The 85,997-nt window shown below is 72.7% G+C and carries 73 protein-coding genes and 1 pseudogene; 48 read left to right on the top strand and 26 right to left on the bottom strand.

The window, feature by feature from the left end:
- Positions 1-151: 151 nt before the first annotated feature.
- Positions 152-898, bottom strand: a complete 747-nt coding sequence (locus ACIQFU_RS18785) for a class I SAM-dependent methyltransferase (protein ID WP_402552795.1) — start codon at positions 896-898, stop codon at positions 152-154.
- A gap of 159 nt (positions 899-1,057) precedes the next feature.
- Here ACIQFU_RS18785 and cobT point away from each other — a divergent pair, with 159 nt between their 5' ends.
- The gene (gene cobT / locus ACIQFU_RS18780) at positions 1,058-2,131 is read left to right on the top strand and encodes a nicotinate-nucleotide--dimethylbenzimidazole phosphoribosyltransferase (RefSeq protein ID WP_402552794.1); all 1,074 of its coding nucleotides are present in this window, start codon (positions 1,058-1,060) and stop codon (positions 2,129-2,131) included.
- Between the two features lie 273 nt (positions 2,132-2,404).
- Here the strand turns inward: cobT and ACIQFU_RS18775 are convergent, their stop codons facing one another.
- Positions 2,405-3,145, bottom strand: a complete 741-nt coding sequence (locus tag ACIQFU_RS18775) for a hypothetical protein (RefSeq protein WP_402552793.1) — start codon at positions 3,143-3,145, stop codon at positions 2,405-2,407.
- A gap of 60 nt (positions 3,146-3,205) precedes the next feature.
- On the opposite strand from ACIQFU_RS18775, the gene ACIQFU_RS18770 reads away from it, so the two are divergent.
- Positions 3,206-3,988 (top strand): adenosylcobinamide-GDP ribazoletransferase, encoded by a 783-nt coding sequence (locus tag ACIQFU_RS18770; protein ID WP_402552791.1) that lies wholly within the window; start codon positions 3,206-3,208, stop codon positions 3,986-3,988.
- A gap of 31 nt (positions 3,989-4,019) precedes the next feature.
- Here the strand turns inward: ACIQFU_RS18770 and ACIQFU_RS18765 are convergent, their stop codons facing one another.
- Positions 4,020-4,823 (bottom strand): endo alpha-1,4 polygalactosaminidase, encoded by an 804-nt coding sequence (locus tag ACIQFU_RS18765; protein WP_402552789.1) that lies wholly within the window; start codon positions 4,821-4,823, stop codon positions 4,020-4,022.
- Positions 4,824-5,073: 250 nt separating this feature from the next.
- Between ACIQFU_RS18765 and ACIQFU_RS18760 the strand changes: the two genes are divergently transcribed.
- From ACIQFU_RS18760 to ACIQFU_RS18730, 7 genes are all read left to right on the top strand, one after another.
- Entirely contained in the window at positions 5,074-6,606 is a 1,533-nt protein-coding gene (locus tag ACIQFU_RS18760) for a leucyl aminopeptidase (protein ID WP_402552787.1), read from the top strand.
- 522 nt (positions 6,607-7,128) lie between these two features.
- Positions 7,129-8,517 carry a dihydrolipoyl dehydrogenase gene (gene lpdA / locus ACIQFU_RS18755; protein WP_402552785.1) on the top strand — a complete coding sequence of 463 codons (1,389 nt, stop codon included), beginning with the start codon at positions 7,129-7,131 and terminating at the stop codon, positions 8,515-8,517.
- Positions 8,518-8,580: 63 nt separating this feature from the next.
- Positions 8,581-10,353 carry a 2-oxoglutarate dehydrogenase, E2 component, dihydrolipoamide succinyltransferase gene (gene sucB / locus ACIQFU_RS18750; RefSeq protein ID WP_402552783.1) on the top strand — a complete coding sequence of 591 codons (1,773 nt, stop codon included), beginning with the start codon at positions 8,581-8,583 and terminating at the stop codon, positions 10,351-10,353.
- Between the two features lie 231 nt (positions 10,354-10,584).
- Complete coding sequence (locus ACIQFU_RS18745) at positions 10,585-11,208, top strand: GntR family transcriptional regulator (protein WP_402552782.1); 624 nt, start codon at positions 10,585-10,587, stop codon at positions 11,206-11,208.
- A 414-nt stretch (positions 11,209-11,622) separates the two neighbouring features.
- Positions 11,623-14,322 carry a pyruvate dehydrogenase (acetyl-transferring), homodimeric type gene (aceE, locus tag ACIQFU_RS18740; protein WP_402552780.1) on the top strand — a complete coding sequence of 900 codons (2,700 nt, stop codon included), beginning with the start codon at positions 11,623-11,625 and terminating at the stop codon, positions 14,320-14,322.
- 69 nt (positions 14,323-14,391) lie between these two features.
- Positions 14,392-15,375: a helix-turn-helix transcriptional regulator gene (locus ACIQFU_RS18735; protein WP_402552779.1), complete on the top strand. Its 984-nt coding sequence runs from the start codon at positions 14,392-14,394 to the stop codon at positions 15,373-15,375.
- A gap of 240 nt (positions 15,376-15,615) precedes the next feature.
- Positions 15,616-16,137 carry a DUF4240 domain-containing protein gene (locus ACIQFU_RS18730; protein WP_402552777.1) on the top strand — a complete coding sequence of 174 codons (522 nt, stop codon included), beginning with the start codon at positions 15,616-15,618 and terminating at the stop codon, positions 16,135-16,137.
- Positions 16,138-16,151: 14 nt separating this feature from the next.
- Here ACIQFU_RS18730 and ACIQFU_RS18725 read toward each other — a convergent pair whose 3' ends face one another.
- Positions 16,152-17,033, bottom strand: a complete 882-nt coding sequence (locus ACIQFU_RS18725; protein WP_402552775.1) for a peptidoglycan recognition protein — start codon at positions 17,031-17,033, stop codon at positions 16,152-16,154.
- Positions 17,034-17,181: 148 nt separating this feature from the next.
- On the opposite strand from ACIQFU_RS18725, the gene ACIQFU_RS18720 reads away from it, so the two are divergent.
- A complete protein-coding gene (locus tag ACIQFU_RS18720; protein ID WP_402552774.1) occupies positions 17,182-18,366 on the top strand; it encodes a MarP family serine protease in 1,185 nt (394 codons plus the stop codon).
- On the opposite strand, the gene ACIQFU_RS18715 is transcribed toward ACIQFU_RS18720, so the two are convergent.
- Complete coding sequence (locus tag ACIQFU_RS18715) at positions 18,356-18,871, bottom strand: GNAT family N-acetyltransferase (protein ID WP_402552773.1); 516 nt, start codon at positions 18,869-18,871, stop codon at positions 18,356-18,358. The two genes, ACIQFU_RS18720 and ACIQFU_RS18715, sit on opposite strands and share 11 nt — an antisense overlap.
- Positions 18,872-18,943: 72 nt before the next feature.
- Here ACIQFU_RS18715 and ACIQFU_RS18710 point away from each other — a divergent pair, with 72 nt between their 5' ends.
- Positions 18,944-19,861: a TIGR01777 family oxidoreductase gene (locus tag ACIQFU_RS18710; protein WP_402552771.1), complete on the top strand. Its 918-nt coding sequence runs from the start codon at positions 18,944-18,946 to the stop codon at positions 19,859-19,861.
- A gap of 355 nt (positions 19,862-20,216) precedes the next feature.
- Positions 20,217-21,620: an NAD(P)/FAD-dependent oxidoreductase gene (locus ACIQFU_RS18705; protein ID WP_402552769.1), complete on the top strand. Its 1,404-nt coding sequence runs from the start codon at positions 20,217-20,219 to the stop codon at positions 21,618-21,620.
- A 200-nt stretch (positions 21,621-21,820) separates the two neighbouring features.
- On the opposite strand, the gene ACIQFU_RS18700 is transcribed toward ACIQFU_RS18705, so the two are convergent.
- Entirely contained in the window at positions 21,821-23,284 is a 1,464-nt protein-coding gene (locus tag ACIQFU_RS18700) for a regulator (protein WP_402552768.1), read from the bottom strand.
- Between the two features lie 235 nt (positions 23,285-23,519).
- On the opposite strand from ACIQFU_RS18700, the gene lipB reads away from it, so the two are divergent.
- The 4 genes from lipB to ACIQFU_RS18680 all read left to right on the top strand — a co-directional run bounded on the left by lipB (position 23,520) and on the right by ACIQFU_RS18680 (position 26,687).
- Positions 23,520-24,320 carry a lipoyl(octanoyl) transferase LipB gene (lipB, locus tag ACIQFU_RS18695; RefSeq protein ID WP_402552767.1) on the top strand — a complete coding sequence of 267 codons (801 nt, stop codon included), beginning with the start codon at positions 23,520-23,522 and terminating at the stop codon, positions 24,318-24,320.
- 154 nt (positions 24,321-24,474) lie between these two features.
- The gene (gene lipA, locus ACIQFU_RS18690) at positions 24,475-25,428 is read left to right on the top strand and encodes a lipoyl synthase (RefSeq protein ID WP_402552765.1); all 954 of its coding nucleotides are present in this window, start codon (positions 24,475-24,477) and stop codon (positions 25,426-25,428) included.
- Positions 25,429-25,672: 244 nt separating this feature from the next.
- Positions 25,673-25,888, top strand: a complete 216-nt coding sequence (locus ACIQFU_RS18685) for a hypothetical protein (protein ID WP_373901917.1) — start codon at positions 25,673-25,675, stop codon at positions 25,886-25,888.
- Positions 25,889-25,982: 94 nt separating this feature from the next.
- The gene (locus tag ACIQFU_RS18680; protein WP_402552763.1) at positions 25,983-26,687 is read left to right on the top strand and encodes a DUF4191 domain-containing protein; all 705 of its coding nucleotides are present in this window, start codon (positions 25,983-25,985) and stop codon (positions 26,685-26,687) included.
- Positions 26,688-26,793: 106 nt separating this feature from the next.
- Here the strand turns inward: ACIQFU_RS18680 and ACIQFU_RS18675 are convergent, their stop codons facing one another.
- The gene (locus ACIQFU_RS18675; RefSeq protein ID WP_402552762.1) at positions 26,794-27,261 is read right to left on the bottom strand and encodes an RDD family protein; all 468 of its coding nucleotides are present in this window, start codon (positions 27,259-27,261) and stop codon (positions 26,794-26,796) included.
- Between the two features lie 220 nt (positions 27,262-27,481).
- On the opposite strand from ACIQFU_RS18675, the gene glnA (ACIQFU_RS18670) reads away from it, so the two are divergent.
- From glnA (ACIQFU_RS18670) to ACIQFU_RS18650, 5 genes are all read left to right on the top strand, one after another.
- Positions 27,482-28,891 (top strand): type I glutamate--ammonia ligase, encoded by a 1,410-nt coding sequence (glnA, locus tag ACIQFU_RS18670; protein ID WP_402552761.1) that lies wholly within the window; start codon positions 27,482-27,484, stop codon positions 28,889-28,891.
- A 173-nt stretch (positions 28,892-29,064) separates the two neighbouring features.
- Positions 29,065-29,325: a hypothetical protein gene (locus ACIQFU_RS18665; RefSeq protein ID WP_402552759.1), complete on the top strand. Its 261-nt coding sequence runs from the start codon at positions 29,065-29,067 to the stop codon at positions 29,323-29,325.
- A 67-nt stretch (positions 29,326-29,392) separates the two neighbouring features.
- Positions 29,393-30,307 carry a zinc metalloprotease HtpX gene (htpX, locus tag ACIQFU_RS18660; protein WP_402552758.1) on the top strand — a complete coding sequence of 305 codons (915 nt, stop codon included), beginning with the start codon at positions 29,393-29,395 and terminating at the stop codon, positions 30,305-30,307.
- Positions 30,308-30,343: 36 nt separating this feature from the next.
- Entirely contained in the window at positions 30,344-30,922 is a 579-nt protein-coding gene (locus tag ACIQFU_RS18655) for a hypothetical protein (protein ID WP_402552757.1), read from the top strand.
- Between the two features lie 106 nt (positions 30,923-31,028).
- Positions 31,029-32,216, top strand: a complete 1,188-nt coding sequence (locus ACIQFU_RS18650; RefSeq protein WP_402552756.1) for a winged helix DNA-binding domain-containing protein — start codon at positions 31,029-31,031, stop codon at positions 32,214-32,216.
- 100 nt (positions 32,217-32,316) lie between these two features.
- Here ACIQFU_RS18650 and ACIQFU_RS18645 read toward each other — a convergent pair whose 3' ends face one another.
- Positions 32,317-32,625 (bottom strand): hypothetical protein, encoded by a 309-nt coding sequence (locus ACIQFU_RS18645; RefSeq protein WP_402552754.1) that lies wholly within the window; start codon positions 32,623-32,625, stop codon positions 32,317-32,319.
- 174 nt (positions 32,626-32,799) lie between these two features.
- Between ACIQFU_RS18645 and ACIQFU_RS18640 the strand changes: the two genes are divergently transcribed.
- Both ACIQFU_RS18640 and ACIQFU_RS18635 read left to right on the top strand, forming a co-directional pair.
- Positions 32,800-33,159: an arsenate reductase family protein gene (locus tag ACIQFU_RS18640; protein WP_402552753.1), complete on the top strand. Its 360-nt coding sequence runs from the start codon at positions 32,800-32,802 to the stop codon at positions 33,157-33,159.
- A 160-nt stretch (positions 33,160-33,319) separates the two neighbouring features.
- Positions 33,320-34,027: a hypothetical protein gene (locus tag ACIQFU_RS18635; RefSeq protein ID WP_402552751.1), complete on the top strand. Its 708-nt coding sequence runs from the start codon at positions 33,320-33,322 to the stop codon at positions 34,025-34,027.
- Between the two features lie 3 nt (positions 34,028-34,030).
- Here ACIQFU_RS18635 and ACIQFU_RS18630 read toward each other — a convergent pair whose 3' ends face one another.
- Entirely contained in the window at positions 34,031-34,903 is an 873-nt protein-coding gene (locus ACIQFU_RS18630; RefSeq protein ID WP_402552749.1) for an alpha/beta fold hydrolase, read from the bottom strand.
- Positions 34,904-35,007: 104 nt separating this feature from the next.
- On the opposite strand from ACIQFU_RS18630, the gene ACIQFU_RS18625 reads away from it, so the two are divergent.
- From ACIQFU_RS18625 to ACIQFU_RS18590, 8 genes are all read left to right on the top strand, one after another.
- Positions 35,008-35,547 carry a MarR family winged helix-turn-helix transcriptional regulator gene (locus ACIQFU_RS18625; RefSeq protein ID WP_402552747.1) on the top strand — a complete coding sequence of 180 codons (540 nt, stop codon included), beginning with the start codon at positions 35,008-35,010 and terminating at the stop codon, positions 35,545-35,547.
- Positions 35,548-35,681: 134 nt separating this feature from the next.
- The gene (gene glnII, locus ACIQFU_RS18620; RefSeq protein WP_402552745.1) at positions 35,682-36,722 is read left to right on the top strand and encodes a glutamine synthetase; all 1,041 of its coding nucleotides are present in this window, start codon (positions 35,682-35,684) and stop codon (positions 36,720-36,722) included.
- A gap of 56 nt (positions 36,723-36,778) precedes the next feature.
- Positions 36,779-37,708 carry a DUF6891 domain-containing protein gene (locus tag ACIQFU_RS18615; protein WP_402552743.1) on the top strand — a complete coding sequence of 310 codons (930 nt, stop codon included), beginning with the start codon at positions 36,779-36,781 and terminating at the stop codon, positions 37,706-37,708.
- A gap of 339 nt (positions 37,709-38,047) precedes the next feature.
- The gene (locus tag ACIQFU_RS18610) at positions 38,048-38,635 is read left to right on the top strand and encodes a winged helix-turn-helix domain-containing protein (RefSeq protein ID WP_402552741.1); all 588 of its coding nucleotides are present in this window, start codon (positions 38,048-38,050) and stop codon (positions 38,633-38,635) included.
- Positions 38,636-38,737: 102 nt separating this feature from the next.
- Positions 38,738-39,772, top strand: coding sequence for an SDR family oxidoreductase (locus ACIQFU_RS18605; protein ID WP_402552739.1), 1,035 nt, complete (start codon positions 38,738-38,740; stop codon positions 39,770-39,772).
- A 53-nt stretch (positions 39,773-39,825) separates the two neighbouring features.
- On the top strand, positions 39,826-41,115 hold the full coding sequence (locus ACIQFU_RS18600) for a sensor histidine kinase (RefSeq protein WP_402552737.1): 1,290 nt from the start codon (positions 39,826-39,828) through the stop codon (positions 41,113-41,115).
- Positions 41,100-41,753, top strand: a complete 654-nt coding sequence (locus tag ACIQFU_RS18595; RefSeq protein WP_402552736.1) for a response regulator — start codon at positions 41,100-41,102, stop codon at positions 41,751-41,753. Before ACIQFU_RS18600 ends, ACIQFU_RS18595 begins: the two co-directional genes overlap by 16 nt.
- 158 nt (positions 41,754-41,911) lie before the next feature.
- Positions 41,912-43,414 carry a DUF1996 domain-containing protein gene (locus ACIQFU_RS18590; protein ID WP_402552735.1) on the top strand — a complete coding sequence of 501 codons (1,503 nt, stop codon included), beginning with the start codon at positions 41,912-41,914 and terminating at the stop codon, positions 43,412-43,414.
- A gap of 76 nt (positions 43,415-43,490) precedes the next feature.
- Here ACIQFU_RS18590 and ACIQFU_RS18585 read toward each other — a convergent pair whose 3' ends face one another.
- Entirely contained in the window at positions 43,491-43,931 is a 441-nt protein-coding gene (locus ACIQFU_RS18585; RefSeq protein ID WP_402552734.1) for a hypothetical protein, read from the bottom strand.
- 135 nt (positions 43,932-44,066) lie between these two features.
- Here ACIQFU_RS18585 and ACIQFU_RS18580 point away from each other — a divergent pair, with 135 nt between their 5' ends.
- The 5 genes from ACIQFU_RS18580 to ACIQFU_RS18560 all read left to right on the top strand — a co-directional run bounded on the left by ACIQFU_RS18580 (position 44,067) and on the right by ACIQFU_RS18560 (position 48,969).
- The gene (locus ACIQFU_RS18580) at positions 44,067-44,579 is read left to right on the top strand and encodes a tetratricopeptide repeat protein (protein WP_402552733.1); all 513 of its coding nucleotides are present in this window, start codon (positions 44,067-44,069) and stop codon (positions 44,577-44,579) included.
- A gap of 60 nt (positions 44,580-44,639) precedes the next feature.
- On the top strand, positions 44,640-46,571 hold the full coding sequence (locus ACIQFU_RS18575; RefSeq protein WP_402552732.1) for a hypothetical protein: 1,932 nt from the start codon (positions 44,640-44,642) through the stop codon (positions 46,569-46,571).
- A 101-nt stretch (positions 46,572-46,672) separates the two neighbouring features.
- A complete protein-coding gene (locus tag ACIQFU_RS18570; RefSeq protein ID WP_402552730.1) occupies positions 46,673-47,779 on the top strand; it encodes a PDR/VanB family oxidoreductase in 1,107 nt (368 codons plus the stop codon).
- A gap of 57 nt (positions 47,780-47,836) precedes the next feature.
- Positions 47,837-48,529, top strand: a complete 693-nt coding sequence (locus tag ACIQFU_RS18565) for a TetR/AcrR family transcriptional regulator (protein ID WP_402552728.1) — start codon at positions 47,837-47,839, stop codon at positions 48,527-48,529.
- Positions 48,526-48,969: a hypothetical protein gene (locus tag ACIQFU_RS18560; protein ID WP_402552726.1), complete on the top strand. Its 444-nt coding sequence runs from the start codon at positions 48,526-48,528 to the stop codon at positions 48,967-48,969. Before ACIQFU_RS18565 ends, ACIQFU_RS18560 begins: the two co-directional genes overlap by 4 nt.
- An 18-nt stretch (positions 48,970-48,987) precedes the next feature.
- Here the strand turns inward: ACIQFU_RS18560 and ACIQFU_RS18555 are convergent, their stop codons facing one another.
- The 7 genes from ACIQFU_RS18555 to ACIQFU_RS18525 all read right to left on the bottom strand — a co-directional run bounded on the left by ACIQFU_RS18555 (position 48,988) and on the right by ACIQFU_RS18525 (position 60,735).
- Positions 48,988-49,347: a 5-carboxymethyl-2-hydroxymuconate Delta-isomerase gene (locus ACIQFU_RS18555; RefSeq protein ID WP_402552724.1), complete on the bottom strand. Its 360-nt coding sequence runs from the start codon at positions 49,345-49,347 to the stop codon at positions 48,988-48,990.
- A 55-nt stretch (positions 49,348-49,402) separates the two neighbouring features.
- Positions 49,403-54,817 (bottom strand): pullulanase-type alpha-1,6-glucosidase, encoded by a 5,415-nt coding sequence (gene pulA, locus ACIQFU_RS18550; protein WP_402552722.1) that lies wholly within the window; start codon positions 54,815-54,817, stop codon positions 49,403-49,405.
- 107 nt (positions 54,818-54,924) lie between these two features.
- Positions 54,925-55,485 carry a GNAT family N-acetyltransferase gene (locus ACIQFU_RS18545; RefSeq protein WP_402552720.1) on the bottom strand — a complete coding sequence of 187 codons (561 nt, stop codon included), beginning with the start codon at positions 55,483-55,485 and terminating at the stop codon, positions 54,925-54,927.
- A gap of 86 nt (positions 55,486-55,571) precedes the next feature.
- Positions 55,572-57,305 (bottom strand): glycoside hydrolase family 13 protein, encoded by a 1,734-nt coding sequence (locus ACIQFU_RS18540; RefSeq protein WP_402552718.1) that lies wholly within the window; start codon positions 57,303-57,305, stop codon positions 55,572-55,574.
- Positions 57,306-57,430: 125 nt separating this feature from the next.
- Complete coding sequence (locus ACIQFU_RS18535) at positions 57,431-58,342, bottom strand: sugar ABC transporter permease (RefSeq protein WP_402552716.1); 912 nt, start codon at positions 58,340-58,342, stop codon at positions 57,431-57,433.
- Positions 58,343-58,355: 13 nt separating this feature from the next.
- On the bottom strand, positions 58,356-59,360 hold the full coding sequence (locus ACIQFU_RS18530; protein WP_402552714.1) for a carbohydrate ABC transporter permease: 1,005 nt from the start codon (positions 59,358-59,360) through the stop codon (positions 58,356-58,358).
- Between the two features lie 103 nt (positions 59,361-59,463).
- Positions 59,464-60,735 carry an extracellular solute-binding protein gene (locus ACIQFU_RS18525; RefSeq protein ID WP_402552712.1) on the bottom strand — a complete coding sequence of 424 codons (1,272 nt, stop codon included), beginning with the start codon at positions 60,733-60,735 and terminating at the stop codon, positions 59,464-59,466.
- 393 nt (positions 60,736-61,128) lie between these two features.
- Between ACIQFU_RS18525 and ACIQFU_RS18520 the strand changes: the two genes are divergently transcribed.
- Entirely contained in the window at positions 61,129-62,163 is a 1,035-nt protein-coding gene (locus ACIQFU_RS18520) for a LacI family DNA-binding transcriptional regulator (protein ID WP_402552710.1), read from the top strand.
- Between the two features lie 99 nt (positions 62,164-62,262).
- Positions 62,263-63,135: a phosphatase PAP2 family protein gene (locus ACIQFU_RS18515; protein WP_402552708.1), complete on the top strand. Its 873-nt coding sequence runs from the start codon at positions 62,263-62,265 to the stop codon at positions 63,133-63,135.
- A 90-nt stretch (positions 63,136-63,225) separates the two neighbouring features.
- On the opposite strand, the gene ACIQFU_RS18510 is transcribed toward ACIQFU_RS18515, so the two are convergent.
- A complete protein-coding gene (locus ACIQFU_RS18510; RefSeq protein WP_402552707.1) occupies positions 63,226-66,228 on the bottom strand; it encodes a bifunctional [glutamine synthetase] adenylyltransferase/[glutamine synthetase]-adenylyl-L-tyrosine phosphorylase in 3,003 nt (1,000 codons plus the stop codon).
- A 273-nt stretch (positions 66,229-66,501) separates the two neighbouring features.
- On the opposite strand from ACIQFU_RS18510, the gene ACIQFU_RS18505 reads away from it, so the two are divergent.
- Positions 66,502-66,948, top strand: a complete 447-nt coding sequence (locus tag ACIQFU_RS18505; RefSeq protein ID WP_402552705.1) for a VOC family protein — start codon at positions 66,502-66,504, stop codon at positions 66,946-66,948.
- On the opposite strand, the gene ACIQFU_RS18500 is transcribed toward ACIQFU_RS18505, so the two are convergent.
- From ACIQFU_RS18500 to ACIQFU_RS18490, 3 genes are all read right to left on the bottom strand, one after another.
- Positions 66,932-68,728 carry an NAD+ synthase gene (locus ACIQFU_RS18500; RefSeq protein ID WP_402552703.1) on the bottom strand — a complete coding sequence of 599 codons (1,797 nt, stop codon included), beginning with the start codon at positions 68,726-68,728 and terminating at the stop codon, positions 66,932-66,934. The genes ACIQFU_RS18505 and ACIQFU_RS18500 overlap by 17 nt on opposite strands.
- Positions 68,729-68,810: 82 nt before the next feature.
- Complete coding sequence (locus ACIQFU_RS18495) at positions 68,811-69,437, bottom strand: DUF305 domain-containing protein (RefSeq protein WP_402552701.1); 627 nt, start codon at positions 69,435-69,437, stop codon at positions 68,811-68,813.
- Positions 69,434-70,102, bottom strand: coding sequence for a DUF3105 domain-containing protein (locus ACIQFU_RS18490; protein ID WP_402552699.1), 669 nt, complete (start codon positions 70,100-70,102; stop codon positions 69,434-69,436). Before ACIQFU_RS18490 ends, ACIQFU_RS18495 begins: the two co-directional genes overlap by 4 nt.
- A gap of 291 nt (positions 70,103-70,393) precedes the next feature.
- On the opposite strand from ACIQFU_RS18490, the gene glnA (ACIQFU_RS18485) reads away from it, so the two are divergent.
- Together glnA (ACIQFU_RS18485) and ACIQFU_RS18480 are read left to right on the top strand one after the other, a co-directional pair.
- The gene (glnA, locus tag ACIQFU_RS18485; protein ID WP_402552697.1) at positions 70,394-71,755 is read left to right on the top strand and encodes a type I glutamate--ammonia ligase; all 1,362 of its coding nucleotides are present in this window, start codon (positions 70,394-70,396) and stop codon (positions 71,753-71,755) included.
- A 61-nt stretch (positions 71,756-71,816) separates the two neighbouring features.
- Positions 71,817-71,921: pseudogene (locus tag ACIQFU_RS18480) on the top strand (transcriptional regulator); the annotation flags it as partial.
- Positions 71,922-71,981: 60 nt separating this feature from the next.
- Here the strand turns inward: ACIQFU_RS18480 and ACIQFU_RS18475 are convergent.
- Positions 71,982-72,818, bottom strand: coding sequence for a hypothetical protein (locus tag ACIQFU_RS18475; RefSeq protein WP_402552806.1), 837 nt, complete (start codon positions 72,816-72,818; stop codon positions 71,982-71,984).
- A 127-nt stretch (positions 72,819-72,945) separates the two neighbouring features.
- On the opposite strand from ACIQFU_RS18475, the gene ACIQFU_RS18470 reads away from it, so the two are divergent.
- Positions 72,946-73,518 (top strand): TetR/AcrR family transcriptional regulator, encoded by a 573-nt coding sequence (locus ACIQFU_RS18470; protein ID WP_402552696.1) that lies wholly within the window; start codon positions 72,946-72,948, stop codon positions 73,516-73,518.
- A gap of 21 nt (positions 73,519-73,539) precedes the next feature.
- On the opposite strand, the gene ACIQFU_RS18465 is transcribed toward ACIQFU_RS18470, so the two are convergent.
- Positions 73,540-74,469, bottom strand: a complete 930-nt coding sequence (locus tag ACIQFU_RS18465; RefSeq protein WP_402552694.1) for a LysR family transcriptional regulator — start codon at positions 74,467-74,469, stop codon at positions 73,540-73,542.
- Positions 74,470-74,539: 70 nt separating this feature from the next.
- Between ACIQFU_RS18465 and ACIQFU_RS18460 the strand changes: the two genes are divergently transcribed.
- The 3 genes from ACIQFU_RS18460 (at position 74,540) to ACIQFU_RS18450 (ending at position 77,103) form a co-directional block, all read left to right on the top strand.
- Positions 74,540-75,481 carry an NAD-dependent epimerase/dehydratase family protein gene (locus ACIQFU_RS18460; RefSeq protein WP_402552693.1) on the top strand — a complete coding sequence of 314 codons (942 nt, stop codon included), beginning with the start codon at positions 74,540-74,542 and terminating at the stop codon, positions 75,479-75,481.
- A 15-nt stretch (positions 75,482-75,496) separates the two neighbouring features.
- A complete protein-coding gene (locus ACIQFU_RS18455) occupies positions 75,497-76,381 on the top strand; it encodes an aldo/keto reductase (protein ID WP_402552691.1) in 885 nt (294 codons plus the stop codon).
- Between the two features lie 497 nt (positions 76,382-76,878).
- The gene (locus tag ACIQFU_RS18450) at positions 76,879-77,103 is read left to right on the top strand and encodes a hypothetical protein (RefSeq protein ID WP_402552690.1); all 225 of its coding nucleotides are present in this window, start codon (positions 76,879-76,881) and stop codon (positions 77,101-77,103) included.
- A gap of 189 nt (positions 77,104-77,292) precedes the next feature.
- Here ACIQFU_RS18450 and ACIQFU_RS18445 read toward each other — a convergent pair whose 3' ends face one another.
- Entirely contained in the window at positions 77,293-78,534 is a 1,242-nt protein-coding gene (locus ACIQFU_RS18445; protein WP_402552688.1) for an MFS transporter, read from the bottom strand.
- 103 nt (positions 78,535-78,637) lie between these two features.
- On the bottom strand, positions 78,638-79,690 hold the full coding sequence (locus ACIQFU_RS18440; RefSeq protein ID WP_402552686.1) for an endonuclease/exonuclease/phosphatase family protein: 1,053 nt from the start codon (positions 79,688-79,690) through the stop codon (positions 78,638-78,640).
- Positions 79,691-80,019: 329 nt separating this feature from the next.
- On the opposite strand from ACIQFU_RS18440, the gene panB reads away from it, so the two are divergent.
- From panB to ACIQFU_RS18425, 3 genes are all read left to right on the top strand, one after another.
- A complete protein-coding gene (panB, locus tag ACIQFU_RS18435; RefSeq protein ID WP_402552683.1) occupies positions 80,020-80,895 on the top strand; it encodes a 3-methyl-2-oxobutanoate hydroxymethyltransferase in 876 nt (291 codons plus the stop codon).
- A gap of 158 nt (positions 80,896-81,053) precedes the next feature.
- On the top strand, positions 81,054-82,085 hold the full coding sequence (locus ACIQFU_RS18430; protein WP_402552682.1) for an ATP-binding cassette domain-containing protein: 1,032 nt from the start codon (positions 81,054-81,056) through the stop codon (positions 82,083-82,085).
- Complete coding sequence (locus ACIQFU_RS18425) at positions 82,082-82,966, top strand: ABC transporter permease (protein WP_402552680.1); 885 nt, start codon at positions 82,082-82,084, stop codon at positions 82,964-82,966. The genes ACIQFU_RS18430 and ACIQFU_RS18425 overlap by 4 nt, the downstream gene beginning before the upstream one ends.
- Before the next feature lie 23 nt (positions 82,967-82,989).
- Here the strand turns inward: ACIQFU_RS18425 and ACIQFU_RS18420 are convergent, their stop codons facing one another.
- A complete protein-coding gene (locus ACIQFU_RS18420; protein ID WP_402552804.1) occupies positions 82,990-85,470 on the bottom strand; it encodes an ATP-binding protein in 2,481 nt (826 codons plus the stop codon).
- Between the last annotated feature and the right edge of the window lie 527 nt (positions 85,471-85,997).

Below are 85,997 nucleotides of genomic sequence, written 5' to 3'. Positions count from 1 at the left end.
AACGGCCGGATCCGGCCCCACATCGCATCGGTGATCACTAATCGGACGGACACATCCGATCAACGGACCAATCCATCAAAGAGACACGCGCTAGGGGCGCTGCTTGGACCAGGCCGGGGGCGCGGGGGCCGGCGAGGTCCGAACGACGCCCCTAGGGCCGGACAGGCCCCAGGGCGTCCTTGCGCGCGATGACGCGGTGGGCGCGGGCGCCGGTGAGGACCGTGCAGCCCCGGGCCACGAGTTCGGCGTGCAGTCCGACGGGGTGGACGGGGAACAGGCGGCGCGGGTCGGCCACGTCGACGAGCAGGTGCCCGCCGGGCCTCAGCACGTCGAGCGCGGCCCGCAGCTCCGCGCGGGGGTTGGGCACGCGTTCCAGGTACTGGAAGAGGCTGACGACGTCGTAGCGCCCCCGCAGTCTGGCCGCGATGTGCCGGTCCGTCGGCCGCCCGACGAACGCCTCCTCCACCCGCTCCACGGCACGGGCCCGCAGCACGCGGTGGGTGGGGTCCAGGCCGTCGAACGAGGTGTACGGGAAGTACCTGCGGGCGGTCAGCGGGAAGTCGGCGTCCCCGGTGCCGACGTCGAGCCAGCTCTCGGGCTCGGGACAGCGGAGGGACATCGCGCGGGCGGCCAGACCGTGCCGCACCCGGACACCGGCCCGGACAAGGGGGCGCTCGGGGCCCGGCGTGAGCGGCGGGTTCCGGAAGACGTGCCGGCAGTCCGAGCACCGCTCGAGCGGCGACCGGTGTGGGACGCCCTGCCGCGGCCCGTCGCCGCGCAGCCGGGCACGCAGCCGCCGCGAACCGCACCAGGGGCAGTCCTGGCGGTACGGCCCGTACGAGGGGACGGGGGGCACCGCGGGGACGGGAGGCACCGAGGGGGCGGAGGGTCCGGACACGGGCGGCTCCCGACACGAGACGAGGCGTACGCGGGGACGTACGACATTCCAGGCAAAACGTTACGTAGGTGATCGCCTTACGGGGTGCAACGACGCAGCCCGGGCGTGCTGCCCACGGGCCTTCCTCCGCGTTCGACCGGGGCCGGTACTGTTCGGCGAATGAGCTCGCTGAATCTCGACGACTTCACCGACCTGATCGAGCGTCCCGACGGCGGGGTGCGCCGCGACGCGGAGGCGCGCCGGGAGCGTCAGGCCGTCCCGCCCGGATCGCTGGGCCGCCTGGACGACCTGGGCGAGTGGCTGGCGGCCGCGCAGTCCGCCGTACCGGTACGGCCCGTCGTGCGGCCCCGGGTGGTGCTCTTCGCCGGCGACCACAAGGTCGCCGAGCTGGGCGTCTCGGCGCGGCCCGCGGGCGGCGCCGGTGAACTGGTGCGCGAGGTGCTGGAGGGCGGGCGGCCGGTGTCGGTGCTCGCCGGGCGCCTGGACGTGCCCGTGCGCGTCGTCGACATGGCCCTGGACTGCGACCCGGAGGCGCTGCCGGCCGAGGTGGCGGGGCACCGGGTGCGGCGCGGCGGCGGACGCATCGACATCGAGGACGCGCTGACCCTCGAGGAGGCGGAGGCCGCCTTCCGGGCCGGGATGGCGGTGGCCGACGAGGAGGCCGACTCGGGCACGGACCTGGTGGTGCTGGGCGACGTGAGCGTGGGCGGTACGACGGCGGCGGGCGTCCTGGTCGCGGCGCTGTGCGGGACGGACGCGTCGGTCGTCACCGGCCGGGGCGGGCTGCCCATCGACGACCTGGCCTGGATGCGCAAGTGCGCGGCGATCCGGGACGCGTTGCGCCGCGCGCGGCCCGTCCTCGGCGACCAGTTGCGGCTCCTCGCCACGGTCGGTGGCGCGGACCTCGCGGCCATGACGGGGTTCCTGCTGCAGAGCGCGGTGCGGAAGATGCCGGTGATCCTGGACGGCGTCGTGACGGCCGCGTGCGCGCTGGTCGGGCAGCGGGTCGCCTTCCGGGCGCCGGACTGGTGGCTGGCCGCGCACGACAGCGGGGAGCCGGGGCAGGCCAAGGCGCTGGACCGGATGGCGCTTGAACCGCTGCTGTCGCAGGGCGTGAAGGTGGGCGAGGGGGCGGGTGGGCTGCTGGCCCTGCCCCTGGTGCAGGCGGCGGCGGCGTTGGCGGCGGAGCTGCCGGAGGTCTCCGACGGTGAGCCGGTGGCTGACGGCGAGTGAACTCGGTTCGGCGACCGGGGGCTTGACCAGGGGCTTGACCGGGGGCTTGGTTGCCCGGCGCGGGCGGTGCGTGGGTGCGGGGTGGGCCGCCGGCCCGGGGGTTTCCGGGCGCCCGGGTGGGTGCGGGCGCCGGAGGGGTTGCGCGGCCCGGCGTCGCGGGGTGCCGCTGCGCCCACCCGTGCCGCCCTGGGGGTACCCCCTCTGGGGAGGCACGACTGCCCGCTGCCAGGACGGCACGGCGGCTGCCCGTAGTCGGGGGTGGCTTGTTGGGGGTCAGTTCGGGTCCGGGCGGCCGCCGATCCAGTCCTGGAGGGTGCGGCGGGGGCCGGACCAGCGGCGGTCGTGGTGGTAGGCGCGGAGGTGGGCCTTCGCGCGGGCCCGGGGGCGGCGGGCGTAGAAACGGCGGGCCCAGGGGGAGCCGGGGCGGGCCAGGCGCACCGCGCCGATCAGGGCGATCACCGGCACGATGACCCCGAAGATCGCCAGCCGGGCCTTGCCCTTGGCCAGGGCGAGCAGGGAGAACAGGAAGTTGCCCGCGACCGTCGCGATGACGTTCGCGCGGTCCTGCAGCTCGTCCTGCGTCATCCCGTCCACCCCGAACGGCGTGAACCCGGCGAGCACCAGCCCGACCAGGGCCGCGGTGAGCACCACGACCTCCACGCTCTTGCGCCCCGCCTCGGTCCAGTAGACGTCGTCGAGGTGCAGGATCAGCGCGAACTCGTCCAGGACCAGCCCCGCCCCGATGCCGAAGACCACCGCCGCGAGGGCCGAACCGAACCCGTGGCGGCCCCCGGCGACGGCGCCGAAACCGCCGATGACGGTGAGCACGACGCCGGGGACGACGTGATGGATGTGCACCCCGCCCGCCTTGACGTTCCCGAAGGGTCCCTTGCCCGCCCGGATCAGACGGGTGACGACCCTGGTGATCACGAACGTCAGCACGAACGCCGTCAGCGCGAGGAGCAGTGGCAGCTTGCCCGGTTCCATGATGTTGCGCTGCCACCAATCTCCCATATGCATACTTTATGCCCACGGGCCGTCAACGCCCCGCCGACCGCCGGGTAGTCTGCGCCGGTGCTCAGGACCCCCTTCCCCGACGGCCTCCGTTTCGCCTTCGGCACACTCACCGTGCTCCCGGTCAAGGTGACCCGCTGGGACCGGGCCGCCGCGCGCGGCGGCATGCTCTGCGCGCCGCTGGCCGGGCTGGCCGTGGGCGTCGCCGCCGCCTGTGTCGGACTCGCGCTGCTCGCCCTGGGCGCGGGCAGCCTGCTCGCCGCGGTGGCCACGGCCGCCGTCCCCGCCGTCCTCACCCGCGGGCTGCACCTGGACGGACTGGCCGACACCGCCGACGGTCTGGGCAGCGGCAAACCCGCCGAGGACGCCCTGCGGATCATGAAGCAGTCGGACATCGGACCGTTCGGCGTCCTCACCCTCCTGTTCACGCTCCTCGCCCAGGTGGCCGCCCTCGCGCAGGCCTACGACGGTTCGTGGGCGCGGGGCGCGCTCGCCGCCGTGGTGTCGGCGACCGCCGCCCGGCTGGCGCTCACGGCGGCGGCCCGGGCGGGGGTGCCCGCCGCCCGCCCGGAGGGCCTGGGTGCGGCGGTCGCCGGGGTCGTCCCGGCCGGCGTCGCCGCCGCGGCGGCGACGGCAGTCGTCCTGGCGGCCTCGGCGGCGGGCGCGTGCTTCGGCCCGTACGACGCCGCGCGCACGGCGCTCGCCGTGGTGTGCGCGCTCGCCGTCGCCGAACTGCTGCTGCGGCACTGCGTGCGCCGCTTCGGCGGTGTCACGGGCGACGTCTTCGGCGGGGTGGCGGAGACTGCGGCGACGACCGCGCTGGTGGTCCTGGCCCTGGGCTGACCCGCACGGCGCGGGGCCCGCGGCCCCGGGCTCAGCAGGCCTCCCGCCACGCGTCCAGCTCGTACTTCTTCCGCATCGAACTGAGCCGCAGCTCACGGGAGTCGGCGCAGAAGCGGGCGGTCGGCAGCTCGTACTCGACGTGGAAGACGGCCTTGTCCGCGTCGACGAACGGCCGGTTGTCGGCGCACTCGCCGTACTGGGCGCACTGCTCGTTGACGGCGAAGTCGAAGTCGTCCACCAGGTCCGGGATCTGGTCCAGGTCGTTCTTCAGGCCGACGGCCATTCCTCGGTCGTGGGCGAGCTTCGCTATCAGCCGGTTGTAGCGGAGCTGGTCGTCACCGGTGAGCGGGAAGCCGGTCTCGTTCCGGTAGCCGTCCATGTTGTCCGGCTCGACCGCGTCGAAGCCCTTCTCACGGCACATGTCGAGGCGTTCGGCCATCAGCGGCTCCAGGACGTCCGTCGCGCGGATGTCCAGCCACCGCTCGCCCTCCCAGCCGTTGCCCTTGCCCAGCACCGCGGCCGGAAACGCGTCGGCGTCGGGCCGGAAGTCCTCCCAGGCACCGGTGGAGACGTAGCAGATGACCTTGCGTCCGTCCTCGTGCAGACGCGCGACCGTGGCCTCGTCGTGGTCGAAGCCGTCGATGTCGTAGACCGGTACGTCGACGGAGGTGTCGAGCCTGCCGCTGAGCTGCCACTGCCAGGCGGTGCCCGGCGTCGGCCGCCAGTGCCCGGTGGCCGCGCCGCCGTCACCGCCGTCCCCGTCGTCGCCCGGGGCCGACGTGCAGCCCGCGAGCAGCAGCAGGAGAAGGGCTGTCGACAGGACCGGGCGTCTCACGGGGGTGCTCCAGAGTGGGGTCGGGGTGGGCGGCGTACCCCGGGAATGATCTCCCATCCACGGCTCGGCGCGGAAACCGCTGACCCGGGGGAGCCGTCGCGGCCGGGGGCGAGCGTAGGCTCGTGCCGAGTGTTCGCCTGCCCAGGCGAGGACCGCATCGCAGGAGGGATCTAGGGTCGGATGTCGGGCCCGGTCGACCCACCCGCATTCGGCCACACCAGACTTCATACGGAAGCGAGATTTCACCACCGTGACTGCTCTCACTCTCTCCACCGCCGCGGCGCCCGGCCTCCGGGCCGACGCGATCGTGATCGGTGTCGCCAAGGGCGCGAACGGCCCGTCCGTCGCACCGGGCGCCGAGGCCGTGGACAAGGCGTACGACGGCCGGCTCGCCGGTGTCCTGGAGACCCTGGGTGCCTCCGGCGCCGAGGGCGAGGTGACGAAGCTGCCCGCTCCGTCCGGTTTCAAGGCGCCCGTCGTGGTGGCGGTGGGCCTCGGCGCCGAGCCGGAGAAGGACGCCGGCTTCGACGCGGAGACGCTGCGCAGGGCCGCCGGTGCGGCCGCCCGCGCCCTGGCCGGCGCCAAGAAGGCCGCCTTCGCCCTGCCGCTCGCCGAGGCCGCCGACGCCGGTTTCGTCGCCGAGGGCGTGCTGCTCGGCGCGTACTCCTTCGACGCGTACAAGGAGTCCGCGAAGGAGGCCAAGGGCGCCAAGGGCAACGGCAAGGCCCCGCTGGGGGAGGCCGCGCTGCTGGGCGGCAAGCCCCGCGACAAGGCGTACAAGGCGGCCCTCGATCGTGCCGCGGCCGTCGCCGAGGAGCTGAACCGCGCCCGCGACCTGGTCAACACCCCGCCGAACGACCTCGACCCGGAGGCCTTCGCGGCGGTGGCGCAGGCCGCGGCCAAGGAGCACGGCATCAAGGTGCAGGTGCTCGACGAGAAGGCGCTCACCAAGGGCGGCTACGGCGGCATCCTGGGCGTCGGCGCCGGTTCGGCGTCGGGTCCGCGGCTGGTGAAGCTGTCGTACACCTCGTCCAAGGCGAAGAAGTCCCTCGCCTTCGTCGGCAAGGGCATCACCTACGACTCGGGCGGCATCTCGCTGAAGCCGGCCGGGCACAACGAGACGATGAAGTGCGACATGGCCGGTGCCGCCGCCGTGTTCGCCGCGGTCGTCGCCGCCGCGCGGCTCGGCCTCGAGGTCAACGTGACCGGCTGGCTGGCGCTGGCCGAGAACATGCCGTCGGGTTCCGCGACGCGCCCGGGCGACGTGCTGCGCATGTACAGCGGCAAGACGGTGGAGGTGCTCAACACCGACGCCGAGGGCCGGCTCGTGCTCGCCGACGCGCTGTGGGCGGCCTCGCAGGACAAGCCGGACGCGATCATCGACGTGGCGACCCTGACCGGCGCGATGATGCTGGCGCTGGGCAGCCGGACGTACGGGATCATGGCGAACGACGACGCGTTCCGCTCCGCGGTGCACGAGGCGGCGGAGGAGTCGGGGGAACCGGCGTGGCCGATGCCGATGCCGGAGCACCTGCGCAAGGGCATCGACTCGCCGACCGCGGACATCGCGAACATGGGCGAGCGGATGGGCGGCGGTCTGGTGGCCGGTCTGTTCCTGCGGGAGTTCGTGGGCGAGGGCATCACCTGGGCGCACCTGGACATCGCGGGCCCGGCCTTCAACGAGGGCGGGCCGTTCGGGTACACGCCGAAGGGCGGTACGGGCACGGCGGTGCGCACGCTGGTGCGGGTTGCCGAGCTGGCGGCCGCGGGTGAGCTGGGCTAGGGGCGCCTAGAGAATCGGGGGTACGGGTGATTGCGCGGCTGCCGGCCCGTCGTGGCTTGTCGCGCAGTTCCCCGCGCCCCTTGGTTGGCTGCCCTGACGTCGGCCGAGGTGAACCGCGGGCCACGTCGGCCGAGGCGAACCGCGGGCCGTCGCGTCCACGCGGCGGAGCCGCAGATCCGGCACAGCCCCGCGCCCCTGGGGCGGCCGTCCTGACGTCGGCCGAGGTGAACCGCGGGCCGTCGCGCCCACGCGGCGGAGCCGCGGATCGGGGGCGTAGTCCGGTGTCCCTGGATGCGGGAGCCCGTCACAGTTCGGGTGGGGAGCCGGTCATAGTGTGGGGGACGAGCTTGAACGTGGGACGTCTCACACCCCGGCCCCACGTCTCGTTCGCCTCTCACAAGTGCGAAGATGGAGCCCGGCAGGACAGGGCCCACCCAAGGGCCGAGAACAATGAGCGGCCGGACACCAGCCGCCGACCGGTCACTGGAGACCGGCGTGGCGCACATGCATGGAGGACGTGACGTGGCGAACGACGCCAGCACCGTTTTCGACCTAGTGATCCTCGGCGGTGGCAGCGGTGGTTACGCCGCGGCACTGCGCGGGGCGCAGCTGGGCCTGGACGTCGCCCTGATCGAGAAGAACAAGCTTGGCGGCACCTGCCTGCACAACGGCTGCATCCCCACCAAGGCGCTGCTCCACGCGGGCGAGGTCGCCGACCAGTCCCGCGAGAGCGAGCAGTTCGGCGTCAAGACGTCCTTCGAGGGCGTCGACATGGCGGGCGTGCACAAGTACAAGGACGAGGTGATCGCCGGCCTGTACAAGGGCCTGCAGGGTCTGGTCGCCTCCCGCAAGATCACCTACATCGAGGGCGAGGGCCGGCTCTCCTCCCCCACCTCCGTCGATGTCAACGGTCAGCGCGTCCAGGGCCGCCACGTCCTGCTCGCGACCGGCTCCGTGCCGAAGACGCTGCCGGGCCTGGAGATCGACGGCAACCGGATCATCTCCTCGGACCACGCCCTCACGCTCGACCGCGTGCCGAAGTCCGCGATCGTGCTCGGCGGCGGCGTCATCGGCGTCGAGTTCGCCTCCGCCTGGAAGTCCTTCGGTTCCGAGGTCACGGTCATCGAGGGCCTCAAGCACCTCGTCCCGGTCGAGGACGAGAACAGCTCCAAGCTCCTGGAGCGCGCCTTCCGCAAGCGGGGCATCAAGTTCAACCTGGGCACCTTCTTCCAGAAGGCCGAGTACACCCAGGACGGCGTCAAGGTCACCCTCGCCGACGGCAAGGAGTTCGAGGCCGAGGTCCTGCTCGTCGCCATCGGCCGCGGCCCGGTCTCGCAGGGCCTGGGCTACGAGGAGAACGGCGTCGCCATGGACCGCGGCTTCGTCCTCGTGGACGAGTACATGCGGACCAACGTGCCGACGATCTCCGCCGTCGGTGACCTCGTTCCCACCCTCCAGCTCGCGCACGTCGGCTTCGCCGAGGGCATCCTGGTGGCGGAGCGGCTCGCCGGCCTGAAGACCGTCCCGGTCGACTACGACGGCGTGCCGCGGGTGACGTACTGCCACCCGGAGGTCGCCTCCGTCGGCCTCACGGAGGCCAGGGCCAAGGAGGTCTACGGCGCGGACAAGGTCGTCTCGATCAAGTTCCCGCTGGGCGGCAACGGCAAGAGCCGCATCCTGAAGACCGCGGGCGAGATCAAGCTCGTCCAGGTCAAGGACGGGGCCGTGGTCGGCGTCCACATGGTCGGCGACCGCATGGGCGAGCAGGTCGGCGAGGCGCAGCTGATCTACAACTGGGAGGCGCTGCCGGCCGAGGTGGCCCAGCTCATCCACGCCCACCCGACGCAGAACGAGGCGCTCGGCGAGGCCCACCTGGCGCTGGCCGGCAAGCCGCTCCACATGCACGACTGACCGCTTCGGTCTTCGGGCGCGACGACACAGACTTCCGCAATTTCGTAAGGAGCAACCGAAACCATGGCGGTTTCCGTAACCCTTCCGGCGCTCGGCGAGAGCGTCACCGAGGGCACCGTCACCCGTTGGCTGAAGGCCGAGGGTGAGCGCGTCGAGGCCGACGAGCCGTTGCTCGAGGTCTCGACCGACAAGGTCGACACCGAGATCCCGGCCCCCGCCTCGGGCGTGCTGTCCTCGATCAAGGTCGCCGAGGACGAGACCGTCGAGGTCGGTGCCGAGCTGGCGCTGATCGACGACGGCAGCGGCGCCCCGGCCGCCGAGGCCGCCCCGCAGGCCGAGCAGGTCGCCGAGCCGGCTCCCGAGCCCGCTCCGGCCGCCCCCTCCACCGAGCAGGCCGCCCCGGCGCCCGCTCCCACCGCCGACGCCGCCGCCGGTGGCTCCGCCGAGGGCACGGACGTCGTCCTGCCCGCGCTCGGCGAGTCCGTCACCGAGGGCACCGTCACCCGCTGGCTGAAGTCGGTCGGTGACAGCGTCGAGGAGGACGAGCCGCTGCTGGAGGTGTCGACGGACAAGGTCGACACCGAGATCCCGGCGCCCGCCTCCGGCACGCTGCTGGAGATCGTGGTCGGCGAGGACGAGACGGCCGAGGTCGGCGCCAAGCTCGCCGTCATCGGTGCGGCGGGTGCCGCACCGGCGGCCGCCCCGGCCGCCCCCGCGGCTCCGGCCCAGCCCGAGCCCACCCCGGCTCCGGCGGCTCCGGCCCCGGCTCCCGCGCAGGCCGCTCCGGCTCCGGCCGCCCCGGCCCCGCAGGCGCCGCCGGCCCCGGCCCCGCAGCCCGCCGCCCCGGCGCCCGCGCCGGCCCCGGCCGCCGCTCCGGCTGCCCCGGCCGCCGCCCAGCCGGTGGACGACGGCGCCTACGTCACCCCGCTGGTGCGCAAGCTCGCCGCCGAGAACGGCGTCGACCTGTCCACCGTCAAGGGCACCGGCGTCGGTGGCCGCATCCGCAAGCAGGACGTCGTCGCCGCCGCCGAGGCCGCCAAGGCCGCCCCGGCTCCGGCTGCCGCCGCCCCCGCCGCGTCCACCGCGAAGAAGGCCCCCGTCCTGGAGGCCTCCCCGCTGCGCGGCCAGACCGTCAAGATGCCGCGCATCCGCAAGGTCATCGGCGACAACATGGTCAAGGCGCTGCACGAGCAGGCCCAGCTGTCGTCGGTCGTCGAGGTCGACGTCACCCGTCTGATGAAGCTGCGCGCCCGCGCCAAGGACGCGTTCGCGGCGCGCGAGGGCGTCAAGCTCTCGCCGATGCCGTTCTTCGTCAAGGCCGCGGCCCAGGCGCTGAAGGCGCACGCGCCGGTCAACGCCAAGATCAACGAGGCCGAGGGGACCATCACCTACTTCGACACCGAGAACATCGGTATCGCGGTGGACTCCGAGAAGGGCCTGATGACCCCGGTCATCAAGAACGCCGGTGACCTGAACCTGGCCGGCATCGCCAAGGCGACCGCCGACCTGGCGGGCAAGGTGCGGGCCAGCAAGATCAGCCCGGACGAGCTGGCCGGTGCGACCTTCACCATCAGCAACACCGGTTCGCGCGGCGCGCTGTTCGACACGATCATCGTGCCGCCGGGCCAGGTCGCCATCCTCGGCATCGGTGCCACGGTCAAGCGTCCGGCCGTCATCGAGACGGAGGACGGCCCGGTCATCGGCGTCCGCGACATGACGTACCTGACCCTGTCCTACGACCACCGTCTGGTGGACGGCGCCGACGCCGCCCGCTACCTGACGGCGGTCAAGGCGATCCTGGAGGCGGGCGAGTTCGAGGTCGAGCTCGGCCTGTAGTCCCCGCCGACCTGCCTGAACGGTGCCCCCGCCCGGACCTTCCCGGGCGGGGGCACCGTCGTGTTCGGAGCCGGTGCATCACCGTGCCCCGGCCGGGGCACGCTGTGTAAGTCTCGTCTCACCTGCGTAAAAGCGCCCCCATGCGCCCTTCCCGCCCGTCGTGACGGCCGTATTGTTGCTCAACGTCAGCCGCCCCAGGGGTCCGGAGGGGACCCTCCCGAAGGAGCTCCCATGACCGCGCCCGTCGTCCACTCGCTGCGCGAACAGATCCGCGAGCACATCCTGGAAGGGATCATCAGCGGACGCTGGCAGCCGGGCGAGCGGATCGTGGAGCGCCGGATCGCGACCGAGCTGGAGGTCAGCCAGACGCCGGTGCGGGAGGCGCTGCGCGAGCTGGAGTCCCTGCGGCTGATCGAGTCGGCGCCGAACAAGGGCGTACGGGTGCGGAACCTGACCGCCGCCGACCTGGAGGAGAGCTACCCCGTCCGGGCCGGCCTGGAGGCGATCGCGGCGGAGCTGGCGGCGGCGCGGCTCGCCGAGGACTGCTCGGCCCTGGAACCGCACGTCGCCGCGCTGTACGAGGCGGACCGGGTCTCCGACGGCACGGGCCAGGTGCGGCACACGGTGGGTTTCCACCGGGAGCTGGTGCGGGCGGCGGGCAACTCGGTGCTGCTGCACACGTGGGAGGGGCTGGGGATCGAGGTGTTCACGGCGCTGTCGATACGGTGGCTGGGGACGGTGCAGCAGTCGTACGCGGAGGAGCACGAGGAACTGGTCGCGGCCTTCCGCCGCCGGGACCCGCGCATCCCGGAGATCGTCAAGTCCCACGTCCTCGGCTGCGCGCCGCGCCCGTAGTTCTTCCTCGCCCCCGCCGCCCCTTCCCGTCCCAACCCTGGGGGCTCCGCCCCCAGACCCCGTTCGCGCAGTTCCCCGCGCCCCTCACAGGGGCGCGGGGAACTGCGCGATCAGCCCCACACCACCCGCAGACGCCACTCGACCGAACCCCCCGAGCTCATCCGCGCCCACCCCCTCTCACCTGCACGAATCCCCGACGGAACCGTCACCCCGTGCCACCACTGGAGGCACCCCGTGCCGACTTTCTCGTGATCAAGAGGTTTTGCCTCTCAACCCTTTGATCGATCATCGATCAGGGAGTTACAGTCACGTTTGGACTCCCACCGGAGCCCAGCCCTGTCCTGCCAAAGACCTAGGGCACCCCCCGAACCCTTGCCGATGAGGGAACCCCCTTCGACTGAGGAAGGCGGCGACATGACGACCGACCCCAAAGCCATCCAGCCGAGCGAGCTCGACCAGCTCCCGGACCGCGACCCGGAGGAGACCGCCGAATGGCAGGCCTCCCTGGACGCCGTCACCCAGGCGGCCGGGCCGCACCGTGCCGCGTACCTGATGCGCCGCACGCTGGAGCGCGCCGAGGGCGCCGGCCTCGCGCTGCCGAAGCTCCTCGAGACGGACTACGTCAACACCATCCCCACCTCCGCCGAGCCCGCCGTGGACGGCGACGAGGCGCTGGAGCAGCGGATCACCGCCTGGAACCGCTGGAACGCGGCGGCCATGGTGACGCGCGGCAGCAAGTACGGCGTCGGCGGCCACATCGCCACCTTCGCCTCCGCCGCCTGGCTCTACGAGACCGGCTTCAACCACTTCTTCAAGGGCAAGGAGGGTGACGGCTCCGGCGACCAGCTCTACATCCAGGGCCACGCCTCCCCCGGCATCTACGCCCGCGCCTTCCTCGACGGCCGCCTGTCCGAGGAGCAGCTGGACAACTTCCGCCGCGAGGCCGGCGGCAACGGTCTGCCGTCCTACCCGCACCCGCGCCGGCTGCCCTGGCTGTGGGAGTTCCCCACCGTCTCGATGGGCCTCGGCCCGATCTCCGCGATCTACCAGGCGCGGTTCAACCGCTACCTGACCAGCCGCGGCATCAAGGACCTGACCAACTCCCACGTGTGGGCGTTCCTCGGCGACGGCGAGATGGACGAGCCGGAGTCCACCACCGCGCTCACCCTCGCCTCCCGCGAGGGCCTGGACAACCTGACCTTCGTCATCAACTGCAACCTGCAGCGTCTCGACGGTCCGGTCCGCGCCAACTTCAAGATCGTGCAGGAGCTGGAGGCCCAGTTCCGCGGCGCCGGCTGGAACGTCGTCAAGTCGCTGTGGGGCACCGCCTGGGACGAGCTGTTCCAGCTCGACACCACCGGCGCGCTCGTACGCCGGCTGCGCGAGGTACCGGACGCGCAGGTGCAGACGTACCAGACGCGCGACGCCGCCTACATCCGCGAGGACTTCTTCAACAAGGACCCGCAGCTCGCCGAGATGGCGAAGCTGCTGTCCGACGACAAGATCCTCGACTGCTTCCACTTCTCGCGCGGCGGTCACGAGTCCCGCAAGGTCTACGCCGCGTACAAGGCCGCGCTCGCCCACAAGGGCGCGCCGACCGTGATCCTGGCCCAGACGGTCAAGGGCCACACCCTCGGCACCGGCTTCGCGTCGAAGAACGCCAACCACCAGATGAAGAAGCTCTCGGTGGACGAGTTCAAGGACATGCGCGACCTGCTCGGCCTGCCGATCGCGGACAGCGCCTTCGTCGACGGCGTGGTCCCCTACGCCCACCCGGGCGCCGACTCCCCCGAGGTCCGCTACCTCCAGGAGCGCCGCGCCGCCCTCGGCGGTCCGGCCCCGGCCCGCCGCGTGCACCCGGTCGCGCCGCTGCCCGCGCCCGCCGACAAGGCGTTCGCCGCCTTCGACAAGGGCTCCGGCACGCAGAACGTGGCCACCACCATGGCCTTCGTCCGCCTGGTCAAGGACCTGGTCCGCGACAAGGAGACCGGCAAGCGCTGGGTGCCGATCGTCCCCGACGAGGCGCGCACCTTCGGCATGGAGAGCCTCTTCCCGTCGCTGGGGATCTACTCCCCCAAGGGCCAGACGTACGAGCCGGTCGACCGCGACCAGCTGATGTACTACAAGGAGGCCAAGAACGGCCAGATCCTCAACGAGGGGATCACCGAGGCCGGTTCGATGGCCGACTTCATCGCCGCTTCGACGTCGTACGCGACGCACGGCGAGGCGATGATCCCGTTCTACATCTTCTACTCGATGTTCGGCTGGCAGCGCACGGCCGACCAGATGTGGCAGCTCGGCGACCAGCTCGGCCGCGGCTTCCTGGTCGGCGCCACCGCCGGCCGCACCACCCTCACCGGCGAGGGCCTCCAGCACGCGGACGGCCACTCCCCGGCCATCGCGGCGACCAACCCGGCCGCGCTGTCGTACGACCCGGCGTTCGCGTACGAGATCGCGACGATCGTCAAGGACGGTCTGCGCCGCATGTACGGCGAGGCGGCCCCGGGCGAGGACCCGAACGTCTTCTACTACCTGACGGTCTACAACGAGCCGATGCCGCAGCCGGCCAAGCCGTCCGGCGTCGACGAGGGCATCGTCAAGGGCCTGTACCGCTTCAACACGGCGGAGACGGCGGGCCTGGCCCCGGCCGCCAACGCCCCGCGCATCCAGCTCCTCGGCTCCGGCACGGCGATCCACTGGACGCTCAAGGCGCAGCGGCTGCTCGCCGAGGAGTGGGGCGTGGCCGCCGACGTGTGGTCCGCGACCTCCTGGACGGAGCTGCGCCGGGACGCCATGGACGCCGACGAGGCGCTGCTGCGCGGCGAGGAGCGGGTGCCGTACGTCCGCCGGGCGCTCCAGGGCGCCGAGGGCCCGGTCCTCGCGGTCTCCGACTACATGCGCCAGGTCCCGGACCAGATCGCGCAGTGGGTCGAGCAGGACTGGTCCTCGCTGGGCGCCGACGGCTTCGGCCTGTCGGACACCCGTGACGCCGCCCGCCGCCACTTCGGGGTGGACGCCGAGTCCATCGTGGTCGCGGCCCTGGCCCAGCTCGCCAAGCGTGGCGAGGTCAAGGCGACGGCCGTGAAGGAGGCGCGCGAGCGCTACGGCCTGTAGAGGCCCGAGGTTCCACGGAAGGCTCCCGCTGCGGCGGGGGCCTTCCGCGTTCTCCTGCATCATGTGGGGATGCGCGCTGCCCGCCTGATCAAGATGGTGCTGCTCCTCCAGGCCCGTCCGGCCATGACCGCGGCCGAGCTGGCCCGGGAGCTGGAGGTGTCGGAGCGCACCGTGACGCGGGACGCGCAGGCGCTGTCGGAGGCGGGCGTGCCGGTGTACGCGGAGCGGGGACGGACCGGTGGCTACCGCCTCGTCGGCGGCTACCGCACCCGGCTGACCGGGCTGGCCCGGGGCGAGGCGGAGGCACTGTTCCTGTCCGGGGTCCCCGGGGCGCTGCGCGAGATGGGCCTGGAGGACGCGGCCTCGGTGGCCCGCCTGAAGGTGTCGGCGGCCCTGCTCCCCTCCCTGCGGGACGCCTCCCGCACGGCGGCCCAGCGGTTCCACCTGGACGCGCCGAACTGGTTCCGCGAGCCGGAGACGCCGGAGCTGCTGCCCGCGGTGGCGGACGCGGTCTGGGACGACCGGGGCGTCGCCGCGCGCTACCGGCGCGGGGAGGAGGAGGCCGTACGGGAGCTGGAGCCGTACGGGCTCGTGCTGAAGGCCGGGGTCTGGTACCTGTGCGCGCGGGTCGCCGGGGCGGGGGGCGACGGGTCCTTCCGGGTGTACCGCATCGACCGGTTCACCGCGGTGGAGGCGGGCGAGGAGCGCTTCGAGCGGGACGAGGACTTCGACCTGCCCGCGTTCTGGGCGGAGCGGGCGGAGCAGTTCGCGCGGTCGATCCTGCGGGCCGAGGTCGTGGTGCGGCTGTCGGAGCGGGGGGTGCGCGCGTTGCCGCACGCCGTGGACGCGCTGTCCGCGCGGGAGGCGCTGTCGGCCGCGGGGGCGCCGGACGCGGACGGCTGGGTGACGGTGACGCTGCCGGTGGAGTCGGAGGAGGTCGCGCACGAGCAGCTGCGCGGGCTCGGGCCGGAGGTGGAGGTGTTGGCGCCGGCGGCGCTGCGGGGGCGCTTCGCGCGGGATGCGGGGCGGTTGGCGGGGTTGTACGGGGGGTGAGCCCGCGGGTGCCTTGCTGGGCCGCCGTGGGTGCCTTGCTGGCTGGCGTGGGTGCGGGCGCGGGGTTTGGTGCGCGGCCCGGCGTTGCGGGGTGCCGCTGCGCCCACCCGTGCCGCCCCAGCGGCACGACTGCCCGCAGCGGCGGTGGCGGCTGCCCGCAGAGGCGGTGGCGGGTGCCGCATAACGATCCGTCGTACTCCGCGTGCGGCGTTCTCGTTCAGGGTCGATGCTGGAGCCGTGATGGACGAGACGGAGTTCTGGGAGCTGATCGACGCCGCCCGGCAGCGCGCCGACGGCGATCCCGAGGACCAGGCCGACCTGCTCGTGGAGCGGCTGCTCGGCATGGACCCGGACCTGGTGCTCGACTTCGCCCGCCACTTCGAGGCCCGCTACAACCGCGCCTGCGCCTGGGACCTGTGGGCCGCCGCGTGGGTGCTCCTCGGCGGGGCCAGTGACGACGCCTTCGACTTCTTCCGCTGCTGGCTGATCGGCCAGGGCCGTGAGGTGTACGAGGGCGCGGTGCACGATCCCGACGCGCTCGCCGAGCTGCTGGACGGCTTCGACGAGGAGCTGGACGGCGACGGCGAGGAGCTGGGCTACGCGGCCGACGAGGCCTACGAACAGCTCACCGGCACCGTCGCTCCCGACCTGGGCATCGCGCCCGCGCCCGCCGAGCCGCTGGGTACGCCGATCGACCTGGAGAACGACCGGGCCCTCGCCGAGCGCCTGCCCCGCCTGTGGGCGAGGTTCGGGCCCGGCTGAGACGCCCCGGACGGTCAGGCGCGGCCCTGGAGGCGGGCCGCCGTGTCCCTGATGTCGCCGAGGCGGGCGGTGAGGGCCGCGCCGGGGCAGCTGGTCGCGTAGCCGTCGTCGTGGCCCGCGACGGCGGGCAGGGTGGCGGTGGCGCCCGCGGCGAACCGGCTGAGGCCGTTGCTGGAGACCAGGACGGCCTTCCCGCGCGGGTCGGTGCCGCTCTCGCCGAGTTTCCAGGCGGCCACGGCGGCGATCGCGTCGGTCAGTTCGCCGGGGACGGGCACTCCGGCGGTGTAGGTGCCGAGGGCGGCGATCCCGGTGGTGCGGTGGTTGAAGCCCTGGGTGTGGGCGCCGGTGACGGGACGGTCGATGCCCCCGGCGCGGCCTTCGTAGACGGTGCCGCAGCGGTCGACGACGAAGTTGTAGCCGATGTCGTCCCAGTCCCGGGCGCCGGTCTGGCCCTGGTACACGCCGCGCAGGATGGCCGGTACGTCGGCGCAGTCGTAGCCGTTGGGCGTGTCCGTGTGGTGGACGAAGACGGCGACGACCTTGTCGTCGTAGCGGGGGGCGGGCTGGGCGCGGGCGGTGTCGCCCAGCCAGACCGACCGGGGCACGATGTCGGGCCGCGGCGCGGCGTACCGGTCGGTGGCGGCGGCCGGAGCCGCGGCCTGTGCGTCGGCCGCCCGTTCCACGCCGTTCGCGCACAGGAAGAGCGCGGCGACGGCGGCCAGCCCGGGCAGGGCGCCGAGCAGCGCCCGGGCCGCGGCGGGCATACGGGCGGCGCCGGGTATGCGGGAGGCACGGCGCTCCCGGGCCCGGCGCGGTCCTCGGAAGACTGGCATGGTCCTACTGTCCGGCGGATCCGCTCCGTCCGCGACGTGTGGTGTGCCACCCGGTGGAACCATCGTCCCGGTGCAAGGCGTTTCACGGTTGACCGCACACGTTCGCTCGCACGGATGACCGTTCTTCGGGCGACCGTGCGCCTCAGGCTGATCATCGGCCCGGTACGGCACGTACCGGAGGTCCCGGGGGTCCGGCAGAAAGGCGGTTCGCGTGGACCTGCTCGACATCGTGCTGGCGCTGGTGGTGCTGGCCTACGCGGCGTCCGGTTACCGGCGCGGGCTGGTGGCGGGCTGTGTGTCGCTGGCCGGCTTCGTGGGCGGCGCGGTGCTCGGCGTGTGGGTGCTGCCGTGGGTGATGGACCTGGTCGCGCGGGGCTCGACCGGGGCGACGGTGGTCGCGGTGGTCACGGTGCTGCTCCCGGCGATGGTGGGCCACGAGCTGGCGGGGCGTCTCGCGCTGCGCCTGCGCCGGGAACTGGACGCCGGTCCGCTCCGGGTGGCCGACGGGGTCGGCGGCGCCGTGGCGAACTCGGCGGCGGCGCTGATCGTGGCGTGGGTGGCGGCGAGCGTGCTCGCGGCCACCTCGTCCCCGCTGCTCACCTCGGCGATCCGGGACTCGACCGTGCTGGGCGCGGTGCAGCGGGTGATGCCGGACACCACCCCGGCGTGGTTCTCCCGGGCGACGTCCGCGCTGGCCGACGCCGGGTTCCCGCAGGTCTTCAACCCGTTCGAGAGCGAGTCGGCCGCCGAGGTCGCCGAGCCCTCGGGCGACAGCGTCACCCCCGCGGCGACCCGGGCGGCCAAGCTGAGCACGGTGAAGGTGGAGGGCGTCGCCGGCGCCCAGGGCCGGGAGGGCAGCGGCTTCGTGTACGCGCCCGAGCACGTGCTGACCAACGCCCACGTGGTGGCCGGCATCGACGACCCGAGTGTCCGGGTCGGCGGCGTGGGCCCCGCGTACGAGGCGCGGGTGGTGCTGTTCGACCCGGACAAGGACGTGGCCGTGCTGTACGTCCCCGATCTGAGGGCCCCGGTGCTGCGGTTCGACGAGGACGCCTCGCGCGGCGACGCGGCGGTGGTCGCGGGCTATCCCCAGGACGGTGCCCTGGACCTGCGGGCGGCGACGGTCGCGAACCGGATCCGCGCCACCGGCCAGAACATCTACAACGACGAGAACGTCACCCGGGAGATCTACTCGGTCCGTTCCACGGTCCGCCCCGGCAACTCGGGCGGACCGCTGCTGACCACCGACGGCCGGGTGTACGGCGTGGTGTTCGCCCGTTCCACCTCCGACGCCGAGACCGGCTACGTGCTGACGGCCGCCGAGGTGGCCCCGGAGGCACGCAGCGCCGCGGACGCCACGCGGGCGGTGGACACGGGCGAGCCCGTCACGTCGTGAGCGCGGCCTCGGCCGGGCCGGTCAGCATCTGTCCCATCAGCACGTCGTCGACGTACTGGCCGTCGAGGTGGAACTCCTCGGGCTGCACGCCCTCGACGACGAAGCCCTCGGACTCGTAGAGCTTCCGGGCGGCCGTGTTGTGGCCGAGGACGCGCAGGGTGATCCGGCGGAAGCCGCCCTGCCGGGCCTCCTCGACGGCGGCCCGGACCAGGGCCCGCCCCACGCCGTGGCCGCGGGCCGCGCCGGCGACGGCGAGGCCGCGGATCTGGCGGACGTGGGTGTTGGAGGCCAGCGGGGTGGGGAAGCCGAGCCGGACGTAACCGACGACGGCGCCGTCGAGTTCGGCGACCAGGTGGGCGTCGGGTCCGCAGGTGTCGCGGAAGAAGGGGTCGTCCGGTCCCGGCGGGGGCGAGACGGCGTGCAGGTAGGACCAGGTCCCGAGGTCGATCCGGCGCAGCGGTTCCTCGTCCTCGGGCCTGGCGTTGCGTATGTGCGGAGCTGGCATGACGGTCACTGTACGACGCGGTGACCGGGAGCGTTCCGTGGTTTTCCGCCGGCCACCCGGCAGGATGGGCCCATGAACGACGGACGCTTGGGCAGGGGACGTTCCCGCATCGCGGTGGCCGGCGCGTCCGGTCTCATCGGCAGCGCGCTGGCGCGGTCCCTGACCGCGGACGGGCACGAGGTGGTGCGCCTGGTGCGGCACGCGCCCGGGGGCGCGGACGAGGTCCGCTGGGACCCCGAGAACGGGCGGGTGGACGCGGCCGGGCTCGACGGCTGCGACGCCGTGGTCAACCTGGCCGGGGCCGGGGTGGGCGACCGCCGCTGGACCGAGGCGTACAAGACCCGTGTCCGCAGCAGCCGGGTGCACGGCACGACGGCGCTCGCGGAGGCCGTCGCCGCGATGGAGCGGCCGCCGCGCGTCTTCGTGAACGGCAGCGCGGTGGGCTACTACGGGGAGACCGGCGACCGGCCCGTGGACGAGGGCGCGCCCGCCGGGGAGGGCTTCCTGCCGGGTCTGTGCGTGGAGTGGGAGGCCGCGGCGGCCCCGGCCCGGGAGGCGGGCGTGCGGACGGTGTTCACGCGGACCGGTCTGGTCGTCGCGCGCGGGGGCGGCGCCTGGGGGCGGCTCTTCCCGCTGTTCCGGGCGGGACTCGGCGGGCGGCTGGGCGACGGGTCGCAGTACTGGTCCTTCGTCGCGCTGCACGACGAGGTGGCGGCGATCCGGCACCTCCTGGACCGCGACGACCTGTCCGGGCCGTTCAACCTGACCGCCCCGCAGCCGGTGACGAACCGTGAGGTCACGGTGGCCATGGGCCGGGTGCTGCACCGCCCGACGCCGTTCGCGGTGCCCGCGCCGGTGCTGCGGGCGGCGCTCGGCGAGATGGCGGGCGACGTCCTCGGCAGCGCCCGGGTCCTGCCGGCCCGCCTCCTGGAGTCGGGCTTCCGCTTCGCGTTCCCGGAGATCGACGGGGCGATCCGGGCGGCGCTGTAGCCGTCTCCCGCGTCACTCGCCCACCGGGTGCCCGCCGAGCACCGACCGACCGCGCGCCGACCACCTGGCGGCCAACCGACGCCCGCACCGCGACGACACCGCACCCGCACCCGCACCCGCACCCGCACCCGCACCCGCACCCGCACCATGACCGCACCTCGACCGAATCACCTCCGAGTCCCGACCGTTTGACGGCCGCATCGCACCCGTATGCGACCGCCGTGCGACCGTGTACCGCCTCCGTGCGACTCCCCATGACCGTTCCGGACCCTAACCTCGTGTCGAACTCGGGTATTCCTCAAGCCTGTTGGGGGCATGACGTCTCCAGCGGCCGCGCAACCTCGAGGAGGGGCACGTGCTTGAGCCCACGTACCAGGCGGACGTCGTCGTCGTGGGGGCCGGGGTCGCCGGACTCGCCGCGGCGGAACGGCTGACCAGCGCAGGAGTGACGACCACGGTCCTGGAGGCCGCCCATACGGTGGGCGGCCGGATGGCCACCGAGAAGGTCGACGGATTCCGGCTCGACAGAATCGGACAGCTGCTGTCCACGGCGTATCCCGAACTGCGCCGCACCCCCGGGCTCGACGGCCTCGCGCTGCTGCCCTTCGCCCCCGGGGTCCTGCTGCACAGCGAGGGCCGTCACCATCGCGCGGGCGCTCCACCGGGCGTACGGAGCGCACGGGGCGCACTCCACGCGGTGCGCGCCCTGGCGAGCGCCCCCCGCTCGATGCCCGCACCCCGGCGCACGGTGAGCGCGCCCGGCGCGTCCGGCAGGCCGGCCACTGCGTCCCGCACGCGGACCGGCGCTCCGCTCGGCACCGCCGTCGACCAGGCCCGGCTCGGTGCCGCGCTGGCCCGGCTCGCGCACACCCCGGCCGAACGGCTGCTGGCCCGGCCGGAGCTGCCCGCCGCCCGGGCGCTGGCGGCCCGCGGGCTGCCGGCCCGCACGATCGACGGCTTCCTGCGTCCGCTGCTCGCCGCCCTGCTGTACGACCCGGAACTCGCGACCTCCAGCCGGTGCGCGGACCTCGCGCTGCGTGCCTTCGCCGCCGGGCGCCTCGCGCTGCCGGAGGGCGGCGCGGAGGCCCTGCCGGAGCACATGGCGCGGTCGCTGCCGCCGGGCACCGTGCACACCGGGGTCCGCGTCACCTCGGTGGCGACCAACGCCGTGGCCACCGCGGAGCACGGCGTCATCCGGTGCCGGGCCGTGCTCGTGGCGACCGACGCCCGCGCGGCGGCCGAGCTGCTGCCGGGCCTCAGGGTGCCGGACTTCCACCCGGTGACGGTGGTCCACCACACCACCGACGAGCCGCCGGCGACCGGCGCGTCCCTGCTGCTCGACGCCGACCGCGGCGGTCCGGTCGCCCACACGGCGCAGATCAGCCGCGTGGACCCGTCCCGCGCGCCGGCCGGACGCACCCTGGTCTCGTCGACGGTGCTCGGCCCGCCCCCGCCCGACCTCGACACCGCCGTACGCATCCACCTGTCCCGCCTCTACGGCACCCCGACCACCCGCTGGGAGACCCTCGCCGTGCACCACACCCCGGAGGCGGTGCCCGCGATGCGCCCGCCGCACGACCCGCGCAGGCCGGTACGGCTGCTGGCGGGCCTGTACGTGTGCGGCGACCACCGCGACACCAGCACCGTCCAGGGCGCGCTGCACTCGGGCCACCGGGCCTCGGCGGCGGTCCTGGCCGACCTGGGGGCGGGCCGGCCGATGCACACGGCGGAGGCGGTGGGGGCGGCGCGGGCGGCTTAGCACCGTGCCGCCCGGAGCCGGGACCCCTTCCCTCCGGGTGGACCCGAGCACCACGACCGGGCAGTCCGAACCCCTCGGCCGGCCAGGTTCGGACACGCCCGGAAGGTCGCCGCCGCCCCGGGCGGGCGGGCCGGGTGCCGGGGCCGGCGGCGACAGGCCGGCGCCCAGTTCTGTCACCGCCGGGACGCCCGCGCCCTCGCCTACCCGAGGGCGGCCACCTTGTCCCGGTACCCCCGGACCGGGGCCGCGTCCCGGTACGGCTCCAGGCGGCGCTCGAAGTCGCGGACGTACTCCGCGGCGCGCACCGAACGCATCTCGGCCGCCTGCCCAGCCGCCTCCGCGGCCAGTTGGCAGGCCTGGTCGAGTTCGCCGAGGCCGAGCCGGGCGGTGGCGAGGACGACCCGGCAGAACAGCCGGCTGCGGGCGTAGACGGGGGCGCGCAGTTGCAGCGAGCGTTCCGCGTGCTGGGCGGCGGCGCGGAACTGCTGCAGGTCGCGGTGGCAGTGCCCCAACTCGTCGGCGAGCTGCGCCTCGTCGAAGAAGCGCGCCCAGTGCGGCACCTCGTCGCCGGGCCGGGCGGCCTCCAGCGACCGCTCGGCCCGCACCAGGGCCGCGGTGCAGGCCCGCACCTCGCCGAGGACGGCGTGCGCCCGCGCCTCGGCGGCGTGCAGCAGCGTCTGCACGACCGGCGGCGCGGAGGTCCCCACGCCCTGCTGCGCCACCCGCGCGAGCTGCACGGCCTCCCGCCCGTGGCCGAGGTAGACGGCCTGCCGGCTCATGGTGACCAGCACGTACGAGCCGTACGCCCGGTCCGCCGCCGCCTGCGACAGCCGCAGCGCCTGCACGAAGTAGCGCTGGGCGAGCCCGTGCGCGGCGATGTCGTACGACGTCCAGCCGGCGAGCCGGGTGAGATCGGCGGCGGCGGCGAAGAGGCGCCGGCCGGTCTGCTCGCCGTAGGTACCGCGCAGCATCGGCTCCAGCTCGTGCTCCAGGTAGCGCACGAGGGCCTGGCGGGCGTGTCCGCCGCCGTACCGGTCGTCGAGGCTGCGGAACAGCTCGCCCACCGAGCGCAGCGCGGCGAGGTCACCGCCGCTGACCTTCTGGCCCGGTCCCCGGTCGGCCGGGGCCCGGCGCCGGGACGGATCGAGCGGGACGGCGATCCTGGGGGTCGCGGGCCGGCCCTGGGCGGGGATGCGGACGGGCACCTCGACACGGGCCACCTTCTCGTCGGCGCGGCCGATCAGCCAGTCGCGGCTGGGCACGACGAGCCCGGCCGGGGTGAAGGCGATCTTCCGCAGCTCGGCGTGGCTGCCGGAGTCCTTGCGCCACAGCCCGCCGACGATGTCGACCGCCTCTTCCGGGCTCCCGGCGAACTCGAGGCCCGCGTAGACGGGCGCGCAGGCGTCCAGGCCGAGGTCCTGGGCGGTCAGGCGGCGGCCCAGACGCCGGGTGAAGACCTCGGCGATCAGGGCCGGGGTGGTGCCGCGGGGCTGCTGGCCGCGCAGCCACCGGGTGACGGACGTCTTGTCATATCTCAGGTCCAGGCCGTGTTCGAGTCCGAGCTGGTCGACGCGACGCGCGAGACCCGCGTTCGAGAACCCCGCTTCGGCGATGAGCGCGGCGAGCTGGCGGTTGGGGCTGCGCTGCGCGGGTCGTTCCGTCATGGTGCGGTGCGGTCTCCTGCCTTCCGGGTGTTCGAAGTGCCCGGAGCGCCTGTGAGCAGCCCTTATGGCCTCGTGAACGGCGTGAATGTAGCGGAGAGTAAGCACCCGATCGCACAATTCGCCCGGCATTCATCCGATCGTGTGAGAATTGCCCGCCCGGCTGACGACGCGCGGGCGGTCGTACAGTGGCGTGGGCACGCTTCGTGCCTTACGACCCTGCAGGGAGGCACGTGCCGTGAGTGAGCTGCGCTTCGTCCGAATGGGCTTCGGTGCCGAACGCGTCGAGTACCAGGAGGCGTGGGACGAACAGCGCCGGGTGCACGCCGCGCGGTTCGCCGACGAGGCCCCCGACACCGTGCTGCTCCTCGAACACCCGCCGGTCTACACCGCCGGCCGGCGTACCGAGGAGAGCGAGCGTCCGCTGGACGGCACACCGGTGATCGACGTGGACCGCGGCGGCAAGATCACCTGGCACGGCCCCGGCCAGCTGGTGGGCTACCCCATCCAGAAGCTCCCGCGCCCGGTGGACGTGGTGGCCCACGTCCGGCGCCTGGAGGAGGCCCTGATCCGCACCTGCGCGGAATTCGGCCTGGAGACCACCCGGGTCGAGGGCCGCAGCGGCGTCTGGGTCCTCGGCGACCCGGTCGAGCGGCGCCCGGCGCTCGGCGGACTCTCCCTGGACTTCGACCCCCGCCTGACCGACGACGAGTTCGACCCCCGCCTCAACGGCCCCGAGTACGCCCCCTCCAACGCGGGCCAGCGCCGCGAGGACCGCAAGATCGCCGCCATCGGCATCCGGGTCGCCAAGGGCGTCACGATGCACGGCTTCGCCCTGAACGTGAACCCGGACAACAAGTGGTTCGACAAGATCATCCCCTGCGGCATCCGCGACGCGGGCGTCGCCTCCCTGGCGAACGAACTCGGCCGCGACGTGACCATCGAGGAGGTCCTCCCGGTGGCCGAACGCCACCTGCGGGACATCCTGGAGAACGCGGAGCTGAAGCCCCGGATCATCGAGAAGACGCCGGCGGCATAAAACAAGCCCGTCCGGCGTTTGAGAACGAGGCCGTTCAGGCGGAAGCGGGGGCCTGGGGGCGGCAGCCCCCAGCAAGGCCAGCACCGACGCCGACCAACAAATCAACGGGCGTACCCTGAAGAACGCCGAAGAATCAAACGCTAGGGAGCCGGTCGTGTCCGCAGTCGCACCCGACGGACGCAAGATGCTGCGCCTGGAGGTCCGCAACAGCCAGACCCCCATCGAGCGCAAGCCCGAGTGGATCAAGACCCGGGCGAAAATGGGCCCCGAGTACACCAAGATGCAGAACCTCGTGAAGGGCGAGGGCCTGCACACGGTCTGCCAGGAAGCCGGCTGTCCCAACATCTACGAGTGCTGGGAGGACCGCGAGGCCACCTTCCTCATCGGCGGCGACCAGTGCACCCGGCGCTGCGACTTCTGCCAGATCGACACGGGCAAGCCCGAGGCACTCGACCGCGACGAGCCGCGCCGCGTCGGCGAGTCCGTGGTCACGATGGACCTGAACTACGCCACCATCACCGGCGTCGCCCGCGACGACCTGCCCGACGGCGGCGCCTGGCTGTACGCGGAGACGGTGCGCCAGATCCACCAGCAGACCGCGCAGCGCGAGGCCGGCCGCACCAAGGTCGAGCTGCTGGCCCCCGACTTCAACGCGGTGCCGGAGCTGCTGCGGGAGGTCTTCGACTCCCGCCCCGAGGTCTTCGCGCACAACGTCGAGACCGTCCCGCGGATCTTCAAGCGCATCCGCCCCGGCTTCCGCTACGACCGCTCCCTGAAGGTCATCACGGACGCCCGCGACTACGGCCTGATCACCAAGTCGAACCTGATCCTCGGCATGGGCGAGACCCGTGAGGAGATCAGCGAGGCGCTGAAGGAGCTGCACGAGGCCGGCTGCGAGCTGATCACGATCACGCAGTACCTGCGCCCGTCCGTGCGCCACCACCCCGTGGAGCGCTGGGTCAAGCCGCAGGAGTTCGTGGAGCTGAAGGAGGAGGCCGAGCAGATCGGCTTCTCCGGCGTGATGTCCGGCCCGCTGGTCCGCTCCTCGTACCGGGCGGGGCGGCTCTACGGCATGGCCATGGAGCAGCGCCGGTCCGCCACCGTGTGAATTCCCGCACAAGCCACTACTGGCCAGTAATGGCCGAGATGCCGCGGCCCCGACCGTCCTCGCTGATGAGGGCACCGGTCGGGGCCGCGCACCTGTTCCAGGGCCCGGCAACGCGGCTTCATGTGCGTTTGACCGGCGGGTCACGTCCTGGTAACACCAATCAGTGACCCTGGAATCACAGCACGTACACCACCGCGTACACCCGTCTCCGTACCCGGAGCCGTACCGAGGGGGGACCTCCACGATGCAGGCCGCGCCCGTTCGCGCCACCGCCGTCCGTGCCACCGCCATCCCGTCGTTCACCACCGCACTGCGGGCCGTCGAGTCGCTGCTGATGAGCGGCGGCCAGCGCACCGCCCGGCGCAACGCGTGGAACTCCGTCCTCGAGGACCGCCGCCGCGCCAAGGACCGCATCGAGACGGAGCGCGCACTGCGGCAGTCCGTCGCCGGCCGCCCCTGACCCGGCCGCCGCCCTCCCGCGTCCTCCCGCCTGCCCGCCCGCCCGCCGGGCACTGCCGTCGTCGGCGCTTTCGGGGGCACGTAGACTTCGTGCCATGGCGAGGAAGGAACCCGCAGCGGACGCTGCGAACCCCGGGCGACTGAAGCAGATCGCTCTGACCTACAAGATGACCCGCAAGGCCGACAAAAAGATCGGTCTTGTGCTCGCGGGTGTCGGCATCGTCGTCTTCGGTGTCCTCCTCGGGATCGGTTTCTTGATCGGTCACCCCATCTATCTCGGCATCCTGGGCGTGCTGCTCGCCTTCCTCGCGACGGCGATCGTCTTCGGGCGCCGGGCCGAGCGGGCGGCCTTCGGCCAGATGGAGGGACAGCCGGGCGCCGCGGCGGCCGTACTGGACAACATCGGCCGGGGCTGGACGACGACCCCCGCGGTGGCGATGAACCGCAACCAGGACGTGGTGCACCGCGCGGTCGGCAAGGCCGGCATCGTGCTGGTCGCGGAGGGCAACCCGAACCGGGTGAAGTCCCTGCTCGCGGCCGAGAAGAAGAAGATGAACCGCATCGTCGCCGACGTCCCGGTGCACGACCTGATGGTGGGCACCGGCGAGGGCCAGGTCGAGCTGAAGAAGCTGCGCACGACCATGCTCAAGCTCCCCCGCGTCCTGAGCGGCCCCCAGGTCACCGTGACCAACGACCGGCTGCGCGCCCTGGGCGACCTGATGAGCAACATGCCGCTGCCCAAGGGCCCGATGCCGAAGGGCATGCGGATGCCCCGCGGCGGCAACCCCAGGCAGCGCTGACCCGCAGGACTCCGAGACGCCGGTACGGCGATGGGGGCGGCCCGATCCACTCGGGCCGCCCCCATCGCCGTACCGGTCGCCGTACCGGCCCAGTCGTGCGTGTGCGTCAGATGCGGACTTCCACCGTGCGGGCCAGCCGGTCGTGCAGGCCCCGGCCGTCGCGGTCCCAGATCAGCGCAGGGAGGGCGAGGCACAGCAGGACCGAGCGCAGCAGGGCGCGCAGCGGGCTGGGGTGCCCCGCGACCACGTCCACGACCCGCAGGCCGAAGAGGCGCTTGCCCGGGGTGGAGCCGATCGTGCCGACGGTCAGCACGCTCAGCACGAAGAAGATCAGCAGCGCCCAGTTGCTCGCCGTCTGCCCGTAGCTGCCCGTGATCAGGCCGTATGCGATCAGGGAGCACAGGGCCCAGTCGACGGCCAGCGCGCCGAGCCGCCTGCCCGGACGGGCGATCGAGCCCGGTCCCTCCTCGGGCAGACCGAGCTGTTCGCCGCGGTATCCGAGATCGGCGCCGGCCTCTTCGACGGCCGCGCGGGGGCCGGAGAGCCACGAGCCGATTGCTTGCCTGTTGTCCACCCGACCACGGTACTGCGCCCGTATACGGACCGGGGACGGTGGGGTGTGGGGGGCCTTGATCCGGCCTAGGCTGGGGAGGAAGCCGGTTAACTTCTGCGAAACAAATGGGTCACGCCCGAGAAATCACCCGTCCCTAGGGTCGAGGAACCGTGTGCCACCCGCACTGGCCGCACGAACGATCTACCACCCCGGCGGGACGGTCGGGAGTAGGAGGAGCTGGATGTTCCAGAACGCCGACGACGTCAAGAAGTTCATCGCGGACGAGGACGTCAAGTTCGTCGATGTCCGCTTCTGCGACCTGCCTGGCGTCATGCAGCACTTCACGTTGCCCGCCGAGGCGTTCGACCCCGACGACGAGCAGGCCTTCGACGGATCCTCGATCCGCGGCTTCCAGGCCATCCACGAGTCGGACATGTCCCTGCGCCCCGACCTGTCCACCGCGCGCGTCGACCCGTTCCGCCGGGACAAGACCCTCAACATCAACTTCTTCATCCACGACCCGATCACGGGCGAGCAGTACTCCCGCGACCCGCGGAACGTGGCGAAGAAGGCCGAGGCGTACCTGGCCTCCACGGGCATCGCCGACACGGCGTACTTCGGTCCCGAGGCCGAGTTCTACGTCTTCGACTCCGTCCGCTTCGCCACCCGGGAAAACGAGTCCTTCTACCACATCGACTCCGAGGCCGGCGCCTGGAACACCGGTGCCCTGGAGGACAACCGCGGTTACAAGGTCCGCTACAAGGGCGGCTACTTCCCGGTCCCGCCGGTCGACCACTTCGCCGACCTGCGCGCCGAGATGTCGCTGGAGCTGCAGCGGTCCGGCCTCCAGCTGGAGCGTCTGCACCACGAGGTGGGCACCGCCGGCCAGGCCGAGATCAACTACAAGTTCAACACGCTGCTCGCCGCCGCCGACGACCTGATGCTCTTCAAGTACATCGTCAAGAACGTGGCCTGGCGGAACGGCAAGACGGCGACCTTCATGCCGAAGCCGATCTTCGGTGACAACGGCTCGGGCATGCACGTCCACCAGTCGCTGTGGACGGGCGGCGAGCCGCTCTTCTACGACGAGCAGGGCTACGCGGGCCTGTCGGACACCGCCCGCTACTACATCGGCGGCATCCTCAAGCACGCCCCGTCGCTGCTGGCCTTCACCAACCCGACGGTGAACTCCTACCACCGCCTGGTGCCGGGCTTCGAGGCGCCGGTGAACCTGGTGTACTCGCAGCGCAACCGCTCCGCCGCGATGCGCATCCCGATCACGGGCTCGAACCCGAAGGCCAAGCGCGTCGAGTTCCGCGCCCCGGACGCCTCCGGCAACCCGTACCTGGCCTTCTCGGCGCTGCTGCTCGCGGGTCTGGACGGCATCAAGAACAAGATCGAGCCGGCCGAGCCGATCGACAAGGACCTCTACGAGCTGGCTCCCGAGGAGCACGCCAACGTGGCGCAGGTCCCGACCTCCCTCGGCGCGGTCCTCGACCGTCTGGAGGCAGACCACGAGTTCCTGCTGCAGGGCGACGTCTTCACGCCGGACCTGATCGAGACGTGGATCGACTTCAAGCGCGCCAACGAGATCGCGCCGCTGCAGCTGCGTCCGCACCCGCACGAGTTCGAGATGTACTTCGACGTGTGATCGAGACGCGTGACCGACGGTCCCGCCCCACCCGTCCGGCGCCCCCGTTCCTCCTCCCGGAGGGCGGGGGCGTCGTCGTGCGTGGCCGAAAACACTTCACAGGGCGCGGACGTGGCGGGATCATGTCCACTAAGACGGTTGTTCGAGTCAGGGGGACGGGGAGAGTGCCGGAGATGCCGGAACGGGACGACGAGGAGCGCGAGTACGACCTGAGGTGGGCGGACGGTGCCGAACACAAGGAGCCCTCGGCGCGTGCCCGGATGCTCGCCGCGCGCTGGAAGGAGAACCCTCCCGGGCCGGTCCCCTTCCGGGCCGACCCCGACCACGTGGGCTCCCGGCGCCGGTCGTCGTGGGTGTCCACGGCCGTGGTGCTCGGCTGCGTGGCCGCGGTGATCGTGCTGCTGGGCTACCTCGACTTCCGGGCGCCCCACTAAACCGGAGTCCGGGGCGCCGGGTGCACACTGGACAGCGGGACGAGTGCGCGACTGCGAGGTGATGCAGATGCAGAGCCGCTTCCGGAGTGACCGGCGGTTGACCGTGCGTATGGGGATCACGCTGTTCCTGCTCGGCTTGTTGTACGTGGGCTTCGTGGCCGCGCTGATCGCGCTGCTGAAGTCCTGGGTGCTGGTCGTGGTGATCGTGGCGCTGGTGTTCGGGGCGCAGTACTGGTTCTCCGACCGGATCGCGCTGTTCGCCATGCGCGGCCGGGTCGTGGAGCGGGACGAGTATCCCGAGCTGCACGGGGTGGTGGACCGGCTGGCGGCGATGGCCGACATGCCGAAGCCGGTGGTCGCGGTGTCGGAGATGGAGATGCCGAATGCCTTCGCCACCGGCCGCAATCCGGACAACGCGGTGGTCTGTGTGACCACCGGGCTGCTGCGGCGGCTGGAGCCGGCCGAGCTGGAGGGCGTGCTCGCGCACGAGCTGTCGCACGTGGCGCACAAGGACGTCGCGGTGATCACGGTGGCGTCGTTCCTCGGCGTGATCGCGGGGCTGATCGTGCGGTTCGCCTTCTACTCCCAGCTCTTCGGCGGGCGGCGGGACCAGAACACGATGGCCGTCCTGGCGGTCGTGATGGGTGTCTCGGCGGCCGTGTACGCGCTCAGCTTCCTGCTGATCCGGGCCCTGTCCCGGTACCGGGAGCTGGCGGCCGACCGGGCCGCGGCCCTGCTCACCGGGCGCCCCTCGGCCCTGGCGTCGGCCCTCACCAAGGTCACCGGCGACATCGCGCGCATCCCGACCAAGGACCTGCGCACGGCGCAGGCCTTCAACGCCTTCTACTTCACTCCGGCCTTCGGCAGCGACCCCGGCCTCGGCCGGTTCTTCGCCACCCACCCCAGCCTGGAGCAGCGGCTCGAACAGCTGGGCCGGATCTCCACCGAGCTGGGCGAGCCGACTGCGCCCGGCAGGACCTGAGACGCGGGGGACCGCGGGAAGGACGGACACGAGGGCATGGGACTGCTGGACATCCTGCTCGGCCGGTCCAGGGCGGTGGGGCCCGATCTCGACCGGCTCTTCGCACTGCCGTCCGCGGCGGTGGGCCTGGAGGCCGCGGCCGGCTTCCGGCCGACCGGGCAGGGGGCGGTGTGCTTCGCGACGGTCGAGGGTGCCGCCTTCGAGCGCACGCACGGCGAGATCCGCGCCCTGCTGGACGCGGACGCCGGCCGCACCCCCGTGGAGCTGACCCACGACTCCTACGGCTACACCTGGCTCGTCTCGCGCCGCTCGCCGGACGAGCTGCCCGTCCTGGTGAACGACCTGCACGCGGTGAACAGCACCCTGGAGGCGGGCGGCTTCGGCCCGCGGCTGCTGTGTTCCCTGGCCGGTTTCGCGCGGGACGACGGGCAGCGGCTCGCCCTCGTCTACCTCTACAAGCGGGGCACGTTCTACCCCTTCGCGCCCCGGCCCGGGGAACGGCAGCAGCGGGACAACGCGCTGGAGCTGCGGATACGGGCGGCGCTCGCCGACGAACTGCCGGTGGAGGACGACCTGGGCCGCTGGTTCCCCGTGTGGGGAGCGCCCGGCCTCTGACCGAGCGAGCCCCCCTCTGTCAGTGGTGTCGGGCACGATGGCCGTAACTGGGACGCATACCGAGGACGTACGGGCTTCGGGGTGTACGGACGGGCGGAGGGCCTGCATGGGTGACGGCGGACGACGACACATCGGGGCGGCCGAGCGGCGGGACCGGCTGGCCCTGCGGCAGCGGCTGGCGGTCGGCGCGCGGGCGGGAAGCCCGGAGGAGGTCGCCGGATCACTGGTCGCGCTGCACGGCACGGATCCGGCGGCGGTCCACCTGGCCGTCGGCGCGCGGCTGGCGGACGCGGCGAAGACCGTGGGCGAGACGGAGCGGGCCCTGTACGAGGACGCGACGCTGGTCCGGATGCACGGCATGCGGCACACCGTGTTCGTGTTCCCGACGGAGCTGACGGCGGTCGTGCACGCCTCCACCGGACGCACCGTCGCCGCCCGGGAGCGGGCCAAGCTGCTGAAGAACATGGCGGAGGCCGGGGCTCCGGACGCCGCCTGGCTGACGGAGGTCGAGGAGTCGGCGCTGGCCGCGCTGGCCCGGCGCGGCCAGGCCACGGCTGCCGAACTGGCCCGCGACGAGCCGCGCCTCAAGGAGCAGTTCGTGTACGCGGCCGGGAAGAGCTACGAGGGCGTGCACACCGTCTCCGGCCGCCTGCTGAAGGTGCTGGGCGTGGAGGGCAAGGTGGTGCGGGGCCGGCCGCTGGGCTCGTGGACGTCCAGCCAGTTCCGCTGGGCACCGGCGCCCGAGCATCCCGAGCTGGATCCGGGCGAGGCACAGGCCGAGCTGTTGCGGCGCTGGCTGGCGGCGTGCGGTCCGGCGACCGAGGACGACCTCAAGTGGTGGACCGGGTGGCGGGTGACGGAGGTGCGCCGGGCGCTGACCGCGATCGGCGCGGAGGCGGTCTCGCTGGACGAGGGCCCGGGGTACGTCGTCGCCGGTGACGCCGGTCCGGTCGCCGGTCCGGCCGAGCCGTGGGCTGCGCTGCTGCCCGCCCTGGACCCGACGGCGATGGGCTGGCAGCAGCGGGACTGGTACCTCGCCCCCGGGCTGCGGCCGATGCTGTTCGACCGCAGCGGGAACGTCGGCCCGACGGTGTGGTGGAACGGCCGCGTGATCGGCGGCTGGTCCCAGCGCCCCGACGGCGAGATCGTCTGGCGGCTCCTGGACGCCGAGGGCACCGGCCGCGACACGGAGACCGCGATCGGGGCGGAGGCGGAACGCCTGTCGTCCTGGGTGGGCACGACCCGGCTCACACCCCGGTTCCGGACACCGCTGGAACGGGAGTTGTCGGCGTAGGCGGGGGATGCCTTTCGATTCGGCGCCGATGGCACGGCAGCCCCCGGGGACGGCAACGCGGACGCCGGGCACCGCCACAACACGGCACCCGGCGCCGACGTCACCGCGAGTACCGCATCAACGCCCGCACCATGTGACACGTGGTGTCCGACGGCGGATGAACCCCGATCGTCAGCGCAGCGCTCCGGATCCTCTCGTTGCGCGCCTGGTTGGGCAGGTAGACGCCGGAGTCCAGCAGGGCGATGGCGAGCCGCATCGCCTTGAGCCGGCGGTTGTGCGTGACGTACCACTCGCGGGGGCGGCCCGCCGGCAGCGGGCGCTTCTCCACGGGTTCGTAAGGCAGGTCGAGCAGGACGGGCCGCTTGGCGGTGGACTGGGTGGGCTTCGGCTTCAGTGCGGCAGCGGGCACGGGCATCCTCCTGTCGCGGTCAGGGCGCCGTCCGGACCTCCCGGCGACACCCTCGAACACTGCTTCTATTTTACTGCCCACCACTGACAAAAGCCCCTGCCCACAAGGCCTTTCGGGGCCGCTGGGACGCACGTGGTGAACGAGTTTCCGCGCCCTCCGGCTACCGTGTGCGGCATGGAGATCTGGATCAATCCGGCCTGCTCGAAGTGCCGCAGCGCGATCAGTCTGCTCGACGCGGAGGGGGCCGACTACACCGTCCGCCGCTACCTGGAGGACGTGCCGAGCGCCGACGAGATCCGCGAGGTGCTCACCCGGCTCGGGCTCGAACCGTGGGACATCACGCGCACGCAGGAGGCGGCCGCCAAGGACCTGGGCGTGAAGGACTGGTCCCGTGACGAGGCGTCACGGGACCGCTGGGTCACCGCGCTCGCCGGACACCCCGAGCTGATCCAGCGCCCGATCATCACGGCGGACGACGGAACGGCCGTGGTGGGCCGCACAGACGAGGCGGTACGGGACGCCCTGTCCCGGTAGAGCAGGACGGAGAAGGACCGCAGAGGACCGAGGAGGAGGGCCGGGGAGGACCGGGCGTGTGACGCAGGTTACGTTCCCGTGTCGGCGCGACCGGTGAGTAACTGCGTTCGGTATCTCGTACATAGCGGCGTACGCTCACCTACCTCTTCAGGAGGCGCGCATGTCGCGCAGGAGAACTCTCGGTACGAAGAAGAAGATCGCGCTCCTGGTGGGCGCCGCCACCGTGGCGGGCGGCGGCGCCTTCGTGACGGCGAACGCGTCGAACGCCGCCCAGACCACCCGGGACGCGCGGACGACGGCCGCCCAGGACTCGAACGTCTGCCAGGGCCTGGCCACCGCGCTCGGCAACAACCAGCGGTTCATCGAGGGCCAGCGGGCCGATCCCGACGCGCAGTCCGCGGCCCGGATCGAGAACCGCGAGGCCGTCGTCGCGGAGATCGAGCGCAAGCAGGCGGCCTCCGGCTGCCCGGTCGGGGAGTCGGCTCAGGACTCCCAGGCCGCGCAGCCTCCGCAGGCCGGGCAGGAGGCGGGGCAGGACACCGGCCAGGAGGCCGGAGAACAGGCCGGGGGCCAGGCGGGCGACCAGGCGGGCGACCAGGCCGGAGGTGCCGCGCAGGCCGGCGAGCAGGTCTGCGCCGGCTCCACCGTCACCCTCTCCGGCGAGGGCGGCGCTCCCGCCGCCTCCAGCAACCAGTTCCCGGCGGGCACCAGGCTGAAGGTGACCAACCTCGACAACGGCAAGTCCACGACCGTGGAGGTGAACTCGGTGTCGGGAAGCTGCGCGCTGCTCAACAACGCGGCGTTCGAACAGGTCAGGGAGGAGGGCAAGTTCCTGATCCGGCGGGCGCTGATCGAGAAGGTCGGCTGAGGCTCAGCCGGCCGGTGCGGTGAGGAAGTCGCCGAGACGGCGGGCCAGTCCGGGCGGCGCGGACTGCGGCAGCGCGTGGTGGGACACGTCCGGCAGGACGGCCGTCTCCACGTGCGGCAGCAGGGCCCGGGCCCGGTCCGCCACCTCCGCGGCGTCGTGCATCCTGCTGTTCTGGGCCAGGAGCAGCAGGACCGGTACGTCCAGTCCGCGCAGCGCCTCCGGGTCCGGGCCCGGTCCGGTGACCGGCCGGCGCTCCGGGAAACCGGCGGCGGCCTCCTGGAGGGCGAGCCAGTCGGCGTCGAGCGGGGTCGCGCCGGTCTCCCAGTCGAGGAAGGCGCGGACCCGGCGGGGCGTGGGCCGCAGCAGCATCGGCAGCGCGTGCAGCAGGTAGGCCGCCTTGAACCCGGCGAAGCACCGGGTCGGGTCGAGGAGGAACAGGCGGCGTACCCGGTGGGGCGCGTGCAGGGCGTAGTGCAGGGCGATCCAGGCACCGAAGGAGTGCCCGCCGAGGTCGGTCTCCGCGATGCCCAGGCCGTCCAGGAGCGCGTCCAGCCAGCCGGTGAGGCCGGCGACCGTATCGGGGTGGCGGTCGCCGGCCGGGGTGCTGCGGCCTGGGGCGCCGACCAGGTCGACGGCGTGGACACGGTGGGTGCGGGACAGCTCGGCGGCCTGGGCGTACCAGGACGCCGAGGTCGCCGCGCCGCCGCCCGGCAGCAGGACGAGGGGGCGGGCGCCGGCCGGGCCGGTCACGTTGACGTGTGTCTCGCCGAAGGGGGTGGGCACCTTCACCGCCTCGGTCCCCGCGGGCCACTTGGCCATGACCTTGTCGTAGGCGTCCTGGAAACGGCCGGCGTCGTACGGACCGCGAGCGCTCATGAGCGGTGCCCCCTGTTTCGCTTGCTCCTTGTTCCTGCCTCTCCGGTATTCTCTCGCCGAACGAGATACTTGTCGAGCGAGACGATGTCGGAGGGGCGGCCCACATGCCCGACCACATGCCCGACCGGGGACCGGAGACCGAGAGCGGGACGGACGGGGAGACCGGGCGGGAGATGGAGATCGTCCACCTGCTGCGCGCGGTCACCGTCGAACTGGGCGCGCACAGCACCCGGTTCGCGCAGCGCAACGGCATGCACCCCACCGACGTCCGCGCGCTCATCGCGCTCATGGACGCCGCACGCGCGGGCGAGGCGATGACCGCCGGACGCCTCGGCGCCGTGCTCGGGCTGAACTCCGCGGGCACGACGGCGCTGGTCGACCGGCTGGAGCGGGCCGGTCACGTGCGCCGGGTGCGTGACGAGCGGGACCGCCGCAGGGTCACCGTCGAGGTGGACGAGCGGGCCGTCGCCCTGGGCCGCGCCCACTTCGGACCGCTGATCGGGCGGGCGGTGGAGCTGCTGCGCGGGTACGACGAGCGGGAGCTGGCGGCGATCCGGGACTTCCTGACCGGCGTCCGGGAGGCGGCCGGGGACGACGGGCGTGGGCCTCACCACCGTGAGCCTCACCACAAGGGCTCCAGGTAACACGGGGTTCACCTACGGGCAACGGTCGGGAAATCGCCCGTTGGCACGCTGCACGGCAGTAGACGCGGCACCCCTGCCGCCCCAGCGCCGCGGCACCCGCGAGTGCGGCGAGACCCCCGAAGGATGTGGCCCCCGTGACCTTCAAGGCCGAGTACATCTGGATCGACGGCACCGAGCCGACGGCCAAGCTCCGTTCCAAGACGAAGATCATCACGGGCGCCCCGGCCGGTCTCGACGCCCTGCCGCTCTGGGGCTTCGACGGCTCCTCCACCAACCAGGCCGAGGGCAGCTCCTCGGACTGCGTGCTCAAGCCGGTCTTCTCCTGCCCCGACCCGATCCGCGGCGGCGACGACGTCCTGGTGCTGTGCGAGGTCCTGGACACGGACCTGACGCCGCACCCGAGCAACACCCGCGCCGAACTGGCCGAGGTGTCGGAGCGCTTCGCGGCGCAGGAGCCGGTCTTCGGCATCGAGCAGGAGTACACCTTCTTCAAGGGCGCCCGCCCGCTCGGCTTCCCCGAGGGCGGCTTCCCGGCCGCGCAGGGCGGCTACTACTGCGGCGTCGGCTCGGACGAGATCTTCGGCCGCGACGTCGTCGAGGCGCACCTGGAGAACTGCCTCAAGGCCGGTCTCGGCATCTCCGGCATCAACGCCGAGGTCATGCCCGGCCAGTGGGAGTTCCAGGTCGGCCCGCTGGCCCCGCTGGAGGTCTCCGACCAGCTGTGGGTGGCCCGCTGGCTGCTCTACCGCACCGCCGAGGACTTCGAGGTCTCCGCCACCCTGGACCCCAAGCCCGTCAAGGGCGACTGGAACGGCGCGGGCGCGCACACCAACTTCTCCACCAGGGCGATGCGCGAAGGACCCGAGGGTTACGCCGCGATCATCACCGCCGCCGAGTCGCTCGGTGAGGGCTCCAAGCCGATGGACCACGTCAAGAACTACGGCGCCGGCATCGACGACCGCCTCACCGGCCTGCACGAGACCGCCCCGTGGAACGAGTACTCCTACGGCGTCTCCGACCGAGGCGCCTCGGTGCGCATCCCGTGGCAGGTCGAGAAGGACGGCAAGGGCTACATCGAGGACCGCCGTCCCAACGCCAACGTCGACCCGTACGTCGTGACGCGTCTGCTCGTCGACACCTGCTGCACGGCGCTGGAGAAGGCCGGCCAGGTCTGACCCCGGCCACTCCGGCCCCCGGCCGCGTTGTCAGTGGCGCGTGCGACGGTGGGGGCATGGAGATCGACGGGGCCCTCGCCATCAGGGTCGAGACGGAGAACTGGCAGACGCACGCCCGGCTGCGGGCGGCGGAGCTGCGCGAGCTGGTGACGCGGATCGGCGGCACCGGCGACCGCTTCCTGGTGGTCCAGCGGATACCGGACATCCCCGACGTGTTCGCGCAGGTGTGGCACGAGGAGGGCGGGGAGTACCGGCTGGAGCACCGGGCCGCCGCGGACGCGTTCTTCGGCGCCGGCCTCGACGGCCCCCACCGGGTGGCGGACCTCCTGACCGGCTGGGCGCGCCGGGACCCCGGCTGGGACGCGGGCGTCGCCTGGGAACCGATCGACCTCGGGCCCGAGAAGGACGTCCCGGAGCTGCCGGCCGAGGTCCGGCGGGAGGTCGAACGGCTTGTCCGTGAGCGGCTGCGCTGCGGGTACGACGGCCGCAAGGCGCTGGTCGAGACGGCGGAGGACCACCGGGACCCGGACGCCGGGGACGAACGGCCGGTGTCCCGGGCCCAGGCCTGGCGGCTGGTGGACCGGCTGTGGCTGGAGCGGCTCGCCGAACAGGAGACCTGGGGCGTGGAGACCACCGACCCGGAGCGGCTCACCCGGGTCTTCGAAGCCCTGGACGCGGCCGGTGTCACCGCCCGGGAGAACTTCACCTGCTGCCGGGGCTGCGGCACGGCGGAGATCGGCGCGGAGCGCGAGGGGGCCCGGGGCTTCGTCTTCTTCCACCGGCAGAGCACCGAGGCCGCCGCCGAGGGGCACGGGCTCATGCTGCACTACGGCGGTTTCGACGGCTCCCAGGAGACGACCACGGCCGTCGGGCACGAGGTCGTGGCGGCGTTCGCCGGGTCCGGCCTGTCCACGCAGTGGGACGGCGATCCGGGCAGAGCCATCGCCGTCACCCCGCTGAACTGGCGCAAACGGCTGGAGGGGTGACCGGCCCGGCGACGGGTTCCGGCCAGTCGGCGTCCACGCACTGAGAGGACTCTCCTCTCCTGTGCCGACGTCTGCTTCAATGAGCCCATGGCCAGCTTCCGGAAGTACGCAGCGACGGGTCGCCATGACCTCGAGCCCTTCTGGCCTTCCCGTCAGCACGACGACTTCGACCGGGTGTGTTGCCGCGCGAGGATCGCGCCGGCCCGCTAGAAGCCGTATCCACAGGCCTTCCGCGCCTGCCGCCGGTGCGCACGACGTACGTCCCGCGACGCGCCCGACCACGAACTCGCGCCCGTCGCCCCTCCCGACGAACCTCTCGCGCGAAAGAGCTGACGTCTCATGGCGACCACCCGTTCCCTGTCCACCGTCACCCTCGACTCCCCCGCCGCCCTTCCCGACTCCCCCGGCCCCCGGCACCGGCTGCGCGCCGTGGCCCCGGACGAGGTGGCGGACGTCGTGGACCTGCTGCCACCGGGCGCCACCTGGCTGCCCGCGCCCCCGCACACCCTGCCGGCGCTGCCGGGGCACCCGCCGATGGTCGGCTACCTCGTCCTCGTCCCGGCCGACCAGCAGCCGCCGTTCCGGGCCCCGGAACCCGGCCGGGACCTCGGCCGCGGCCGGGACCAGGCGGAGAACCCGCTCGTCCGGATCGACCCCGCACGCCGCACCGCCGCCGTGGACGGACGCGAACTGGACCTGACCTACCTGGAGTTCGAACTGCTCGCCCACCTGGTCACGCATCCGCACCGGGTGCACACCCGGGATCAGCTGGTCACCACGGTGTGGGGCTACGGACACGTGGGTGACGGCCGCACCGTCGACGTGCACGTGGCGCGGCTGCGCCGCAAGCTCGGCGCGGAGCACCGGCGGACGATCCAGACCGTGCGGCGCGTCGGCTACAAGTACACGCCGCCCACCGGCCGCTGAGCCGTCTGTCCGTCGAGCGGCTGAGCCGTCGGGCCACTGCGTCCGTCTGCTGACGGCAGAGCCCGGTTCCCTCCGGCCGCCGCACCCGGCACAGTGACCTGCATGAGGCTACTGGTGCTGGGCGGTACGGAGTTCGTGGGGCGGGCCGTGGTCGAGGCGGCCCTCGGCCGGGACTGGGAGGTGACCGTCCTGCACCGCGGACGGCACGCCCCGCCGCCCGGAGTGCGGGCGCTGCACGGCGACCGCACCGCACCCGACGGGCTCGCCGCCCTGGCCGGCGGCACCTGGGACGCCGTCGTCGACACCTGGTCGGCGGCGCCCCGCGCGGTACGGGACGCGGCGCGGCTGCTGCGGGAGGGCGCCGGACGGTACGTGTACGTGTCCAGCCGCTCGGTGTACGCCTGGCCCCCGCCCGCCGGGTGCGCCGAGGACGCCCCGCTCGTCGAGGGCGCCTCGGCGGACGCCGGGCAGAGCGACTACGCCCGGGACAAGCGCGGCGGCGAGCTGGCCGTCTCGGACGCCTTCGGCGCGGACCGCTCGGTGCTCGTACGGGCCGGGCTGATCCTCGGCCCGTACGAGAACGTCGGCCGGCTGCCGTGGTGGCTGAACCGCGTCGCCCGCGGCGGGCCCGTCCTCGCACCGGGCCCGCACGGCCTGCCCCTGCAGTACATCGACGTCCGCGACCTCGCCGACTGGCTGCTCGGCGCGGTGGAGCGGGAGCTCGGCGGACCGTACAACCTGGTCTCCCCGCCGGGGCACACCACCATGGGCCGCCTGCTCGACGCCTGCGCGGCGGTCACGGGCGGCGCGGCGCGGCTGCGCTGGACCGACCCCGGGACCGTTCTCGCCGCCGGCATCGAGCCATGGGTGCAGCTGCCGGTGTGGACGCCCCCGGGCAGCGACCTGTACGACGCCCTGCACACGGCGGACGTCACGCGGGCCCTGGCGACGGGCCTCGCCTGCCGGCCCGTCGAGGACACCGTGGCCGACACCTGGACCTGGCTGCGGGACATCGGCGGCACCGCGCCCCGGCGCCCGGACCGGCCACCGGTCGGCCTGGACCCGGAGACGGAGGCGAAGGTCCTCGCTGCCGCCGACGCGCCCCGGCCGGAGGGTGTACCTGGCACCACCCCCTGACCGGGGTGCCCGGCCCAGTGCCCCGAGCCGGTCGCCTCGGAGAGACTGCTGTCATGAGCATCGACACGAAGAGCGGCACACGGCAGACACTGATCCCGGAACGGACGCGGACGCGGACACGGGGTGTGGCGCTGTCGGCGTTGCGGGGACTGGCACTGGCGTTCGTCTCCCTGCCCGGCGCGGTGCTCTGCTTCTGCCTGACCCTGGTGTCCGTCGCCCTCGTCCCGATCGGGATCGGCATCGTCACCACCCCGTGGGTGCTGACCGGCGTGCGGATGTTCGCCGACTGGCGGCGGGTGCTCGCCGCCGAGTGGGGCGGGGTGCGGATCCAGCGGGCCTACCGGCCGCTGCCCGCGGACGCCAACCCGTGGACGCGCACCTTCGGGATGCTCCGTGACCCGGCGACCTGGCGGGACTTCGTCTGGCTCCCGGTCGACATGACGGCGGGCTTCGTCACCGCGCTGCTGGCCTTCGTGCTGCCGCTCTACCCGCTGGAGGGCTTCGCGATCGGGGCCGGTCTGTGGCGGGCCTGGGACGACACCTACTGGTACGGCTTCGTGCCCGTGACCGGCCAGCTCACCGCGCTGTACGCCGCCGCCCTGGGCGCCGTCCTCCTCGTCGCCGCCGTCCGGCTCGGCCCGCTCGTGCTGGCGGCCCACTTCCGGCTCACCGGCGCCGTCCTCGGCTCGGGCCAGACCGAACTCGCCGAGCGGGTGAGGGTACTGACCGAGACCCGGCGCGACGCCGTCGACACCTCCGCCGCCGAACTGCGCCGCATCGAGCGGGACCTGCACGACGGGGCGCAGGCCCGGCTGGTCGCCATGGGCATGGACCTGGGCACCATCGAGGCGCTGCTGGAGAAGGACCCGGCGAAGGCCAGGGAGCTGCTCGCGCAGGCCCGCCGCTCCTCCGCCGACGCCCTCACCGAGCTGCGCGAGCTCGTACGCGGCATCCACCCGCCGGTGCTCGCCGAACGCGGCCTGGGCGACGCGGTGCGCGCCCTGTCGCTGCGCCTGCCCCTCACCGTGGAGGTCGACGTGGACCTGTCCGGCCGGGCCGACGCCCCCGTGGAGGCGGCCGCGTACTTCGCGGTCAGCGAGATCCTCACCAACGCCGTGAAGCACTCCGGCGCCGACCGGATCTGGATCGACATGCACCACGATGAGGGCCGGCTGCGCGTCTCCGTCACCGACAACGGCAAGGGCGGCGCCTCGGTCGGAGCGGGTTCGGGCCTGGCCGGGGTGGAACGGCGACTCGGTACATTCGACGGTGTCCTGGCCGTCAGCTCGCCCGCGAGCGGCCCCACCATGGTCACCATGGAGATCCCTTGCGCGTTGTCCTAGCCGAAGACCTGTTCCTGCTGCGCGACGGGCTGGTCCGGCTCCTGGAGGCCCACGACTTCGAGATCGCCGCGGCCGTCGAGACCGGCCCCGAGCTGACCCGGGCCCTGGCCGAACTGAAGCCGGACGTCGCCGTCGTCGACGTCCGGCTGCCGCCCACGCTCACCGACGAGGGCCTGCAGTGCGCGCTCCAGGCCCGGCGCGACCGGCCCGGGCTGCCGGTGCTCGTCCTCTCCCAGCACGTGGAACAGCTGTACGCGCGCGAGCTGCTCGCCGACGGGAGCGGCGGGGTGGGGTACCTGCTCAAGGACCGGGTCTTCGACGCGGAGCAGTTCGTGGACGCCGTACGGCGGGTGGCGGCGGGCGGTACGGCGATGGACCCGCAGGTCATCCAGCAGCTGCTCAGCCGGCGGGCGGCGGAGGACCAGCCGCTGGAACGGCTCACCCCGCGCGAGCTGGAGGTGCTGGAGCTGATGGCGCAGGGCCGGACCAACGCGGCGATCGCCGGCAAGCTCGTCGTCACGGAGCGGGCGATCGCGAAACACACGGCGAACATCTTCGCGAAGCTGAGCCTGGAGGTCTCGGACGACGACAACCGCCGTGTACTGGCCGTTCTGGCGTATCTGGACCGCGGCCGCTGACCCTCCGGCACGTCCCGTGCGTCCCACGGGTCCCAGCAATTCCAGAGACGGGTGAACACCTCTGAAGCGGCTTCCGTATGGGAGGGAGCCGCTTCACTCCTGTCGGGCGCCCTCGATGCCCCGCAAGCGATGCCCCGCAAGGAAGTCAGAGGAGTTCCATGGGACGCAACACAAGAAAACGCCGTACGCCGCTGGCCACCAAGATCGTTGCCGGGGCGGCGGCCCTGGCGGTCGGCGGGGGCGGGCTGGTCTGGGCCAACTTCTACGCTTCGGCGCACGAGGAGCATTCGGGCCACAACCGGACCAGGTCGGCCGCCGCGCAGGTGGCGACGATCGACTGCCCTGACATCGGTCAGAAAATCCGTGACGTGCCGGACCGGGCACGCGGGGAGGTGGACGGCGAACTGGCCACGATGGACAGCCAGATCACCGACGCCTACCAGCGCCTGGCCACCACACGGCGGGCACAGGCGGGCGACCCGCAGTTCGTCGGCAACAGCATTCTCGGCCCGCTCAAGGACCGGCGGAAGGCGATCATCGACCGGATCCAGCTGGAGATCAACCGGGCCGGCGGCAGGGCCGACGACAACCTGGACGAGCTGGCCGAGTGCCGGGGCCGCCCCGCGGACCAGCAGAACGGCGGCGGCCAGAACGGTGGCGGCCAGAACGACGGCCAGAACGGCGACGGCCAGGACCAGGGCGGCGACGAGGGCAACGACGACAACGGCAACGGTGTCGCGGGCCCGGTCGCCGACGACTTCATCGACATCAACGACGTCCAGCCGAACTCCCGCAACAGCCGCAACGGCCTGGCCGCCAACGGCGACGGCGGCTCCGCCGGCACCTTCACCACCGACTGCGGCGTCAACGAGAACAACCTGTTCAACAGCGACAACCTGATCGCCGCGCCCGGCGTCGACAACGGCGCGCACCACACGCACGACTACGTCGGCAACCAGGACAACGACGCCTTCTCCAGCGACGAGGACCTGGCGAACGCGGACACCTCCTGCCAGAACCAGGGCGACAAGTCCACGTACTACTGGCCGGTGCTGCGCCTTCAGGACGGCACGCAGGAGTTCGACGCGAACGACCAGGGCGGTGGCGCCGAGGGCAACATCGGCAAGATCCTCAAGCCCGCCCAGGCGCAGATCAAGTTCGTCGGCAGCCGCCAGGGCGACGTGGTCGCGATGCCGAAGTTCCTGCGTGTCATCACCGGTGACGCCAAGTCCTTCACCAACGGCGACGCGAACGCCAACACCTCCTGGAGCTGCTCCGGCTTCGAGGACCGGCAGGTGACGGACAAGTACCCGCTGTGCCCCGAGGGCAGCCAGGTGCTGCGCACGGTCAACTTCCAGAGCTGCTGGGACGGCCAGAACATCGACAGCGCCAACCACCGGGACCACATGGCGTTCGTCCAGGAGGACGGCAGCTGCGCGAACGGCTTCCAGGCCGTGCCCCAGCTGCAGATCCGCCTCGCGTACGACATCCCCGCCCCGACCGTCGAGAACGGCCAGGTGCAGAACCCGTACGCCGTGGACAGCTTCCCCGAGCAGCTGCACAAGCCGATCACCGATCACAACGACTTCATCAACGTCATGGACGAGGACCTGATGAACGAGGTGGTCGACTGCATCAACCGCGGCGAGGACTGCCAGTAGCACCACTGGGCCGGTGACCGGGAGAGGGCCGGTGGCGGAGATCCGCCACCGGCCCTCTTCGTGTTCCCGCGCCCGGTCAGCCCTCGTGCCCGGCATGCTCGCCGTGCCCGGCCGAGTGCCCGCCGCCACCGTGCTGGACGCCCTGCTCCAGGGTCCCGCCGAGCCGGCCGCGCAGGTCCGCCACCACGTCCTCGTGGCCCACGGCGACCCATTTGCGGCCGACGAGGTAGTAACCGCCGTAGTCCTTGGCGGTGTTGATCCACTCGCGCTGGCCGCGGTCGGTGGCGAAGGTGGCGAGGACGTACTTCCCGTCGCCCTTCCCGCACAGGGCCTGGCGGATGGTGTCGGCGTCGGTCTGCATGTCCGGGGCGCACTTCGCCTCGGCCGCCAGGTGTTCCAGGCTGCCGGTCGCCGTCTCGGGCACGGCGGCCTCGCCGTCTCCGCCGGCGCCGCAGCCCGTCAGTGCCAGGACCGCCGCGAGAGCGGCCGGTGCGAGCAGTGGTCGGGTCAGCCTCATGAGTTCCTCCGGTCCGCCGGTGCGACATGCCGCACGGAGCCCCCGCGAGGGGCTCTCGTCATCGGTACGGCTGCCGGGCGCGAAGTACTCAGGAACCCGGGTGCCCTTGTGCCGGGACCGTGCGAGAGTGGCGTGGTGGACCAGGACTGGGAAGAGCGCGTGACGGCCGCTTGGGCGGCGTTCGACGACTACGCCGAGGAGGACGCCGCCGGCTTCCGGGCGGTCGTCGACGCCCTCGCCGACGAGTTGCCCCCGGACAGTCCCCTCGGCCTGTTCGAGCGGGCCTGCGCCTGGGACTCCACGGGCCACTCCGACCGGGCCGTGCCGCTGTACCGCGAGGCGCTGGAGCGCGGGCTCGGCGAGGTCAGCCCCTACAAGGGGCGCCGGGCGAAGATCCAGCTCTCCAGCTCCCTGCGCAACACCGGGCACCCGGAGGAGGGCGTGAAGCTGCTCTCGCCCGAACTGCTGGCGCCGTCGGACGAGTTGGACGACGCGGTGCGCGCGTGCCTGGCCCTGTGCCTGTCGAGCATGGGCCGCGACCGCGAGGGCCTGTCCCTGGCGCTCGGCGCGCTGGCGCCCCATCTCCCCCGGTACCAGCGGTCGATGGCCAACTACGCGCGGCTCCTGGTGGAACCGGAAGAGGAGTAGCGCGCCCTGCCCGGGGCGGCCGGACGGTGACCATCGCCCCGTTCGCTCGTTCTGCTGAACGTGCAGCCACAGGATGTCGCCCCGCGCCCCGCACCGTCCTCCGCCTCCTCGGCCGACCCGGTCGTCGACGTCGAGCAGGCCGAGGCCGCGCTCGTCGAGCACTACCCGCGCCTGGCCCGGCTGGCCTATCTGGTGCTGCCGCCGGGCCTCGGCCGGAGCCGCCGGGTCCTGACCGCGCACGCCCTCACCCAGCGTGCCCTGCCCCGGAGCCGGACGACGACCCCGGTGATCCCGGCCCAGTCCACCGGCCGCGCGGTCGACCCCGGGTACGCGCTGGTCCGGCTGCGGGTGGTGCGTACGGCGATGGAGGCGGGGCTCCCGCTGCGGCGGCGGGCGTGGCCCCGGCGGTCCCAGCTGCCGCCGCTGCTGCCGCAGGTGCGGGGCCTCAAGCTCTTCCCGCGCTCGGGAGGTGCCGACGAACTCGCCCTGGACCAGCGGTTGTCCGCGCTGAGCGGGCCGGGCCGGGCGGCGTACGTGCTGCGCGGTCTGGAGCGGCTGCCCGACGACGGGGTGCGGCAGGTGCTCCGTGCCGCGGGCGTCGGCGACACGGACGCCGCACTGCGGGAGGCCGACGGGGTGCCGGGGCAGTACGGGCTGCTCGACTCCCCCGAGTTCGACCCCTGTTCGTTGCAGGCCAGGCCGACCGATCTGCTGCGCCGACGGCAGCACACGAGGGCCGCGCTGGTCGCCGGGGCGGCGCTGGTGGTGTGCGCGGCACTGCTCGGTCTGCCCGGGGACGGCTGGGGGCCGGACGGTGCCGCGGCCCCGTCCTACGCGCGCAACCCGGCGGCCGAGGCCGCCCTCGACCCCGGCCGGCTCACCGAGGTGGCGCCCGCCGCGTGGGAGACGTCCGCGCGCACGGACTTCTCGGTGTGGCCGGCCCGCGGTGACCTCGTCAAGGACGAGGAGCTGCTGCGCCGCGCCCTGGCCGTCTGGGCCCGGCCCGGCGAGAGCGTGGGGGTGTCCGCGACGCCGGGCACCCCGACCGGTCCTCCGGCCGGTCCGCCTCAGCTGCTGTACGCCGGGAACGTGGACGGCGCGCGGGTGGTGATCCTGCACGACGGTCTGCGGCTCGTCCGGTACGCCGAGCCGAAGGACGGTTCCGCCGGTGCCGCCCTGGACTTCGCGCGCACCGACGGGGCCGGCCGGGCCACGGCGACGGCGGTGGTCCTGGGCCGGGCCGACGGCAACGTCCGCTATCTGACGGCCCCGTGGGTGACCGGGGCGGCCGGGCGCGATCTCGTCGAGCCGGACTCGGGCGCCAGGGAGCTGACGCTCACCGACGGCGTGACGTCCCCGCTGGCCAGCCCCGTGCAGCAGCAGTCCGGCGGGTGCACGTCGTGGAACGTGCTGGAGCTGACCGACGGTTCGGACACCCGGCTGGTGACCGACCTGGGCGAGCTGGTGCCGGCCCGTCTCACCAGCGGGCGGCCCGGTTCCGCGAAGGACGCCGCGGGCTCGAAGGCACTGGGGTCCTGGGCGCCGTACGCCTGCTCGCTGGGCGCGGTGCGCGGGCAGGGGGTCCGGTCGGTGAACGCCTGGGAGTTCGCGGCGCAGCCGCTGCCCGACGGTACGGGGTCGGGTGCGTGGGTGTGCACCCGCGCCGAGACCTGGCGCGGCGAGGGAGCCCGGGTGCTGGCGCAGTTCCGGACGCCGGGCGGGGCGCAGGGCGCGGTGGCGGCGAAGGCGCAGGACGTGCCGGCCTGCGGCGAGCGCGACCCGCACGTGCTGGCCGGGGTGCTGTGGAAGTCGGAGGGCGGGCACTGGTACCTGCTCGCCGCGGGCAGTCGCGGCACCGAGTCGATCGAGGCGACGGGCGGCATCACCGGTGCCGCCGACGGCAACCTCCTGACGGCAAAGGCCGAGCAGGGCGCGCGGGCGGAGCTGAAGGGGACGCTGGACAACGGGCGGACGATCGGCGGGCTGCGCTAGGACCCGCTCACCCTGCCTGCTCCCACCGCTAGCTGACACTGGCGTCAACAAGTCTCACCGGAAGGCTTCCTCACGGAGCTACCGGTCAGTACATTGACGTCATGTCCAACAAGCCTGTCTCGCTCCTGGCAGGGCTGCCGAGGCCGACGGTCCTGCTCCTGGCGGCCGGTGCCGCGCTCGTCGTCGGCCGGGCGGTGCGGCGCCGGACGGGATCCGCCTCGCGCCCACCGGCCTCCGAGCCGTCCCGCTCGCCCGCTTTGACGCTGCTGGTGACCGCGCACGAGCGGCTGGCCGACGGGGTGGTGCGGCTGCGTCTGGAGGGGACCGGTCTGCCGCCCTGGGAGCCGGGCGCCCACCTGGACCTGGTGCTGCCGTCGGGCCTGGTGCGGCAGTACTCGCTGTGCGGCGACCCGGAGGACACCTCGTCGTACACGGTGGCCGCGCGGCTGGTCACCGACGGGCGGGGCGGCTCGCGCGAGCTGCACGAGCAGGTGCAGGAGGGCACGGAGCTGGAGGTGCGCGGCCCGCGCAACCGCTTCCCGCTGGTCGACGCCCCGGCCTACGCGTTCGTCGCCGGGGGCATCGGCATCACGCCCGTGCTGCCGATGCTGCGGGCGCTGCCGGAGGGCACCGAGTGGCGGCTGCTGTACGGCGGGCGGACCCGGGCCTCGATGCCGTTCCTGGAGGAGGTCGAGAAGCTGGACGCGGGCAACGAGCGAAGCGAGACGGGGGCACCCCCGGCCGGAGGCCGGGGGAGGGTGACCGTCGCCGCCGAGGACGAGGAGGGGCGGCCCAACCTCGACGCCTTCCTGGCGGACCTCCCCGAGGGCACCGCCGTGTACTGCTGCGGCCCGGAGGGTCTGATGGCGGCCGTGGCGGAACGCCTTCCCGAGGGTGCCGCACTGCACCTGGAACGGTTCGCGCCGCGCACGACGGCCGACGGCGAAGGGGAGTTCGAGGTGGAGCTGCACCGCAGCGGGCGCACGCTGACCGTGCCCGCCGACTCCTCGGTGCTGGCCGCCGTGCGCGCCGAGCTGCCGAACACGCCGTACTCGTGCGAGCAGGGCTGGTGCGGGACCTGCCAGCAGAAGGTGCTGGAGGGCGAGATAGACCACCGGGACGAGCTGCTCACGGACTCGGAACGGGGCGACTCGATGCTCATCTGCGTCTCCCGGTGCCGCGGTACGCGGCTCGTGCTCGACCTGTGAACACCGATGCCCGGTCCGGCCCGTTCGGGGGCTGGATTCGATCGGTAAGGTGTTCGTATGACTACCGGGGTACGCCGCAGAATGGGCGTCGAGGAGCGGCGGCAGCAGTTGATCGGCGTCGCGCTCGATCTGTTCAGCCGCCACTCGCCCGACGAGGTCTCCATCGACGAGATAGCGTCGGCCGCGGGCATCTCGCGCCCGCTGGTCTACCACTACTTCCCCGGTAAACTCAGCCTGTACGAGGCCGCGTTGAAGCGCGCCTCGGACGACCTGGCGGGCCGGTTCGCGGAGCCGCGCCAGGGTCCGCTGGGCGCGCGGCTGCTGCGCGTGATGGGCCGCTACTTCGATTTTGTCGACGAGCACGGCCCGGGTTTCTCGGCCCTGATGCGCGGCGGTCCGGCGGTCGGCTCGTCGACGACCAACGCGCTCGTGGATTCCGTACGGCAGGCCGCGTATGTCCAGATCCTTGCGCACCTGGACGTCACCGAACCGCCCGCGCGCCTGGAACTGGTCGTCCGCTCCTGGATCTCGCTCGCCGAGTCGACGGCGCTGCTCTGGCTGGACGGCCGCCGCATCCCGCGCGCCGAGCTGGAAAAGCAGCTCGTGCACGACTTCGCCGCGCTGCTGGCCGTAAGCGCCGCCCACGACGAGGAGATGGGCGCCCTCCTGCGCCGTGTCGTCGCGGACGAGCCCGCCGACGGCCCCTTCGCGGATCTGGTGGGCCGGCTCGTCGCCCTGACGGCCCGGTGAGCGACGCGCCGGCGTGGGGCCTGGTCGTGGAGACGACCGTGGGCACCGGGGAGCGCAAGCACACGGAGGCCCAGGTGGTGGCGCACGTCACCGGGTCCCGCGAGGAGGCGCTCGCGGAGCTGGAACGGCGGGCGCGGAGTTACTCCCCCACCCATCCCCTCAGCCCCCGGCGCCGTCGCCTGCTGCGGGTCGGCGACGGGTTCCTGCTCGTGGTGGACGGGGCCTGGCAGTCCTTCGTCACCCGGTTCACGGTGGCGGAACTGCTGGAAGACTCGGCCGCGCCGAAGGCCCCCGAACCCGAGGTGGCGGCGGCCCCGGAGCCGGTCGCCGACGCGGCCCCGCCCGCCCCCGCTCCCCCGCCGGCCCGGCGGGAACCCGAGCTGGACGCGGACGGCGTGCCGGTGCGGCCCGCCTGGCTGGGCCGCCGCGACCTGCCGTGAGGCCCGGGGCCCGGCCGGCTACTCGGTCTCGAACTTCCGGTACGACGGGTCCAGGTCGCGGACCTCGGCGGAGGCGTGCAGGGCCAGGCCGTCGTCCGGCTTCGCGTACTGCCGCAACAGTTCCAGGACGGCCTCGGTCAGCCGCACCTTGGTCTCGTCCGTGCGGCCGGCGAGCAGCCCGAGCGTGACGTGCACGACGGCGTGGCCCTCGGTGTCGGGGCCGACGACGGTGTCCTCGGCGCGGCGGAACTGCGTCTTGCACGCCGGCGGCCGGGCGGCCGCGATCTCGACGACGGCCTCGTGCAGGGCCCGCGCGAAGGCGGGCCGGTCGAAGCCGCCGGCGAGCCGGCCGGAGTAGTCGACGGTGATCTGCGGCATGAGCCCTCCCGTTGCGTGAACAGCAGGGCTCACCCTAGCCGCAGACCTCCGGCCGTCAGCCGGCCCGCTGGAACACGGCGACCGTACGGGCCGGCACGGTGAACGTGCCGGTCTTCGCCGCGTACGACGACTGCTTCACCACCGCGTCCGCGCCCGCCGCCTGCACCGGGTGCAGCCGGTAGCCGGTTCCGGCCGCGGTGCCGAGGTGCTGCTCCTGCCGCTCGGGCGTGGCGTTGAAGACGACCACGAGGTCACCGAGGCGCATGGTGATCACGCCGGGTGTCTCGTCCTCGCCGGAGAGCGGGAAGGAGAGCCGGGACTGCACCTGCCCGGCGGTGGCGAGGGAGAAGTCCCGCTCGCCACCGCGGATCCTCAGCAGGTCCCGGTACGCCGCCGACGCCCCGGTGATCTGCGGGCAGCCGACCCGCACCGCGCCCAGCAGGGGCTTGGCGTAGGGCCACTTGTCCTGGTTGTCGGCGGCCGGTGGCAGTCCCCGGCCGAAGCCGTTGCCGTCGGCGCAGTCCCAGTGGATGGCGTTGAACCAGTCGCCGCTGTCGTAGGAGTTGCGGTCCAGCGACTTGGAGCGCAGCAGGTCGGTGCCCGCCTGGGAGAGCGCGGGGCCCTGCGAGAGGGTGGCGGTGGCCAGGGCGAGGACCTGCATGCGGGCCCGGTCGTCGGCGGACGTGTCCTTCGGCAGCTTGAAGGCGAGCGCGTCGAACAGGGACTCGTTGTCGTGTGCGTCGGCGTAGGCGAGGGCGTCGCCCGGTGCCGCCGCGTATCCGGCGGGGGCGCCGTTGTAGTCGACTTCGGAGCCCTTGACCTCCTTGCCGTCGGTGTCGGTGAAGGCGTAGTCGGCGAGGTTGCCGGTCAGCCCGACCTTGATCAGGTCCTGGTAGTGCAGCAGGCGGGCTTTCTGCTCGGCCTCGGTGCCGTTGGCCTTCGAGGAGTTGGGGTCGGTGTAGAGGCCGGAGGCGAAGCCCTGCACGCCGGGGTCCTCGTCGAAGGGGCCGCCACCGCGCACGGCGTCGCGGGCCCGGTCGGAGAAGGTGGCGATGCCGGTGCCGGCCATGTTCTTCTGGGTGGCCTGGACGAAGCGGGCGTCGTCGGCGACCTCGCCGAAGTTCCAGCCCTCGCCGTACAGGATGATCTTCTTGCCGTCGACGCCGTCCTTCTTGAGGGTCAGCTCGTCCAGCGCCTTCCTGACCGCGAGGATGTTGGCCTTCGGGTGGTGGCCCATGAGGTCGAAGCGGAAGCCGTCGACCTTGTACTCCTTGGCCCAGGTGACGATCGAGTCGACGACGAGCCTGCCCATCATGGCGTTCTCGGTGGCGGTGTTCGAGCAGCAGGTGCTGTCGGCCACCGAGCCGTCGGCGAGCAGCCGCTGGTAGTAGCCGGGCACGATCCGGTCCAGGACGCTGGTCTCGGCCTGTCCGCTCGCGGCCGTGTGGTTGTAGACGACGTCCATGACGACGCGCAGGCCGTCGTCGTTGAGGGCCTTGACCATCTTCCGGAACTCGACGGTGCGCCCGGTGCCGTCCGGGTCGGTGGCGTAGGAGCCCTCGGGGACCGTGTAGTGGTACGGGTCGTAGCCCCAGTTGAAGGCGTCCTCGGCGGCGGCCTTCGTCACGCACTCCTGCTGCTTCTCGGAGTCGGCCGGGTAGGAGGCGAGGTCGCAGTCGGGCGTCGTCTGCCCGGACTTCCTCTCGGGGACGGTGGCGATGTCGAAGGCGGGCAGCAGGTGCACGTAGGAGGTACCGGCCTCGGCCAGCTCGCGCAGGTGCTTGGAGCCGTCGCTCTTCTTGTCGGTGAAGGCGAGGTAGGTGCCCCGGTGGTCCGCGTCGGCGGTCGCATCGGCGACGGAGAAGTCGCGGACGTGCAGCTCCTGGATCTGGGCGTCCCTGAGCGGCACCGCCTTCGGCTTGTCGTAGTCGTCCCAGCCGCGCGGGGCGAGGGAACGGTCGTCCAGGTCGACGACGAGGCTGCGCTCGGAGTCGGTGGTCAGGGCGAGCGAGTAGGGGTCGGTGACCTTGTTGGTGACGACCTGGCCCGCGGCGGGCGCCCAGACCTTGACGGCGTACCGGTAGGCCTTGCCCTTCCAGGACTTCGGGCCGGTGACGGACCAGACGCCGGTGGCATCGTCGCGGCGCATCCGCACGGTGCGGCCGTCGATCTCCAGGGCGACGTCCTGGGCGGTCGGCGCCCACACGGAGAGGGTGGGCCGGCCGTGGCGGAAGACCGGGCCGAGGCCGGCCTTGGTGGCCCGGTCCGCGTACAGGTCGTCCAGGACGCCGGCGGTCTGCACGCCCGTCGCCGCGAGCAGGGCACCGGTGGCGGTGCGCTGGGAGGCGACGACCTGGCCGCGCAGGGCCTCGCGGACCCGAGCTCGGTCGCGCGGGTCCACCGACCAGGCGGTGTACTCCATCAGGTGCGGGAACTTCGCCTTCTGGGCGTCGGTGAGGGCGCTCTTCGCGAGGCGGATCCACTGCTGGTCGTCGCCGGTGAGCCTGCCGCCCCCGGCGGTGATCGAGCCGGTGCGGGAGGCGAGCAGCTGGGTGGAGGCGGCGCCCTCGGAGCCGTTCCAGGCGACGGTGTTCCGGTCGATCCAGACGGCCTTGGAGGTGGTGAGGTCGACGGCCGCCGCCGAGCCCGCGGGCTGCGGCAGCAGGTACTCCTCCTGGCCGCTCAGCAGCCACACCTCGTGGCCGTCGGCCTTGAGGTCGAGGGCCTGGTCGGTGGGCAGGTCCTTCTCGTCGCCCTTGTGGACGATGTAGCTGAGGCTGCTCGCGCCCTCGGTGAGGGGCACCTCGAAGACCGCGCCGTAGGGGTCGGTCCCGACCGGCTGGAGGGGCTTGGCCCAGTCGGTGGGGTTCGCGGCGTCGCCCCAGACGTGCAGGCCCCAGCCGTCGTAGTCGCCGTCGGCGCGCTTGTAGTGCAGTACGGCCTTGCCGGTGTCCTGGGCCGGGTACTCGGGCCGCTCCGTGGCGACCTGCTCCTTGCCCTGCTCGATCCACACCTCGCCGGTCTCGGTGACGTCGATGGTGCGGTCGGCGGCGACGTCCTTGTCGCCGTCCTTGTCGACGACGAGGAAGCCCACGTCGGAGGCGCCGGGCTCGAGCTTGACGTAGGCGAAGGCGCCGTAGGCGTCCCGGCCGGTGAAGGGGTGGGCCTCGGGCCAGGTGGTCGCCTCGCCGTCGGCGAGGCCGCCCCAGGCGTACAGGCCCCAGTCGTCGTAGTCGCCGTCCGCGCGCTTGTAGTGGACGACCGCGTAGTCGCGGGAGGCGGCGGTGGGCACCTCCTCGGCGGGCGGGGTGCCGGTGCTGGACGCCGCCGTGGCGCTCGCGGTGCGGCCCGCCGAGTCCACGACGACCGCCTTGTAGCGCAGGGCGGTACCGGCGGGGGTGTCGGTGCCGACGGTGTGGGTGACCTTGTAGGGGGCGTGGTCGGCGGTGCCGAGGGTGCGCCACTTGCCGTTTCCGGTCTGGGCGGCGAAGACCACGCGGTTGAGCTGTCCGCCCGCGACGTCGGCGGTCAGCTCGACGGTGCCGGTGGCGCCGTCGTCCGGAGCGCGGAGGGTGACCGTCGGCTTGGCGGCGGGTGCCGCAAGCCTGCCCGCGGCCTTGAGGACGACGGCCGACCGGGCCGGGACGGTGACGGTGACCTTCTTGTCGGCGGCCGACTTCAGGGTGGCGTCGGTGCCGTAGAGGCCGCGGAAGGTCATGTTCGCCGACCCGGTGGCGAAGGTGGCGTTCCGCGCGGCGTCGGCGTTGTTGAAGGCGACGACGTACTCGGTGCCGCTCTTCGCGTCGGTGCGGGAGAAGGCGTAGACGCCGGCGCCGTCGGCCGCGTAGCGCTCGGTCTGGACGCCGTCGGCGAGGGCCGGGTTGGCCTTGCGCAGCTTGGCGAGGGCGCTGATCTGCCGGTAGAGCGGCGCGTTCGTGTCGTAGGCCGCCGCGGCGTGGGTGCGGTCGGTGCCGAGCTGGTCGTCGTCGAGGTAGTCGGCGGTGCGGGAGGCGAACATCGGCTGACGGGCGTCCTTGTCGCCGCCGGCGCCGGTGAAGCCCTGCTCGTCGCCGTAGTAGATCACCGGGTTGCCCCGGCTGAGGAACATCAGCTCGTTGGCGAGCCGGTCCTTCTTCAGCAGCTCCGCGTCGGTGGCCTCCGGGTCGTCCTGCTTGAGGAAGGTGCCGATGCGGCCCATGTCGTGGTTGCCGAGGAAGGTGACCTGCTCGTACGCGTTGGCCTTGTCGGTCGTGTACTTGTAGTCGTCGCCGAAGACCGAGGCGAGCTTGTGGGCGCTGCCGCCCTGGGAGGCGTACGCGCGGGCCGCGTCCTGGAAGGGGAAGTCCAGGGTGGAGTCCAGGCGGCCCTCGGTGACGTAGGGCGCGGTGACGGAGGTGTCGGCGGAGTAGACCTCGCCGAACATGAAGAAGTCGTCGCGGCCCTTCTTGGCGGCGTAGGCGTCCAGCGCGGTCGCCCACTGGGTCCAGAACTCCATGTCGACGTGCTTCACGGTGTCGATCCGGAAGCCGTCGATGGCGAAGTCCTCGACCCACCGCTGGTAGATCTTCTCCATGCCGTCGACGACCTCGGGCCGTTCGGTCCACAGGTCGTCGAGGCCGTTGAAGTCGCCGTAGGTGGCCGACTCGCCGGCCCAGGTGGAGTCGCCCCGGTTGTGGTACATCGCCGGGTCGTTGAGCCAGGACGGCACCTTGAGGTTCTTCTTGGCGGCCGGGACCGTCGGCGTGCGCGGGAAGGAACCGGCGTCCACGCGGGGGAAGCGGCGGGAGCCGTCGGCGTACTCGGCGTCGTCGAAAGGCTGCCCGTCCTTGGTCAGGTACGGGAAGGCGCCCTTGGAGAGGTAGTCGTAGGACTTCTCCTCGTAGTCGACGACGTCGGCGGTGTGGTTGGTGATGACGTCGAAGAAGACCTTCATGCCCTTTGCGTGGGCCTTGGAGATGAGGTTCTTCAGGTCCTTGTTGGTGCCGAAGTGCGGGTCGACCCGCGTGAAGTCGGTGATCCAGTAGCCGTGGTAGCCGGCCGAGGCGTCCTCGCCGGTGCCCTGCACGGGCTGGTTCTCGAAGATGGGCGCCATCCAGATGGAGGTGGTGCCCAGGCCCTTGATGTAGTCGAGCTTCTCGGTGAGGCCCTTGAGGTCGCCGCCCTGGTAGAAGCCCTTGTCGGTGGGGTCGTAGCCGGTGGCGAGCCGGGTGCCGGTCAGGCCGCCGCGGTCGTTCTCGGCGTCCCCGTTGGCGAAACGGTCCGGCAGGACGAAGTAGAACTGCTCACGGGTCAGGTCGTGGCGTGCGGCGGTCTTCGCCAGTTGCGCGTCGGACGGGGGCGCGGGCGGGGCGTCGGCCCGCGCGGCGAGCGGGGGAAGCAGGGCTGCGGCGAGCGCGGTCACGGTGACGGCCGCGACCCGTCTCACTCGTGCGGTACGGCGCGCGACAGGCACCGGCCATCTCGGTATCACAGGCGTGAGCTCCTTGCGAGTACGGCTCGTTCGGGTCCGACCCCGGCGAGACCGTAGCGCTGTCGCAAGTCTTGCGGCAAGAGCCTTGAAAGTACCGGAAAGAACTTTCACAGCCGTCGGCCGTGCCGCGGCCCGGTGTCCGGAGCCGTGGTCCACAACTCCTCGAAGTCGTGCACCTCACCGCTCGGTCGCATGCCCAGCGACCGGGCGATCCCGGCCGACGCCCGGTGCTCCGGGTGCACATGGGCCACGAGGCGCGCCACTCCCCGCTCGCGCAGCCGGCACGCCATGGTGGCGGCGCCCTCCTTGCCGTAGCCCGCACCCTGGAAGTCGTGGCCCACGACCCAGGCCAGCTCGGCCTCGGCCAGGCCGGGGCGGGGCCGGTGGAGCGTTGCCTGCACGGTGCCGACCAGCCGGCCGTCGGTGTGCCGGCGCAGCATCCGGTTCAGCCGGCCCTGCCGGCCGTCGGGCGAGTGCCCGACGGTCTGCCGCCGGCAGCGCCGCTCCAGCTCCTCCTCGGTGGGCGGAGCACCGCCCGTCCACCGGTGCAGGCGCACGTCGCCGAGGAAGGCCACCGCCTCCCGGGCGTGTGCGACCGTCAGGGGTTCCAACTGCGTGCGGGCTCCCCGCAGTAGGGCGGCGGCCGGCCAGGAGTTCGTCTCGGACATGGGGTCTGTCTACCGCACACCCGTCACCGAGGGCCCGCCACTCCCCCGGGGGAAGCAGCGGGCCCTTCGGCGGTCCGCAGGGAGCGTCAGGCGCGGGTCCACCACACCGTGGTGTCGGCCGGCACCTTGGCCTCGCCGGACGCCTCGGTGATCTCGCCGCTGGCCAGCAGGACGCGCCCGTACGCGGGCATCGCCACCGACTCGCCGGTGGTGTTGGCGACGCACACGAAATCGCCGCGCCGGAAGGCGACGACGCCCTCGGGGGCGCGCAGCCACTCGACCGCGTCGCCCGCCCCGAGGTCGGCGGTGGAGCGGCGGACGGCCAGGGCCTCGCGGTACAGCTCCAGGGTCGAGCCGGGCGCGCCGGTCTGGGCCTCGACGCTCAGCTCGCCCCAGCCCGTCGGCTGCGGCAGCCAGCTGCCGCCGTCGCCGAAGCCGTACGAGGAGCCCTCGCGGGTCCACGGGATCGGCACCCGGCAGCCGTCGCGGAAGCCGTCCTGGCCCGCACCGCGGAAGTAGGCCGGGTCCTGGCGCACCTCGTCGGGCAGGTCGACGACGTCCGGGAGGCCCAGCTCCTCGCCCTGGTAGACGTAGGCGGAACCGGGCAGGGCCAGCATGAGGAGGGTGGCGGCGCGGGCCCTGCGCAGGCCCAGTTCGCGGTCGCCGGCCAGGCGGATCTGGGTGCCGAGGCCGGGCGGGTTGGCGAAGCGGGTGGCGTGCCGGGTGACGTCGTGGTTGGACAGCACCCAGGTGGCGGGGGCGCCGACGGGGCGCATGGCGTCGAGCGTCCGGTCGATGACCGTGCGCAGCTCCTCGGCGTCCCAGTGGGTGCCCAGGTACTGGAAGTTGAACGCCTGGTGCAGCTCGTCGGGGCGCACGTAGTTGGCGGTGCGCTCGACGGTCGGGGTCCATGCCTCGGCGACGAAGATCCGCCCTCCCGTCACCCGCCCCCGCCCTTCTGCGGAAGGCCCTTCGGGCCCCATTGCATCGCTGTACTCGTCGAGGATGCGGCGCCACTGCCGGTAGATGGCGTGCACGCCGTCCTGGTCGAAGAACGGCATGACATCGTTGCCCAGCAGCTTCAGCTGGTCGTGGTCACCGAGGTCGGGCAGGCCCTCGGCCTTCACCATGCCGTGGGCGACGTCGATGCGGAAGCCGTCCACGCCCATGTCCAGCCAGAACCGCAGGATGGAGCGGAACTCGTCGCCGACGGCCGGGTGCTCCCAGTTGAAGTCGGGCTGCTCGGGCGCGAACAGGTGCAGGTACCACTCCCCCGGCGTGCCGTCGGGCTCGGTGACCCGGGTCCAGGCGGGGCCGCCGAAGATGGACTCCCAGTCGTTGGGCGGCAGTTCGCCGTTCTTCCCCTTGCCGGGGCGGAAGTGGTAGCGGTCCCGGGAGGGGGAGCCGGGGCCCTCGGCCAGCGCGCGCCTGAACCACTCGTACTGGTCGGAGGAGTGGTTCGGCACCAGGTCGACGATGATGCGCAGGCCCAGCGCGTGGGCGTCGCGGATCAGCGCGTCGGCGTCCAGCAGGGTGCCGAACATGGGGTCGACGGCCCGGTAGTCGGCGACGTCGTAACCGGCGTCGGCCTGCGGGGAGGCGTAGAAGGGGCTGAGCCACACGGCGTCCACGCCCAGGTCGCGCAGGTAGGGCAGGCGGGTGCGGACACCCTCCAGGTCGCCCATGCCGTCGCCGTTGCTGTCGGCGAAGCTGCGCGGGTACACCTGGTAGATGACCGCGTCCCGCCACCAGTCGTGGCGCCCTGCGACGGTGGCGACGGCGGAGGTGGGGGCCGGTGCGGCGGAAGGCTGCTGGCTCATGTCGTCCTTGGTACGTAGCGAAACGGAGCGGTACGGAGTGGAGGCGTCGGTGGCGGAAGAGGCGGCCGGCCGCGGTGCAGCGGGGTCGGATGGGCACCGCGGCCGGACGTTTCCGGGTGGGGCGATCAGCCCTTCGTGCCGCCCGCGGTGAGGCCGGTCACGAGGTTCTTCTGCACGAGGTAGAAGAACGCGGAGACGGGTATCGCGACGAGCACGGCGGTGGCCGCCATCAGGTTGCGCTGCGCGTCGTGCTCGCTGACGAAGCTCTGCAGTCCGACGGCGAAGGTGTACTTCGTGTCGCTCAGCATGAACGTCGAGGCGAAGGCGACCTCTCCGAACGCGGTGATGAAGCTGTAGAAGCCGGCGACCGCGAGGCCCGGCCGGGCCAGCGGCAGGATCAGCCGGAAGAAGGTGCCGAACGGGGTCAGCCCGTCCACCCGCCCGGCCTCGTCGATCTCGAACGGGATGGTGTCGAAGTAGCCCTTGAGCAGCCAGGCGCAGTACGGCACCGCGGTCGAGCAGTAGACGAGGACCAGGCCGAAGTAGTTGTCGATGAGCTGGAGCTTCGACAGGATCTGGTACATCGGCACGATCAGGACCGCGATGGGGAACATCTGGGTGACCAGCAGGACCCACATGAGCTTCCTGTAGCCGGGGAAGCGCATCCGCGAGACCGCGTAGCCGGTGGTGGCGGCGACCATGACGCCGATGACCGTGGTGCCCAGCGAGACGATCAGCGAACTCTTCAGCCAGTCGAAGAAGTTGGTGTCCTGGAGCACGAACGCGTAGTTGTCGAAGGTCATCTTCGACCAGATGCGCCCGGGGTGCAGGTAGTCGTTCTTGTCCGGGCCGAGGGAGAGGAAGACCAGCCAGGCGACCGGGAAGAGCGCGACGAGACTCGCGAGGGTCAGCACGCCGTGCGAGGCGAGGGACGCGGCGCGGCTGCGTTCGCCGCGGCGGCGCACCTTGCGCGGCGGCGCGGTGGGCGCGGTGACCTGCTCGGCGGGGGCCTTGGTGGGCGCGGTGCTTGTACTCATGGCGGCTCCTGCCTCAGTTCGCGAGCTGCTGCTCATTGCGGTTCAGCCAGCGGCGGTAGAAGGAGGTGAAGACGATCAGGATGGCCAGCAGCAGGATGCCGTAGGCCGCGGACTGCGCGAAGTCGCGCGGCTGCTGCCCGAAGCCGAGCTGGTACGCCCAGGTGACGAGGATCTGCGCGTCGGGGGCGGTGTTGCCGAACAGGAGGAAGATCACGGCGAACTGGTTGAAGGTCCAGATGATGCCGAGCAGCACGACGGTGGAGCTGACCGACCTGAGGCCGGGCAGGGTGACGTAGCGGAAACGCTGCCAGCCGTTGGCGCCGTCCATCTCGGAGGCCTCGTAGAGGCTGTTGTCGATGGACTGCAGGCCGCCGAGGAGCGAGACCATCATGAACGGCACACCGCACCAGGTGTTGACCATGATCGCGGAGAACCGCTGCCAGAAGGTGTCCTCGAGCCACGCGGGGGTCGGCAGGTGCAGCCAGTCCAGGGCGGAGTTGACGATGCCGGCGTCGGCGAGCATGAAGCGCCAGCCGAAGACGGTCACGAAGGTGGGCACGGCCCAGGGCAGGACCAGGATCAGCCGGTAGAGGGTGCGGCCGCGCAGCTTCTGGTTGAGCAGCAGGGCGAGCCCGAGGCCGATGAAGAAGTGCAGGCCGACGCAGACCGCCGTCCACACGATGGTCCAGACGAAGTGCGACCAGAAGCGGTCGTAGGCCGTCGGGCCCCACAGGATGTCGGCGTAGTTGTCCAGGCCGACGAACTTGTAGGTGGCCTCGATCTCGTTGACGCCGATGGTGCGCGCGCTGTTGAGGCTGTTGGCGTCGGTGAGGGTGAGGTAGAGGCCGTAGCCCAGCGGGTACAGCACGAGGACGCCGATCACGACGGCCACCGGCGCGATCATGGCGTAGGCGTACCAGTGCTTCTGGTAGCCGTCTTTCAGACGCCGGCCGAGGCCGGGCCGCGGGGTGCGGTCACCGCGGCGCTTGCCGGTCGCGCGGTCGATGGCGACTGTCATGGTTCGACACCTTCGGGAGCATCAGGAAGAACGGGGGTGCGGCGCACAGGCCGGTGACCGCCGGGCCCCTCCCTCAGTGCGGGGGCCCGGCGGTCGGGTGGTTCTACTTGCTGAAGTCCGGCACCAGCTTGGCGATCGCGGTCTCGGCGTCGCCCAGCCCCTCGTCCAGCGACTTCTTGCCGCCGGCGATCTGGGGCAGCTCGTCGTCCAGCGGCGTCCACAGGGAGCTGTACTCGGGCAGCGCCGGGCGCGGCTGGGCGGCGGGCAGGACCGTCTGGAAGCCGGCGATGCCCGGGTCGGCCTTGACCTTGTCGGTGTAGGCGTCGTCGCGGGTCGGCAGCGTGGAGTTCTTGAGCGCGACGGACTCCTGGGACTTCGCCGAGGTCATGAAGTTCACGAACTTCAGCGCCGCCTCCTGGTGGGCCTTGTCCGAACCGGCGTACACCGACAGGTTGTGGCCGCCGGTCGGGGCGCCCGCCTTGCCGGTGGAGCCGGCCGGGACGGTGGCGATGCCGAGGTTGTTCTTGTCCTTGAAGGCCGAGCCCTTGTAGAAGTTGGTGATCTCCCACGGGCCCTGGATGATCGAGGCGACCTTGCCGCTGACGAACGCCTCCTGGATGTGGGCGTAGGCGTCCGCGGTGGTGTCGGCCTTGTGCAGGCCCTTGCCGTTGAAGAGGCTCAGCCAGGTGCCGTAGCCCTTCTTGGCCTCGGCTGAGTCGACGGTGACCTTCTTGGCGTCGGCGTCGACCGTGTCGGTGCCCTCGCCGTACAGGAACGGCTGCGCGTAGTAGCCGGCCGTGGAGGCCCAGTAGCCGTCGGCGCCGGTCTTGTCCTTGATGGTGGCGGCGGCCTTCTTCAGGTCCTCCCAGGTCTTGGGAACCTCGACGCCGGCCTTCTCGAACAGTTCCTTGTTGTAGACGAAGGCGAGGGTGTCGGTGACCAGCGGCACGCCGTAGGTCTTGCCCTCGTACTTGGCCTGCTCGATCAGGTTGGGCTGGAACTTGTCCTGCTCGGCGAGGGCCTCGGTGCCGTCCAGCGGCAGGAAGAAGCCCTTCTTGGCGAAGGCGGGCGTCCAGCCGACCTCGGAGCGCAGCACGTCGGGGGCGCCCTTGGAACCTGCGGCGGTGTCGAACTTGTTCTGCGCCTGGTCGAAGGGGACGTTGACGAAGTTGACCTTGACGCCCTTGTTGGCGGCCTCGAACTCCTTGACCAGCGCCTTGTAGGTCGGTGCCTCGTTGGTCGCGTTGGAGGTGTCCCAGTAAGTGATGGTGACCGGTCCGCCGGACTCGCCGTCGCTGTCGCCGTCCCCGCCGCACGCCGTCGCCGCCAGGGCGAGGGACGCCACCAGCGCGGTGGCCGCTATGCCACGCCGCATGAGTTCTCCTTGAGGGTGAAAAGCCCGTGTGGTGCAGGGTGCGGGCCCGTCCGCCGCTTCCTGCCGACCGCCGACCGCGTCGTTGCTGCCGTCGGGCGACGTGAACGTAACAGCGTTGAAAGCCCGGCGAAAGGCCTTGCTGCAAAAATGTGCAAGAGATCTCCGAAGTTATCCGGGCGTGACCTCTCGGCGACCGTCGTGAGACGCTTGTTTACGGGGCCCGAGCGGTATCGGGCGGGTTGTGCAAGACTCTGCAAGCTCTTGCCGTCACTTTCTCGAGGGAGCGCGATGACGCAGCAGCCCGCGCCGGGCCGTCCGACGGGTCGTCCAACAGGCCGCCCCCGACGCCCGATCGGTGTGCAAGGAGGCGGCCGACAGGTACAGTCCACCCCTGTGACCACACGGCTTGCCGACATCGCCGCCCAGGCGGGGGTGAGCGAAGCGACCGTCAGCCGCGTCCTCAACGGGAAGCCGGGCGTCGCCGCCACCACCCGCCAGTCCGTGCTCGCCGCCCTCGACGTGCTGGGCTACGAGCGTCCGGTGCGGCTGCGGCAGCGCAGCGAGGGCCTGGTGGGGCTGATCACCCCGGAGCTGGAGAACCCCATATTCCCGGCGCTGGCGCAGGTCATCGGCCAGGCGCTGACCCGCCAGGGGTACACGCCGGTCCTCGCCACCCAGACACCGGGCGGGTCCACGGAGGACGAGCTGACCGAGATGCTGGTCGACCGCGGGGTCGCCGGGATCATCTACGTCTCGGGACTGCACGCCGACACCACCGCCGACATGCAGCGCTACGAGCGGCTGCGGGCGCAGGGCGTGCCGTTCGTCCTCGTCGACGGCTTCTCGTCGCAGGTCGAGGCACCGTTCATCTCCCCCGACGACCGGGCCGCGATGAGCCTCGCGGTCACGCACCTCGTCTCGCTCGGCCACACCCGGATCGGGCTGGCCCTCGGGCCGAAGCGGTTCGTGCCGGTGCAGCGCAAGATCGAGGGGTTCGTGCGCACCGTCCAGGAGCAGTTGGGTCTGAGCGCGGAGACGGTGGAGAAGGAGCTGGTCCAGCACTCGCTGTACACCCTGGAGGGCGGCCAGGCCGCGGCCGCCGCGCTCATCGGGCGGGACTGCACGGCGGTGGTCTGCGCCAGCGACATGATGGCGCTGGGCGCGATACGCGCGGCCCGGCAGCTGGGCCTGGACGTGCCCAAGGACGTCTCGGTGGTCGGCTTCGACGACTCGCCGCTGATCGCCTTCACCGATCCGCCGCTGACGACGGTCCGCAAGCCGGTCCCCGCGATGGGTCAGGCGGCGGTGCGCACACTCCTGGAGGAGATCGGCGGAACGCCCGCCCCGCACAGCGAGTTCGTGTTCATGCCGGAGCTGGTGGTGCGCGGCTCGACGGCCTCGGCACCGGGCGAGCGCGTCCGACCCTGACCCTTCTCGGGGTGCCGGATCCGGGCCGGATGCGGGTCGGATGCGGGTCGGATCGGTATGGGGGATGATCGGTGGAAGAAGGCTTTTCTGGCAGACTTCATGCCTATGGGTGACGCGATCGTGAGGACTCGGGAACGTCTGGAGGACAGCGTTCCGCGCCCCGTCACCGGGACGACGGGGAGGGGACCCCTGCGCCGGCTCCGCGCCCCGCGCCGCCCCCGCCTGTGGTTCGAGATCCTGCTCATCGGGGTCAGTTACTGGACGTACTCGCTCGTCCGCAACGCGGTGCCGGAACAGCGGACGGCGGCGCTGCGCAACGCCGACTGGATCTGGCGCGTCGAGCAGCAGTTCGGCATCGCCGTCGAGGAGTCCGTGAACCACGCGGTCAATTCGGTGACTTGGCTCGTCGTCGGCATGAACTACTACTACGCCACGTTGCACTTCGTGGTGACCCTGGGCGTCCTGGTGTGGCTGTACCGCGGCCATCCGGGCCGCTACGCGGCGACCCGGCTGGTCCTCTTCGCGACCACGGGTGTCGCCCTGGTCGGCTACTACCTGTATCCGCTCGCGCCGCCCCGGTTGATGAACGGCGGGCACTTCGTCGACACGGTGATGGTCCACCAGACCTGGGGGTCGATGGCGTCCGGGGACCTGAAGAACATGTCCAACCAGTACGCCGCGATGCCGTCGATGCACATCGGGTGGTCGGTGTGGTGCGGGCTGACGATCTTCGCGCTGGCGTCGGTGCCGTGGGTGCGGGTGCTGGGGCTGGTGTATCCGGCGCTCACGCTGGTGGTGATCGTGGCTACGGCGAACCACTTCTGGCTGGACGCGGTGGGGGGTCTGCTGTGTCTGGCGTTCGGGTACGGGGTGGCTTTCGTCTGGTACGGGAGGCTGCCGTACGCGTTGCCGCGGGTGGTGCCGGTCGCTGCGCGGCGGCGGGGGGTGTGTGCCGGGGAGTGGGGTCGCTGACCGGCGCTGGCCGGGTGCCGCTGCGCCCACCCGTGCCGCCCCAGCGGCACGACTGCCCGCAGCTTGGGGGCACGACTGCCCGCAGGTGGGTTATGCGTAGAACAGCTCCTCCACCACCGTGCGGGCCCTTCGGGCCGTGCGGCGGTATTCGTCGAGCATGTCGCCCGCGTGGCCCGAGCCGTGGCCCAGGTAGCGGCCGACGGCCGCCAGCTCGCGCGGGTCGGTCGGGAAGGTGTCCCCGGCCCGCCCTCGCACCAGCATCACCGCGTTGCGCACCCGCGTCGCCAGGACCCATGCCTCGTCGAGGGTCTCGGTGTGCTCCTCCGAGACGAACCCGGCGTCCCGCGCCGCGGCCAGCGCCTGGCGCGTCCCCGTCGTCCGCAGCCCGGCGACCTCGTGCCCGTGCCGCAACTGGAGCAGCTGCACGGTCCACTCCACGTCGGACAGCCCGCCCGGCCCCAGTTTGGCGTGCAGCTTGGGGTCCGCGCCCCGCGGCAGCCGCTCGGACTCCATACGGGCCTTGAGCCGCCGGATCTCCCGTACCGCGTCCTCCGTGAGCCCGCCCACCGGGTACCGCAGGGGGTCGATCAGCTCGACGAAGCGCCGCCCCAGGTCCTCGTCACCGGCGACGAACTCGGCCCGCAGCAGCGCGTGCGACTCCCACCCGAGCGACCAGCGCCGGTAGTAGGCCTCGTACGACTTCAGGGTCCGCACCAGCGGCCCGGACCGGCCCTCGGGGCGCAGGTCGGCGTCGATCAGCAGCGGCGGGTCGGCGCTGGGCACCTGGAGCAGGCGGCGCATCTCGGAGACGACCTTGTTGGCGGCGTCCCCCGCCTCCCGCTCGTCCACCCCGTCGCGGGGCTCGTGCACGAACAGCACGTCGGCGTCGGAGCCGTAGCCCAGCTCGTGGCCGCCGAAACGGCCCATGCCGATGATCGCGAACCGGGTCGGCAGGACGTCGCCCCACTTGTCCCGCACGACCGCCCGCAGCGTCCCCGCAAGGGTCGCCGCCGTCAGGTCGGAGACCGCGCCGCCGACCAGGTCCACCAGGGCGCCCTGGTCGGCCTCGACGGGCTGGGCCTCGGTGCCGTAGGAGCCGACGATGTCCGCGGCGGCCGTGCGGAACAGCTCCCGGCGCCGTACGCCGCGTACCGCGGTGACGGCCTGTACGGCGTCGTCGGCGCGGCGGACCGCGGCGAGGGTCTCCTGCTCCAGCGGGACCCGGCCGCGCGGCCGCAGTCCCCCGGCGACGCCGTCGCCGAGCAGCGCGACGGCCTCCGGGGCCCGCATCAGCAGGTCGGGGGCGAGCCGCCCGGCGGACAGGACGCGGGCGAGGTTCTCGGCGGCGGCGCCCTCGTCGCGCAGCAGCCTGAGGTACCAGGGCGTGGTGCCGAGGGCGTCGGAGACCTTGCGGAAGTTGAGCAGCCCGGTGTCCGGGTCGGCGGAGTCGGCGAACCAGCCCAGCAGCACGGGCAGCAGAGTGCGCTGGATGGCCGCCTTGCGGGTGACGCCGGACGCCAGCGCCTCCAGGTGCCTGAGCGCGGCGGCCGGGTCGGCGTAGCCGAGGGCGACCAGGCGCTCGCGGGCCGCCTCGGGGCTGAGCCGGGCCTCGCCGGGGGCGAGCTGGGCGACGGCGTCGAGCAGCGGCCGGTAGAACAGCTTCTCGTGCAGCCGGCGTACGACGGCCGCGTGCCGCTTCCAGGCGCGCAGCAGCCCGGCCACCGGGTCGTTGCGCAGCCCCAGGGAGCGGCCCAGGCGCCTCAGGTCGGCCTCGTCCTCGGGGACCAGGTGGGTGCGGCGCAGCCGGTGCAGCTGGATGCGGTGCTCCATGGAGCGCAGGAAGCGGTACGCCTCGTCGAGCTGGGCGGCGTCCGTGCGGCCGACGTAGCCGCCCGCGGCGAGGGCCTCCAGCGCGTCCAGCGTCGTGCCGCTGTGCAGGGAGGTGTCGGCCCGCCCGTGCACCAGCTGGAGGAGCTGTACGGCGAACTCGACGTCCCTGAGGCCGCCGGGCCCCAGCTTGAGCTGCCGGTCCACCTCGGCGACGGGGATCGTCTCCACCACCCGGCGGCGCATCTTCTGCACGTCCGGGACGAAGTTCTCGCGGTCGGCGGCCTGCCAGACCAGGGGCTGGAGGGCGGCGACGTACTCGGCGCCGAGACCGGGGTCGCCGGCCACCGGGCGGGCCTTGAGCAGCGCCTGGAACTCCCAGGTCTTGGCCCAGCGCTGGTAGTAGGCGACGTGGCTGCTGAGGGTGCGCACCAGCGGGCCGTTGCGGCCCTCGGGGCGGAGGTTGGCGTCGACGGGCCAGATGGACCCCTCGACGGTGGTCTCCGAGCAGATCCGCATCATGTGCGCGGCGAGCGAGGTGGCGGCCCGCATCGCCTTGGCCTCGTCGGCGTCGGCGCCGCCTTCGGTGGGCTCGCCCACGAAGATGACGTCGACGTCGGAGACGTAGTTCAGCTCGTGTCCGCCGCACTTGCCCATCGCGATGACCGCCAGCCGGCACCGGGCGGCGTCCTCGGGCGCGGCGGCCTCGGCGAGGGCCAGGGCGGCGCGCAGGGTGGCGGTGGCGAGGTCGGCCAGTTCGGCGGCGGTCTCGGCGACGTCGATGGTGCCGCACACGTCGCGGGCGGCGATGGACAGCAGGCAGCGCCGGTAGGCGACGCGCAGGGACACCGGGTCGGTGGCCTCGGCGAGCCCCCGTTCGAACTCCTCGACCCCGCGGTGCAGGTCGCGCGGCTCGTACGTCACCAGGGCCTGCCAGTCCCCGGCGTGCCGGGCGAGGTGGTCGCCGAGCGCCTCGCTGGCGCCGAGCACCCCGAGGAGGCGGTCGCGCAGCGGCTTGGCCGCTATCAGGGTGTCCAGCAGCTCCTGGCGGGCGGTGGGGTCGGGCTGCGCCTCCAGGAGCCGTACCAGCCCGTGCAGGGCGAGGTCCGGGTCGGCGGTGGCGCCCAGCGCCTCCAGGAGTACGGGGTCGGCGCGCAGCTCGGCCAGCTCGGCGCCGTCCAGCAGCCGTTCGGCGGCCGAGGGATCGGTGAAGCCGTGCCGCAGCAGCCGCGTGAAGGTACTGCTCCTGCGCCCCGGCGCCGTCATCTCGGCCTCCTGTCGGACAGTGCGGGCCCACGGGCCCCGGTCTGTGCGGGCCACGGGCGCCGCGGGATCAAGGTCGTACGGGCTGAGCGTAACCGGGGAACGGCGCGCGGGCGCCGGGGCGTACCGCTTCCCTGTTTCCGGTGGACCGGCCCGGACCCGTGGGCCATCTTGTACACGAACGGAACGACGAAGCGGACGAAGGCACCGCGGAGGCCGCCGAGGCCGCCGAGGCCGCCGAGGCCGCCGAAGCAGACGAAGCCGAAGGAGCCATGCATGGACTTCACGCTCGAAGTCATCCCGCTGCCCGTGAGCGACATCGACCGCGCCCGGGACTTCTACCGGGACAAGGTCGGCTTCCACGTCGACATCGACCAGGAGGTCATGCCGGGCATGCGGATCGTCCAGCTGACGCCTGCGGGCTCCGGCTGTTCGATCGCCCTCGGCGAGGCCATCTGGGACATGGCACAGGGCCAGACCCGGCCGGAACCGGGCTCGTACCAGGGCCTGCAGCTCTGTGTCGCCGACATCAAGGCGGCCCACGCGGAGCTGACCGCGCGCGGCCTGGACGTCTCGGAACCGGTGCAGTACGCGCCGGACGACGGCGCCACCTTCATGTACTTCAAGGACCCGGACGGCAACGGCTGGGCGGTCCAGGAGTACCGGCGCCGCGAGGCGGAGCCCCTGCACAAGGTGCTGGCCGACCTCAAGGCCCAGGGCTAGCCGGTACGCCGCCCCGGCCGCGCTCCCGCCAGCGGTTGGTGACCGGCAGGCGGCGGTCCTTGCCGAAGCCCTTGGGCGAGATCTTGGTGCCCGGCGGGTACTGCCGCCGCTTGTACTCCGCGGTGTCGACCATGCGCAGCGTCCGCGTCACCAGGTCGCGGTCGTACCCGGCGGCCACGATCTCGTCCGCGCCCCGGTCCCGGTCGACGTACAGGGCGAGGATCGCGTCGAGCACCGGGTAGTCCGGCAGCGAGTCGGTGTCGACCTGGCCGGGGCGCAGCTCCGCGCTCGGCGGCTTGGTGATCGAGTTCTCGGGGATCGGCGGGGTCCGGCCGCGGTCCCGGGCCGCGCGGTTGCGCCACTCGGCGAGGCGGAAGACGGACGTCTTGTACACGTCCTTGATGGGCCCGTACGCGCCCACCGAGTCGCCGTACAGCGTCGAGTACCCGACCGCCAGCTCGGACTTGTTGCCGGGCGCCAGGACGAGGTGGCCCTCCTGGTTGGAGAGCGCCATCAGGAGCGTGCCGCGCAGCCGGGACTGGAGGTTCTCCTCGGCGAGGCCGGTCAGGTCCAGCGCAGCCGTATAGGCGTCGAACATGGGTTCGATGGACACGGTGCGGTAGTGCAGGCCGGTGCGCCGGGCCAGTTCGGCCGCGTCGTCCCTGGAGTGCGCGGAGGAGTACTTGGAGGGCATGGAGACGCCGTGCACGTGCCGCGCGCCGAGCGCGTCGCAGGCGACGGCCGCGACCAGCGCCGAGTCGATGCCGCCGGACAGCCCGATCAGCACGGAGCCGAAGCCGTTCTTGGTGACGTACGCCCGCAGTCCGGTGACCAGCGCCGAGTAGACCTCCTCGTCGTCGTCCAGCGGCTCGGCACGGCTGCCGGACAGCCACGGCTCGCCGGCCGGTCCGGGCGCCCCGTGCTCGTGCTCGGAGAGCACCACCCGGTCGATGCGCAGCCCGTCGTCCACGACACCCGTGGGCGGCTCCGCCTCGGCGGCCGGCAGGTCGAGGTCCAGCACCATGCACCCCTCGGTGAACTGCGGCGCCCGCGCCAGCACCTTCCCGTCCCGGTCGACGACGATCGAGTCGCCGTCGAAGGCCAGCTCGTCCTGCCCGCCGGTCATGGCGAGGTAGGCGGTGGTGCACCCGGCCTCCCGCGCCCGCCTGCGCACCAGCTCCAGCCGGGTGTCGTCCTTGTCGCGCTCGTACGGGGAGGCGTTGACGGAGAGCAGCAGCCCGGCGCGCGCCGTGCGGGCGGCCGGCACCCGGCCGCCGTCCTGCCACAGGTCCTCGCAGATGGCCAGCGCCACGTCCACGCCGCGCACCCGCACCACGGGCAGGGTGTCGCCGGGCACGAAGTAGCGGAACTCGTCGAAGACGCCGTAGTTCGGCAGGTGGTGCTTGGCGAAGCTCAGCGCCACCCCTCCGCCGTGCAGCACGGCCGCCGCGTTCTGCGGGGCACCGGCCGGCTGTCCGTACCCCGGCCGGGCGGCCGCCGAGCGGTCGAGGTGGCCGACGACCACCGGGACCCCGCCGAGGCCCTCCGCCGCCAGCCGTGCCGCGAGGGAGCGCAGGGCGGCGCGGGAGGCCTCGACGAAGGAGGGTCTGAGGGCCAGGTCCTCCACGGGGTACCCGGTCAGCGTCATCTCCGGGAACGCGACCAGGTGCGCTCCCTGCCCGGCGGAGTGCCGGGTCCAGCGCAGGACCGACTCGGCGTTGCCGTCGATGTCGCCGACGGTGGAGTCGGTCTGGTTCAGGGCGAGTCGTAGGCGGGGCACGCGCCCACTGTAATCGTCAGAACGACGCTATGGGGTGTCGGCCGTGTTGCCGCGGCGTTTCCCCGACCTCACGCACACCGCTTCACGCCCGCGGCTTCGCACCCCGCTCGGCCAGCAGGTCCGCCATCAGCCGGATCTCCGACTCCTGCGACTCCACCATCCCCCGGGCCAGCCGCTTCTCCACGCCGACCGCGCACCTCTCGACGCAGCCCTTCGCCATGTGGACGCCGCCCTTGTGGTGCTCGGTCATCAGCTGGAGGTAGAAGACCTCGGCCTGCTCGCCGTTCAGCGTCCCGAGCCTCTTCATCTCGGCGTCGGTGGCCATCCCCGGCATCAGCGAGCCCTCGCCGGCGGAGGGCGCGTCGCCCATGCCCATCCAGGTCATCGGCGGGTCGGACGACACCTTGGGCAGCGCCCACAGGTCGAGCCAGCCGATCATCATGCCGCGCTGGTTGGCCTGGGTCTGCGCGATGTCGTACGCGAGCCGCCGCACCTCCTCGTCGTCGGTGCGGTCGCGCACGACGTACGACATCTCCACGGCCTGCTGGTGGTGGACCGACATGTCGCGCGCGAACCCGGCGTCCGCGGAGTCGGCGGCCGGGACCCGGGCGCCGCCGTCGTCCCCGGCGACCGCGTAGGTGATGCCGCCGGCCGCGACGAGCACCGCGGCCGCGGCCCCGGCGATCCAGCCGGCCCGTTTCGGGGTCACTGGGACAGCCCGTTGGTGCACGCGGCCCCCGGTTCGGGGGTCTGCTCGCCCTGGACGAACTTCTCGAAGAACTTGTCCACGTTCGGGTCGTCGGCGCCGGTCACCGTGCGCTGGTGCCCCCAGGCGGACAGCACGATCGGGTCCTTCTGCTTGTCGTCGGGGCTCATCAGCGAGTACGGCGTCTTCTTGACCTTGGCGGCCAGCTTCTCGACGTCGGCCTCGGGAGCGTTGTCGGTGTACGTCACCCAGACTGCGCCGTGTTCCAGGGAGTGCACGGCGTTCTCGTTGTTCAGCGACTTGGTGTAGACGTCGCCGTTGCAGTTCATCCAGACCTGGTTGTGGTCGCCGCCGACGGGAGGCTCCACGGGGTAGGAGACCTTCTTGGTGACGTGGTTGCGGCCGAGGTCGCCCTTCCAGGTCCGCACCCCGTCGGCGCCGGTGACGAACTTGCCGGAGGTCTTGCCGTCGGACGCCGTGTCGTCGGAGGAGCCGTCGGACTGCGACCGGACGAGGAGGACGCCGCCGACGACGAGACCGGCGACCACCACGGTGCTGAGCGTGATCGTGAGGATCCGGTTGCGGCGGTTGCGGGCCTCCTCGGCACGCCGCATCTCGGCTATGCGGGCCTGTCGCGCCGTGTTGCTGCTCTTCTTGGCGGAACCCATGGGGTGTTGCCCTTCTGGGAAGTAATTCGGGAGACGGAGGAGCGTGAGGTCCGCTGATCGTAATGGCGCGGGGCCCGTCCTTCGTAGGGCGGGCACAGGATCCGTCCAGGCCGGATCCCAGGAATGGCCCGATCGAACAGGTGGCCTCTACGCTGCGGTCACGGGGTGGGCCGGCCGACGGAGGTCCGCAACGCACACGTAACGGCGCTGTGGTGTGATGCTCAGGTGCCCGACCGCCTCCCGCCGTACCGGAGACAGGCGGCCTGACCAGCGAGGATGGGGAAGCGGAAGATGGACAAGCAGCAGGAGTTCGTGATCCGGACGCTGGAGGAGCGCGACATCCGGTTCGTACGCCTGTGGTTCACGGACGTGCTGGGCTTCCTGAAGTCCGTCGCCGTGGCCCCGGCCGAGCTGGAGCAGGCCTTCGACGAGGGCATCGGCTTCGACGGCTCCGCGATCGAGGGCTTCGCCCGGGTCTACGAGTCCGACATGATCGCCAAGCCGGACCCGTCGACGTTCCAGGTCCTGCCGTGGCGGGCGGAGGCCCCGGGCACGGCCCGCATGTTCTGCGACATCCTGATGCCGGACGGTTCGCCGTCCTTCGCGGACCCGCGCTACGTCCTCAAGCGCGCCCTGGCCCGCACCTCCGACCTGGGCTTCACCTTCTACACCCACCCGGAGATCGAGTTCTTCCTGCTGAAGGACAAGCCGGTCGACGGGTCGATCCCGACCCCCGCCGACAACTCCGGCTACTTCGACCACACCCCGCAGAACATCGGCATGGACTTCCGCCGCCAGGCGATCACCATGCTGGAGTCGATGGGCATCTCGGTGGAGTTCTCCCACCACGAGGGCGCCCCCGGCCAGCAGGAGATCGACCTGCGCTACGCGGACGCGCTGTCCACGGCCGACAACATCATGACCTTCCGCCTGGTGATGAAGCAGGTGGCCCTCGAACAGGGCCTCCAGGCCACCTTCATGCCGAAGCCGTTCTCGGAGTTCCCGGGCTCGGGCATGCACTCCCACCTGTCGCTGTTCGAGGGCGACCGCAACGCGTTCTACGAGTCGGGTGCCGAGTACCAGCTCTCGAAGGTCGGCCGCTCCTTCATCGCGGGCCTGCTGCGGCACGCGGCGGAGACCTCCGCGGTGACCAACCAGTGGGTGAACTCCTACAAGCGCATCTGGGGCGGCACCGAGCGCACGGCGGGCGCCGGCGGCGAGGCCCCCTCCTACATCTGCTGGGGCCACAACAACCGCTCGGCCCTGGTCCGCGTCCCGATGTACAAGCCCGGCAAGACCGGCTCGGCCCGCGTCGAGGTCCGCTCCATCGACTCCGGCGCCAACCCGTACCTCACCTACGCCGTCCTGCTGGCCGCCGGGCTCAAGGGCATCGAGGAGGGCTACGAACTCCCGCCGGGCGCCGAGGACGACGTCTGGGCCCTCTCCGACGCGGAACGCCGCGCCCTGGGCATCGAGCCCCTCCCCCAGAACCTGGGCGAGGCCCTGGCCCTGATGGAACGCAGCGACCTGGTCGCCGAGACCCTGGGCGAGCACGTCTTCGACTTCTTCCTGCGCAACAAGCGCCAGGAGTGGGAGGAGTACCGCTCCCAGGTGACCGCCTTCGAGCTGCGGAAGTCGCTGCCGGTGCTGTAGGCGCAGGGCGGGCCGTGGGCATCCGTTCGGCCGAGAACCGCGGTGGCTTCGACCTCGACCCGAGCCGGGCCGGGCCGGGGCCCGCGCGACCGTCGACGGCATGTGCGACTGGACCCGCCGGTACTTCGCCCACATCGAGGCCGCCCGTCACCGCTACGACGCCTGAGCGCCGGCCACGGCCCGGTCCTACTGCCGCTTCGACGTGATCACCACGCGGTGGGAGCCGTCAGACCTTTCCGATGCCGAGCGTGGTCTCGCGCGGCAGCATCCCCGAGCCCAGGACCTCGAGCCAGACGGGCCCGAGGAGTTCGGCGAGTCTCGCGGTGTCCTTGTCGCCGAGGGTCCGCCAGGGAGCGGCGGCCAGTTCGTCCGTGCGGCGCTCGACCTCGGCGCGCAGGGCACGGCCTTCGTCGGTCGCGGACCCGTCGGCGTTCAGCAGTCCCCGTACGAGGAGCCGTTCGCGGGCGACCGCCCACTCGTGCTCGGTCCAGCCGCGGCTCGCGAAGACCTGGGCCGGCGCCGCACCGATCGCGGCGAACGACACCAGCGCCTCCACCGGGTCGAGGTCCGCGGTCAGGAGCGCGGCGAGATGGCCGTCGCCGCGGTGCTCGCGCAGGATCGTCGCGGCCTGCCACAGCACGAGGTGCGGTTCCTGCGGCCACGGCAGCTCGGCGTTGGCGGCGGCGAGCGGGCGGCCCTCGGTGCCCGCGGCCTCCGCCGCCCGGCGGGCGAGTGCCGCGGCCTCGGCGGCCTCGGGGCTGTCCGTCCACGCGCCGAAGAGGGCGCGGTAGGCCCGGTCGACGCCGCGCGTCCGTGCGTCGATCACCTTGGCCGGCGCGGCGACGTCCCAGGCGGCGGGGATGTGCTCGGCGACCGTCCGCGGGCTGAAGCTGTAGAAGGCGGAGGCGACCCGACGGGGTCCGGGAGCCCCGAGCGGCGCCGCCCGCAGGGCGAAGTAACTCGGCCAGCGCTCGCCCGTGCCGTAGCCGAGCGCCTCGACCTCCTCGAAGACCTGGGGCGCGAAATAGACGACGGCATGCAGGGGCTCCAGGAGGTGCCACATCTGCCTTACCCGCCCGTTGTCGTTGCTCAAGACAGCTCCCCTACGCTCGGCCCGGACGTCTTCCGGGAGACCAGACTGCCTTCGACACCTCATCTAGTCAATGACTAGATGGAGCTAGGCTGCTCCCATGCCCACCGAACCCGAACGCTCGTACCACCACGGAGACCTGCGGCGAGCGGTGCTCACCGCGGCCCTCGACGTCATCGCCGCCGAAGGGCCGGCAGCTCTGTCCCTGCGCGACCTGGCCCGCCGTGCGGGGGTCTCCCATGCCGCGCCCGCACACCACTTCAAGGACCGCGCGGGGCTTCTCACCGCCATCGCCACCGAGGGTCACGGCCTCCTGGCCGCCGCCCTCGGCCAGGCGGAGGACCTGCGTGACCTGGGTGTCCGGTACGTGAACTTCGCCGCCGCACATCCGGCACACTTCCAGATCATGTTCCGGCCGGAGCTCCTGCACCCGGACGACCCCGGACTCCTCGCCGCGCGTGAACGGACACGGACCCTGCTCCGGACGGCCGTGGAGGGCCGCGACGACGATCCGGTCGTCGCCTTCACGGCAGCCTGGTCGATGGCCCACGGCTTCGCGACGCTGCTGCTCTCCCACAACCTCGACGGCCTGCTGAACGGGCGGAATCCCGAGGACGCCTTCCGGTCGCTGACGGGTGTGATGTTCGGGCCGGTCCGGTCAACGCCCGCATGAGCGGCTGAGGATCGCCGAGGATCAACCAGACCCGTCGCGGGCTGCGGGATGCGGGGTGCTCCGGTCCAGCTCGGCCGCCTGTTGCCGGAGGGCCCGTGCCAGCGTGGTGACCTGGGGAAGGCTGAGACGGACGAGGGTGGCGAGGCCGATGTGCCGGGTCGGGGCGGGCGGCCCGATCGGGACGGTGCGCACTCCCGCCACCCGCGGGGTCAGCGCGATGGAGGGAATCAGTGAGATTCCCAGGCCCGCGGCGACCAGCGAGCCGGCGAAGAAGTAGTCGGTCGTCGTGCTGCGCACCTCGGGGTCGAAACCGGCGCGTTCGGCGTAACGGCGCAGGTAGGCCTCGGTCTTGAGGCAGCCGAGCACCCAGGGCTCGTCGGCCAGCTCGGCGATGTCGAGCGACTCCCGTCCGGCCAGGGGGTGCGCGTCGGGCAGGACGACGTGCAGGGGGTCTTCGAGGAGCGGCGTCCACCCCAGGCCGAGCCGGCCGGGCAGCGGGCCGTCGAAGTGGTAGGCGAGTGCGAGATCCACGGCGCCTTGGCGGACCAACGGCAGGCTGTCTTCGGGCTCGGCCTCTCTGACGTGGACGACGGTGTCGGGGTGGGCGGTGGCCAGGTGGGCGAGTGCGCCGGGCAGGAGGAGTCTGCCGCCGCTGGTGAAGGTGGCGATGGTGATCCGGGTGCGGCCGCTGCCGAGTCGTTCCACTTGGCGCTGGGCGTGTACGAGCTCCGCGGCCACCGACTCGGCGGCCCCGACCATGATCCGACCGGCCGGGGTCAGGGTGACGCCGCGGGTACTGCGCGCCACGACCTGAGCACCGAGGCTGCGCTCGAGCGCGGCGACGTGCTGGGAAACGGCCGAGGGGGTGAGGCGGAGAGCTGCTGCCGCCCGGTTGAAGCTGCCGTGTTCGGCCACAGTCCGCAGGACGCGGAGCCGCTGCACGTCGATCACCAGAAATCCTTAATACGTAACCAGTAAGTGAGCACTTCTGCTGTCGACCGTAGGTGTTCAGGATGGCGGCATGAAGAGGATTTGCGTGATCGGCGGAAGCCGCTACTTCGGCAGGGTCCTGGTGCAACGCCTGCAGGCGGCGGGACATCGGGTCACCGTGATCAACCGCGGCTCCGTCCCGCCGCCGCACGGGGCCGAGCACCTTGTGGCCGACCGTGACGACGAGGCCGCCCTGACCGGCGCGCTGGAGTCTCGCAGCTTCGACGCCGTCGTGGACCAGGTCTGCTACACACCGGTTCAGGCCGCGATCGCCGCCCGAGTCTTCGGCGGCCGCACCCGGCGCTACGTCATGACCTCCACCATCGAGGTCTACGATCCGGCAACCGCCGCACTGCCCGTGGTCCCGCCCGGAACACCGGTGCCCGAGGAGACGGTCGATCCGGCCACCTGGCCGGTCCGGACGGATCTGCCCTGGCACGACGCGGCCTACCTTCGGGAAAACTACGCCGAAGGCAAGCGCCAGGCCGAGGCCGTGCTGGCTCGGCACAGCGGGTTCGCCTTCGCCGCCGTACGCAGTGCCCACGTCCTCGGTGGCGGCGCGGCGGAGTTCACCGGCCGGCTCGCGCACTACGCCGAGCGCATCAGCCGCGGCACACCGATCACCGTGCACGACGAGGCGTTGCCCACGGTCTTCATCCACTACGAGGAGCTGGCGGAGCTACTGCGGTGGGCGGCGACGCTCACCGATGCCACCGGCCCGGTCAACGCCTGCTCCGACGGCCCGCTCGACGTCTACCGCCTCGGTGCCGTCGTCGCCGCGCGGGCCGGCCAGGAGGCGCGGTACCGCGGCGTCGCCGGGGGCGAGCCGGCCTCGCCGTTCTCGTTCGACCGCCACTACGCCATGAGCAACGCCCGCGCGAAGGAACTGGGCTTCTCCTTCTCCCGCACCACCGACTGGCTCCCCGACGCCGTAGCCGAAGCCCTGGCCACCGCCGGGGCCCCCACCTCCTGAGGAACGGACCCGTCCATGCAGAGCCGTACCATCGGCGACACCGTCGTGAGCGCCGTCGGCCTGGGCGCCATGCCCCTGTCCATCGAGAACCGACCGGACGAACGGCGGGCCGTCGCCACCGTCCACGCCGCCCTGGACGCCGGTGTCACGCTCATCGACACCGCCGACAGCTACCACTGGCACGCCGGCGAATCCGGCCACAACGAGCTGCTCGTCTCCCGGGCCCTGGCTCGCTACGGCGGGGACACCTCCCGCCTGCTCGTCGCCACGAAGGGCGGCCGCGGCCGCCCCGGCGACGGCAGCTGGACCGTCGACGCCACCCCTGAACACCTCAAACGCGCCGCGGAGGCGTCCCTGAAGCGTCTGGGCGTGGAGTCCATCGGCCTCTACCAACTGCACAAGCCGGACCCGGCCGTGCCCTGGGCGGACTCCGTGGGCGCGCTGCGGGACCTGATCGACGCCGGCACCATCCGCGCCGCCGGGATCTCCAACGTCACCGTCGGCCAGATCCGGGAAGCGCACGCGATCCTCGGCCACGGCCTTGTCTCCGTGCAGAACCAGTACTCGCCGGCCGTCCGCGACAGCGAGCCCGAGCTGCGGCTGAGCACCCGGTTGGGGCTGGCCTTCCTGCCCTGGAGCCCGCTGGGCGGCATCTCACGGAGCTCCCTCGACGGCACCCGCGGCCCGGCCGCCGGCGGCACGGCCTTCCACCGCGTCGCGGCCGCGCACGGCGTCAGTCCGCAGCAGGTCGCCCTGGCGTGGCTGCTGACCCGCTCCCCGTCGGTGATCCCGGTGCCGGGCGCCAGCCGTCCGGCGTCGATCCTGGACTCCGTCGGGGCGACCGGGTTCCAGCTGAGCGAGGCGGAGCGAAGCCTCCTGGACGGGCCTCTGTCCGGCTGAACCAGTGATCCGGCGCCGGTACGGACCGGTCTCCGCCGGTGTGCCACCGGCCGGGTCCGGCCTACGGCCCGTCAGCCCGCGAGCGCTTCCGTGGACGCGTTGCAGCGGATCGTGACTCTCCAAGCCTCTGCCCGACGACGGCCCACGACTCTCCCCGACTCGAATCGGTCCCGGAAAACCCGTGAATCCCCACAGAGTTCATCGCTCGGTGGCACGCCGGCGCCCCACGGTGCGGACCACACGCACCACGGTGCGCAAGAGGCCCCGTGTCCCGGGGGACGGCGTGAAGATCCGGCCGTCTTCCCTGACCGCATCCACACAAGATGAACCCGGCGGCGCCGGGCAGCGGCGGCCAACGGCTCGTTCGTGGCGGCCCGTTCACCCCCGTGCTTTGATCGGTGCGCGGCACGCCGGTGACCTGTTCCGGACCTCCCACTCCGGGCTTCGGGTGCGCGTGCCCGACCGCTCCCCCGTCACGTGAAAGGAACAGACCTGCCATGAGCACTGTCCCCCAGGTCGAAACGGCCGAGATCTCCGACGCGGACCTGGACCAGATGTCCGGCGGCATCGGCCTCACCGCGAGCGCGGCCCTCATCGCGGGCGACGGCGCCCTCGGTGCCGGCCTCCACGCGGAGTCCGGCCCGTTCTCCCTCACCACCGGCCTCGGCGCCTCGGTACCCTTCGGCGGCTCGGCGACCCACGCCCACACGACGAGCGTCTGACCAAGGCCCCGCACCACCCCCGGCCCCGGACCAACGTGTCCGGGGCCCACCGGGGCCCGTCCGGCGGACTGTTGGCGGCGATGGCGAGCGCACCTACGAAGAACTGGCCGGAGTCCTCGTCGCGGCAACGGCCGGGCTGCTCTTCGTGGCCTCGAAGGTCAAACCCGAGGACTGACCGCGCGGGGGTGGTTACTCCGTCACCCCGACGTGGGACACGGCCCCGTCGGAGTCCGGCAGGTGCCCCGCGACCACCCGCTCGCGCCCGGTGACCGGAGCTGTGGCGGCCCGGCGTCGGTCCACCGTCCACGCCGTGCCCGCGACCGCGACGCCGAGGACGGCCAGGGCCGCGCCCGCCGTCGCCGGGGAGGTGACCCCGAAACCGGCGGCCAGGGCGAGGCCGCCGATCCAGGCGCCGCCGGCGTTGGCGAGGTTGAAGGCGGCCTGGTTGGCGGAGGAGGCCAGGGAAGGGGCTGCCGCGGCCTTCTCCATGACCATCAGCTGGAGGGGCGAGCCGGTGACGAAGGCGGCCATGCCGAGCAGGGCCACCGACACCGCGGCCGTGACCGGCGTGCGCATCAGCAGCGGGAACAACGCCAGCACGACGACCAGGGAGGCGAGGCCCCCGAAGAGGGTGCCGCGCAGGGAGTGGTCGGCGAGGCGTCCGCCCAGCAGGTTGCCCGCGGTGGCACCGACGCCGAACAGGGCGAGGAGCAGCGTCACGCTGGTCTCGGCGAAGCCGGCGGCGTCGGTGAGCATCGGCGTGATGTAGCTGTACGCGGCGAAGAGCGCGCCGAAGCCCGCGACCGTCGTGCCGAGGGCCAGCCAGACGGGCAGGGAGCGCAGGGCGGCCAACTCGCCGCGCAGGCCGGTCGTGGGGCCGGGGGCGTGGTCGCGCGGGACCAGGACGGCCAGCGGCGCTATCGCCGCGACGCCGATCGCGCTCACGCCGAGGAAGGTGGCCCGCCAGCCGAGCTGCTGGCCCACGGCGGTGGCGGCGGGGACACCGACGATGTTGGCGACGGTGAGGCCCAGGAACATCAGGGAGACGGAGCGGGCCTTGCGTTCCGGCGCAACCATGCCGGTGGCGACGACCGCGCCGACGCCGAAGAAGGCGCCGTGCGGCAGGCCGCTGACGAAGCGGGCGGCCAGGAGGGAGATCTCGCCGGGGGCGACGGCCGACAGGGCGTTGCCGAGGACGAAGAGCGCCATCAGGGCGATCAGGACCGTGCGGCGGGACATCCGGGTCGTCGCCGCCGCGAGCAGCGGGGCGCCGATGACGACGCCGAGCGCGTAGGCGGAGACGAGGTGGCCGGCGGTGGGGATGGAGATGCCCAGGTCGTCCGCGACGTCGGGCAGCAGGCCCATCATCACGAACTCGGTGGTACCGATGCCGAAGGCGCCCACGGCAAGGGCGAGCAGGGCCAGGGGCATGAGGAGGTCTCGCCTTTCGAGAGCGGGGGCGTACGGGAGGGGGACGGTTGTATGTTCCCGTACGGAACAAAGACTCTCAGGGCGAGTATTCCGCCGACGAATCCTAGGAAGCCGTTGTGTCGACCTTCACACGCGCGGCGATCGGGAGGTGGTCGCTGCCGGTCGCCGGGAGGGTCCAGCTCGACGTGGGATCGACGCCGGTGACCAGGATCTGGTCGATGCGGGCCATCGGGAAGGACGCCGGCCAGCTGAAGCCGAAGCCGTCGCCCACGGCGCCCTGCGGGGAGCGCAGCTGGGAGGTGATCGCGGTGAGCGAGCGGTCGTTCATGGTGCCGTTGAGGTCGCCGAGCAGGATCTTGCGGGGCAGCTTCTCGTCGGCGATGGCCTCGCCGAGGGCGTCGGCGCTCTTGTCCCGCTGCCGGGCGGTGAACCCGGCCTCCAGCTTCACCCGTACGGAGGGCAGGTGGGCGACGTACACGGCGATCGGTCCGGACGGGGTGGCGACGGTGGCGCGCATCGCGCGCTTCCAGCCCAGTTCGATGTCGACGGCCTTCACGCCGCTGACCGGGTACTTGCTCCACAGCCCGACGGTGCCGACCACCGCGTGGTGCGGGTACTTCGCCTCCAGCGCCTTCTCGTACGTCGGTACGGCGGACGCCTTGAGTTCCTCCAGGGCCAGTACGTCCGCGCCGGCGGCGGCGACGGTCCGGGCGGTGCCCGCGGGGTCGGCGTTGTCGGCGTTGACGTTGTGCGTGGCCACCGTGAGGTCGCCGCCGGAGCCGGTCTTGTCGAAGAGCAGGCCGCCGAAGAGGTTGAGCCACACGCTCACCGGCAGCACCAGCGCGATCAGCGCGGTCGCCGACCTGCGCACCAGGGCGATCGCCAGCAGGACGGGGACCAGCAGACCGAACCACGGCAGGAAGGTCTCGGTGAGGCTGCCGAGGTTGCCGATGGCGTTCGGGATGTGCGAGTGGGCCGCCATGACGCCGGACAGGAGGATCGCGACGGCGGCGGTGACCAGGCCCCGGCGCCAGATCCGCCGGTCGCCGCGCCAGCCGCTGACCGCCCGGCCGAGCAGGCGCCGAATCCGGTTCTCCCGGCGCTCGGGCTCCGAGCCGCCGCTGTCCGTCTCCGTCATGTACGCCTGCTGCGCCATACCGTCGCCTCACTGCCTGCCGTGCACACCGTCGCCCCCTGTGACTCAGCACCATAGGGGATGACCGGTTCCGATCCCGCCGTCCCTGGACGGCCGTACGGGCACGAGGACGTGCGGGCCTCCCGGGGGAGTTCCGCCCGGCCCCGGGACGTGCGGCTCTGTGACAGAACGGGCACATTTCACCCCATGAGCCACCCCGTGGCACGTGATGGCCCGCGATGACGCGTGACGAGAGCCCCACTAGCCGTCGCCCCGCCACAAGTGCCACCATGGAAGGGATCCGGGGACGCCGTCAGGGCGCCTCGAGATGACATGAAGGAGCCGTTGCCATGACGCAGCTTCCGGCTGCCCAGACGCCGCAGCGCACCCCCGCCGACGGGAGCAGGGCGTTGTACGGGGGCAGGATCAACCGCCGTATCACCGTCCGGGACATCACCGCCGCCAAGGAGCGCGGCGAGAAGTGGCCCATGCTCACCGCGTACGACGCGATGACCGCGTCCGTCTTCGACGAGTCCGGCATCCCGGTGATGCTCGTCGGCGACTCCGCGGGCAACTGCCACCTCGGCTACGAGACCACCGTGCCCGTCACGCTGGACGAGATGACGATGCTCTCGGCCGCGGTCGTCCGGGGCACCGGCCGCGCCCTGATCGTGGGCGACCTGCCCTTCGGCTCCTACCAGGAGGGACCGGTGCAGGCGCTGCGCTCGGCGACCCGGCTGGTCAAGGAGGCCGGGGTCGGCGCGGTCAAGCTGGAGGGCGGCGAGCGCTCGCACCGGCAGATCGAGCTGCTGGTGGAGTCCGGCATCCCGGTGATGGCGCACATCGGCCTCACCCCGCAGTCCGTCAACTCCATGGGCTACCGGGTGCAGGGCCGCGGCGAGGAGGCGGCCCAGCAGCTGCTGCGCGACGCCAAGGCGGTGCAGGACGCGGGCGCCTTCGCGGTCGTCCTGGAGCTGGTGCCGGCCGAGCTGGCCGCCGAGGTGACCCGCACGCTGCACATCCCGACGGTCGGGATCGGCGCGGGCCCGGACACGGACGCCCAGGTGCTGGTGTGGACCGACATGCTCGGGCTGACCGGCGGCCGGATGCCGAAGTTCGTCAAGCAGTACGCCGACCTGCGCAAGGTCATGGGCGACGCGGCGAAGGCGTACGCCGAGGACGTCGTCGGCGGCACGTTCCCCGCGGACGAGCACGCGGTCCACTAGCAGACCATCGCGGTACGACCCCCGGCCCCGCCGATCTTCCCCCGTCGGCGGGGCCGGGTGGTCTTCCGGGCCGGATGTCGGTGAGATGTCGGCGCCGCGGGTCGTGCTGTCGGTGGGATGTCGGTGGTTTGTCGATGCCCCCTGCCATCGTCTGGGGCATGAAGCGAATCGACGACACCCCTCCGGCCGCGGACAGCGCGGTCACCGTACGGGGGCTGGTCAAGCACTACGGCGAGACCAAGGCGCTGGACGGCGTCGACCTGGACGTGCGCGAGGGCACCGTGATGGGCGTGCTCGGGCCGAACGGCGCGGGCAAGACCACCCTCGTGCGCATCCTGTCCACCCTCATCACCCCCGACTCCGGCCAGGCGCACGTCGCCGGCTACGACGTCGTACGGCAGCCGCGGCAGCTGCGCCGCGTCATAGGGCTGACCGGGCAGTACGCCTCCGTGGACGAGAAGCTCCCCGGCTGGGAGAACCTCTACATGATCGGCCGGCTGCTCGACCTGTCCCGCCGGGACGCGCGCACCCGCGCCGACGAACTCCTTGAGCGGTTCTCGCTCACCGAGGCCGGCAAGCGGCCCGCGTCCACGTACTCCGGCGGCATGCGGCGCCGGCTCGACCTGGCCGCCTCCATGATCGGGCACCCGGCCGTGCTGTACCTGGACGAGCCCACCACCGGCCTCGACCCGCGCACCCGCAACGAGGTGTGGGACGAGGTCAAGCGCATGGTCGGCGACGGCGTCACCGTGCTGCTCACCACGCAGTACATGGAGGAGGCCGAGCAGCTCGCCTCCGAGCTGACCGTGGTGGACCGCGGCAAGGTCATCGCGAACGGCGGCATCGAGGAGCTGAAGGCCAAGGTCGGCGGCCGCACCCTGCGGGTCCGCCCGGCCGATCCGCTCCAACTGCGCCCGCTCGCCGCCTACCTGGACGAACTCGGCATCACCGGGCTCGCCAGCACCACGGTGGACACCGAGCGCGGCGCCGTCCTGGTGCCGATCCTCAGCGACGAGCAGCTGACGGCCGTCGTCGGCGCGGTCACCGCGCGCGGCATCACCGTCTCCGCCGTCACCACCGAACTGCCCAGCCTGGACGAGGTCTTCCTGTCCCTCACCGGCCACCGCGCCAGTGCCCCGCAGGACCCCGCTCCCGCCACCGACGACGCCCGCGAGGAGGTCGCCGTATGAGCGCCCACCCGTCTTCCACCACCACCCCGCCCGAGGCGCTTCGCGCCGCCCCTTCGATCACCACCACCGCACCCGCACCCGCCGTGACTCCCGCTCCCGACGCCCGGATCTCGCCGCGCGCGCATCTGCGGCACACCGGGGCGCTGGTCCGCCGCAATCTGCTGTGGATCCGGCAGGACCCGGAGTCGATGTTCGACGCGCTGCTGATGCCGATCGTCTTCACCCTGCTGTTCGTGTACGTCTTCGGCGGGTCGATCGGCCAGGCGCTGGGCGGCGGGCAGGACGGCTATGTGCAGTACGTGATCCCCGGCATGATCGCGATGATGAGCATGACGCTCTCCCAGGGCGTCGGCACCGGCTTCAGCCAGGACTTCAACTCCGGTGTCATGGACCGCTTCCGGTCGCTGCCGATCGGGCGCGGGTCGGTGCTCTTCGCGAAGATCGCCGTCGAGATGGTCCGGATGCTGTTCGCCACCACGGTGCTGATGATCGTCGCCGTCCTGGTCGGCTTCGACATCGACCACTGGGCCGGGCTGTTCGCGGCGGTGGGTCTGTCCGCGGTGTTCGCCTCGTCGATCATGTGGGTGTTCCTGACCCTGGGCGTCGTACTGAAGAACGCGCAGTCCGTGCAGGCGATGGGCTTCATGGTGCTGTTCCCGCTGCAGTTCGGCTCCTCGATCTTCGCGCCGACGCAGTCGATGCCGGGCTGGCTGCAGTCCTTCACCGACTACAACCCGCTGTCCACGCTCGCCGACGCGGCGCGCGGGCTGATGGTGGGCGGCCCGGTCGCGCACGACCTGTGGATCACGCTCGGCTGGTCGGTGGCGATCACGGCGGTGATGGCGCCGGTCGCCATCCACAAGTTCCGTACGAAGACCTGAGCGTGGCGCGGGCGCCGTACGCGTCAGACGAGGGCGGCGGCCTCCTTCACGGAGAGCCGGCCGCCCTCGGCGTAGGCGGCGTCGTACGCCTCGTCGTCGAGCGCCTCGCGGATCCGCTCCACGGCCCGCTCGCGCGCGTCCCGCTCCATGCCGGACGCCACGTGGCCCGGCGGCAGCACGGCGTCCGCGGCGCCGAGGCACCGGGCGCCGTCGGCGGCCTGGCGCCCGCCGTCCAGGCGGGCCATCGCCATCGCGGCGATGGTCAGGTAGGCGGAGCGCATGTGCGGGGCGATGGCCGTGGAGAGCGGGTCCTCGGCCCGCTCCAGCGACTTGCGGACCTTGGTCAGGCACTCCTCGTGCCGGCCCTCCAGGGTGTCGATCCAGGCCTCCGCGGCGAGGATGAAGGCGTCGAAGACCACGAAGTGCGCGATGGAGAACTCCTCGCGCAGCAGCCGCAGTTGCTCGCCGGCCTGGGCGGTCCGCCCGGTCATGCCGAGCCGTCCGGCGAGGAACAGCCGGGCCGCGGGCATCGCCCCGTTGTGGCCCGTCCCGCGAGTGCGTTCGATGACGTCGCGCAGGATGCGCTCGCCCTCCTCGGACTCGCCCGCCTCAAGGAGCACGCTGCCGAGGCGGGCGTCGAGGATGTCCACCTGGGCGTGCGCGCCGAGCCGTTCGGCGTGCTCCGCGGCGGCCCGGTAGTCGACGGCGGCGAGCCGGTACTCGCCGACGCGTTCCCGCGCCTCGGCACGTCCGGAGAGGGCCTCGGCCATGCCCCAGGCGTCGCCGAGACGGCGGTAGATCTCCAGCGACTCGTCGGCGTCACGGAGCGCGTCGCCCGCCCAGTCGGTGCGGTTGGCGAGCATCTGGGCGCGCATCTGCAGGCCGCCGGCCAGCTCCCACTCGTAGCCCGGGGTCGCGCGGCAGGTGCGCAGGGTGGCGTCCATGATCTCGCGCAGCCGCGCCATGTCGCCGACGAGCATCACGGCGTAGAACCAGAGCAGGCCGGGACTGGAACAGGTCTGCGGCATGCCCGGCTCGTAGGTGTCGGCGATGGCGCGCAGCTTGGCCTGGGCGCCCGGCTGCTGCCAGGCGTCCAGCTCCGTGTCCATGCAGGCCAGATGGGCCAGGTGCACCCCGCGCCGGGCCTCGGCGAGGACCTCCCCGGTCATCGGGGGCGGGGCGGAGGTGCACCGCTCCCAGACCGGCTGAGCGGGGGTGACCGGTTCGGTGAAGGGGTCCGGGCCGAGCGCCATCACCTCGACGAACCAGTTCCGGGCCTCGACCCGCAGGTCGCGCATCTGCCAGTACCAGACCAGCGACAGGGTCAGGCTCAGCGCCTCCTGTTCGTCGCGCTCGGCGACGGCGTGGCGCAGGGCGGTGCGCAGGTTCTCGTACTCGCGCTCCAGCCGCTCGACGGCGGCGAGTTGCTGTGGGCCGCGGAGCAACGGGTCGGTGGTTCGGGCGAGTTCGCGGTAGTACGTCAGGTGGGCGCGGGCGGTGGTGGCGCGGGCGCCGGACTCGTCGAGGCGCTCGCCGGCGTATTCGGCGACGGTCTCCAGGAGGCGGTAGCGCATGCCGTCGCCGTTGCTCCGGTCGGTCACGGGCGCGGCCACGACGAGGGACTTGTCGACGAGGGAGCCGAGGGCGTCCAGCGCGGCGGGCCCGCACACGGCCTCGGCGGCGGCGAGGTCGCAGCCGCCCGCGAAGACGGACAGCCGCCCCAGGACGTCGCGTTCGTCCGCGTCGAGCAGGTCCCAGGACCAGTCGACGACCGCGCGCAGCGTCTGCTGGCGGGGCAGGACGGTGCGGCTGCCGGAGGTGAGCAGGCGGAAGCGGTCGTCGAGGCGGTCGGCGATCTGGCGCGGGGTGAGCATGCGGAGCCGGGCGGCGGCCAGTTCGATCGCCAGCGGCAGTCCGTCGAGGCGGCGGCAGATCTCGGCGCAGGCGGCGGCGGTCGCCTCGTCGGCGTCGACGCGGAAGCCGGGGCGGGCGGCGGCGCCCCGGTCGGCGAGCAGCCGCAGCGCGGCGGGCTCGGGCAGCGGCTCCACGGGACGCAGCGACTCCCCCGGTACGCCGAGGGGTTCGCGGCTGGTGGCGAGGACGGTGAGGTGGGGGCAGCGGGCGAGGATCTCCTCGGTGAGCCGGGCGGCGGCGTCGACGACGTGCTCGCAGTTGTCGAGGACGATCAGCATGCGGCGCCGGCCGCAGTGCTCGACGAGCCGCTCGACGGCGGTGTCCTGCCCCTCGGAGGCGGTGACGGCCCGCATCTCCTCGGCGCCGGCGCGGTAGAGCACGGTCTCGCGGGCGCCGACGGCGGTCAGGACGGCCTCCGGTACGTCGGCGGGGTCGTCGACGGGCGCCAGTTCGGCCAGCCACACTCCGTCCCGGGCCGTGTCCCCCACCCCCTCGGCGACCTCCTGCGACAGCCGCGTCTTGCCGGCCCCGCCGGGCCCGAGGAGGGTGACGAGCCGGGCGCTCACCAGGTCGGTGCGCAGCGCCTCCACGTCGCCGTCCCGGCCGACGAAGGAGGTGAGCCGGGCGCGCAGGTTGCCCCGGGGACGGAGCCCCTCGGCGACGGGGGCGGCACCCGGCGACGCGGCGGCTTCGGGCGGCGTCGCGGACACGGGCGCCGGACCGTCGGTCGGCCACGCTCCGGTGGGGGGCTCCGGGGCGGCGGGGGACGCGGGCGCCGGGGGAAGAGCGCGCGCCGTGCCGTGGCCGGGCGCGGCGGGGGACCCCAGTGCCGTCCCGGAGGAGGGCCGCCCCCCTGAGGCCCGGCCCGTACCTGAAGCAGCACCCGTGCCATGGCCCGGCACGGCCGGCGACCCCGGCGCCGTCCCGGAGACGGGCCACCCCCCTGAAGCCGGGCCCGTACCCGAGGCAGGACCCGTGCCGTGGACGGGCGTGTCGTGGGGACCGGGTGCCGTCCCGGCTGAGGGCCGCCCCCCTGAGGCCCGGCCCGTACCTGAAGCAGCACCCGTGCCATGGCCCGGCACGGCCGGCGACCCCGGCGCCGTCCCGGAGACGGGCC

Source organism: Streptomyces sp. NPDC093065, from assembly GCF_044754585.1.
Lineage (GTDB): Bacteria > Actinomycetota > Actinomycetes > Streptomycetales > Streptomycetaceae > Streptomyces.
Note: the sequence above shows the minus strand (reverse complement) of the source record. Positions and strands in the feature narration are given on the sequence as shown.

What these genes read in the sequence shown, in the direction of transcription:
- cobT (WP_402552794.1), top strand. Translation starts at nt 1,058, where the DNA reads ATGAGCTCGCTGAATCTCGACGACTTCACCGACCTGATCGAGCGTCCC.
- ACIQFU_RS18775 (WP_402552793.1), bottom strand. Translation starts at nt 3,145, where the DNA reads ATGGGAGATTGGTGGCAGCGCAACATCATGGAACCGGGCAAGCTGCCA.
- sucB (WP_402552783.1), top strand. Translation starts at nt 8,581, where the DNA reads ATGGCGGTTTCCGTAACCCTTCCGGCGCTCGGCGAGAGCGTCACCGAG.
- ACIQFU_RS18745 (WP_402552782.1), top strand. Translation starts at nt 10,585, where the DNA reads ATGACCGCGCCCGTCGTCCACTCGCTGCGCGAACAGATCCGCGAGCAC.
- aceE (WP_402552780.1), top strand. Translation starts at nt 11,623, where the DNA reads ATGACGACCGACCCCAAAGCCATCCAGCCGAGCGAGCTCGACCAGCTC.
- ACIQFU_RS18735 (WP_402552779.1), top strand. Translation starts at nt 14,392, where the DNA reads ATGCGCGCTGCCCGCCTGATCAAGATGGTGCTGCTCCTCCAGGCCCGT.
- ACIQFU_RS18730 (WP_402552777.1), top strand. Translation starts at nt 15,616, where the DNA reads ATGGACGAGACGGAGTTCTGGGAGCTGATCGACGCCGCCCGGCAGCGC.
- ACIQFU_RS18725 (WP_402552775.1), bottom strand. Translation starts at nt 17,033, where the DNA reads ATGGTTCCACCGGGTGGCACACCACACGTCGCGGACGGAGCGGATCCG.
- ACIQFU_RS18715 (WP_402552773.1), bottom strand. Translation starts at nt 18,871, where the DNA reads ATGCCAGCTCCGCACATACGCAACGCCAGGCCCGAGGACGAGGAACCG.
- ACIQFU_RS18710 (WP_402552771.1), top strand. Translation starts at nt 18,944, where the DNA reads ATGAACGACGGACGCTTGGGCAGGGGACGTTCCCGCATCGCGGTGGCC.
- ACIQFU_RS18700 (WP_402552768.1), bottom strand. Translation starts at nt 23,284, where the DNA reads ATGACGGAACGACCCGCGCAGCGCAGCCCCAACCGCCAGCTCGCCGCG.
- ACIQFU_RS18685 (WP_373901917.1), top strand. Translation starts at nt 25,673, where the DNA reads ATGCAGGCCGCGCCCGTTCGCGCCACCGCCGTCCGTGCCACCGCCATC.
- ACIQFU_RS18680 (WP_402552763.1), top strand. Translation starts at nt 25,983, where the DNA reads ATGGCGAGGAAGGAACCCGCAGCGGACGCTGCGAACCCCGGGCGACTG.
- glnA (WP_402552761.1), top strand. Translation starts at nt 27,482, where the DNA reads ATGTTCCAGAACGCCGACGACGTCAAGAAGTTCATCGCGGACGAGGAC.
- ACIQFU_RS18665 (WP_402552759.1), top strand. Translation starts at nt 29,065, where the DNA reads ATGCCGGAACGGGACGACGAGGAGCGCGAGTACGACCTGAGGTGGGCG.
- htpX (WP_402552758.1), top strand. Translation starts at nt 29,393, where the DNA reads ATGCAGAGCCGCTTCCGGAGTGACCGGCGGTTGACCGTGCGTATGGGG.
- ACIQFU_RS18655 (WP_402552757.1), top strand. Translation starts at nt 30,344, where the DNA reads ATGGGACTGCTGGACATCCTGCTCGGCCGGTCCAGGGCGGTGGGGCCC.
- ACIQFU_RS18650 (WP_402552756.1), top strand. Translation starts at nt 31,029, where the DNA reads ATGGGTGACGGCGGACGACGACACATCGGGGCGGCCGAGCGGCGGGAC.
- ACIQFU_RS18640 (WP_402552753.1), top strand. Translation starts at nt 32,800, where the DNA reads ATGGAGATCTGGATCAATCCGGCCTGCTCGAAGTGCCGCAGCGCGATC.
- ACIQFU_RS18635 (WP_402552751.1), top strand. Translation starts at nt 33,320, where the DNA reads ATGTCGCGCAGGAGAACTCTCGGTACGAAGAAGAAGATCGCGCTCCTG.
- ACIQFU_RS18630 (WP_402552749.1), bottom strand. Translation starts at nt 34,903, where the DNA reads ATGAGCGCTCGCGGTCCGTACGACGCCGGCCGTTTCCAGGACGCCTAC.
- ACIQFU_RS18625 (WP_402552747.1), top strand. Translation starts at nt 35,008, where the DNA reads ATGCCCGACCACATGCCCGACCGGGGACCGGAGACCGAGAGCGGGACG.
- ACIQFU_RS18615 (WP_402552743.1), top strand. Translation starts at nt 36,779, where the DNA reads ATGGAGATCGACGGGGCCCTCGCCATCAGGGTCGAGACGGAGAACTGG.
- ACIQFU_RS18610 (WP_402552741.1), top strand. Translation starts at nt 38,048, where the DNA reads ATGGCGACCACCCGTTCCCTGTCCACCGTCACCCTCGACTCCCCCGCC.
- ACIQFU_RS18605 (WP_402552739.1), top strand. Translation starts at nt 38,738, where the DNA reads ATGAGGCTACTGGTGCTGGGCGGTACGGAGTTCGTGGGGCGGGCCGTG.
- ACIQFU_RS18600 (WP_402552737.1), top strand. Translation starts at nt 39,826, where the DNA reads ATGAGCATCGACACGAAGAGCGGCACACGGCAGACACTGATCCCGGAA.
- ACIQFU_RS18590 (WP_402552735.1), top strand. Translation starts at nt 41,912, where the DNA reads ATGGGACGCAACACAAGAAAACGCCGTACGCCGCTGGCCACCAAGATC.
- ACIQFU_RS18585 (WP_402552734.1), bottom strand. Translation starts at nt 43,931, where the DNA reads ATGAGGCTGACCCGACCACTGCTCGCACCGGCCGCTCTCGCGGCGGTC.
- ACIQFU_RS18570 (WP_402552730.1), top strand. Translation starts at nt 46,673, where the DNA reads ATGTCCAACAAGCCTGTCTCGCTCCTGGCAGGGCTGCCGAGGCCGACG.
- ACIQFU_RS18565 (WP_402552728.1), top strand. Translation starts at nt 47,837, where the DNA reads ATGACTACCGGGGTACGCCGCAGAATGGGCGTCGAGGAGCGGCGGCAG.
- ACIQFU_RS18555 (WP_402552724.1), bottom strand. Translation starts at nt 49,347, where the DNA reads ATGCCGCAGATCACCGTCGACTACTCCGGCCGGCTCGCCGGCGGCTTC.
- ACIQFU_RS18545 (WP_402552720.1), bottom strand. Translation starts at nt 55,485, where the DNA reads ATGTCCGAGACGAACTCCTGGCCGGCCGCCGCCCTACTGCGGGGAGCC.
- ACIQFU_RS18540 (WP_402552718.1), bottom strand. Translation starts at nt 57,305, where the DNA reads ATGAGCCAGCAGCCTTCCGCCGCACCGGCCCCCACCTCCGCCGTCGCC.
- ACIQFU_RS18535 (WP_402552716.1), bottom strand. Translation starts at nt 58,342, where the DNA reads ATGAGTACAAGCACCGCGCCCACCAAGGCCCCCGCCGAGCAGGTCACC.
- ACIQFU_RS18530 (WP_402552714.1), bottom strand. Translation starts at nt 59,360, where the DNA reads ATGACAGTCGCCATCGACCGCGCGACCGGCAAGCGCCGCGGTGACCGC.
- ACIQFU_RS18525 (WP_402552712.1), bottom strand. Translation starts at nt 60,735, where the DNA reads ATGCGGCGTGGCATAGCGGCCACCGCGCTGGTGGCGTCCCTCGCCCTG.
- ACIQFU_RS18515 (WP_402552708.1), top strand. Translation starts at nt 62,263, where the DNA reads ATGCCTATGGGTGACGCGATCGTGAGGACTCGGGAACGTCTGGAGGAC.
- ACIQFU_RS18510 (WP_402552707.1), bottom strand. Translation starts at nt 66,228, where the DNA reads ATGACGGCGCCGGGGCGCAGGAGCAGTACCTTCACGCGGCTGCTGCGG.
- ACIQFU_RS18505 (WP_402552705.1), top strand. Translation starts at nt 66,502, where the DNA reads ATGGACTTCACGCTCGAAGTCATCCCGCTGCCCGTGAGCGACATCGAC.
- ACIQFU_RS18490 (WP_402552699.1), bottom strand. Translation starts at nt 70,102, where the DNA reads ATGGGTTCCGCCAAGAAGAGCAGCAACACGGCGCGACAGGCCCGCATA.
- glnA (WP_402552697.1), top strand. Translation starts at nt 70,394, where the DNA reads ATGGACAAGCAGCAGGAGTTCGTGATCCGGACGCTGGAGGAGCGCGAC.
- ACIQFU_RS18475 (WP_402552806.1), bottom strand. Translation starts at nt 72,818, where the DNA reads ATGTGGCACCTCCTGGAGCCCCTGCATGCCGTCGTCTATTTCGCGCCC.
- ACIQFU_RS18470 (WP_402552696.1), top strand. Translation starts at nt 72,946, where the DNA reads ATGCCCACCGAACCCGAACGCTCGTACCACCACGGAGACCTGCGGCGA.
- ACIQFU_RS18460 (WP_402552693.1), top strand. Translation starts at nt 74,540, where the DNA reads ATGAAGAGGATTTGCGTGATCGGCGGAAGCCGCTACTTCGGCAGGGTC.
- ACIQFU_RS18455 (WP_402552691.1), top strand. Translation starts at nt 75,497, where the DNA reads ATGCAGAGCCGTACCATCGGCGACACCGTCGTGAGCGCCGTCGGCCTG.
- ACIQFU_RS18450 (WP_402552690.1), top strand. Translation starts at nt 76,879, where the DNA reads ATGAGCACTGTCCCCCAGGTCGAAACGGCCGAGATCTCCGACGCGGAC.
- ACIQFU_RS18445 (WP_402552688.1), bottom strand. Translation starts at nt 78,534, where the DNA reads ATGCCCCTGGCCCTGCTCGCCCTTGCCGTGGGCGCCTTCGGCATCGGT.
- ACIQFU_RS18440 (WP_402552686.1), bottom strand. Translation starts at nt 79,690, where the DNA reads ATGGCGCAGCAGGCGTACATGACGGAGACGGACAGCGGCGGCTCGGAG.
- panB (WP_402552683.1), top strand. Translation starts at nt 80,020, where the DNA reads ATGACGCAGCTTCCGGCTGCCCAGACGCCGCAGCGCACCCCCGCCGAC.
- ACIQFU_RS18430 (WP_402552682.1), top strand. Translation starts at nt 81,054, where the DNA reads ATGAAGCGAATCGACGACACCCCTCCGGCCGCGGACAGCGCGGTCACC.
- ACIQFU_RS18425 (WP_402552680.1), top strand. Translation starts at nt 82,082, where the DNA reads ATGAGCGCCCACCCGTCTTCCACCACCACCCCGCCCGAGGCGCTTCGC.